Annotated in this window: 94 protein-coding genes, 4 tRNA genes and 1 rRNA gene; 43 read left to right on the top strand and 56 right to left on the bottom strand. The window is 67.1% G+C overall.

Going from position 1 to position 104,887, the window contains the following annotated elements:
• Nucleotides 1–70: 70 nt before the first annotated feature.
• Genes ACK4MH_RS09420 through ACK4MH_RS09410 form a run of 3 tightly spaced genes read right to left on the bottom strand, consistent with a single transcriptional unit; the run spans nucleotide 71 to nucleotide 1,987 of the window.
• On the bottom strand, nucleotides 71–847 hold the full coding sequence (locus ACK4MH_RS09420) for a sulfite exporter TauE/SafE family protein (protein WP_409717362.1): 777 nt from the start codon (nucleotides 845–847) through the stop codon (nucleotides 71–73).
• A 33-nt stretch (nucleotides 848–880) separates the two neighbouring features.
• Nucleotides 881–1,321: an RrF2 family transcriptional regulator gene (locus tag ACK4MH_RS09415; protein WP_409717360.1), complete on the bottom strand. Its 441-nt coding sequence runs from the start codon at nucleotides 1,319–1,321 to the stop codon at nucleotides 881–883.
• A 60-nt stretch (nucleotides 1,322–1,381) separates the two neighbouring features.
• Nucleotides 1,382–1,987 carry a response regulator gene (locus ACK4MH_RS09410; RefSeq protein WP_409717359.1) on the bottom strand — a complete coding sequence of 202 codons (606 nt, stop codon included), beginning with the start codon at nucleotides 1,985–1,987 and terminating at the stop codon, nucleotides 1,382–1,384.
• 226 nt (nucleotides 1,988–2,213) lie between these two features.
• Between ACK4MH_RS09410 and prfA the strand changes: the two genes are divergently transcribed.
• Entirely contained in the window at nucleotides 2,214–3,281 is a 1,068-nt protein-coding gene (gene prfA, locus ACK4MH_RS09405) for a peptide chain release factor 1 (RefSeq protein ID WP_409717357.1), read from the top strand.
• Here prfA and ACK4MH_RS09400 read toward each other — a convergent pair whose 3' ends face one another.
• The 8 genes from ACK4MH_RS09400 to ACK4MH_RS09365 form a co-directional block, all read right to left on the bottom strand.
• Nucleotides 3,282–3,620, bottom strand: coding sequence for a hypothetical protein (locus ACK4MH_RS09400; RefSeq protein WP_409717355.1), 339 nt, complete (start codon nucleotides 3,618–3,620; stop codon nucleotides 3,282–3,284).
• Nucleotides 3,621–3,786: 166 nt separating this feature from the next.
• The gene (locus tag ACK4MH_RS09395) at nucleotides 3,787–4,398 is read right to left on the bottom strand and encodes a glutathione S-transferase family protein (protein WP_409717353.1); all 612 of its coding nucleotides are present in this window, start codon (nucleotides 4,396–4,398) and stop codon (nucleotides 3,787–3,789) included.
• A 57-nt stretch (nucleotides 4,399–4,455) separates the two neighbouring features.
• The gene (gene odhB, locus ACK4MH_RS09390) at nucleotides 4,456–6,003 is read right to left on the bottom strand and encodes a 2-oxoglutarate dehydrogenase complex dihydrolipoyllysine-residue succinyltransferase (RefSeq protein WP_409717351.1); all 1,548 of its coding nucleotides are present in this window, start codon (nucleotides 6,001–6,003) and stop codon (nucleotides 4,456–4,458) included.
• A 42-nt stretch (nucleotides 6,004–6,045) separates the two neighbouring features.
• Nucleotides 6,046–9,060, bottom strand: coding sequence for a 2-oxoglutarate dehydrogenase E1 component (locus tag ACK4MH_RS09385; protein ID WP_409717349.1), 3,015 nt, complete (start codon nucleotides 9,058–9,060; stop codon nucleotides 6,046–6,048).
• Between the two features lie 387 nt (nucleotides 9,061–9,447).
• Nucleotides 9,448–10,350, bottom strand: a complete 903-nt coding sequence (gene sucD, locus ACK4MH_RS09380; RefSeq protein WP_409717347.1) for a succinate--CoA ligase subunit alpha — start codon at nucleotides 10,348–10,350, stop codon at nucleotides 9,448–9,450.
• Between the two features lie 61 nt (nucleotides 10,351–10,411).
• Complete coding sequence (gene sucC / locus ACK4MH_RS09375; RefSeq protein WP_409717345.1) at nucleotides 10,412–11,602, bottom strand: ADP-forming succinate--CoA ligase subunit beta; 1,191 nt, start codon at nucleotides 11,600–11,602, stop codon at nucleotides 10,412–10,414.
• 85 nt (nucleotides 11,603–11,687) lie between these two features.
• Nucleotides 11,688–13,223, bottom strand: coding sequence for a spinster family MFS transporter (locus ACK4MH_RS09370; RefSeq protein WP_409717343.1), 1,536 nt, complete (start codon nucleotides 13,221–13,223; stop codon nucleotides 11,688–11,690).
• Between the two features lie 126 nt (nucleotides 13,224–13,349).
• Nucleotides 13,350–15,590 carry a TonB-dependent receptor gene (locus ACK4MH_RS09365; protein ID WP_409717341.1) on the bottom strand — a complete coding sequence of 747 codons (2,241 nt, stop codon included), beginning with the start codon at nucleotides 15,588–15,590 and terminating at the stop codon, nucleotides 13,350–13,352.
• Nucleotides 15,591–15,782: 192 nt separating this feature from the next.
• Between ACK4MH_RS09365 and ACK4MH_RS09360 the strand changes: the two genes are divergently transcribed.
• A complete protein-coding gene (locus tag ACK4MH_RS09360; protein WP_409717339.1) occupies nucleotides 15,783–16,541 on the top strand; it encodes a TetR/AcrR family transcriptional regulator in 759 nt (252 codons plus the stop codon).
• On the opposite strand, the gene ACK4MH_RS09355 is transcribed toward ACK4MH_RS09360, so the two are convergent.
• Entirely contained in the window at nucleotides 16,538–17,062 is a 525-nt protein-coding gene (locus ACK4MH_RS09355; protein WP_409717337.1) for a DUF2306 domain-containing protein, read from the bottom strand. The two genes, ACK4MH_RS09360 and ACK4MH_RS09355, sit on opposite strands and share 4 nt — an antisense overlap.
• A 152-nt stretch (nucleotides 17,063–17,214) precedes the next feature.
• Between ACK4MH_RS09355 and ACK4MH_RS09350 the strand changes: the two genes are divergently transcribed.
• Nucleotides 17,215–17,994 (top strand): LytTR family DNA-binding domain-containing protein, encoded by a 780-nt coding sequence (locus ACK4MH_RS09350; protein ID WP_409717335.1) that lies wholly within the window; start codon nucleotides 17,215–17,217, stop codon nucleotides 17,992–17,994.
• 4 nt (nucleotides 17,995–17,998) lie between these two features.
• Here the strand turns inward: ACK4MH_RS09350 and ACK4MH_RS09345 are convergent, their stop codons facing one another.
• Nucleotides 17,999–18,442, bottom strand: a complete 444-nt coding sequence (locus tag ACK4MH_RS09345) for a COG3650 family protein (RefSeq protein WP_409717333.1) — start codon at nucleotides 18,440–18,442, stop codon at nucleotides 17,999–18,001.
• A gap of 78 nt (nucleotides 18,443–18,520) precedes the next feature.
• Here ACK4MH_RS09345 and ACK4MH_RS09340 point away from each other — a divergent pair, with 78 nt between their 5' ends.
• Nucleotides 18,521–19,654, top strand: coding sequence for a DNA cytosine methyltransferase (locus ACK4MH_RS09340; RefSeq protein ID WP_409717331.1), 1,134 nt, complete (start codon nucleotides 18,521–18,523; stop codon nucleotides 19,652–19,654).
• 405 nt (nucleotides 19,655–20,059) lie between these two features.
• Here ACK4MH_RS09340 and ACK4MH_RS09335 read toward each other — a convergent pair whose 3' ends face one another.
• The 3 genes from ACK4MH_RS09335 to ACK4MH_RS09325 form a co-directional block, all read right to left on the bottom strand.
• Nucleotides 20,060–20,419: a YdbL family protein gene (locus tag ACK4MH_RS09335; RefSeq protein ID WP_135194427.1), complete on the bottom strand. Its 360-nt coding sequence runs from the start codon at nucleotides 20,417–20,419 to the stop codon at nucleotides 20,060–20,062.
• 34 nt (nucleotides 20,420–20,453) lie between these two features.
• A complete protein-coding gene (locus ACK4MH_RS09330) occupies nucleotides 20,454–20,642 on the bottom strand; it encodes a YnbE family lipoprotein (protein ID WP_159847615.1) in 189 nt (62 codons plus the stop codon).
• Nucleotides 20,643–20,719: 77 nt separating this feature from the next.
• A complete protein-coding gene (locus ACK4MH_RS09325; protein WP_409717328.1) occupies nucleotides 20,720–23,941 on the bottom strand; it encodes a YdbH domain-containing protein in 3,222 nt (1,073 codons plus the stop codon).
• Nucleotides 23,942–24,260: 319 nt separating this feature from the next.
• On the opposite strand from ACK4MH_RS09325, the gene ACK4MH_RS09320 reads away from it, so the two are divergent.
• The gene (locus ACK4MH_RS09320; protein WP_409717326.1) at nucleotides 24,261–25,616 is read left to right on the top strand and encodes a peptidoglycan DD-metalloendopeptidase family protein; all 1,356 of its coding nucleotides are present in this window, start codon (nucleotides 24,261–24,263) and stop codon (nucleotides 25,614–25,616) included.
• A 16-nt stretch (nucleotides 25,617–25,632) separates the two neighbouring features.
• On the opposite strand, the gene ACK4MH_RS09315 is transcribed toward ACK4MH_RS09320, so the two are convergent.
• On the bottom strand, nucleotides 25,633–25,839 hold the full coding sequence (locus ACK4MH_RS09315; protein ID WP_409717324.1) for a hypothetical protein: 207 nt from the start codon (nucleotides 25,837–25,839) through the stop codon (nucleotides 25,633–25,635).
• A 128-nt stretch (nucleotides 25,840–25,967) separates the two neighbouring features.
• Between ACK4MH_RS09315 and ACK4MH_RS09310 the strand changes: the two genes are divergently transcribed.
• The gene (locus ACK4MH_RS09310) at nucleotides 25,968–26,978 is read left to right on the top strand and encodes a LacI family DNA-binding transcriptional regulator (protein WP_409717322.1); all 1,011 of its coding nucleotides are present in this window, start codon (nucleotides 25,968–25,970) and stop codon (nucleotides 26,976–26,978) included.
• Between the two features lie 12 nt (nucleotides 26,979–26,990).
• Nucleotides 26,991–27,734, top strand: a complete 744-nt coding sequence (locus ACK4MH_RS09305) for a sulfite exporter TauE/SafE family protein (RefSeq protein ID WP_409717320.1) — start codon at nucleotides 26,991–26,993, stop codon at nucleotides 27,732–27,734.
• 808 nt (nucleotides 27,735–28,542) lie between these two features.
• Here the strand turns inward: ACK4MH_RS09305 and ACK4MH_RS09300 are convergent.
• The 5 genes from ACK4MH_RS09300 to ACK4MH_RS09280 all read right to left on the bottom strand — a co-directional run bounded on the left by ACK4MH_RS09300 (nucleotide 28,543) and on the right by ACK4MH_RS09280 (nucleotide 33,004).
• Nucleotides 28,543–28,653 (bottom strand) — tRNA-Ser (locus ACK4MH_RS09300).
• A gap of 81 nt (nucleotides 28,654–28,734) precedes the next feature.
• Nucleotides 28,735–30,306 carry a sensor histidine kinase gene (locus ACK4MH_RS09295; RefSeq protein WP_409717318.1) on the bottom strand — a complete coding sequence of 524 codons (1,572 nt, stop codon included), beginning with the start codon at nucleotides 30,304–30,306 and terminating at the stop codon, nucleotides 28,735–28,737.
• A complete protein-coding gene (locus tag ACK4MH_RS09290; RefSeq protein ID WP_409717316.1) occupies nucleotides 30,303–31,025 on the bottom strand; it encodes a response regulator transcription factor in 723 nt (240 codons plus the stop codon). The genes ACK4MH_RS09295 and ACK4MH_RS09290 overlap by 4 nt, the downstream gene beginning before the upstream one ends.
• Before the next feature lie 2 nt (nucleotides 31,026–31,027).
• Nucleotides 31,028–32,407: a DUF4153 domain-containing protein gene (locus ACK4MH_RS09285; RefSeq protein ID WP_409717314.1), complete on the bottom strand. Its 1,380-nt coding sequence runs from the start codon at nucleotides 32,405–32,407 to the stop codon at nucleotides 31,028–31,030.
• A gap of 520 nt (nucleotides 32,408–32,927) precedes the next feature.
• Nucleotides 32,928–33,004 (bottom strand) — tRNA-Arg (locus tag ACK4MH_RS09280).
• 145 nt (nucleotides 33,005–33,149) lie between these two features.
• Here ACK4MH_RS09280 and ACK4MH_RS09275 point away from each other — a divergent pair.
• A complete protein-coding gene (locus ACK4MH_RS09275; RefSeq protein ID WP_409717312.1) occupies nucleotides 33,150–34,898 on the top strand; it encodes a gamma-glutamyltransferase family protein in 1,749 nt (582 codons plus the stop codon).
• 4 nt (nucleotides 34,899–34,902) lie between these two features.
• Here ACK4MH_RS09275 and ACK4MH_RS09270 read toward each other — a convergent pair whose 3' ends face one another.
• Both ACK4MH_RS09270 and ACK4MH_RS09265 read right to left on the bottom strand, forming a co-directional pair.
• On the bottom strand, nucleotides 34,903–35,766 hold the full coding sequence (locus ACK4MH_RS09270) for a lipid A-modifier LpxR family protein (RefSeq protein WP_409717310.1): 864 nt from the start codon (nucleotides 35,764–35,766) through the stop codon (nucleotides 34,903–34,905).
• Between the two features lie 171 nt (nucleotides 35,767–35,937).
• Complete coding sequence (locus tag ACK4MH_RS09265) at nucleotides 35,938–37,827, bottom strand: ribonucleoside-diphosphate reductase subunit alpha (RefSeq protein WP_135194422.1); 1,890 nt, start codon at nucleotides 37,825–37,827, stop codon at nucleotides 35,938–35,940.
• A 315-nt stretch (nucleotides 37,828–38,142) separates the two neighbouring features.
• On the opposite strand from ACK4MH_RS09265, the gene ACK4MH_RS09260 reads away from it, so the two are divergent.
• Genes ACK4MH_RS09260 through ACK4MH_RS09250 form a run of 3 tightly spaced genes read left to right on the top strand, consistent with a single transcriptional unit; the run spans nucleotide 38,143 to nucleotide 41,606 of the window.
• A complete protein-coding gene (locus ACK4MH_RS09260; RefSeq protein WP_409717307.1) occupies nucleotides 38,143–38,883 on the top strand; it encodes a phosphatase PAP2 family protein in 741 nt (246 codons plus the stop codon).
• A gap of 56 nt (nucleotides 38,884–38,939) precedes the next feature.
• The gene (locus tag ACK4MH_RS09255; protein ID WP_409717305.1) at nucleotides 38,940–40,259 is read left to right on the top strand and encodes an acetyl-CoA hydrolase/transferase family protein; all 1,320 of its coding nucleotides are present in this window, start codon (nucleotides 38,940–38,942) and stop codon (nucleotides 40,257–40,259) included.
• Between the two features lie 45 nt (nucleotides 40,260–40,304).
• Complete coding sequence (locus tag ACK4MH_RS09250; RefSeq protein ID WP_409717303.1) at nucleotides 40,305–41,606, top strand: PQQ-dependent sugar dehydrogenase; 1,302 nt, start codon at nucleotides 40,305–40,307, stop codon at nucleotides 41,604–41,606.
• Here ACK4MH_RS09250 and ACK4MH_RS09245 read toward each other — a convergent pair.
• Nucleotides 41,603–42,841 carry an argininosuccinate synthase gene (locus ACK4MH_RS09245; RefSeq protein ID WP_135194418.1) on the bottom strand — a complete coding sequence of 413 codons (1,239 nt, stop codon included), beginning with the start codon at nucleotides 42,839–42,841 and terminating at the stop codon, nucleotides 41,603–41,605. The two genes, ACK4MH_RS09250 and ACK4MH_RS09245, sit on opposite strands and share 4 nt — an antisense overlap.
• 206 nt (nucleotides 42,842–43,047) lie before the next feature.
• Between ACK4MH_RS09245 and ACK4MH_RS09240 the strand changes: the two genes are divergently transcribed.
• Complete coding sequence (locus ACK4MH_RS09240) at nucleotides 43,048–45,900, top strand: M16 family metallopeptidase (RefSeq protein WP_409717301.1); 2,853 nt, start codon at nucleotides 43,048–43,050, stop codon at nucleotides 45,898–45,900.
• 285 nt (nucleotides 45,901–46,185) lie between these two features.
• Here the strand turns inward: ACK4MH_RS09240 and yihA are convergent, their stop codons facing one another.
• Genes yihA through rpmH form a run of 4 tightly spaced genes read right to left on the bottom strand, consistent with a single transcriptional unit; the run spans nucleotide 46,186 to nucleotide 49,211 of the window.
• Nucleotides 46,186–46,839, bottom strand: a complete 654-nt coding sequence (gene yihA / locus ACK4MH_RS09235) for a ribosome biogenesis GTP-binding protein YihA/YsxC (protein WP_409717299.1) — start codon at nucleotides 46,837–46,839, stop codon at nucleotides 46,186–46,188.
• Entirely contained in the window at nucleotides 46,836–48,632 is a 1,797-nt protein-coding gene (gene yidC, locus ACK4MH_RS09230; protein WP_409717297.1) for a membrane protein insertase YidC, read from the bottom strand. Before yidC ends, yihA begins: the two co-directional genes overlap by 4 nt.
• Nucleotides 48,629–49,045, bottom strand: a complete 417-nt coding sequence (gene rnpA / locus ACK4MH_RS09225; protein ID WP_159847677.1) for a ribonuclease P protein component — start codon at nucleotides 49,043–49,045, stop codon at nucleotides 48,629–48,631. Before rnpA ends, yidC begins: the two co-directional genes overlap by 4 nt.
• A gap of 31 nt (nucleotides 49,046–49,076) precedes the next feature.
• The gene (gene rpmH / locus ACK4MH_RS09220; protein ID WP_003164000.1) at nucleotides 49,077–49,211 is read right to left on the bottom strand and encodes a 50S ribosomal protein L34; all 135 of its coding nucleotides are present in this window, start codon (nucleotides 49,209–49,211) and stop codon (nucleotides 49,077–49,079) included.
• A gap of 126 nt (nucleotides 49,212–49,337) precedes the next feature.
• On the opposite strand from rpmH, the gene ACK4MH_RS09215 reads away from it, so the two are divergent.
• Together ACK4MH_RS09215 and ACK4MH_RS09210 are read left to right on the top strand one after the other, a co-directional pair.
• Complete coding sequence (locus ACK4MH_RS09215; RefSeq protein WP_409717295.1) at nucleotides 49,338–50,087, top strand: TVP38/TMEM64 family protein; 750 nt, start codon at nucleotides 49,338–49,340, stop codon at nucleotides 50,085–50,087.
• Nucleotides 50,084–51,556, top strand: a complete 1,473-nt coding sequence (locus ACK4MH_RS09210; protein ID WP_409717293.1) for a sensor histidine kinase — start codon at nucleotides 50,084–50,086, stop codon at nucleotides 51,554–51,556. Before ACK4MH_RS09215 ends, ACK4MH_RS09210 begins: the two co-directional genes overlap by 4 nt.
• A gap of 6 nt (nucleotides 51,557–51,562) precedes the next feature.
• On the opposite strand, the gene ACK4MH_RS09205 is transcribed toward ACK4MH_RS09210, so the two are convergent.
• Entirely contained in the window at nucleotides 51,563–51,826 is a 264-nt protein-coding gene (locus ACK4MH_RS09205; protein ID WP_135194411.1) for a hypothetical protein, read from the bottom strand.
• Between the two features lie 152 nt (nucleotides 51,827–51,978).
• On the opposite strand from ACK4MH_RS09205, the gene ACK4MH_RS09200 reads away from it, so the two are divergent.
• Entirely contained in the window at nucleotides 51,979–52,476 is a 498-nt protein-coding gene (locus tag ACK4MH_RS09200; protein ID WP_409717291.1) for a hypothetical protein, read from the top strand.
• A 13-nt stretch (nucleotides 52,477–52,489) separates the two neighbouring features.
• Here the strand turns inward: ACK4MH_RS09200 and ACK4MH_RS09195 are convergent, their stop codons facing one another.
• From ACK4MH_RS09195 to ACK4MH_RS09185, 3 genes are all read right to left on the bottom strand, one after another.
• Nucleotides 52,490–53,125, bottom strand: a complete 636-nt coding sequence (locus ACK4MH_RS09195) for a glutathione S-transferase family protein (RefSeq protein ID WP_409717289.1) — start codon at nucleotides 53,123–53,125, stop codon at nucleotides 52,490–52,492.
• Between the two features lie 48 nt (nucleotides 53,126–53,173).
• Nucleotides 53,174–54,223 (bottom strand): ribonucleotide-diphosphate reductase subunit beta, encoded by a 1,050-nt coding sequence (locus ACK4MH_RS09190; protein WP_135194408.1) that lies wholly within the window; start codon nucleotides 54,221–54,223, stop codon nucleotides 53,174–53,176.
• Nucleotides 54,224–54,406: 183 nt separating this feature from the next.
• On the bottom strand, nucleotides 54,407–56,533 hold the full coding sequence (locus ACK4MH_RS09185; protein WP_409717287.1) for a response regulator: 2,127 nt from the start codon (nucleotides 56,531–56,533) through the stop codon (nucleotides 54,407–54,409).
• A 130-nt stretch (nucleotides 56,534–56,663) separates the two neighbouring features.
• On the opposite strand from ACK4MH_RS09185, the gene ACK4MH_RS09180 reads away from it, so the two are divergent.
• From ACK4MH_RS09180 to ACK4MH_RS09155, 6 genes are all read left to right on the top strand, one after another.
• Entirely contained in the window at nucleotides 56,664–57,452 is a 789-nt protein-coding gene (locus ACK4MH_RS09180; protein ID WP_135194406.1) for a nucleotidyltransferase family protein, read from the top strand.
• An 11-nt stretch (nucleotides 57,453–57,463) separates the two neighbouring features.
• Nucleotides 57,464–58,237, top strand: coding sequence for a metallophosphoesterase (locus ACK4MH_RS09175; protein WP_409717284.1), 774 nt, complete (start codon nucleotides 57,464–57,466; stop codon nucleotides 58,235–58,237).
• 81 nt (nucleotides 58,238–58,318) lie between these two features.
• The gene (locus tag ACK4MH_RS09170; protein WP_409717282.1) at nucleotides 58,319–58,777 is read left to right on the top strand and encodes a hypothetical protein; all 459 of its coding nucleotides are present in this window, start codon (nucleotides 58,319–58,321) and stop codon (nucleotides 58,775–58,777) included.
• A gap of 80 nt (nucleotides 58,778–58,857) precedes the next feature.
• On the top strand, nucleotides 58,858–59,439 hold the full coding sequence (locus tag ACK4MH_RS09165) for a hypothetical protein (RefSeq protein ID WP_409717280.1): 582 nt from the start codon (nucleotides 58,858–58,860) through the stop codon (nucleotides 59,437–59,439).
• Between the two features lie 79 nt (nucleotides 59,440–59,518).
• A complete protein-coding gene (locus ACK4MH_RS09160; RefSeq protein WP_409717278.1) occupies nucleotides 59,519–60,151 on the top strand; it encodes a LysE family translocator in 633 nt (210 codons plus the stop codon).
• A gap of 99 nt (nucleotides 60,152–60,250) precedes the next feature.
• Complete coding sequence (locus tag ACK4MH_RS09155; protein ID WP_409717276.1) at nucleotides 60,251–60,823, top strand: CC0125/CC1285 family lipoprotein; 573 nt, start codon at nucleotides 60,251–60,253, stop codon at nucleotides 60,821–60,823.
• A 42-nt stretch (nucleotides 60,824–60,865) separates the two neighbouring features.
• Here ACK4MH_RS09155 and ACK4MH_RS09150 read toward each other — a convergent pair whose 3' ends face one another.
• Nucleotides 60,866–61,633: a DUF6065 family protein gene (locus ACK4MH_RS09150; RefSeq protein WP_409717274.1), complete on the bottom strand. Its 768-nt coding sequence runs from the start codon at nucleotides 61,631–61,633 to the stop codon at nucleotides 60,866–60,868.
• Between the two features lie 37 nt (nucleotides 61,634–61,670).
• On the opposite strand from ACK4MH_RS09150, the gene ACK4MH_RS09145 reads away from it, so the two are divergent.
• Entirely contained in the window at nucleotides 61,671–62,183 is a 513-nt protein-coding gene (locus ACK4MH_RS09145) for a prolyl-tRNA synthetase associated domain-containing protein (protein ID WP_409717273.1), read from the top strand.
• A gap of 14 nt (nucleotides 62,184–62,197) precedes the next feature.
• On the opposite strand, the gene ACK4MH_RS09140 is transcribed toward ACK4MH_RS09145, so the two are convergent.
• Nucleotides 62,198–62,932 carry a DUF4440 domain-containing protein gene (locus ACK4MH_RS09140; RefSeq protein WP_409717271.1) on the bottom strand — a complete coding sequence of 245 codons (735 nt, stop codon included), beginning with the start codon at nucleotides 62,930–62,932 and terminating at the stop codon, nucleotides 62,198–62,200.
• Between the two features lie 313 nt (nucleotides 62,933–63,245).
• Here ACK4MH_RS09140 and ACK4MH_RS09135 point away from each other — a divergent pair, with 313 nt between their 5' ends.
• The 7 genes from ACK4MH_RS09135 (at nucleotide 63,246) to ACK4MH_RS09105 (ending at nucleotide 71,170) form a co-directional block, all read left to right on the top strand.
• Nucleotides 63,246–64,154: a tetratricopeptide repeat protein gene (locus ACK4MH_RS09135; RefSeq protein ID WP_409717269.1), complete on the top strand. Its 909-nt coding sequence runs from the start codon at nucleotides 63,246–63,248 to the stop codon at nucleotides 64,152–64,154.
• Between the two features lie 11 nt (nucleotides 64,155–64,165).
• On the top strand, nucleotides 64,166–64,822 hold the full coding sequence (locus tag ACK4MH_RS09130; RefSeq protein WP_135194399.1) for an LON peptidase substrate-binding domain-containing protein: 657 nt from the start codon (nucleotides 64,166–64,168) through the stop codon (nucleotides 64,820–64,822).
• Between the two features lie 25 nt (nucleotides 64,823–64,847).
• Complete coding sequence (locus ACK4MH_RS09125; protein WP_017505027.1) at nucleotides 64,848–65,042, top strand: Trm112 family protein; 195 nt, start codon at nucleotides 64,848–64,850, stop codon at nucleotides 65,040–65,042.
• Between the two features lie 80 nt (nucleotides 65,043–65,122).
• Nucleotides 65,123–66,079 carry a glutathione synthase gene (gene gshB / locus ACK4MH_RS09120; RefSeq protein ID WP_409717266.1) on the top strand — a complete coding sequence of 319 codons (957 nt, stop codon included), beginning with the start codon at nucleotides 65,123–65,125 and terminating at the stop codon, nucleotides 66,077–66,079.
• A gap of 61 nt (nucleotides 66,080–66,140) precedes the next feature.
• On the top strand, nucleotides 66,141–67,760 hold the full coding sequence (locus ACK4MH_RS09115) for a YifB family Mg chelatase-like AAA ATPase (RefSeq protein ID WP_409717264.1): 1,620 nt from the start codon (nucleotides 66,141–66,143) through the stop codon (nucleotides 67,758–67,760).
• A gap of 61 nt (nucleotides 67,761–67,821) precedes the next feature.
• A complete protein-coding gene (locus ACK4MH_RS09110; RefSeq protein ID WP_409717262.1) occupies nucleotides 67,822–69,360 on the top strand; it encodes a response regulator in 1,539 nt (512 codons plus the stop codon).
• A gap of 43 nt (nucleotides 69,361–69,403) precedes the next feature.
• The gene (locus tag ACK4MH_RS09105; RefSeq protein WP_409717260.1) at nucleotides 69,404–71,170 is read left to right on the top strand and encodes an AmpG family muropeptide MFS transporter; all 1,767 of its coding nucleotides are present in this window, start codon (nucleotides 69,404–69,406) and stop codon (nucleotides 71,168–71,170) included.
• 18 nt (nucleotides 71,171–71,188) lie between these two features.
• Here the strand turns inward: ACK4MH_RS09105 and ACK4MH_RS09100 are convergent, their stop codons facing one another.
• Both ACK4MH_RS09100 and ACK4MH_RS09095 read right to left on the bottom strand, forming a co-directional pair.
• Complete coding sequence (locus tag ACK4MH_RS09100) at nucleotides 71,189–71,581, bottom strand: YidB family protein (RefSeq protein ID WP_409717258.1); 393 nt, start codon at nucleotides 71,579–71,581, stop codon at nucleotides 71,189–71,191.
• A gap of 107 nt (nucleotides 71,582–71,688) precedes the next feature.
• Entirely contained in the window at nucleotides 71,689–71,826 is a 138-nt protein-coding gene (locus tag ACK4MH_RS09095; protein ID WP_055754663.1) for an entericidin A/B family lipoprotein, read from the bottom strand.
• A gap of 189 nt (nucleotides 71,827–72,015) precedes the next feature.
• On the opposite strand from ACK4MH_RS09095, the gene ACK4MH_RS09090 reads away from it, so the two are divergent.
• The 3 genes from ACK4MH_RS09090 (at nucleotide 72,016) to rplS (ending at nucleotide 75,192) form a co-directional block, all read left to right on the top strand.
• Nucleotides 72,016–73,854: a DUF885 domain-containing protein gene (locus ACK4MH_RS09090; RefSeq protein WP_409717256.1), complete on the top strand. Its 1,839-nt coding sequence runs from the start codon at nucleotides 72,016–72,018 to the stop codon at nucleotides 73,852–73,854.
• A 188-nt stretch (nucleotides 73,855–74,042) separates the two neighbouring features.
• The gene (gene trmD, locus ACK4MH_RS09085) at nucleotides 74,043–74,768 is read left to right on the top strand and encodes a tRNA (guanosine(37)-N1)-methyltransferase TrmD (protein ID WP_409717254.1); all 726 of its coding nucleotides are present in this window, start codon (nucleotides 74,043–74,045) and stop codon (nucleotides 74,766–74,768) included.
• A 1-nt stretch (nucleotide 74,769) separates the two neighbouring features.
• A complete protein-coding gene (gene rplS, locus ACK4MH_RS09080) occupies nucleotides 74,770–75,192 on the top strand; it encodes a 50S ribosomal protein L19 (protein WP_409717252.1) in 423 nt (140 codons plus the stop codon).
• Nucleotides 75,193–75,433: 241 nt separating this feature from the next.
• On the opposite strand, the gene ACK4MH_RS09075 is transcribed toward rplS, so the two are convergent.
• From ACK4MH_RS09075 to trmB, 13 genes are all read right to left on the bottom strand, one after another.
• Nucleotides 75,434–75,919: a PA2169 family four-helix-bundle protein gene (locus ACK4MH_RS09075; RefSeq protein ID WP_409717250.1), complete on the bottom strand. Its 486-nt coding sequence runs from the start codon at nucleotides 75,917–75,919 to the stop codon at nucleotides 75,434–75,436.
• 73 nt (nucleotides 75,920–75,992) lie between these two features.
• Nucleotides 75,993–76,790 (bottom strand): tryptophan 2,3-dioxygenase, encoded by a 798-nt coding sequence (locus ACK4MH_RS09070; RefSeq protein ID WP_409717248.1) that lies wholly within the window; start codon nucleotides 76,788–76,790, stop codon nucleotides 75,993–75,995.
• Nucleotides 76,791–76,842: 52 nt separating this feature from the next.
• A complete protein-coding gene (locus tag ACK4MH_RS09065) occupies nucleotides 76,843–77,373 on the bottom strand; it encodes a CHAP domain-containing protein (protein WP_135194387.1) in 531 nt (176 codons plus the stop codon).
• Nucleotides 77,374–77,409: 36 nt separating this feature from the next.
• Nucleotides 77,410–78,552, bottom strand: coding sequence for an acyltransferase family protein (locus ACK4MH_RS09060; RefSeq protein WP_409717246.1), 1,143 nt, complete (start codon nucleotides 78,550–78,552; stop codon nucleotides 77,410–77,412).
• A 58-nt stretch (nucleotides 78,553–78,610) separates the two neighbouring features.
• Nucleotides 78,611–79,702 (bottom strand): serine hydrolase domain-containing protein, encoded by a 1,092-nt coding sequence (locus ACK4MH_RS09055; RefSeq protein ID WP_409717244.1) that lies wholly within the window; start codon nucleotides 79,700–79,702, stop codon nucleotides 78,611–78,613.
• Nucleotides 79,703–79,777: 75 nt separating this feature from the next.
• Nucleotides 79,778–80,587, bottom strand: coding sequence for a helix-turn-helix domain-containing protein (locus ACK4MH_RS09050; RefSeq protein WP_409717242.1), 810 nt, complete (start codon nucleotides 80,585–80,587; stop codon nucleotides 79,778–79,780).
• 118 nt (nucleotides 80,588–80,705) lie between these two features.
• Nucleotides 80,706–83,738: a translation initiation factor IF-2 gene (gene infB / locus ACK4MH_RS09045; RefSeq protein WP_409717240.1), complete on the bottom strand. Its 3,033-nt coding sequence runs from the start codon at nucleotides 83,736–83,738 to the stop codon at nucleotides 80,706–80,708.
• A 107-nt stretch (nucleotides 83,739–83,845) separates the two neighbouring features.
• Complete coding sequence (locus ACK4MH_RS09040) at nucleotides 83,846–84,505, bottom strand: RNA-binding protein (RefSeq protein WP_409717238.1); 660 nt, start codon at nucleotides 84,503–84,505, stop codon at nucleotides 83,846–83,848.
• 18 nt (nucleotides 84,506–84,523) lie between these two features.
• Nucleotides 84,524–86,269 carry a transcription termination factor NusA gene (gene nusA / locus ACK4MH_RS09035; protein ID WP_409717236.1) on the bottom strand — a complete coding sequence of 582 codons (1,746 nt, stop codon included), beginning with the start codon at nucleotides 86,267–86,269 and terminating at the stop codon, nucleotides 84,524–84,526.
• The gene (rimP, locus tag ACK4MH_RS09030) at nucleotides 86,269–86,868 is read right to left on the bottom strand and encodes a ribosome maturation factor RimP (RefSeq protein WP_409717234.1); all 600 of its coding nucleotides are present in this window, start codon (nucleotides 86,866–86,868) and stop codon (nucleotides 86,269–86,271) included. Before rimP ends, nusA begins: the two co-directional genes overlap by 1 nt.
• 150 nt (nucleotides 86,869–87,018) lie before the next feature.
• Nucleotides 87,019–87,522 carry a DUF1993 family protein gene (locus ACK4MH_RS09025; protein ID WP_409717232.1) on the bottom strand — a complete coding sequence of 168 codons (504 nt, stop codon included), beginning with the start codon at nucleotides 87,520–87,522 and terminating at the stop codon, nucleotides 87,019–87,021.
• 69 nt (nucleotides 87,523–87,591) lie between these two features.
• Nucleotides 87,592–89,532 (bottom strand): methyl-accepting chemotaxis protein, encoded by a 1,941-nt coding sequence (locus tag ACK4MH_RS09020; RefSeq protein ID WP_409717230.1) that lies wholly within the window; start codon nucleotides 89,530–89,532, stop codon nucleotides 87,592–87,594.
• A gap of 98 nt (nucleotides 89,533–89,630) precedes the next feature.
• Nucleotides 89,631–90,332 (bottom strand): tRNA (guanosine(46)-N7)-methyltransferase TrmB, encoded by a 702-nt coding sequence (gene trmB / locus ACK4MH_RS09015; protein ID WP_409717228.1) that lies wholly within the window; start codon nucleotides 90,330–90,332, stop codon nucleotides 89,631–89,633.
• A gap of 370 nt (nucleotides 90,333–90,702) precedes the next feature.
• Here trmB and ACK4MH_RS09010 point away from each other — a divergent pair, with 370 nt between their 5' ends.
• The 6 genes from ACK4MH_RS09010 to ACK4MH_RS08985 all read left to right on the top strand — a co-directional run bounded on the left by ACK4MH_RS09010 (nucleotide 90,703) and on the right by ACK4MH_RS08985 (nucleotide 96,324).
• Nucleotides 90,703–92,175 carry an amidohydrolase gene (locus ACK4MH_RS09010; protein WP_409717226.1) on the top strand — a complete coding sequence of 491 codons (1,473 nt, stop codon included), beginning with the start codon at nucleotides 90,703–90,705 and terminating at the stop codon, nucleotides 92,173–92,175.
• On the top strand, nucleotides 92,175–93,515 hold the full coding sequence (locus tag ACK4MH_RS09005; protein ID WP_409717224.1) for an amidohydrolase family protein: 1,341 nt from the start codon (nucleotides 92,175–92,177) through the stop codon (nucleotides 93,513–93,515). Before ACK4MH_RS09010 ends, ACK4MH_RS09005 begins: the two co-directional genes overlap by 1 nt.
• Before the next feature lie 433 nt (nucleotides 93,516–93,948).
• Entirely contained in the window at nucleotides 93,949–94,707 is a 759-nt protein-coding gene (locus ACK4MH_RS09000) for an SDR family oxidoreductase (protein WP_409717222.1), read from the top strand.
• Between the two features lie 90 nt (nucleotides 94,708–94,797).
• Nucleotides 94,798–95,256, top strand: coding sequence for a YaiI/YqxD family protein (locus tag ACK4MH_RS08995; RefSeq protein WP_409717220.1), 459 nt, complete (start codon nucleotides 94,798–94,800; stop codon nucleotides 95,254–95,256).
• Complete coding sequence (gene arfB / locus ACK4MH_RS08990; RefSeq protein ID WP_409717218.1) at nucleotides 95,253–95,657, top strand: alternative ribosome rescue aminoacyl-tRNA hydrolase ArfB; 405 nt, start codon at nucleotides 95,253–95,255, stop codon at nucleotides 95,655–95,657. Before ACK4MH_RS08995 ends, arfB begins: the two co-directional genes overlap by 4 nt.
• An 82-nt stretch (nucleotides 95,658–95,739) precedes the next feature.
• The gene (locus tag ACK4MH_RS08985; protein ID WP_409717216.1) at nucleotides 95,740–96,324 is read left to right on the top strand and encodes a hypothetical protein; all 585 of its coding nucleotides are present in this window, start codon (nucleotides 95,740–95,742) and stop codon (nucleotides 96,322–96,324) included.
• A gap of 4 nt (nucleotides 96,325–96,328) precedes the next feature.
• On the opposite strand, the gene ACK4MH_RS08980 is transcribed toward ACK4MH_RS08985, so the two are convergent.
• Genes ACK4MH_RS08980 through ACK4MH_RS08965 form a run of 4 tightly spaced genes read right to left on the bottom strand, consistent with a single transcriptional unit; the run spans nucleotide 96,329 to nucleotide 99,930 of the window.
• Complete coding sequence (locus tag ACK4MH_RS08980; protein WP_409717214.1) at nucleotides 96,329–96,805, bottom strand: hypothetical protein; 477 nt, start codon at nucleotides 96,803–96,805, stop codon at nucleotides 96,329–96,331.
• Nucleotides 96,806–96,819: 14 nt separating this feature from the next.
• The gene (gene ubiB, locus ACK4MH_RS08975; RefSeq protein WP_409717212.1) at nucleotides 96,820–98,400 is read right to left on the bottom strand and encodes a 2-polyprenylphenol 6-hydroxylase; all 1,581 of its coding nucleotides are present in this window, start codon (nucleotides 98,398–98,400) and stop codon (nucleotides 96,820–96,822) included.
• On the bottom strand, nucleotides 98,388–99,176 hold the full coding sequence (ubiE, locus tag ACK4MH_RS08970; RefSeq protein ID WP_409717210.1) for a bifunctional demethylmenaquinone methyltransferase/2-methoxy-6-polyprenyl-1,4-benzoquinol methylase UbiE: 789 nt from the start codon (nucleotides 99,174–99,176) through the stop codon (nucleotides 98,388–98,390). Before ubiE ends, ubiB begins: the two co-directional genes overlap by 13 nt.
• 52 nt (nucleotides 99,177–99,228) lie before the next feature.
• On the bottom strand, nucleotides 99,229–99,930 hold the full coding sequence (locus ACK4MH_RS08965; RefSeq protein ID WP_409717208.1) for a Crp/Fnr family transcriptional regulator: 702 nt from the start codon (nucleotides 99,928–99,930) through the stop codon (nucleotides 99,229–99,231).
• Nucleotides 99,931–100,078: 148 nt separating this feature from the next.
• Here ACK4MH_RS08965 and ACK4MH_RS08960 point away from each other — a divergent pair, with 148 nt between their 5' ends.
• From ACK4MH_RS08960 to ACK4MH_RS08940, 5 genes are all read left to right on the top strand, one after another.
• A complete protein-coding gene (locus ACK4MH_RS08960) occupies nucleotides 100,079–100,384 on the top strand; it encodes a 4a-hydroxytetrahydrobiopterin dehydratase (RefSeq protein ID WP_409717206.1) in 306 nt (101 codons plus the stop codon).
• Nucleotides 100,381–101,178, top strand: a complete 798-nt coding sequence (locus ACK4MH_RS08955; RefSeq protein ID WP_409717204.1) for an SDR family oxidoreductase — start codon at nucleotides 100,381–100,383, stop codon at nucleotides 101,176–101,178. The genes ACK4MH_RS08960 and ACK4MH_RS08955 overlap by 4 nt, the downstream gene beginning before the upstream one ends.
• A gap of 186 nt (nucleotides 101,179–101,364) precedes the next feature.
• A tRNA-Arg gene (locus ACK4MH_RS08950) sits at nucleotides 101,365–101,441 on the top strand.
• A gap of 177 nt (nucleotides 101,442–101,618) precedes the next feature.
• Entirely contained in the window at nucleotides 101,619–103,652 is a 2,034-nt protein-coding gene (locus ACK4MH_RS08945) for a TonB-dependent receptor (protein ID WP_409717202.1), read from the top strand.
• 164 nt (nucleotides 103,653–103,816) lie between these two features.
• Nucleotides 103,817–104,158, top strand: a complete 342-nt coding sequence (locus tag ACK4MH_RS08940) for a hypothetical protein (RefSeq protein WP_409717200.1) — start codon at nucleotides 103,817–103,819, stop codon at nucleotides 104,156–104,158.
• A gap of 482 nt (nucleotides 104,159–104,640) precedes the next feature.
• On the opposite strand, the gene ACK4MH_RS08935 is transcribed toward ACK4MH_RS08940, so the two are convergent.
• Nucleotides 104,641–104,717, bottom strand: a tRNA-Met gene (locus ACK4MH_RS08935).
• 59 nt (nucleotides 104,718–104,776) lie between these two features.
• Nucleotides 104,777–104,887 (bottom strand): 5S ribosomal RNA (rrf, locus tag ACK4MH_RS08930); the annotation flags it as partial.

Genomic DNA, 104,887 nt, shown 5'->3' with positions numbered 1-104,887 from the left:
CCGCGCGCTCTGCGCCCCTGTAAAACAAAAATACGCGGCGGCGGGTGCGAACCCGCCGCCGCTTTTCGTTTCAGATTACCTTGAACAGCCGCAGCGCCTGATAGCCGGCGGACAGAAGCACCACGGCGCCGACCCCGTAGGTTAGCACGCGGCGCGGGGCGATGCGGGCGATCACGCCGGCGAAGGGGGCGGCGATCAGGCCGCCGAGGATCAGACCCAGAACCGCCATCGCATGGCTCGAAATGCCCTCGGCCTCCTGCCAGTGGCCGGTCAGCAAGGCGGCGAGGAAGGTCGCCGAAATGGCCGAGGTGACGAAGAACTCGGCCGTATTGGTGGTGCCGATGGACACGCGGGGGTCCTGGCCCGTGCCCACCATGGTGGTGGTGACCGTCGGTCCCCAGCCGCCCCCGCCGATGGCGTCGAAGAAGCCGCCGACGAGGCCCAGGGGTCCGGCGAATTTGCGCGGGAAGATCCGCTCACGCGTCTGACGCGTGGCGCGCCAGATGATCACGACGCCCATTATGGCCAGATAGGTGGTGATCCAGGGCTTGAGCAGGTCGCCGTCGATACTGGTCAGGACGAAGGCCCCCAGGCCGCCGCCCACCACGCCGCCCAAGGCCAAGGGCACGAACAGCTTCCAGTTCACGTTCTTGTTGACCGTGTGCGAGCCGGCGGAGGCCGCCGTGGTGAAGACCTCGGCCGCGTGGACGCTGGCCGACGCCGTCGCGGGCGGCACGCCGAACGACAGCAGCACGGTCGAGGAGATGACGCCGTAGGCCATGCCCAGCGCCCCATCCACGACCTGGGCCAGGAAACCGACAAGGAGAAACAGAAGGAAGTCTTGCATGGCGGCCCCTGAAACGCGGACGAACGGTGCGGTTTATTTCCCTAGTCGGTCAATAGGAGAAGAATTGGCGGCGGCTTGCAGAAGAGTTCTTGTCTCGAACACGGCCGCGATGGCGTCGCGCCCGTCCTGAAGCACGGGCTGAAGCGGACAGGTCTCGACATCCGGACAGGTTTCGCAGGGGCCATAGGCGGTGCGAGAGGCGCAGGGCGCGAGGGCCAGCGGCCCTTCCAGCGCGCGGATCACGTCGGCGAAGCTGATGGCGGCGGCGGGCGCCGCCAGAGCATAGCCGCCCGCCCTGCCCCGTTTCGACACCAAGAGATGCTGGCGTCGCAGGTCCAGCAGGATGGCCTCCAGGAACTTGCGCGGGGCCGCCGCCGCTTCGGCGATCTCGGCGATGGTCGCGGGTCCCCCGCCGGGCAGACCCGCCAGATGGACCATGGCGCGCAGGGCGTAGCGGGACCGGTTCGAAAGCATGGTCCGTGATCGCCCGCCCGGAGGCCGGACGCAAGACGCCGTTCGCCGGTGCGGACGATCTCAGGCCGAGCGGCCCAGCCGGGCCACGGCCTCAAGGATCTGGGCGCCATTGTAGGGTTTCAGCACCAGGGCCTCGGCCATGTCGGCGTTTCGCGCGGCGGCGGCGACGTCGCCGGAGATGAAGATCACCCGCACGTCCCAGCGCCCGGTCAGCACCTTGGCCAGTTCGACCCCGGTCATCTCGCCCGACAGTTTGATGTCCAGCAGGGCCGCGTCGATGCTGTGAAGCGCCGCCGCCGCCTCGGCCGCCGCCGCGCTGTGGAAGGGGCCGACGACGCTGTGGCCCGCCTCGGTCAGCAGTTCGGTCAGGGAGGCGGCGGCGTCGGGATCATCCTCGACCACGAGCAGGGTCAGGGCCTCGACATCGGTCGGGGGCGCGGCGTCGGCCGATGTGGCTGGGGCCTGGCGCGTGACGACGGCGCGCAGGTCGCGCCAGACCTCGGCCGATGGGCGGTCGGTGTCCAGATCGTAGATGGCGGCCATGGCGTTCAGCTCCCGGGCGTCTTCAGGTAAGAGGTCTCCGCCGGTCTCGGACAGGCGGGTGTCGTACAGGCGGCAAAGGCGTTCGACGCTGTCGGCGACAGGATCGGTTTCGGGTTGAGCCATATGGGGTCCAGATGCGGGCGGGCGGTCGAACATGGCGTCCTCCTCACGGTTGCTCGGCGCCAGCTAAACGGTTGAGTCCGGTTTCGTAACCGGCCTGACGCCATCGTGACCGTTGCATCACCGTCGATCACAAGCGCGCGCCCGGCGCTCGCAGCGGCTTGCAATCGACACGACCGCCCCCGGCGGGTAAGGACGGCCCTTCGCTTTTCCTCAGGATATTTCCGTTTTGCGACTGCCCCAGGCCCGTCTCGATCAGGTGCTCGACCGCTTCCATGAGGTGGAGGCGCGAATGAGCGCGGCGACCGACGGCGTCGAGATCGTGCGCCTGTCCAAGGAACATGCCGAGCTGAAGCCCGTCGCCGACGCGGTCCAGGGCCTGGCCCGCGCTCGCGCCGAGATGGCGGATCTGGAAGCCATGACGGCCGATCCCGAAATGGCGGCGATGGCGCAGGACGAACTTCAGATGCTGGGTGAAACCCTGCCGGGTCTGGAACGCGAGGTCGCCCTTCTGCTGGCCCCGCGCGACGCGGACGAGAACGCCTCGGCCGTTCTGGAAGTCCGCGCCGGCACCGGCGGCGACGAGGCGGCCCTGTTCGCGGGCGACCTGTTCCGCATGTATTCGCGCTATGCCTCGACGCGCGGCTGGCGGGTCGAGCTGGATTCGGCGACCGAGGGCGACGCTGGCGGCTACAAGGAGATCATCGCCACGGTCACCGGCGACGGCGTGTTCGGCCGGCTGAAGTTCGAGAGCGGCGTCCACCGGGTGCAGCGCGTGCCGACAACCGAGTCGCAGGGCCGCATCCACACCTCGGCGGCGACGGTCGCGGTCCTGCCCGAGGTCGAGGACGTCGAGATCGAGATCCATGACAAGGACATCCGTATCGACACCTTCCGCGCCTCCGGTTCGGGCGGCCAGCACGTCAACACGACCGATTCCGCCGTGCGCATCACCCACCTGCCCACCGGCATCATGGTGACGTCGTCGGAGAAGTCCCAGCACGTGAACCGCGACAAGGCGATGAAGAACCTGCGCGTGCGCCTGTATGACATGCAGCGTCAGGCCAAGGACTTGGCCCGGTCCGATACGCGCAAGTCCCAGGTCGGATCGGGCGACCGGTCGGAGCGGATCCGCACCTACAACTATCCGCAAGGCCGGGTCAGCGATCACCGCATCAACCTGACCCTGCACAGCCTGCCGCAGATCATGGAAGGCGACATCGACCCCCTGCTGAACGCCCTGATCGCCGAGGACCAGGCCGCGCGCCTGGCGGACCTGGAAGCCGAGTTCGGCTGATCAGCCCAGCACGCCGGCGACCGGCAACCACAGCACCAGGCCGGTGACAGCGGTGTAACCCGCGAAGGCGTGGACCGAACGCCGGCGGCCGGCGGCGGCGGGATCGTTCAAATCCGAACGGTTGGCCCACAACAGATAGGCGGCCTGGATCGCCCATCCCGCCAGAAAGGCGACGACGGCCCAGGCGCTGAGCGCCGCAAGCGCCGCACCGGACGCCAGGACCAGCACCCCGCCCAGGGCGATCGCGCCGTCAGCGACCTGTTCGGTCGTGGGAACGGAGATCAGGCCGGACAAGGCCCGTTGCAGACGCCAGTTGAGCCAGGCCTGATACAAAAGCATCAGTCCGCCCAAGACGTAGAACACCCCTATCGCGCGTGCCGCCCACTCCATGGCAGGAATAAGGCACCATTTTCGGCCGTTGTAATCGCGGAAAATGCGCCGCGATCTGGATCGTTAACGACCGGCGCAAAATAGACACAACCGTTGGTCTTTGAGCCCGCGCCCGTTAAGCCCTGGCGGCCAGCGCCCTGACGACGGCGGGACGGGCCTGCATCCGTTCGAAATGGGCCTGAACTCTGGGAAACTCGGCGATGTTGACGCCGTCGGTTTCCAGCCAGCCTGCGAAGGTGAACAGATAGGGGTCCGCGACCGTATAGGCGTCGCCCATGACCCAGTCGCCGGTCAGGTCCGCTTCGATAAGGGCGAAGCCGTCGCGCATGTTCTGCGTCACCTTGGCCGCCATCGACGCCTGGGCGGCGGCGTCATCGCTCCAGCGCGAGGCACGACGACCATGGGCATGGGCCACATGGACGGTGGTGGCCAGATAGAGGTTGAAAGCCTGCATCCGCGCAAAGGCGAAGGGATCGGTCGGCGCCAACAGGCCCGCATGCGCGAGCGCGGCGATATGGGCCAGGATGGCCGGGCTTTCGGTCAGCACGCCTTGATCGGTCGCCAGGGCCGGCACGCGGCCTTTGGGATTGATCGCCAGATAGTCCGGCTGCCGTTGTTCGGACTTCGAGAAGTCGAGCAGCCGGACCTCGAAGTCCAGGCCGGACTCCTCCAGCGCGATATGGCTGGCGCGGCTGCACGAGCCAGACGACGTATAAAGGGTCAGCATCGGCGAACCTCGGGTCAAAGAAAAAGGCGGCGAGATCGTCGCCGCCTTTCAGGGTCGTTACAGGTCCAGCAGGGCCCGCGCCGGGTCTTCGAGCAGTTCCTTGACCCGGACCAGGAAGGTCACGGCTTCCTTGCCGTCGACGATCCGGTGATCGTAGCTGAGGGCCAGATACATCATCGGGCGGATCTTGACCTCGCCGTTGATGGCCATCGGGCGCTGGACGATGTTGTGCATGCCCAGGATGCCCGACTGCGGCGCGTTCAGGATCGGCGTGGACATCAGCGACCCATAGGTGCCGCCGTTGGTGATGGTGAAGGTGCCGCCCTGCATCTGATCCATGGTCAGGGCGCCGTCACGGGCGGCCTTGCCCAGGGCGCCGATGCCCTTTTCGATGCCGGCGAGGCTGAGGGTGTCGGCGTCGCGCAGGACCGGAACCACCAGACCCTTGTCGGTGCCGACGGCGACGCCGATGTCATAGTGGTTCTTGTAGATGATGTCCGTGCCGTCGATCTCGGCGTTGACGGCCGGGATCTCGTGCAGGGCCGCGACGACGGCCTTGGTGAAGAAGGACATGAAGCCCAACTTCACGCCGTGGCGCTTTTCGAACACGTCCTTGTACTGGGCGCGCAGGGCCATGACGTTAGTCATGTCCACCTCGTTGAAGGTGGTCAGCTGGGCGGCGGTGTTCTGGGATTCCTTCAGGCGACGGGCGATGGTCTGACGCAGGCGCGTCATCTTCACCCGCTCTTCGCGCGGCTGGTCGGCGCGCGGGGCGGCAGGCGCAGCGGCGGCGGCCGGAGCAGCAGCCTGGCCGATGGCGGCGATGGCGTCGGCCTTGGTGATGTTGCCCTTGGGCCCGGTAGCGGTGATGGCCTTCGGGTCCAGATTGTTCTCGCCGACGACGCGGGCGACGGCGGGCGACAGGGTTTCGTTCTTGGCGCCCGAAACCTGAGCAGAGCCGGTGTTGGCCGGAGCGGCGGCGGCAGGAGCCGGAGCAGCAGCCGGTGCAGCGGCGGCCGCGCCGGAACCCGAGATCGAGCCGATCTTCTGGTTCGGGGTGACGGTCGCGCCTTCGTCGGCGGCGATGGTCAGGACGCCGTCAGCCGGGGCCGACACCTCGACCGCGACCTTGTCGGTCTCGATCTCGACCAGCAGTTCGTCCTTCTTGACCGCGTCGCCGTTCTTCTTGAGCCACTTGCCGACCGAACCTTCGGCGACGCTCTCGCCCATGACCGGCACCATGATGTCGATCGCCGTTTCAGCGGCAGGTGTGGCGGCCGGAGCCGTAGCGGCGGGGGCCGACTTGGTCTCGGCCTTGGCGGCGGGTGCGGCCTTTGCGGCCTGAGCGGGGGCAGGAGCGGCGGCGGACGCGCCCTCGGTCACCGAACCCAGGATCGTGCCGGGAACGACGTTGTCGCCCTCGGCCGCCTTGATTTCGCCCAGCACGCCGTCGGCGGGCGAGACGACTTCCAGCGAGACCTTGTCGGTCTCCAGCTCGACCAGCAGTTCGTCCTTCTTGACCGGATCACCGACCTTCTTGGTCCACTTCGCGATGGTGGCTTCGGTGACGGATTCACCGAGGGCGGGGGTCAGGATGTCGGCCATGTCAGGTCCAGCTCGTCTCTAGGTCGGTCTTTTATACGTGTATCAGGCGAAGGCTTCGGTCGTGAAGGTGTCGAGTTCCTTCAGGTGCCGGCTCATCAGGCCGGCCGCCGTCGAGGCGGAACCGGGACGACCGACGTAGCGGGCGCGCTTGGAGGCGACGTCCAGCTTGTCGAGCGTCAGCTCCAGCCACGGATCGACGAAGGTCCAGCCGCCCATGTTCTTGGGCTCTTCCTGGCACCAAACCACTTCCGCCTTGGGGAAGCGGGCCAGTTCCTTGCGCAGGGACTGGATCGGCCACGGATAGAACTGTTCCAGACGCAAGATGTAGACGTCGTCCACGGCCTGGCCGTCCTTGGCCTTCTTCTCGCGCGCGTCTAGCAGGTCGTAATAGACCTTGCCCGAGCACAGGATGACCCGGCGGATGTCCTTGTCCGCCTTGATCGTGATCCCGGCGACGTCGGGACGCGTCTGGGCGTCGTCATGCAGCAGACGGTGGAAGGCCGAACCCTCCGCCAGGTCCGCCATCGACGAGACCGCCTTCTTGTGACGCAGCAGGGACTTGGGCGTCATCAGGATCAGCGGCTTGCGGAACGGCCGGTGCATCTGGCGACGCAGGATATGGTAGTAGTTGGCCGGGGTCGTGCAGTTGGCGACCTGCATATTGTCTTCGGCGCACTGCTGCAGGAAGCGCTCCAGGCGAGCCGAGGAGTGTTCCGGTCCCTGGCCCTCATAACCATGCGGCAGCAGCATGGTCAGGCCGCTCATCCGCAGCCACTTGCGTTCGCCGGAGCTGATGAACTGGTCGATCACCACCTGGGCACCGTTCACGAAGTCGCCGAACTGGGCTTCCCACATGACCAGCGTATTGGGGTCGGCCAGCGAATAGCCGTACTCGAAGCCCAGCACCGCCTCTTCCGACAGGGCCGAGTCGATGACCTCGAAATTGGCCTGGCCTTCGCGCAGGTTGTTCAGCGGGATGTAGCGCTCTTCGGTCGTCTGATCGATGATACCCGAGTGGCGCTGCGAGAAGGTGCCGCGCACCGAATCCTGACCCGACAGGCGGATCGGGAAGCCTTCGTCCACCAGCGAGGCGAAGGCCAGGCTCTCGGCCGTGGCCCAGTCCAGACCCTGGCCCGAGGTGATGGCCTCGCGGCGACCGTCGATGACGCGCTTCAGCGTCTTGTGCATATCGACGCTGTTCGGGATGGTGGTCAGGCGGTGACCCAGGTCGGTCAGCTTGGCCAGCGGCACGGCGGTGTCGCCCCGCAGCTCGTCCTTGGGCGCCTGGAAGCCCTGCCATTGGCCGTCCAGCCAGTCGGCCTTTTCGGCGGACCAGGTCTTGCCGGCCTCGAACTGCTCGTCGAGGAATTTCTCGAACCGCTCGACCTCGGCGTCCACGTCGGCCTGGGTGATCACGCCTTCGGCGACCAGACGCTGCGAATACAGTTCGCGGGTCGAGGGCTGGGCGCGGATCTTCGAATACATCAGCGGCTGGGTGAAGGTGGGATCGTCGCCTTCGTTGTGGCCGAAGCGGCGGTAGCAGAACATGTCCACCACCACGTCCTTGTGGAACTTCTGGCGGTATTCGGTGGCGACCTTGGAGGCGAAGACGACCGCTTCGGGGTCGTCGCCGTTGACGTGGAAGATCGGCGCCTGGACCATCAGGGCCACATCCGACGGATAGGGCGACGAGCGCGAGTTGCGCGGGCTGGTGGTGAAGCCGATCTGGTTATTGATGACGAAGTGAAGCGTACCGCCGGTGCGGTAACCCTTCAGCCCCATCAGGGCGAAGCATTCGGCGACCACGCCCTGGCCGGCGAAGGCGGCGTCGCCGTGGATCAGCAGCGGCACGACCTTGGAACGATCCAGCGCCCACTGGCCCTCGGGCACGCCTTCGTTGGCCTCGCGGATGTCGAATGCCTGTTTAGCGCGCGCCTTGCCCAGTACGACCGGGTTGACGATTTCCAGGTGGGACGGGTTGGCGGTCAGCGACAGGTGGACGTGGTTGCCGTCGAACTCGCGGTTCGACGAGGCGCCCATGTGATATTTGACGTCGCCCGAGCCCTCGATGTCGCTGGGGACGGCCGAACCACCCTGGAACTCGTGGAAGATGACCTTGTAGGGCTTGCCCATCACGGCGGCGAGCACGTTCAGGCGACCGCGGTGGGCCATGCCCAGCACGACCTCGTCCACGCCCAGCGAACCACCGCGCTTGATAACCTGCTCCAGCGCCGGGACCATGGCCTCGCCGCCGTCCAGGCCGAACCGCTTGGTGCCGGGGAAGCGCTTGTGCAGGAACCGTTCGAAGCCCTCGGCCTCGACCAGCTTGGACAGGATGGCCAGCTTGCCTTCCTTGGAGAAGGCGTTCTGCTCGAACTTGTCGGGCCCCTCGAACCGCTGCTGCAGCCAGGATTTCTCTTCCGGCTCGGCGATATGCATGAACTGGATGCCGACCGTGCCGCAATAGGTGCGCTTCAGGATCTCCAGCACTTCGCGGATCGTGCCGGTTTGCAGACCCAGAACGCCGTCCAGGAAGATCGGACGGTCCAGATCGGCGCCGCTGAAGCCATAGAATTCCGGCGTCAGCTCGGGGTTCTCGACCGGTTGTTCGATGCCCAGCGGGTCCAGCTTGGCCTGCAGGTGACCGCGCACGCGATAGCTGCGGATCAGCATCAGGGCGCGGATGGAATCATGGGCGGCGGCGCGGATGACGTCGGCCGAGACGTCGGCGGGCGCAGCCTTGGCGGCCGGAGCGGCAGGCGCGGCGCCGGGCTTCTTGGGATCGAGTTTCGGGGCCGGCCAACGGCCGTCGAACACGCCGGTCTCCTCGGTGGGCTCGGTCGCCACGCCCCGTCCCCAACTTCCCGCTCCCGCCGAGGCGGTCACCAGCGCGGCGTTGTCGCGCAGTTGGTCGAAGAAGGCTTTCCATTCCGCCGAGACGGAGCCGGGGTCTTTCGCCCACTTCTCCTGCAGCTCCTCCACATAGGCCGCATTGGACCCGTAGAGGAATGAGGTCTCGGCAAAGACCTGGTTCAGCCGACCGGCATCGTCCGCCATCGTTTCGCAATCCCTGGGCCCCGACGGACACATCTCCGTGAGGGGCGCGCCCGTCATATAGGCGTCGTTTCCTTATGGGTCATGACCGAAACGGGGCAATTCGGTGAGAAATTGGTCGCAGGCCCAAAGAAAAACGCCCCCGGCCTGAGCCGAGGGCGTCCATTCCAGCCGTAACCGGCATTTTTGATGCGCGAAACGAGGCTGACACCTCTCCCTCCCCGTTTGGGGAGGGTCGTCGCGGAGCGACGGGGTGGGGGCGGCCAGGCAGGGACGCACCTGTCCAATCCAGAACAAATCCGTGGGGCGTCGCCTTGCCGTCCCCACCCGTCCTCGCCTTCGGCTCGGCCACCCTCCCCCGCAGGGGGAGGGAGAGGCGCATGTGCGCTCTTAACCCTTCAGCACTTCCACCAGGGTCTTGCCCAGGCGAGCCGGCGATTCCGACATGCGGATGCCGGCGGCTTCCATCGCCGCGATCTTGGATTCCGCATCGCCCTTGCCGCCCGAGACGACGGCGCCGGCGTGGCCCATGGTGCGGCCCTTGGGCGCGGTTCGTCCGGCGATGAAGCCGGCCATCGGCTTCTTGCGGCCCTTCTTGGCTTCGTCGATCAGGAACTGGGCGGCCTCTTCTTCGGCGCCGCCGCCGATTTCACCGATCATGATGATGGAGGTGGTTTCCGGATCGGCCAGGAACAGCTCCAGCACGTCGATGAACTCGGTGCCCTTGACCGGGTCGCCGCCGATGCCGACGGCCGTGGTCTGGCCCAGGCCTTCGTTCGTCGTCTGGAATACGGCTTCATAGGTCAGGGTGCCCGAACGCGACACGATGCCGACCGAGCCCTTCTTGAAGATGTTGCCCGGCATGATGCCGATCTTGCATTCGTCCGGCGTCAGGATGCCCGGGCAGTTCGGGCCCAGCAGGCGCGACTTGGAGCCTTCCAGGCGGCGCTTGACGTTGACCATGTCCATCACCGGGATGCCTTCGGTGATGCAGGTGATGAAGGGGATCTCGGCGTCGATGGCTTCGATGATGGCGGCGGCCGCGCCCGACGGCGGGACGTAGATCACCGAGGCGTCGGCGCCCGTGGCGTCGCGGGCTTCAGCGACCGAGGCGTAGATCGGCAGGCTTTCACCGTGCGAGCCGGTCCAGTTCGTGCCGCCCTTGGTCGGGTGCACGCCGGCGACCATCTGGGTGCCGTGATAGGCCAGGGCCTGTTCGGTGTGGAAGCCGCCGGTCTTGCCGGTCAGGCCCTGGACGATGATCTTGGTGTCTTTGTTGACGAGGATGGACATGGGTCTATCGATCTCTGGAATGTGTCAGTCAGCAGGGCGGTAGCGGGCTAAGGCGAACGCCTCAGCCGACCGCCGCGACGATCTTCTGGGCGGCGTCGTCGAGGTCGTCGGCGGCTGTGATGGCCAGGCCGGACTCGTTCAGGATTTTCTTGCCCAGTTCGGCGTTGGTGCCTTCCAGGCGCACGACCAGCGGCACCTTCAGACCGACTTCCTTCACCGCGGCGACGACGCCTTCGGCGATGACGTCGCACTTCATGATGCCGCCGAAGATGTTGACCAGGATGCCCTGGACGTTCGGGTCGGCGGTGATGATCTTGAAGGCCGCAGCGACCTTCTCCTTGCCGGCGCCGCCGCCGACGTCGCAGAAGTTGGCCGGCTCCTTGCCGTACAGCTTGATGATGTCCATCGTCGCCATGGCGAGGCCCGCGCCGTTGACCATGCAGCCGATGTTGCCGTCCAGCGAGACATAGGCCAGGTCCCACTTGGAGGCTTCGATTTCCTTGGCGTCTTCCTCGGTCTCGTCGCGCAGGGCCTTGATGTCGTCGTGACGGAACAGGGCGTTGCCGTCGAAGCTGACCTTGGCGTCCAGGACGCGCAGGTGTCCGTCCTTCATGACGATCAGGGGGTTCACCTCCAGCATGTCCATGTCCTTCTCGACGAAGGCCTTGTACAGCGCCGGGAACAGGGACTTGGCGTCAACGGCTGCGGCGCCGGTCAGGCCGTAGGCGGCGCTGATGGCGGCGACGTCGGCGTCGGTCACACCCGCGTTCGGGTCGATGACGATGTTCTGGATCTTCTCGGGCGTGTCATGGGCGACGGCCTCAATGTCCATGCCGCCCTCGGTCGAGACGACGAAGGCGATGCGGCCATACTGGCGGTCGACCAGCAGCGAGCAATACAGTTCGCGGTCAATGTCGGCGCCGTCCTCGATGTAGAGACGGTTGACCTGTTTGCCGGCGTCGCCCGTCTGGGCGGTGACCAAGGTGTTGCCCAGCATTTCCTTGGCGTGGGAGACGGCTTCCTCGACCGAGAAGGCCAGGCGAACGCCGCCCTTGGCCTCGGCCGGCAGTTCCTTGAACTTGCCCTTGCCGCGTCCGCCGGCGTGGATCTGCGACTTCACGACGTAGAGCGGGCCAGGCAGGGATTTGGCGGCCGCCTCGACCTGATCGACCGACGTCACCGCGACGCCTTCGGCGACGGGCGCGCCGAAACCTTTGAGGACCTGCTTGGCCTGATATTCGTGAATGTTCATGGGGGACCACCGCAACCGCTGCTTGGAGAGTTGCGGGGCTTATAGGCCCCACCCCTTCGCAGGTGCAACCGTCCACAGCCCCCCTTTAGTCGACCCAGTCCCGCTTCAGCGTGCGTGAGGCCCCGATCAGCAGGATCGCCGCCAGCACATAGAAGCCCATGCCGGTGTAGATGGCCCACCGCAGACTCTCCTCGCCGAATCGCGGCGCCAACAGGTCGCTCATCCAGCCGAAATAGTAGAAGCCGACCGCGATCCCGAGCAGATTGTTCAGCAGCAGGAACAGGGCCGAGGCCGTCGAACGCATCGCCGCCGGGACCAGATGCTGGACCGCCGCCGTGATCGGACCCAGCCAGGCCAGGTTCAGTCCGGTCGGCAACAGGAAGATCAGGAAGGCCAGCACCAGCTGCTGGGTGTTGCTGCCCCCGCCCGGCAAGACCAGGCCGATCAGCCAGGGCGAGTTCATCGCCAGGATGAAACAGGGCGCCGAGATCAGGAAGGCGATGGCCGGGGTCAGGGGATAGGCGCCCTTGCCCTTTTTCGACAGCTTGTCGGCGATCATGCCGCCCAGCCAGATGCCGAGAATGCCGCCGATCAGGGCGATGCCCGAATAATACCAGCTGGTCTCGCGCAGGGTCAGGTCGAAGCTGCGCATGAAGAACAGGGGCAGCCAGCCGGCGACGCCATAGCCGCAGACCGAAGAGGAGGCCGCGCCCAGCCCCAGCAGCCAGAAGCTGGGCTTCTTGATCACCACCGAGGCGGTACGGCGCGCCACCATCAGCGACACCCCGATCACCCCCGCCAGCAAACCACCGAAGGCCAGGACCAGCGGACTGCCCAGGGACACGCCCAGCAGCCAGTTCGCCGCCGCCAGGATCAGCAGGCCGGCGCCGAGTCCCAGCATGATCTGGGCGGCGATCTTGCCCGCCCGGTCCGTGCCGACCGCCGCCGCCGCCAGGGCCGCGATCTGGGCCGGGGTCTTGACCGCATCGGTCCCTCCCCGCCTGGGATCGCGTACCGTCAGACGCAACAGGGGCGCGACCAACACGCCCAGCAGACCGACCACGATGAAGGCCGTACGCCAGCCGTATGTCGCCGCAAGCAGCCCCCCGACCAGGGTGCCCGCCGCCATGCCCAGCGGAATGCCGAAGGCGAAGGCGGCCATGGCCCGTGCGCGCTGATGCGGCGGGAAATAGTCGGCGATCAGGGAATAGGCCGGGGCCACGCCGCCCGCCTCGCCGATGCCCACGCCCATCCGACACAGGAACAACTGTCCGAACGAGCCCGCCATGCCGCACAAGGCGGTGAAGCCCGACCAGACCGTCAGGGCGCCGGTCATGATCCAGACCCGGCTGTAGCGGTCCGCCAGCCAGGCCAGGGGAATGGCCAATGTCGAATAGACCGAGGCGAAGGCGATGCCGCCCAACAGGCCGAACTGGCTGTCAGACATGCCGAACTCTTCCTTCAGCGGCGCGGCCAGGATGCCGATGATCTGGCGATCCAGGAAGTTCAACATGTAGATCAGGATCAGGACCGCCAGCACATAGTAGCGGTAGCCGGGCCTTTCCGGCCGCACCCCACCCCCGACCGCCTTGTCCTCGACCGTCAGCGTATCCATTGTCATCGGCGTTTCCCTCGGCGTCTTTTTTATTCGTTGAGGCGAGCCTAGCCGCAACTGTGCTCACTGCAAACAAAAGGGGCGGCGGCCCGGAGACCGCCGCCCCTCGTCGTCAGGCGTTGTGGATAGGGATCAGAACTTCAGACCCAGGGCGGCCGTGACCGTGCGCGGCGGGCCGTAGAAGCCGATGATCGAGTCGCCGGTCAGGGCGCCGGGGAAGGTGTAGCCGCCGACCTTGTAGCGTTCGTCGCCCAAGTTCTTGCCGTGGACGCCGAAGGTCAGGCGGTCGTCGGACGAGGTCCAGACGATGCTGGCGTCATACATCCAGTAGGCGCCCTGATCGAGCAGCGGCGCCGCCGTCTCGAACTGCTGATAGGCGCCGCGATAGGCCACCGACGGAATGAAGGCGATCGACGAGCCGTTCTCCATGAACCAGTTGTAGGTGGCGCCGATCGAGCCGGTCCATTCGGGGGTGTTCTGGAAGTCGCGCTGCGACGACACATCGACGAAACAGCCGACCGCCGTGGGGCAGGTCGTGTTCAGCGGCCCGGTCGGAATATAGGCCAGGAACTGGTCGAACTGGGCGTCGATATAGCTGAGCGAGGCGTTGATCGTCAGGGCGCTGGTCGCGCGCAGACGGCCCTCGAATTCCCAGCCGCGGATCGACGACGACCCGACATTGTCCACCACCGAGGCGATGGTCGTGCCGGCCGGATACTGGGTCGTGATCTGCTGGTCTTCGTAGCTGGAATCGAAGATCGCCGTAGCGAACGTCAGGCGACGATCCAGCAGCGAACCCTTCAGCCCGATCTCATAGGTCTCGACGGTCTCGGGCGCATAGCCGTTGACGGTGGCGGGATACAGGACCGCATCGCCGCGCATGTCGAACCCGCCCGACTTGAAGCCCTCGCCCCACGAGGCATAGGCCGTCAGATCGGGGCCGAACTTGTAGTTGACCGAGACGCGCGGGGTGAACTTCTCGAACTCGCGGGTGCGAGTGTAGTTGGTGCGCGGCGCACCCAGCGGCACGGCGGCGTTGTTGCCGAAATAGGGGCTGCGGATGCCCAGATACTGTTGGCGGAAGACCGTGCCTTCCTTCTCGTCCTTGGTGAAGCGGCCGCCAACCGACACCGACAGGGCGTCGGTCACGTCGTAGCTGAAGTCGGCGAAGGCGGCGTAGCTCTTGGTGGCCACCGAGCCCGAGGTCAAGGTGGTCAGATTGGCCAGGCCAACGACGGTGTCGAAGGCGCCCGAGGCGTTGGCGTCCATGTAGAAGACGCCGGCGACGCCGTTCAGGCGGCCAGCGCTGACCAGGACCTGAAACTCCTGGCTGAACTGGTCGTCGTCATAGGCGGCGGGGATGTCGAGGATCGGTCCCGGCAGGTTGTCGAAGTCGATATTGCCGCGCGTGAAGCCGTCGCGATAGGCGGTGATCGACTTGAAGGTCAGCAGGTCGCTCATCTCCCATTCGCCGGTCAGCGACACGCCGCGCGTCTGGACGCGGTTCTTGTCGCCCGCGCCGGCGTTGGTGTCGTACGGATCGGCCGGCGACGGGGCGAACTCGCGGTGGCCGTGCCGGGCGTTGGAATCGTCGTTCACCAGATCGCCGGCCAGACGGAAGAACAGGCTGTCCGTCGGGGTCCATTCCGCACTGGCGCGGAAGGCGGTGACGTCCTTGTTGTAGTGTTCGTTTCCGGTGTTCAGGTTCTTGCCATAGCCGTCGCGCAGATAGCGGGCCAGGGCGGCCGAGACCTTGAATTCGTCGCTGAAGGGCAGCTGGGCGCTGGCGATCACGTCGCGCTGGTTATAGCTGCCGTAGGAGGCGCGGATGCGGCCTTCGGGCTCGTCGGCGTCGATGCGGCTCGTGACGTATTTGATCGCGCCGCCGATGGTGTTGCGGCCGTAAAGGGTGCCTTGCGGACCGCGCAGAACCTCGACGCGCTCCACGTCGAAGATGTCCAGAACGGCGGCCTGCGGACGGGCCACATAGACGTCGTCGATATACAGACCCACGCCGGGATCGAAGCCCCAAAGCGGGTCCTGCTGGCCCACGCCGCGGATGAAGGAGATCAGGGTCGAGTTCGAACCGCGCGCGGCGTTCAGCGTCAGGCTGGGCGTCGAGCGCGCCAGTTCGGTGATGTCCAGGGCGCCGCGCGCCTCAAGCTGTTCGCCGCTGACGGCGGTGACGGCGACGGGCACGTCCTGCAGGCTTTCCGCACGACGACGCGCGGTGACGACGATGTCGTCGACGGTGGCGGCGTCCTGATTATTGGCCGCCTGAGCGGCGGCCTCCGCGTCCTGGGCGACCGAAGCCCCCGCAAGCACGCCCCACGCCGCGCCGGCCAGCAGCGCGCACTTCACATGACGGTTCATGATCCTAGACCCCTTGTTGTCGTTTCCAGCCCGTTGACGCTTTTATTCAGCGTTCAATGATTTTCGTGAACCTACCCGGTTTCGCCCGGCTGTCAAACGCTGTGCTGACGCAGCGTCACATCAGGCGGCCAGCGTGGCGCCGTTGCACCGGCCCCGTTGCACCGGGGTTGGGTCGCGCCTAAGCCTTGCCGCATGAGCAAGCCGGACGCCGCCCTCCCGACACCCCGCCCCGTCGCCGCCGCGCGTCGCAAGGCGGCGGGCGCTGCGCCGGCCCGCCGCGGCCGTCCTCCCAAGGCCCAGGCCAATGCGGCGGGCGAGACCCGCGAGTTGATCCTGGACGCCGCCGAGGACCTGTTCTCCAAACACGGCTTCTATGGCGTGACCATCCGCGAAGTGGCGCGCGAGGCGGGCGTGGATACCGCCTTGGTCCACTATTATTTCGGGGCCAAGCGCGACCTGTTCGACGCCGTCTTCCTGCGTCGCGCGGCGGTGTGGAACGACGAACGGGTCGCGGCCATCGACCGTTATGCCGAGACGGCGGGCGAGGCCATGACGCTGGAGGGGCTGCTTGAGGCCTTCCTGCGGCCGCCGTTCGAATGGTCGCTGAAGGGCGGGCCGGGCTGGAAACACTATGCCGCCCTGGTGGCCCAGACCAACGCCAACCCCAGTTTCGGCGGCGAGACCATGGCCCGCTATTTCGACCCGGCCATCCACCGACTGATCGAACTGATCGCGAAGGTGCTGCCCGACGCCAGCGAGGTCGATCTGTACTGGGGCTATCACAATCTGTCGGGCGCCCTGACCCTGACGCTGGGCGAGACGGGACGTCTGGACCGGCTGTCGAACGGACAGGCGCGGTCGGGCGATCTGGAGACGGCGGGCGACTATATGGTCCGGTTCGCCGCCGCCGGCTTCCGCGCCGTGGTCGGGATGTCGCCGCGCCAGCCTTAACCGAAGAAAATCGCCCACATCAGCCGGCCGGGCAAGAAGGTGAAGGCGCCGGCGACGATCAGGCCGCCGACGAACATCCCCATCATGGCGCGCCGGTGGTCGGCGATGCGGTGACGCCGCGCGGCATGGACGGCCATCGGCAGGGCGACCACCGTCCAGCCGCTGAGCAGGTGGATCAGGGAGAAGCCTCCGGGGCCGCCCGGATTGAGCCGGTGGATGAAGAAGGAGCTGATCGCCGTCGTCGCCATGGCCAGCACCCAGGTCCAGCCCAGGGTCCGGTGCAGCCGGTTTCCCTTCACCCCGATCAGCAGGACGATGCCGATCGCCAGGGCCGTCAGGGCGGCCGCGACGTGAATCTGGATCGCCGGCGGCGAAGCCAGCAGCAGGCGCCAGTCGGGGACGTGCGGCGTGAACCCCATCCGCGCCAGTCGCCCGTCGTCGACCGCCAGATAGGCGACAACGGGGACGATCAGCAGCAGCAAGGCCAGGACGGACGGCAAGAGGCGAGACAGACGAGGCATGAGTTTCTCCGTTTCTCCGCTCCTGCCGCAGCGCCCCGAAGGCGGCATCCGAGCTTTCGCCAACGGCCACCCCGGCTGCGTCAACGCCCACCTGTCTTTCGCCCCCTCTTTTCAACGAGCGGAAAATCATGGTCTCAAGAGGCGATCTTCCGATGCCGAAAGCCGCCATGACGCCCCTTGCCGCCGACCGCCGCCGCGCCTTCCTACGCGGCCTGATCGTCGCCGTTCTGGGCGGCGTCTTCCTGGCGGTCACCGGGGCGTTCGGGACGGCCGGAGCGAGCTTGGGACCCCGGGCCGCCTATTGGGTCATCGTCATGGTGCTGGGCGGCCTGTGGGGTCATCTGTGCGGTGTGGTGGTCAGCCGGTATCTGGACGTGGACGAACGGCCGTGGCTGACCATCGGCGTCATGGTGGTCGTGATCACCGGGCCGCTGTGCGTCATCGTCTGGGCGGCGACGGGCCTGTTCTTCGCCCAGAGGCTTTATCCGCTGGGCGTCCTGCCCCAGCTGGTCGTGCCGGTGGTGGTGATCACCGCGGCGGTGACGACGCTGAACGTCTTCCTGGGTCGCGCGCGGCCGGTCCAGACCCATGCGGCGCCGACCGAGACGGCGGCACGACCCGTGCGGTTTCTCGACCGCATGCCGATGAAGCTGAGGGGCGCTGCGATCCGGGCGGTGCAGGCCGAGGACCATTATCTGCGCATCCACACCGACCGGGGATCGGACCTGATCCTGATGCGGTTGTCGGACGCGGTGGAGGAGCTGGAGGGATTGGAAGGCGCCCAGACGCACCGCAGCTGGTGGGTGGCGCGCGACGCGGTGCGCGGGGTCGAGCGCGGCGACGGGCGGGCGACCCTGACGCTGGAGGGCGGCCTATCGGCGCCGGTCAGCCGCCGCTACGCCCGGATGCTGCGCGACGCCGAATGGTGGTGAGCGATCAGGGCGCAGGCTGCGCCGTCAGCATCGACGCCGGGGCCGCGCAGCCGGTCAGTGTGTCGTCGCCGATCTCGACCTTGGCCGTCAGCGGATAGGTGCGGTCGCTCATGCCGTCCGAGCATTCGGTGGCGATCAGGACGACGTTCAGGGCCTGGTTCAGGTCGGTGGAGCTGGCGAAGGTGGCGACCGTGCCCTGAACCGTCGCGCCGCGATTGGGCGCGCGCTGGGCCGGCTGATCGACGCGGGTGTAGATCAGGGCGTCGGGCGTGATCTCCACACCCCAGAAGGGTTCGGTGCCGAGCGCCCGCACCGGCTTGCCCAGATCGACGCCGCCCAGGGTCGCGGCGGCCTGCGGCTCGGGCGCGGACTGAGGCTTGGCGTCGTTGCGGTCGTAGCAGGCCGTCAGCGAAAGAGCCGCGACGGCGGCGAGCAGAATGGGGCGCATGACGGTCTCCTCTGTCGTGGCGGAGGTGAGGTCGAGGACGGTCTCGGTCAAGGGGCGGGGCTGCGTTATGCTGATCCCATGTCGATTCGCCCCAGCGCATATGAGTTCTTCGCCGGGGGCGGTCTGGCGGGGCTGGGCCTGTCGGATGCGGGCATGGACACCGTCTTCGCCAACGACATGGACGCGGCCAAGGCGCGAGCCTTCGTCGCCAATCATCCGCAGACGCCATTTCGCCAAGGGGATGTCTGGGGCCTGACGCTGGACGACCTGCCGGGACGGCCCGACATGGCCTGGGCCTCATCGCCCTGTCAGGACGTCAGTCTGGCGGGCGCGCGGGGCGGGCTGGAGGCCGGGCGATCCGGCGCCTTCTGGGGGTTCTGGCGGCTGATGCAGGGTCTGGCGGCCGAGGGGCGCGGCCCGCGCGTGATCGTGCTGGAGAATGTGATCGGCCTGCTGACTTCAGGTCACGGACGGGACTTCGCGGCCGTCTGCGCGGCCATGGCCGAGGCGGGATACACGGTCGGGGCGCTGGAGATGGACGCCGCCCACTGGCTGCCCCAGTCGCGGCCGCGTCTGTTCGTGGTCGCCATTCGGGGCGATGCGCCGTGCGCGGCAGGTCTACAGACGGGGAGGCCGATCGCACCCTTCCATTCCCCGCGCCTGATCGCCGCTCACGCTCGGCTGCCCGATGCAGTAAAGGCGGCCTGGGCCTGGTGGTCTCTGCCCGCGCCATCGCAACGCAATCTGGACCTGGCCGCCGTGCTGGAGCCGGACGACGCCGTGACCTGGCTGGAGGATGCGGACGCCATCCTGGCCCTGGCCGGGCCGCTTCACCGCGCGCGGATCGCGGCGGCCGTGGCCTCGGGCCGGCGCTGCGTCGGGGCCGCCTATCGTCGGGTGCGGACCGAAGACGGCGAAAAGGTCCAGCGTCTGGAGGTCCGGTTCGACGGCCTGGCCGGCTGCCTGAGGACGCCGGCCGGCGGATCTTCGCGGCAATATGTGGTGGTGTGCGATCAGGGCCGGGCGCGGGTGCGGCGCCTGACCGGGCGCGAGGCGGCCCGGCTGATGGGGGTGGGCGAGGACTATCGCCTGCCGTCCAGCGAGAGCGCGGCGCTGAAGCTGATGGGCGACGCCGTCGCCGTGCCGGTGGTCAGGGCGTTGGCGGAGGGGCTGTTGCTGCCCGCGCTTTCGGATCGGCGCGCGGCGGCCTGATCGAGCGAGGCGTTAGGGCGGAATTGCACTGCAACGGAAAAACAGTGCAAGTCGTGCAACTTCACGTCAGTGCGTTGTTTTCGTTTAAGTAAAATTCGGCTTCGAATTGCACTGGTGCAACAAGGTGCAATTTGCTCGACGAAGTTGGACTCCGAAAAAACAGTCTAACGAGTCCAAGTCGTGGGGATGGCGATGCCAAAGACCGGGCATGCATCATAACCCGGTCTGACGTGGCGCTAAGGAAGATGACGATCCGGCCGTGTAGTGGCCTGAAAACGCGTCTTTTCTTCTTGCGCACTAGGATGGATGGCAGCCCCGCGAGGGTTGAGGCCGCAGCCCAGCCCTGCGGGTCGTGGCTGAACGCCGTGGGCCCTCGGGACGAGCCCGAGGGCGACGGTCTTTAGCTTAGCGCTGGACCCACTGGCCCTGGGCGTTGCGGTACCACTGGCCCGAGGAGATGCGGGGCAGGAGCTGGGATTCGAACATCCGGGCGCCGGCGACATCGGCCGAGGTGCCGGCGTCGGTTGCGCTGCGGGCGTAGGCGGCGCGGCGGCCGGCGTTGGTGGCGTCCACGGCGGCGCGCAGCCCGGCGTCCGAAGTCGGGGTGCGGAAGCCCAGGTAGCCGTCGGCCTGTTCGCCGACGACGCCGGCGGCCTTGGCCTGGTCGATCTGGGCCTTTTGGGCGCCGGTCTGGGCGATGGCGGCCCCGGCGACACCCATGGCGGCGACGGCGGCGCCGATGACGAAGAGTTTGCGGAAGGTCATTTCAGCCTGTCCCTTTCAGAAGAGAAGCGGGAGATCAGAAGAGATTGGGGTTCTGCTGGAGCAGGGTTTGCAGTTCCTGGTCCAGGCGGACGCGCACATCGGCGTCCAGCTTGGCGTAGATCTGGATCGGCGCGACCTCAAGACGGATGGTCGGGGCGCAGGCCGCGAGGGCGACGACGACCGCTCCGAAGCCGAGGCCGGCCAGTTGGCGCTTGTGAATCATGACGTGGGCTCCGGTTCGGCCGAGAATGACAAGTCTAATAGCACGTCGCCAAGTGAACGCGCGCTGAATGGTGAAGTTCAATCGACGGGGGCAGGCGCCGGCGTCGGTGCAGGCGTCGGCTCCGGCTCTTGCTGACCTTGCCGGGCGCGATTGACCGCCAGCAGGTCCGAGATCAGCTGGTTGGCGTTCAGGGTCGTGTCCAGCGTCAGGTCGATCTGGGTGTTCGACGGCAAGGGCAGTTTGCGGTTCAGGAATTCGCGGCTGATCAGTTCGGCGATCGTCAGGCGCAGTTCCTGGCGCTGGGGCGGGTCGTGACGACCGCGAATGTGGAACAGCACCGAGACCCGGCCGCCGTCCAGGCTGTTCACATCGGCGCTGAGCACGTCGAAGGACAGGTCCTCCATCGCCTGATAGGCCAGATCCTCGACCATGCCGGAGGGCAGTTCCTCGCCGCCGCCGCCCGCATTCACGTCGGTCAGGACCTCGCGCTTGATCGACAGACGGCCCGGCTGGACCGCGCCCAGGGTTCCGGCGGTGATCCGCAGGCCCGTCTTGGGATCCATGATGAAGGGCAGACGGCCCGAGACCACGGCGTCCAGCGTGACCTTGTCGTCGAAGCCGGTGTCGGCGACGATATCGCCCAGTTGCACCCGGTCCAGCACGATGACGCCGCTGTAGGGCTGGGTGGCGTCCAGCGGGACGGTGAAGGGCTCGACCGAGACGGTTCCGCCGCCGGCGGCGACCTGGGCGCCGTCGATCAGGACGCCGGATTCGTTGACCGAGAAGGTCACGTCCAGGGCCGTGACCGCCGTGCCGATCGCCAGACTGTCGGCCGTCAGCTTCTGGTTCGGGGCCGTGATCAGCGGCGTCAGGCTGCTGAAGACCACGTCGCCGCGCAGGCCCTTGACCGCGCCCGCCGGGCTGACGAAATCCAGGCCCGGCGTGACCAGACGCCCGCTGGAGGTCGGCTCGGCGTCCTTGGTCCAGTCGAACCGGCCGTCGAAGCTGACCGAGCCCGTCACCGGCGACTGGAGGAAGGCGGCGGCCAGGGGGCTGAGCATCGCCGGCTGAAGGCCGTTCTCGGCGAAGGTCACATTGGGGGCGGCGATGACGATGCCGCCCGAACCCGTGCGGCCGTCGTGCGCCAGGGTCAGGCGGCCCAGCGTATGCGCCGCCGCCTCGCCCGTGCCCTTCAGGTCGAAGGCGCCGGTCCAGCGTTCATTGGCCAGGGTCGCGGAGCCGGTCGCGGCCAGGGGTTCGAACCGCGCAGGCGTCAGGGCGTCGATGGCGCGGGCGGTCGTGACATTCGCCGTCAGGCCGACGCCGGCCTTAGTCCCGTCAACCGTGACCCGCCCTGAGGCGTCGGCGAACCGCATGCCCAGGAAGGGCGCCTGGGCCGAGACCTGATCGAAGGCGCCGACGACACGCCAGACGCCGTCCTTCGATGTCAGCAACGGACCGCCGGCGGGGCACAGTTTGCCGGCGACCTGATGGACGTCGTTCTCATCCAGCTCCAGCCGCTCGACCGTCAGGTCCACGCAGTCCGGAGTCGCATAGGTCAGTCGGCCATCGGCCATGGCCAGGACGCCGCGCGTCCGGGCGTCGATGCCGCGCGCTAGGTCGAAATCCAGACGGGCGCGGCCGTCCAGGGTCGCCTCGAAACCGGTCTGGGTCAGCCGCCAGTTCGGCACGGCGACGGTCATCTCCGGCAGGCCCTTGCCGCGCGTCGCGGTGACGGTCAGCGCGCCGCCGCCCAGCCGGCCGGCCTCGGCCTGATAGGCGCCTTCGCCGGCCTGGGCCACCGTCAGGACGCCGCCGTTGGCCGGGATCATGGTCACGGGGCGAGGCAGGACAACCGTCGTGCCAGCCGTGCCGGTCGCGAACCGGATGGCGGGGGCGTTTAGGGCGAAGCTTCCCAGCGCCCGCTTCATTTCGGCCAGCTCGGCGATGTCGTCGGGGCCGACCGGGCCGAACAGGGGCCAGGCGCCGTCGGCGGCGCGCAGCGAGCCATCGGCGCCGATCTGGATGACGCCGTCGCTGACGACATCCAGGTTCAGGTCGGTGCGTCCGCGTTTCAGCGCCAGGTCTCCGAAGCCGAACCGGTCGAAGGTCGCGCTGACCGGGCCGGTCGCCTCGAAGGCCGCGTCTTTGCCGCCGAACGTCAGGCTGCGCGAGGTCAGCGACAGGCGGCTGATATTCGTCTGGCCCATCCGACCCGAGGCGGCCGTCAGGGACAGGGGCGCCTGCACGCTCCAGCGCAGGGCGTCGTCGCGCGAGACGGTCAGTTTGGCCCGGGTCGCCGTCGCCGCGACATCAGCGATGCGTAGGTTCGCGCCCTGGACCGCCGCCGCCTTCAATGCCGTCGTCGCGGCGCCCTCCAGACGGAAGGTCTCGATCCAGCCGGAGACGACGCCGTCGAACTGGGCCGTGACATCGGCGTTGCGCGCGCCGACGGTTTCGGTCCCCAGGCGCGCGCCGGTCAGGCGGGCGTCCAGAACCACCCGGCCGTCGCCGCGTCGGGTCTTCAGATCAGGATAGGGCAGGTCGCCGGTCAGGGTCAGGTTCGCCCCCTGCCCTCTCGCTGCGGTGGTCGTAAAGGCGTCGGCCGCCGCCAGCAGCCGCACCGCCACCCGGTCGCCCGTGGTGGTCAGGTCCAGCGTCGCGGACAGGCCCCGCGCCTCGACCTCGCCGCTCTTCAGCGCCGCCGTGGGCAGGCGCGCCGCCAGCCGCATCAGCTTGCCGTCGTCGATCCGCGCATCGGCCAGGATGTCGATGACGCCATATTCAGTGTCCAGCCGTCCGCGACCGCCCTCGACGATGACCAGGGGACTGCGCGAATCCGGGCGCGGCGGGCCGCCGGTGAACTCCTTGACCAGCGGGTCCAGCGAACCCAGCGACAGCTTTCCGCCCTTCCAGCTGGCCCGCACCACCGGCCGCACCAGGCGGATGCGGCTGGGCGTGACGCCCAGGCCGGTCTTGGACCACGGCAGGGCCACCGCGTAATCGACCTCGGCCCGCTCGACCACGACGTCGGGATTTTTTGGGTCGCCGATGCGGATGCGGCCGACGAAGCCGTCGATCTCGACCCGCTCGACCTCGACATCGGCCTGGATGCCGCGCTGGTCCAGCCAGCCGACCAGCACGTCGCGCGCCACCGCCCGGCGATTGAGATAGAGCAGCGCCGCCGCGATACCGACCAGCAGCACCGCGATCATCACGACGACCGCGACGCCGCGCAGGACGCGGCGACGCGGTGGCGTCCGGGAAGACGGAGAAGGTTTCGCGGGGGTATCGGTCAAGCGGATCGATCGCGTGATTGAAACAGGTCGCCGATCACCTTCGTCATCCTGATCCCGAGCACAAGATCAAAGCGTTACCGGCGGCGTTCGACGGCGCGTTCCTTGACGGTGAAGCTGGGCGATAAAGCGGCGCAGGCGCATGCGTCCGTCCACAGCGGATTACTGCTCCCGATTCGGACGTTAACCGTTTGTAACGGTCTGTCTTCCCAAAGTGAGACAGGCAAGCTATAGGACCGCCTTCGCGCCATGGGCGATCGGCGCGAACTTCGAGAACGAGTAACGCTTTGGCGCCGCAGGCGTCGCAATACGACGGGGACCGATGGCTCAGTTCGACCCACGCCGCCAGCCGACACGGCTCGCGCCGCACATGCTGACTACGGTAGCCGCAATCTCGGTGGCGATGCTCGCCGGTAGAGCCTATCAACCCGCTCAAGCCGAAGAGGTTCCCGCGCTGACCTCGGCCCAGATGGCCGCCATGGAAGCCCAGGCCTTCGCCTCCGCAAACGCCCCCGCCGGCATGACCGCCCCCGAGGCCGTTCTCGTCCAGATTCGCCGTGGTGAAACCTTCGAGCAGGCCGTCGCCCGCACCGGCGTCGCGCCGGAAGAAGCCAGCGCCGTCGCCGCCACCGTCGCCAACGCCTTCGACCTGGCCGATCTGCGCGCCGGTCTGAAGTTCGAAACCGCCATCGCCAAGCCGCGTGACGGCCGGGGCGACGCCCGCCTGATCGGCCTGACGATGCGCACCGGCCCGGCGTCGCAGCTGACCGTGTCGCGCAGCTTCGACGGCGCCCTGCGCCTGCGATCGCTGGAAGAAAAAGTCACCCACGAGACCGTGGTGCTGAAGGGCGATGTCGAGCGTTCGCTGTCCGCCAGCGCCCGCGAACTGGGCGCCACCGCCTCCATCGTGCGTTCCGCCAGCCGCCTGTTCGCCACCAAGTTCGACATGCAGCGCGACATCCGGTCGTCTGACGAGTTCACCATGGTCTTCGACCGTGAAGTGACCGAGGCCGGCCGCACCGTCGATGTGGGCGACCTGATGTACGCCGAACTGCGCGGCGTCACCTTCTACCGCTTCAAGCCGGCCGGCGCGAAGGAGGCCCAGTTCTTCGACGCCAACGGCAAGAACCTGCGTTCGGCCATGATGCGCACCCCGCTGCAGAGCTTCCGCCGGGTGTCGTCCAGCTTCGGTTTCCGCACCCACCCCATCTCGGGCTACAAGAAGATGCACCAGGGCATCGACTTTGCCGCCGGAACCGGCACGCCGGTCGTGGCCCCCGCCGACGGCGTGGTGGTCGAGGCCCGCCGCTGGGGCGGCTATGGCAACTGGCTGCGCATCCGTCACAACAACGGCCTCGAAAGCGGCTACGGCCACCTGTCGCGCTACGGCTCGGGCATCCGCGCCGGCCAGCGGGTCAGCCAAGGCCAGATCGTCGCCTATGTCGGTTCGACCGGCGCCTCGACCGGTCCGCACCTGCACTATGAGCTGTGGCGCGGCGGCCGACGGATCAATCCGGCCGGCGTACGCACCCAGGAAGGCACCGAACTGGCCGGCGCAGACCTCGCCGCCTTCCGCGCCGAAAAGACCCGCATCGATCGCATCATCGCCTCGGGCGGTCAGAAGCGCCCGGCGATGCAACAGGCCTCGGCTGAGGGCCTGCGCCCCGCGAACGGCTGAGGTCTCACGGCTGTGTTCAGCCGACCAGGCGCGGCGTCGATCGCCCTTCGCTCGGGCATGATAGGCCGTGAACCGCCACATCGGCCTCGCCCAGCCTGAGCCCCAGCACGTCCAGCACCGGGTTCAGCACGCCATCCAGAACTGGTCCCAGCGGTTCAAGCAGCCGACCCAGAGCCTTGGTGACGGGGGCGGGGCTGAGGCCGCGCAGGTCCATGACGCTCATGATTTCCTCTCTGGGTTTCTTATGGGGATCGTGAATAGGGAACGATGCCGGGAACGTTCCCGCTTTACATCCGAGTTTGGCCGGGTCAAGCGTTCTGGCAGGAGGCGTTATGAAATCAGAGCATCGACATGCGTGAGCGGCGCGGCGAACCCGTCCGCGTGACCATTCTGGACATCGCCCGGGCAACCGGGGTGTCCAAGAGCAGCGTGTCGCGTTTTCTTGACGACCGATCGCCTTCCAACAGCGAGGCCGCCCGTCTGGTCCGTCGCGTGGCGACGGAGCTTGGTTATGTCCGCGATGTCTCGGCCGCCAATCTGCGTCGAGGCTCGACCGGCACGATCGGCGTGATCGTGCCGCGCCTGACCGATACGGTGATGGCGATGTTGTACGAATCCCTTGCACGCGCAGCAGGCCGCGCCGATCGCTTCACTATCGTCGCTACGAGCAACGACGAGCCGGCCGCAAATCAGCGCGCTGTCGACATGCTGCTCGCGCGTGGCGTTGACGGGCTGGTGCTGGCGACGACGCGGATCGGCGACGGCCTGGCCGACAAGCTGGCGGCCCAGGGCGTCCGCTTCGTACTCGCCCTGCGCACGGACGGCGTGCATCCGTCATCGGTGGGCGACGACGCTCTGGGGGGCTATCTCGCCGCACGCCACCTTATCGACCTGGGACACCAGCGCATCGGCGTCATCGCCGGGCCTGCCGACACATCCAGCGCAGTCAGCCGGGTCGAGGGATATCGCCGGGCGATGGAGGAAGCCGGCCTCGTCGTTCAGCCGGAATGGATCGTGCCATCCACCTTCGGCTTGGACGCCGGCCATCTGGCGGCGCGCGAGCTGATGACCCTGGCGTCTCCGCCCACGGCCATCTTCGCGATCAACGACAACACCGCCATGGGCGCCCTGTCGGCGCTCGCCCAGCTCGGCGTGTCGGTGCCCGGCGACATCTCGGTGGTGGGCTACAACGACATCCCGATCGTCAGTCACCTGCCCACGCCCTTGACGACGGTGCGCACCCCCTTCGATCAGATCGCCACCGCTGCGGTGAACCTGCTCCTCGACAGCCACGATCCGGTCGAGCCGATCGTACGGACAGCGCCGACCCTGATCCCAAGGCAATCGACGCGGCGCCTCTAGAGTCCAGATCAGATGGAGCCGACCACACTCGCCCTTATCTCGGCCGCCTTCTTCGCCGCCGGCTGCGTCAAGGGCGTATCCGGCATGGGCCTGCCGACCGTGGTGATGGGGCTTCTGGGCGCGTTGTTGTCGCCATTGACCGCCGCCAGCCTGGCTACGGTCCCCACCTTTCTGACCAATGTCTGGCAGCTATTCAGCGGCGCAAGCTTGGGGCCTCTGGCAAAACGTTTCGGGCTCATGCTGGTCCTGACGTTCACAGCCACCCTTGCCGGCACAAGTCTGATCGTGAGGCTGGACGCCGACCAGATCACGGGCGCCCTGGGGGTCGTGCTCGCGCTTTACGCGGCCTATGGCCTGTTGGCGCGGCCGTTCAGCCTTTCGCCGCTATGGGAGCGCCGCCTCGCGCCGGTATCGGGTCTTTTCACGGGTGCGATCACGGGCGCGACCGGCGCTGCGGTGGTCCCGCTGGTCCCTTTCCTTCAGTCGCTCGACCTGTCCAAGGACGACCTTGTCCAATCCCTGGGCCTGTCGTTCACCGTCTCAAGCCTCGCCCTTGCGATCGGCCTGGCCTGGCATGGCGCACTCCAGCTCGATGTCGGTCTGATCTCCATTGCAGCGACGCTCCCCGCGGTCGCCGGCATGATCGCTGGTCAGTCTCTGCGCCGCCGCATTTCCCAAGCCCTGTTCCGCCGCCTGTTCTTCATCGCCATCGCCCTCCTTGGCTTAGAAATGGCGACGAGAGCCGTTCGCGGCTGAACTGAATGAGCGGCCTATTCGACATTCTAAGCAGGCAGCGAGGTCCACAAGATCCTGACGCACCCAACTTACATGGCGAACATCACTTCAACTCGCGAGACTATCTCACCAAGAAGCCCAAACCAGAGTCGGGAGACGCAATCATGGCGGTTCCCCAATCATCTCTCGCGATGAATTTGAGGCTGCCAAAGCTAGGCTGAGATCGCGAAATCCAAGGGGACGCCCGCACGGGTATCGAGCAGCCCAAATCTCCTCACCGGCATTTGTTTCTGCGGCAATTGCGGGGGGCGCGAAGGCTCGCATGGTGGAGGTCGGATGTAAGGGCATGTCGGCGCCCATGGATAGGTTGGACGACGCAATCATAGCTCATATCGAAGAGCGGCTGCTTGAACTGCAGCGGCCTGAAAAGCTGATGGAGCAGCTTCTGGATCGGAGGCTGGAGTAGGCGGACCAGCGGCGTGGGCACGTAGCCGAACTCAAGAAGCGTGCGTCCGAGGCTGAAGCGAAGTTGACTCGGCTCTATGAGGCATCGAGTTCGGTGCGCTTGCGCCATCGGAGACCTCCCTCAAGGAGCGCGTAGAGGAACTGATCCGCACTCGTGACCAAGCAAGAATAGACGCCGAGCGGGTCACGTCGTCGGTCAAACGATTGACGCCCACGACCTGCGGTCCTTCACGCAACCGGTCGAGGTGGTCAGCAAGACCGAAGCACGGCTCATCGGCTCGCGAACAGAGCTTTTACGTGCCTGACGACTAGCGATGGTGGGGATTTCGCCGCTGTTGGCGGAGTTCTCGGTTTTAAACCAAAGTGGCGCACCCGGAGCGATTCGAACGCCCGACCCCCAGATTCGTAGTCCGGCGAAAATTTCTCTATTATCAGTGAATTACACCATACGTTCTGTAACAATCTAGACTGGTGCGCCCCTAGGATACGCAGCGTTACATGAGTGACCGCGAACGCCCTGACGGCGGTCCAAGTGTCTGCCGCACCGTCTGACAAGCTACTGGGCGAGCGGCATGACCAACTCGAATACAGCGCCTTCGGTCGTAGGCTGCAGGTCGAGAGTGGCGTCGTTGGCCGCCAGCAGAGCGCGAGCGATGGAAAGGCCGAGGCCGGCGCCGCCCTCCCCCCGTCGCGTGGTGAAGAAGGGCTCGAACACTCGACCGGCGTCGGCCGGCGCAATGCCTGGCCCGTTGTCCGCCAGGGTCACGACAAGTCGGTCAGACAACGTCGCCGTACTGATGGTGACGGCTGTCGCGCCCGCCTGTCGGCTGTTTTCCAGCAGCGTCGAGACCACCATCTCAATGGTCGAGGCCGGAACGGCGACCCTCGGCGTTTCGTCCTCGATCGTCGTCGAGATCGCCAGTTGGCTTGACCTTGCATCGACCGCCTTGGCGATCGGAGGGCGCACATCGACCGAAAGCCCGGCTTGGGGACGCGCCATATCGGCGCGCGCCAGGTCGAGCAGGCGCGTCACAAGGGCTGAGAGGCGGCGGGCGTCGGCTGCGATGTTGTCGAGGAACCGCCGACGTTGGTCGGGAGCCATCTCATGGTCCTGGAGCAGTTCGACGGCGCCCTGAATGCCGGACAGGGGCGTCTTGAACTCGTGACTGACGGCGGCCGCAAAGTCGCGCAAATAGCGGGACCGGCGGTCTACGGCCTGAGCCATCTGCCCGAAGTCCTCGTAGAGGGTCTGGATTTCGACGGCGGCGGTGGCCGGCGCTGGAGGAAGCATGCCGCCGCCGCTGGCGACATCGCGGGTCGCCCGACTGAGCGCTTCGATCGGGCGGGCGATGCCGCGCGAGACCAGAACTGCCAGAAGGGCGATCAGGCCCAGGGTCCCAACGACGCCCAGCCCGATCTTGATCCGGTCCTGGTACAGCCCCTTGAACAGCGCACGGGGTGAGCGGGACGCCACGACGACCCCCTCGACCTGGCCATTCACCATAACCGGCCGCGCATGGTGGATACGGACGCCCGCTGCGCGACTGAGCCATTCCAGGGAGTAGCGCGGATGATAGGCGTCGTTACGGCGCAGTACCGTCCGAGGCTCGCCCGCAAGCGCCGACCGCACTTCGGCCAGATCGGCGAGGCCGCCACCTTGGCCATAGCCGTGGACGATCGTTCCGTTGCGATCCAGTAGGAGGATCGAGGCCAGGGTGGTGCGGCTGGTCCGTTCGATGACGGGACCAAGCCGTGCTGCGACCGCAACCGCCCCGGCCTCAGACGCGGCAGCGGCGCGCGGGGAGGGTCGAGCGGGCAGGACAGGCGTGGAGCCCAGGTCGATCGTCGCGGGTTCTGGCCTGTAGTAACCCGGATCGTCGCGTCGGGCGGGATCAAGCGGGATCACGACGGCCCCGGGCCAATCCGAGGCGGCGACGGCCGACAGGACGACGGCCTGGGCGACCAGTTCCGCCTCCGTCTGGCGCACCAGGGTGTTCTCATAGACCCGCAGGAATATGGCGCTAAGCCCAGGCAGGATGCCGGCGAAGATCAGCACCGACAGCAGGATCGTTCGAAGCCTGAGCGCCGGCCAATGACGGCGGACGAAGGCGCGCAACCGTGCGATCACGCCTCCGGCGCTCCGGGCGCACCGAGGCAGGGGCCAAGCTGATAGCCGATACCCGGTCTGGTCTCGATCACGTCGGCCCCACCCACCAAGGCGAACTTGGCCCGAAGGTTGCGGACATGGCTGTCGATCGTACGGTCGGTCATGGCGAAGCCGGGGCCGTGGACCCGGTCGATGATGGCGTCCCGCGTGAAGACCCGGCGCGGCGCATCGGCCAGGGTGCGCACGATGCTGAACTCCGTCACGGTCAGCGGCACCTCGACATTGCGCCATGTCGCCCGCCATCCGTCCGCGTCCAGACCCAGACCACCAAAGGCGAACTGGCCCGGCGTCGGCGGGGGCGGGTTCCGCGCGATACGGCGCAGGATGGCGGCGACCCGCGCCACCACCTCGCGCGGGCTGAAGGGCTTGGTTACATAGTCGTCCGCCCCCAGTTCCATGCCCAGAATGCGGTCGATCTCGTCGTCGCGCGACGACAGGAACAGGACCGGCAAATCCCCCTGAGCCCGAATTCTGCGACAGGTCTCGATCCCGTCCATGCGCGGCATGTTGATGTCCAGCACGACGAGGCTGGGCCTGCACAGGGCGATGTCGGCCAGTGCAGCCTCCCCGTCGGCGGCCTCCCGCGTCGCCAGACCCGCCTTCTGAAGCGCAAAGGTCAGCAGGTCGCGAATGTGCGGGTCGTCATCGACCACCAGGACGGTGCTTTGCATGATGGCCATGTTCAGCCTTCCGTCAGAGAGGTCAACGGCACAGATACAGGCGAGGCGACGGGCGCAGGGGCAATGGTCGGCGCTGCCCGGACGAGCCGTCCGTCCCAACCGCGCGCGCCCGGCGCGGGCGACGACAGTGCGCGGTTCCGCTGCAAGGCGTCGACATGAACAAGGCGACGCTGGTCGCGCCAGGTCCAGCCGCGCCATTCGGCCTGACGACGCCGAACGTTCAGCAGGATGTCCTGGCGAACGGCGGCGACCCGGTCGCGCAGGGCGACGTCGTCCGTGGTCGTTTCCAGCTCCATCAGAGAGACGAGCGCAGGCGCGCCCAAAGTATGGAGATAGCCGAGATCCAGTTCGACCCCGCGACCTCCGGCCTCCCTGGCATGCCGAACGTTCCAGCCGGCCACGACGGCGCCGAGGTCGATGACGCTGACGACCGCGAGCACGATCAGCGCAGCCATGGCGTTGGCGTTGATCAGCCAGTGCGCCGACTTGCCAGCCAACATGCGCCAACAGATCAGCATCAGGCCGACCGCGACCAGAGCCATCCAGATCATCGCGGCGATGCGGAAGCGGGTCAGGGCGTAGGCCTCGATATAGTCGGCGGTGCGCAGCAGGCTGGAGGCGACCAGGATCATGTTTTGGGCGATCCAGACGACCACCAGACGACGAACCAGCGGCTTGGTAGCGGTGTCGGAACCCGGCTGGAGCGCGACCAGGACGAACAGCCCGGCAAGCAGGGCGGTGACGATCAAGGGATAGGCGCCGCGATGTGCGTATTCGGCCAAACCCATGTCGCCGGGAAGAGGCGCGCCGCTCCAAAGGAACGCTAGGTCCAGACTATTCTGGAGCGCGAAGACCGCATTGAAGACAATCAGGGACAAGGTGATCGTGCGGGTCAGGAACGCTGAAGGCTTTCCGATCTTCCGTTCAGGCAGGGCGACCAAGGGCTTGCGCCAGCGCGGCCGCAACAGGCCCATAACACCGATGAAGACGGCGCACCAAAACAGCACGCGAAGGATGTTCTGGCCCGACAACGGCGGCAGCGACAGGCTGGCGAGCGCGTTCGAAATGAGCGGATTCGCCGCCGAGAACAGGGCGAGGAAGACCGCACCGCCGACCACGGGCATAACGAGGAGGCCGAGCAGGGCCAGGGCGGACATTCCACCGCAACCGCGCCTCAGCCGTGAAACCTTGAGCAGGTCGACGACGGGGCCAAACAGCGTGAAAAGCCAGTGAAGCGTCAGTCTTTGGGCCCAGCCCCACGCGGTCTCGTTCGGCCCTACCCGGCTCGACAACGCCCCGAGGCTCATAGAGACGACGAACAGAGCCCAGGCCAGCAGCCCAGGCCGGTCCGCCAGGACCAGGGCGAAGGCAGCGCCGACCACGACGAAGCCCAGACCGCGACGATTTCGTAGCAGGTCTTTCCGACCGAAGAGCGCACCCCCCAAGATCGCGAATGCAAACAGGCCAAGGCTCGTGCCGGGTGCATGCGTGAAGACCAGCAGGTCGGCGAGGCCGACAAGGACGGCGCCAACGGCGATCCTGAGCCAGAATGATGATCGAGGCAGAGCATGTATGTGAAGCATCGGGGCCTCCCTTTCGGGAATGACTTCTCCGCCATGGGCGTCGAGATCGATTGCGCGCCCGAAGGATTGTCAACGCAGGCGTCGTGCAGGTTCGATGCAGACCAAGGCGCGGCGCCGGGCCGACTTGAATCGTTGTGGTTAATGGACACGCCGGTCGCGGTCCTCGAGCATCGAGCCTCTTCGTGAGCCCCAGACTGAACCGATCGGGGCTACGCTTAGAAATCAGAAACTTAGATTGGACTGCTGGGCAATGTTACAGCAGGCCCAGCGGCTGTACTCACAGCGCAATCTGCTCAAGTGACTGATACGTCTAAGGAAATGGCGCACCCGGAGCGATTCGAACGCCCGACCCCCAGATTCGTAGTCTGGTGCTCTATCCAGCTGAGCTACGGGTGCGGCTGCCTTGCGGCGAGGGCGGGTCTTTAGCTCGCGGATCGGGCGGACGCAAGCGGGGGAATGCAGTTTTGCGCAGATAGAGCGGTTGGCGCGGCGCGCGGGACGGATTAGGCCTTTGGGACGTTCTCGCCTCCCCGGATATTCCATGCGCTCGTTTCGTCGTCAGATCGCCGCCCTGCTCGTGCCCGTCGTCCTGGCGGGGTGTCAGACGGCGGCAGGGATGGATGCGGCGGCGACACCCCAAGGCATAGCGGGCGCTCCGGCTTCGCCCCAGGCGTCATCCCCGGCTAGGGGGCCATTCGTGACTGCGGCCAATCCGCTGGCGGTCGAGGCGGGGATGACCGTGTTGCGGCGCGGCGGGTCGGCGGTCGATGCGGCGGTGGCGATCCAGGCGGTGCTGGGGCTGGTGGAGCCGCAGTCGTCGGGCCTGGGCGGCGGCGCCTTTTTGATGAGCTATGACGCCGAGACCGGGACGGTGACGGCCTATGACGGGCGCGAGACGGCGCCGGCCTCGGCCACGCCCGAGCTGTTCTATGAGGACGGCAAGCCCCTGCCCTTCATCGACGCGGTCCTGTCGGGGCGGTCCACGGGCGCGCCGGGGGCGGTGGCCATGCTGGCCATGGCGCAGAAGGATCACGGCAAGCTGGCGTGGAGCGACCTGTTCGGGGACGCCGAACGGCTGGCGCGCGATGGGTTCACCGTCAGCCCCCGTCTGGCGGGCATGATCAATGGGCGCAGCCCCCAGGCGCGGACCCGCTGGGCGACCGCCTATTTCACCAAGCCGGACGGGACGCGATATCAGGCGGGCGATACGCTGAAGAACCCGGCCTATGCCGACACGGTCGCACGTCTGGCGCAGCAGGGGCCGGGCGTCATCTATGGCGGGGAGATCGGGGGCGAGATCGCCGCGACCGTGGGTCAGGGTCCGCGCCCCGGAGCCCTGAGCGAGGCGGACATCGCCGCCTATCGTCCGCTGCGTCGTGACGCCCTGTGCAGGCCCTATCAGGCCTATGTCATCTGCGTGCCGCCGCCGCCGTCCAGCGGCGTGGCCCTGCTGCAATTCCTGGCCATGGCCGAGGCGACGCCGGATCTGGACAAGGGCGCGGCGAGCCCGCAGGCCTGGGTCGCGTTCGGGCGGTTGCAGCGGCTGATGTATGCCGACCGCGACCGCTATGTCGGCGACAACGACTTTGTCGGCGTGCCCATCGCGGGCCTGCTGGATCCCGACTATGTCGCCGCGCGCGCCGCCCTTGCGCCCCAGGTCAACGGGCCGGTCGAGGCGGGCGCCCCGACGGGGTCGCCGCCGCGCGGAACCGACCAAACGGCCGAGCCGGGCGGCACCTCGCACATGGTCGTGGTGGATGCCTGGGGCAACGCCGTCAGCATGACCACGACGGTGGAGAGCATCTTCGGCAATGGGCGGATGGTCGGCGGGTTCTTCCTGAACAACCAGCTGACGGACTTCTCGTTCACGCCGCGCGAGGACGACCATCCGGCCGCCAATGCGGTGGCGGCGGGCAAGCGGCCGCGGTCGTCGATGACGCCGGTGCTGATCCTGGATCGACAGGGCCGGCTGGTGGGGGCCATCGGTTCGCCGGGCGGGTCCAGCATCCTGGCCTATGTGGCCAAGGCGTTGGTCGGGACGATGGATTGGGGCCTGTCGATGCAGGACGCCATCGCCCTGCCCAATCTGGTGGTGCGGGGCGACATGATCGGCGCCGACACCGACATGATCGCGCCGGATATCCGCGACGCCCTCGGCGCGGCAGGCATGGCGTTGAGGCCAAACGCCACCGAGACCTCGGGACTGCATGGGGCGATCTGGCGGGACGGTCGGTGGGATGCGGGGGCCGATCCGCGTCGCGAAGGTGTGGCGGTATCGGAGGTTCGCTGACGGATCAGCGGCTGGGACGTAGGGTCAGCTGAAAGGCGACCAGACCCTCGTCCAGGTCGGTGTCCAAGCCGTTCATGCCGCGCAGACCCTTGCCCGCGTCGATCTCGCGATAGACCACCCCGACCGAGGTCTGCAGGTCGCCCCGACGATAGGCCACGCCGATCGAGGCGTCCCCTAGGAAGCTGCCCTTGTCCTGGGTATAGCCGGAGCGGGCGTAGTGGCCGTCTCGGGTGCGAGCGAAGTTATAGCCCACGGCACGGCCGGAACCGGCGGCGTAGAGATACCAGCGCGGCCGTTCGCCGAACCGTTCGCGGCCGTCGGGCGCCAGGCGGTCCAGCCCCTCGCCGATCTTGAGCGTGACCCCCGCCTCGGCCGAACGGCCCTCGCTGCCGACGCCCAAGCCGGCGTGGGGCGTCAGGCTGACTTCCAGGCCCGAGGCGGTGTGTCCGCGCGCGCCGCGGAAACCGCGCACATAGCGCAGGTCATAGGCGTCAGGGTCCAGCTCGGCCCGGTCGACGGGGGTGACCGGAAGGGGCGAGCCGTCGGCGCGACGAAGCCGCCCTGCGGTTTCCAGCGTCACCCGGTCGGTGAAATCAGTGCGATCGATCCAGACGTCGCGGCGGGTGCTGGCGGACAGGCCCGACCCATCGTCGGGGCGGAAGGCCGTCGGGATTTCGATCTGGGCGCCGAAACGAGCCTCGGGCGCGACACGGAAGCTGGTCTGGTCGGTCAGGCGGGCAGTGACAGCGCCGGCAGCGTCTGGCGCAGCGTCGAACGCGTTGGGGGCCCAGGTCTGTGCGGAAACGGCGTTCGCACCGGCCATCGCCAGCACGCCCCCCACACCAAAAATCCAGGCCTTCAAACGCATCCGGTCTCCCCACCGATCCGCTGACCTCACACTGCAACCGCGCGGCGCAGGAGTCCAACAGGTTTTCGACATGGTTTCGTCGCTTTTCAACGACGATGACCGGCGGGGGTTCCCGAATGCAAAAAGGGCCCCGCTGTCGCGGGGCCCTTCAGGATCGTCAGCGTGGCGGCCTTACTGGCAGGCCAGGCACTCGTCGTAGTCGGTCTTGGGCATGGAGAAGAGATCGGGCTGGTTCGGGTCGATCACGGCTTCGGCCTTGTCCTGGGCGCCGGCGAAGGCGGCCCGCTGCACCGACTTGGAGCGCAGATAATAGAGCGACTTCACGCCGCGTTCCCAGGCGGACCAGTGCAGCATGTGCAGGTCCCATTTGTTGACGTCTCCGGGGATGAACAGGTTCAGTGACTGGGCCTGGCAGATCTCCGGCGCGCGGTCGGCGGCCAGTTCGACCACCCAGCGCTGGTCCAGCTCGAAGGCGGTCTTGAAGATGCCCTTCTCGTCCTCATCCAGTTCGTCGAGGTGCTGGACCGACCCTTCCTGTTCAAGGATCGAGCTCCAGACGGCTTCGGTGTTGATGCCCTTCTGGTCAAGCAGGCGCTCCAGATAGGGGTTCTTGACCGCGAACGAGCCCGACAGGGTCTTGTGCGTATAGATGTTGGCCGGGATCGGCTCGATACCGGCCGAGGTGCCGCCGCAGATGATGCTGATCGAGGCGGTCGGGGCGATGGCCAGCTTGTGGCTGAACCGCTCCATGACGCCGCGCTCCTCGGCGTCCAGGCACGGACCCTTCTCTTCGGCCAGCAGGCGGCTGGCCTTGTCGGCCTCGCGACGCAGATGCTTGAACAGGCGCATGTTCCACGACTTGGCCATGGCGCTTTCGAAGGCGACGCCCTGGCCCTGCAGGAAGGAGTGGAAGCCCATCAGGCCCAGGCCGACCGAACGCTCGCGCTTGGCCGAATAGACGGCGGCGGCCATGGCGGGCGGGGCGCGACGGATGAAGTCCTCCAGGACGTTGTCGAGGAAGCGCATGATGTCCTCGACGAACATCGGCTCCTCGCGCCATTCCAGGAAGGTCTCGGCGTTGACCGACGAAAGGCAGCAGACGGCGGTGCGGTCCACGCCCAGGTGATCGCGGCCGGTGTGCAGCATGATCTCGGCGCACAGGTTGGACTGTTTGACCTTCAGGCCCAGCTCGCGCTGGTGCGGCGCCATCTGGCGGTTCACCGTGTCGGAGAAGATCATATAGGGCTCGCCGGTCTGCATCCGGATGTCGAGCAGCTTGGTCCACAGCGAACGGGCGTCAACAGTCTTCATGACCTCGCCGTTCTTGGGCGACTTCAGGTCGAAGGTCGCGCCGACCTTCACCGCCTCCATGAACTCGTCGGTGATGTTGATGCCGTGGTGCAGGTTCAGGGACTTGCGGTTGAAGTCGCCCGACGGTTTGCGGATTTCGAGGAATTCCTCGATCTCGGGGTGGTGGATGTCCAGATAGACGGCGGCCGAGCCGCGACGCAGGGACCCTTGCGAAATCGCCAGCGTCAGGCTGTCCATCACGCGGATGAAGGGGATGATGCCCGAGGTCTTGCCCGCGCCCTTGACCTTTTCGCCGATGGAGCGGACGCCGCCCCAGTAGGTGCCGATGCCGCCGCCGTTCGAGGCCAACGAAACATTCTCGTTCCAGACGTTCTGGATGCCCTCAAGGCTGTCCCCCACAGCGTTCAGGAAGCAGGAGATGGGCAGGCCGCGATCCGCGCCGCCGTTCGACAGGACCGGGGTCGCCGGCATGAACCACAGGCGGCTCATATAGTCATAAAGACGCTGGGCGTGTTCGGGATCGTCCGAGAAGGCGGTCGACACGCGGGCGAACATGTCCTGGTAGCTCTCGCCGGCCAGCAGGTAGCGGTCTTCCAGGGTCTTCTTGCCGAAATCGGTCAGCAGGTCGTCGCGCGACCGGTCCACCTGGACCGACTTCACCACCGTCAGGTGGGGGCGTTCAGGCGTCTGCGTTCCCGCAACACCTTGGAATTCCGTCGTCTTCAATGCCTCGCCGCCAGCCATAGTCATCCGCGTCCTGAACAGAAAAAGCCTGAGCCACCTGCGCCGTAACCACATCATCTTGTGGCCTCTGCGCTCCCCGAGCCCACATATAGGGCGCATATGCCTAATGACCCGTCAACGGGCTTGACGGACACTTAGTGGGCGAATCGCTTGGACAAGTCGCGCAGGCCTGGGGAAAAGCCAGTGCGCAAGCCAGCACGGCCCCTTTACGTTCATGCGACAACACGATCACGAACGCGTGATCGGAACATAGGGCGAGCTTGGCCGTTTGGCCCGTCCATGACCCTGTCTGATCTTCGTCCCTTTTTGATACGCGTCCTGATGGTCGCGCGCACGGAGATCGCGGCGCTTGCCGCCCTCTTCGTCGTCGCGGCCGGCGTGTTGACCTTCGTCGAACTGGCGGACGACATGACCGAGGCCGACGGCATCGCTTTCGACAATCACATTCTGGCGTTGATGCGGCCCTATGCCGACGATCCCGGCCGACCATGGGGACCGTGGTGGCTGAAGGAGGCGGCGGCCGACATCACCTCGCTGGGCGGCATATCAGTGCTGGGCCTGTTCGCGCTGATCGTGATCGTCTTCCTGTTGAGCCAGAGGAAATGGCTGTCGTCGCTGCTGCTGGTCGTGGGCCTGGCTGGCGGTGTCGCCCTCAGCGAAGGGCTGAAGGCAGTGTTCGAACGCGCCAGACCGCCTGCCGCCCTACAGGCGGTGGAGACGATCAACGCCAGTTTCCCGTCCGGTCACGCCCTGCTGTCCACCGTCTTCTATCTGACCGTCGCCGTCATGCTGACGCGCGCCTTCCCGCGCGAGCGGTTCAAGGTCTTCGTGCTGGGCGTCGGAATATTGATGGCCCTGCTGGTCGGCCTGACCCGCATCTATCTGGGCGCCCACTGGGCCACCGACGTCTTCGCCGGCTGGGCCGTCGGTGCGGCCTGGGCCATGGCCCTGTGGCTGGCCGCCTATGGGGTGGCGCGTTGGCAGAAGCGGCATCGTGCGCCGTTGCAGGACGAGCCGTCGCCGATCGAGGTCGAGACGACGATCGCCGCGACCAAAGTCTAGGCCCGCGGCGCCGTCCGCGACAGGCTAGTCTGGCTGAACGCCGCGAGAGATGAGCCATGGACCACGCCGCCCTATACGCCGAACGCCTGATGACCCCCGATCAGGCCGCCGCCCTGATCCGTTCGGGCGCCAAGGTCGCCATGGGCCTGGGCGTGTCCCAACCGCCGGCCCTGCTGAAGGCTCTGGCCGAACGGGCGGAGCGGGGCGAGGTCGAGGACGTCAATCTCTACTATCTGCTCTCAACCGCCATCGCGGGCGACACGGTGCTGCGCTACGAACTGATGAACCGGATCCGGCCATGGAGCCTGTTCCACAGCGCCATCGAGCGGCGGCTGGAACAGCGGGCGCACGAGGAGGGTGGGCCCAATCCGGTCCAGTTCATCCCGACCGGCTTTCAGCAGTCGCCTCGCCTGCTGTGTCACGAGGTCGGGGTGGACATGCTGGTCTGCACCGTGTCGCCGATGGATGAGGACGGCTTCTTCTCCTTCGGGACCAACACGGACTACGCCAAGCCGGTGTCGGAGACGGCCCGGACGATTGTCGTGGAGGTCAATCCGCACATGCCGCGGGTATTCGGCGACTGCACCGTCCATGTGTCGAAGGTCGCGGGAATCGTCGAACACGCCGCCCCCCTGCTGGTCGTGCCCAGGGCCGAGCCCCAACCGGCGGACCTGGCCATCGGCCGGATCATCGCCGGTCTGGTCGAGGATGGAGCGACGCTGCAGATGGGGATCGGCGCCCTGCCCAACGCCGTCTGCGACGCCCTGAAGGACCACCGCGACCTGGGCGTCCATACCGAGATGCTGACGCCGGGACTGGTCGAGCTGATGCAGGCCGGGGTCGCCAACCATGCCCGCAAGACCCTGCATCCCGGCGTGGGTGTGTTCGCCTTCTCGATGGGCGACCTCAACACCTATCAGTTCCTGGACGGCAATCGGGGCATGGAGGCCCATCCGGTCTCCTATGTGAACGACCCGGCCGTGATCGCGCGCAATGCGAGGATGATCTCGGTCAACGCCACGCTTCAGGTCGATCTGACCGGCGCCTGCTGTTCGGAGTTTCTGAACGGGCGACAGTTCACGGCCGCCGGGGGCCAGCTGGACTTCGTGCGCGGGGCCTATGGATCGCAGGGCGGCAAGTCGATCATCGCCTGTCACTCCACGGCGGCCAAGGGGACGGTGTCGCGCATCGTGGCGCGGCTGGACGGGCCGGTCACCACGCCGCGCAACGACACCCATATCGTCGCCACCGAACACGGCTGGACCAATCTGAAGGGCAAGTCGTCCAGCGAGCGCGCCCGTGCCCTGATCGCCCTGGCCGCGCCCGAGTTTCGCGACGGGCTGACCGCCGCAGCTCGTGAGCAGGGCCTGATCTGACGCCAACGGCTTGATCTTCGGCCGCCTGTCGGGACTTCTACCGCCATGAAGACCGCCCGCCTGCTGGCCCTGCTCGCCCTTCTCGTCGCCGCGCCCGTCAGCGCCAGCGCGGCCCAGGGCGCCTATGCGACACAAGGGGACTGCGGCGGCCGACCCATGACCGGCGTGCGGATGGCGCCCGGCTATTGCCTGGGGCTGGTGTGGCAGGGGTCGGGCGCGGACGGGCCTCGGATGCCGCGCGGCCTGTTGGCGCTGCCCGGCGGCGACTGGTTGGTGACGGACCTGGGCAACTGGTATCCGGGCAACGGCGCGATCTGGCGGCTGTCGTTCGGCCCGGCCGGCGCCCCGCGCTGGCGACGGCTGGCCCAGGGGCTCAACATGCCGCACACGGCGGCGCGGGGGCCGGACGGGCGCCTCTATGTGTCCGAGATGAACCGGATCCTGACCCTGGACCCCGAAGCGGCCGATCCGGCGGCGACGGTGCAGACGGTGATCGGCGACCTGCCGGACAACCGGCTGCACGCCAACCGTCACCCCCTGTCCAGCTTCGTGTTCGACGCAAACGGCGACCTGCTGGTCAATGTCGGCGCCCCCAGCGACCGCTGCGTAGACGCCAGAGGCCGGGCGCGCGCCGATGTGTCCGGCGCCTGCATCGACAGCGCCGCGACGGCCCAGGTGCGCCGCCACGCCTATCTGGGCAACGGCCGCTGGGCCGAAGACAGCACCGTCTTCGCCTCGGGCCTGCGCAACTCCATCGCCCTGGTGCGGCACCCGTCGGGGACGATTCTGCAAGGCGAGAACTCGGTCGACCTGACCACGCCCGACCATCCCTATGACGAAATCAATGTGCTGCGTCAGGGCGGACATTACGGCTGGCCCTATTGCGTGGACCTGGCGACGCCCCTGCCCGGCTGGAGCGCGGCCCAGGCGCGGTGCGGCCAGCGCGAGCGGCCCGCCGCCCTGCTGCCGCCGCACGCCGCGCCGCTGGACCTGATCTATTACGAGGGGGCGATGTTCCCCGAACTGCGCGGCCGGCTGCTGATGAGCTGGCACGGCTATCGTCGCGCGGGCGGTCGGATCGTGGCGGCCGAGACGGACGCCCAGGGCCGCCCCCTGACCGACGTCGGCGGACGCTACGCCATCTATCCGCGGGGATCCCTGCCCTATCCGGCCGGCGCGCCCAGCATACGCGGCAAGGTGCTGACGTCGGGCTGGGACACGGTCGCAGGCCGTCAGCCGCGTGGCGCGCCGGTCGTCCTGGCGGTCGCCGCCGATGGCTCGATCTGGGTCACGGATGACAGGAACCGGGCGATCCTGAGGATCGCCCGGTCGGAGACCCCACCCTAGGCCTTGCGCGCGTCGCGCTTGGCCAGAACGCGCAGGCGAAGGGCGTTCAGCTTGATGAAGCCCTCGGCGTCGTGGTGGTCATAGGCCTGGACGCCTTCCTCGAAGGTCACCAGGTCCTGGTCGTACAGGCTGTTGGGGCTCTCGCGGCCGATGATGCTGACATTGCCCTTGTAGAGCTTGACCTTGACCGTGCCGGAGACCTTCTTCTGGCTGAGGTCGATGGCGGCCTGCAGCATCTCGCGCTCGGGCGAGAACCAGAAGCCGTTGTAGATCAGCTCGGCGTATTTCGGCATCAGCTGGTCCTTCAGGTGCATGGCGCCGCCGTCCAGGGTGATGCTTTCGATGCCGCGGTGGGCCGCGATAAGGATGGTGCCGCCGGGGGTTTCATAGACGCCGCGCGACTTCATGCCGACGAAACGGTTCTCGACCAGGTCCAGACGGCCGATGCCGTTGTCGTGGCCGTACTGGTTGAGGGCGGTCAGGATCGTCGCCGGGCTCATGGCCTCGCCGTTGATCGAGACGGCGTCGCCTTGCTCGAAGCCGATCTCGATGACGGTGGCCTTATCCGGCGCGTCCTCGGGGCTGATCGTGCGCTGGTGGACGAACTCGGGGGCCTCGACCGCCGGGTCTTCCAGCACCTTGCCCTCGGACGAGGAGTGCAGAAGGTTGGCGTCGACGCTGAAGGGCGCCTCGCCGCGCTTGTCCTTGGAGATCGGAATCTGGTTCTTCTCGGCGAAGTCCAGCAGGGCCTCGCGGCTGCGGAACTCCCATTCGCGCCAGGGGGCGATGACGCGGATGTCGGGCTCAAGCGCGTAATAGCCCAGCTCGAACCGGACCTGGTCGTTGCCCTTGCCGGTCGCGCCGTGACAGACGGCGTCGGCGCCGACCTGACGGGCGATCTCGATCTGGCGCTTGGAGATCAGCGGACGGGCGATGGAGGTGCCCAGCAGATAGTCGCCCTCGTATTGCGCATTGGCGCGGAACATCGGGAAGACGAAGTCGCGCACGAACTCTTCGCGCAGGTCGTCGATGAAGATGTTCTCGGGTTTGATGCCCAGCTTCAGCGCCTTCTCGCGTGCAGGGCCAAGTTCCTCGCCCTGGCCCAGATCGGCGGTGAAGGTCACGACCTCGGCGTTATATTCGGTCTGAAGCCACTTCAGGATGATCGAGGTGTCCAGGCCGCCAGAATAGGCGAGGACGACTTTCTTCACGGGCTTGTCGGCGGGGGCGGACATGGCGGCTCTTTCGGTAAACTCAGCAGCAGGGATCGGGGAGTTGACGCGCGCATAAGACCGGGGGTCCGGCGATGCAACCTTTTCCGGGGCCTCCTGACGAAGAGAGGGCGGCGAACATGAACCTTTGGTCATGTTTCATTCCGTCGCGTTGCCACACGGCAGACCAGCGTTATGGTCCGAACCAACTGCAATCCTGAGGATCTCGCATGCGCCGCACCGGCTCTCTCGTCGCCGCCGCCGCCCTTCTGGCGGTTTCAACCCCTGTCTGGGCCTCTGTCGCGCCCGCCCCGGCCGCCCAGGCGGCTGCGCCCGCCGTCCAGGCGGCGCCGGTCGCCGATCTGGTCGCCGAAGTCGATATTCCCTACACCAAGTTCACCCTGGACAACGGCCTGACCGTCCTGGTCCACGAGGACCACAAGGCCCCGGTCGTCGCCGTGTCGGTCTGGTACAATGTCGGCTCCAAGGACGAGCCGGCCGGCAAGACCGGCTTTGCACACCTGTTCGAGCACCTGATGTTCGGCGGGTCCGAGAATGCGCCGGGCAGCTATTTCACCCCGATGCGCAACATGGGCGCGACGGACATGAACGGGACGACCTGGTTCGACCGCACCAACTATTTCGAGACGGTCCCGACCCCCGCGCTGGAACAGGCCCTGTTCATGGAAAGCGACCGCATGGGCTACATGCTGGGCGCCATCAGCCAGGAGACGCTCGATCTGCAGCGCGGCGTGGTCCAGAACGAGAAGCGCCAGGGCGACAACCAGCCCTATGGCCTGAACCAGTACAAGCAGCTGGAAGCCCTGTTCCCCGAAGGCCACCCCTATCGCCATTCGACCATCGGCTCGATGGCCGACCTGGACGCGGCCTCGATGCAGACGGTGCGCGACTGGTTCACCTCGAACTACGGTCCCAACAACGCGGTGCTGGTGCTGGCCGGCGACATCACGCCCGCCAAGGCGCGCGAACTGACCGAGAAATATTTCGGCCCCATCGCCAAGGGTCCGGTCAACACCCCCGCCCAGGCGCCGATCCCGACCCTGCCGGCGCCGGTCAACGAAACGACGCACGACCGCGTCTCCAACGCCCAGGTCGAGATCAGCTGGGTCGTGCCCGGCATGCTGGACGCGGATTCGGTGCCGCTCAGCGTGGGCGCCTCGGTGCTCGGCGGTCTGGCCAGCTCGCGCCTGGACAATGAGCTGGTGCGCGGCGACCAGAGCGCCGTTTCGGTCAGCGCCTCGAACGGCGCCTATCACCGCGTCGGCATCTTCGAAATCTCCGCGACCGTGAAGCCCGGTGAAGACCCGGCCGCCGTCGAGGCCCGCACGCGCGAAATCCTGAACGGCCTGATCGCCAACGGCCCGACGCAGGACGAGATCAACCGCGTCGTGACCCAATACGCCTCGCGTCGCATCCAGGGCCTGGAACAGGTCGGCGGCTTCGGCGGCAAGGCCACGGCGCTTGCGGAAGGCCAGCTCTATGCCGGCGATCCCGAGTTCTACAAGAAGCAGCTGGCCGCCTATGCGGCGGTGACGCCAGCCCAGGTCCAGGCGGCGATGCAGAAGTGGCTGACCCGCCCGGCCTATACGCTGACGACGCTGGTGGGCGAGCGTGAAGCCTATGCCGAGGCCGCCGAGGCCCCGTCGGGCGCCAACCATACGCCGGCGCCGGAAATCCAGCGCGTCGCCCGCATGGCCAAACCCGAGATCGGCCAGGTCGCCAACGTCGACTTCCCGGCCGTCGAACGCGCCCGCCTGTCGAACGGCATGGAGGTGATCTACGCCCAGCGCGACGCCGTGCCCGCGACCAAGATCGCCATCGACTTCGACGCCGGCCTCGCCGCCGACGACCGGGCGAAACTGGGCCTTCAGACCCTGATGCTGGACCTGATGGACGAGGGCACCCGCACCCTGAACGCCACGCAACTGGCCGAGGCCCAGGAAGCGCTGGGCGCCAGCATCACCACCGGCGCGACCATGGATCGCTCGGTCGTGCAGCTGTCCGCGGTCACGCCGAACCTGAAGCCGTCGGTTGACCTGCTGGCGGACGTGGTGCGCAACCCCGCCTTCGCCTCGGCGGAGCTGGAGCGCCTGCGCGCCACCCGCCTGTCGCGCATCGCCGCCGAACGCACCCAGCCGGCCGCCCTGGCCAGCCGCGCCCTGCCGGAACTGATGTACGGCGCGGACAGCCCCTATGGCCGTCCGTTCAGCGGCAATGGCGACGAGACCAGCGTCAAGGCCATCACCGAGGCCGACATCCGCACCGACTACGCTCGCTGGATCCGTCCGGACAACGGCAAAATCTTCGTCGTGTCGGACCGTCCCCTGTCCGAGATCACGCCGGTCCTGGACGCCGCCTTCGGCCAGTGGGTCCCACCCGCATCCGCCAAGGCGGTCAAGGACTTCTCGGCCCCGATCCCGGCCGCGACGCCCAAGATCGTGCTGATCGACCGTCCGCAGTCGCCCCAGTCCTACATCATGGGCGGTGAAGTGCTGGCGGCATCAGGCACGGACGATCTGCTGATGCTGAACGCCGCCAACAATGTGCTGGGCAACGACTTCCTGTCGCGGATCAACTCCGACCTGCGCGAGACCAAGAGCTGGTCCTACGGCGTCAACGCCTCGGTCGCCGGCTTTGCGGGACGTGTGCCCTATCTGGTCACCGCCCCGGTCCAGGCCGACAAGACCGGCCCCGCCATCGAAGCCCTGAACCTTCAGTTCAACGACTTCTTGAAGGGCGGCAAGGGCGTCACGCCGGCCGAGCTGGAGCGGACCATCAACGGCAACACTCGCCGTCTGGCCGGCAGCTACGAGACCTCGGCGGCCGTCCTGGGCGCACTGCGCTCCAACGACCTGCTGGGTCGTCCGGACGACTATCCGGAAACCATCGCCGCCCGCACCAACGCCCTGACGGCGGCGCAACTGGACGAGGCCGCCAAGGCCGCCATCGACCCGTCCAGATTCGTCTGGGTCGTCGTCGGCGACGCTTCGGTGGTCAAGCCGCAACTGGACGCCCTGGGCATCCCCGTCGAGGTCCGCTCGGCGGCCGGCGCCGCCCAGTAGGGCGACGACAGTCCAGAACGACGAAGGCCCGGAGAGCGATCTCCGGGCCTTTTTCTTTGGCTGTTTCGGCGTTGAATATTGGTTGTCGATCAGCGTTTCCCGCGGCAGCGGGCTTGAGATGCGGTCGGGTTCATCACGGCGATCACAACGGCTTCACCACGCACACAACGAGACCGCGCGCGTTGGAGTTCGTCGTGAGATCGCTGTGTCCGTTGTGATGAAACGACCCTCTATCGGCCCCGTGCCGCCGTGAGCGGCTCGCCAGAGAGTGGCGGGAGCGAATTGTCAGTCGGTCGTCGCGCCGGTCGTGCGCATGATCTCGGCGCGCAGTTCGGGCAGGCCCAGGCCCTTTTCCGACGAGGTCAGCAGCACCACGGGGAAGGCGGCGGGACGTTTGGAGATGGCCTTCAGCGTGGCTTCCTGCACGACCTCGCCCTCGCCCTTCTTCAGCTTGTCGGCCTTGGTCAGGACGATCTGATAGCTGACGGCGGCCATGTCCAGGGCGTCCAGCGCCTCCTTGTCCACGCTCTTTAAACCGTGACGGCTGTCGATCAGCAGATAGACCCGCTTCAGCGTCACCCGACCGCGCAGATAGTCGCGACCCAGGTCCTGAAACTTCTTGACCGTGGTCTTGGACGCCTTGGCCCAGCCGTAGCCGGGCAGATCGACCAGACGCATCCGCCCGTCCAGGTCGAAGAAGTTGACCTCGCGCGTCCGGCCCGGCTCGTTGGAGGCGCGGGCCAGCTTGTGCATGCCGACCAGGCCGTTGATCAGGCTGGACTTGCCGACGTTGGAGCGGCCGGCGAAGGCGATCTCGGGCAGGTTCGGCTCGGGCAGTTGCTCGATCTTGGCCGCGCCCATGATGAAGGTCGCGGGCCGCGCGAACAGAACCCGCGCGGCCTCGATTTCCTCGGGCGTGAACTCGGTTTCGTCGATCACGCCGGTGACTTCTTGAACCGGGCGAAGAACGTATCGATCGGGTTCTCGGCCTTGTAGCGGTGCATGATGATGTACTGCTGCAGAATGGTCAGGACGTTGGACCAGGCCCAGTAGATCAGCAGGCCGGCAGCGAACGGGGCCATGATGAAGGTGAACAGCAGCGGCATGAACTGGAAGATTTGACGCTGGATCGGATCGGTCGCCGGCGGGTTCATCGCCGTCTGCAGCCACATGGTCAGGCCGTAGGCGATGGCCAGCAGGCCCAGATGAAGCGGGCCGGCCAGCAGGCCGCCGATCAGTGGCGCCATCGACGGATCCCACGGGATCAGGCCGAACAGGTTCCAGATCGACGACGGATCGCGCGCCGACAGGTCGTTGATGAAGCCCAGGAAGGGCTGGTGGCGCATTTCGATGGTGACGGTCAGCACCTTGTACAGGGCGTAGAAGACGGGGATCTGCAACACCAAAGGAAGGCAACCCGCGACCGGATTGATCTTTTCCTTCTGATACAGGGCCATCGTCTCCTGCTGCTGCTTCTGCGGGTCGTCTTTGAACTTCTTCTTGATCTCCTCCATCTTGGGCTGGAGGTTCCGCATCTTGGACATGCTGGCGTAGGCGTTGTTAGCCAGCGGGAACATCACCAGCTTGACGATGACGGTCAGGGCCAGAATGGCGACGCCGAAGCTGCCGACCACGCCATAGACGTTCTCCAGAATCCAGAAGATCGGGCGCGTCAGGAACCAGAACATGCCCCAGTCGATCGCATACACGAAGCGCGGCAGGCCCAGGCTTTGCTCATAGGACTTCAGCACCTCGGCGCGCTTGACCCCGGCGAACAGACGCTGGGTCTCGGTCGCGGTCGCGCCGGGCTGGATGGTGCGGGTCGTGCCCAGCACATTGGCTTCCAGCTGCTGCGCGCCGTTCAGTTCGCGCACGCGGAACTCGGTTTCGACCGCCTCGTCCTGCTGGGGCAGCAGGGCCGCCAGCCAGTATTTGTCGGTGATGCCCAGCCAGCCGCCGGTCGAGGCGTTCTCGATACGGGGCTCCTTCAGCCAGTCCTTGTACTTCTTCTGCTCGGTCCGATACTCGCCCGGCTTGCCGAAGGTGCCGATCGCGCCCTCGTGGACGATGTGCGACGACCCGGCTGCGGGCGGGACGCCCTGGCGCTGGACGCTGCCGTAAGGCGCGATGGTGATCGCCTGCGTCCCCAGGTTCTGGACCGTGTCCTGAACCGAGAAGACATATCGATCATCGACCGACATCACGCGGGTGAAGCGCAGACCCTGGCCGTTGTCCCAGGTCAGGGTGATCGGCGTGGTCGGCGTCAAGGACGACCCGTTCGTCAGACGCCAGACGGTGTTGGGTCCGGGCACGCCGCCGGCGACGTTGGGACCGGTCCAGCCGAACTGGGCGAAATAGGCGTTCTGCATCCCCTGCGGGCGGAACAGCTCGACCGGCTGCGGCTTGTCCTGGACCTCGCGATAGTCGGTCAGGAACAGGTCGTCGATCCGGCCGCCCTGAAGCGACAGCGAGCCCTTCAGGGTGCCGGACTGGATCGGCACCCGCGCGGCGGTGCTAAGTGCCTGGCTGCGGTCGGTGACGAAGGTCGGGCCCTGAGGGCTGAGCGCAGTGCGCGCAGCGTTGTCGGCGGTCTGCGACTGCTCGGCCTGGGCCTGCTGCTGCACCGCACGACGCTCGGCCTGCGGACGCAGCACGGCGAAATAATAGATCCCCATGATCAGGGCCGAGCACACGATGAAGATGATCGTGTTGCGCGTGTTCTCGTTTTTCATGGATTCTGGCGGTCCTGGCCGGATGGGGCGCGGGCGGGCGAGGGCTTGGCTGCCCCCCGATCATGTCGCGGTGTCGCCAGCCTTGTAAGCGTCGATTTCACGTCGTCAAGCAGACGGTCCCACGCACGCTCGGTCGTGCCCATGCGGGCGATGAAGACATAGTCGCTGCCGGGCACGCCGTGCTGGGCCAGCATGGCCCGCGCAGCCTCGCGCAGACGGCGTTTGGCGCGATTGCGAACCACCGCGCCGCCGACCTTTTTCGTGGCGGTGAAGCCCAGGCCGATGTGCGGCGAACCGTCGCCGCGCTCCAGACGCTGAATCACCACGGCGCCGCGCGCCTCGGAAACGCCTTTGGCGGCCGCCAGAAACTGGGGCCGCCGCAACAGACGTTTGATCTGTAAAAGGTCGCTCATGCGTCCAAATGGTCCGGACGCTGAAAGCCGCTTACGCCGTCAGGCGCTTGCGGCCCTTGGCGCGACGGCGCGCAACAATCTTCTGGCCGTTCTTGGTGGCCATCCGGCTGCGGAAGCCGTGACGGCGCTTGCGCACGAGTCGCGACGGCTGATAGGTCCGCTTCACGGTCGGCTCCTGACGTTAAAAGGTTGGGCGACGGGGCAAGAGGCGTCCGTCGCAGGAAGGGCGGGCGTATAAGTCGCATGTCCGCGTGAGTCAACGCTCGGACGGCATTTCGGGAACGATGAACGGATGGCGAAACGAACGGCGAAGGAATGGAGCTTGCGGCTGCTGCCGCTCGCGGCCATCGCCGGCCTGGTGGTCGCCTTCTTCGCCCTGGGCTGGAACCGCTATCTGTCGATGGACCTGATCCGCGAGCACGGGCTGAACCTTCAGGCCTATGCGCGCGCGCACTGGTGGACGGCGCTGGCCGCCTTCATCGCCGTCTATGCCCTGGCTACCGCCTCGACCATCCCTGGGCCGGTCTTCCTGACCCTGCTGGGGGGAATGATGTTCGGGCCCTATGTCGGCGCCCTGGCCCAGGCGACGGGAGCCACCATCGGCTCGGTCGTCATCTATTATGTGTACCGCACCGCGATTGGCGCCTGGCTTCGCGCCAAGTTCGAGGCCGACGCCGGTTTCATGGATCGGCTGGCCAAAGGCATCGACCGCAACGCCTTCACCACCCTGTTCACCCTGCGCGTGATCCCCAGCGTGCCCTTTGTTCTGGTCAACGCCACGGCGGGGATGATGGCGGTGCCGTTGCGGCCCTATGTGATCGCCACCTTCATCGGCCTGTTGCCGTCCACCTTCATCTACACCTGGATCGGCTCGCAACTGGGCGACCTGCTGCGCGCCGGCGTGCGGCCAGACCTGCCCATGCTGCTGCAACAGTTCTTCTGGCCGCTGATGGGGGTGGTCTTCCTGTCCCTGCTGCTGCCCATCGGCATCAAGCTGTTCCAGATGGTCCGCGCACGACGTAACGCAGGGGCGCCGGCATGAGCGCCCTGTTCGACCGGATCGCCACACGGCTGAACCTGACGCCGGAACAGGCGACCCTGTGGCGCGAACGTCTCACGCCCCGCGCGCCGGACGGGCTGTCGGCGCGGCTCTTGCTGCTGACGGTCGCCTTCACCCTGGCGGTCGAGGCCCTGATCATGGGACCGAACCTGGCGGCCTTCCACGAGCGTTGGCTGCGCGACCGGCTCCAGGCCGCCGAACTGGCCTCGGTCGGGGTCGAGGCCCTGCCTTATAGCGCCGTAGAGGACGACACCGCCGCCGAACTGATGCGGATCGGCGGGGTCCAGGCCGTGGCCCTGACCGAACAGGGGGTGCGCCGCCTGCTGCTTCAGGCCCCCAACCTGCCCCGTGCGCCCGAACTGATCGACCTGCGGCGTCAGGACAGCTGGGGGCGGTTGACCGACCCCTGGCGCACCCTGTTCGGCCATCCGGATCGCTCGCTGCGGGTCCAGGCCAAGCCGCGCTATCGCTCGGGCGACTTCATCGAGATCGTCACCCCGGCCCAGCCGCTAAAACTCGAACTGAAGGCCTTTTTGCTGAACAGCCTTCTGGTGTCGCTGTTAGTCTCCCTGACGGCGGGCGCCCTGCTCTATGGCGGTCTGGCGCTTCTGGTGCTGCGCCCTCTGCGCCGCGTCACCCGATCCATGGAACGGTTCGCCGCCGATCCAGAGAGCGAGGCAGAGGCGCCGTCCGACCGGCACGACGAGATCGGCCGGGTCGAACGCGAGCTCAGCCGCATGCAGGAAGAGGTGCGCCATTCGCTGCGTTCGCGCGCCCGCCTGGTGGCGCTGGGCGAGGCGGTGGCCAAGATCAATCACGACCTGCGCAACATGCTGACCTCGGCCCAGATGGCGTCCGAGCGGCTGGCGACCTCGGCCGACCCCCAGGTGGCCAAGGCCCTGCCCCGGCTTGAGCGCGCGCTGAGCCGCGCCGCCAACCTGTCGCGCAATGTGCTGGAGTACGGCCGCAGCGAAGAGCCCGCCGCCCAGAAGACCCGCGTCGTCCTGACCAAGGCCCTGACCCTGGCGGCCGAGGATGCGGGGCTGGAGCCGGAGGGCGTGGCCCTGGTCAAGCAACTGCCGCCGCGCTTCGCCGTCGGGGCCGACCCGGACCAACTGTATCGCATCCTGGTCAATCTGATGCGCAACGCCCGCCAGGCCATCGAGGCCGATCCAGCCCGCCCGCCGCAGCGGCGCGGCAAGGGCGCGATCACGGTCAGCGCCTTCGGCGAGGGCGGCTTCTGCGTCGTCCGCATCGCCGACGACGGCCCCGGCATCCCGCCGCGCCTGGCCGAACGCCTGTTCGAACCCTTCGTCAGCTCCAAGAGCTCGGACGGCTCAGGCCTGGGCCTGACCATCTCGCGCGAACTGGCCGCCCTAAACGGCGGCGATCTGCGGCTGATCGAGACGGACGGCGCAGGCGCGGTGTTCGAACTGCGCCTGCCCGACTGACAGGCCTTATTCCAGTCCGTCGTCGGACACGACGAAGGGGCGGTTCTCGGCCTTGGCCTGGGCCGCCAGCTCGTCCTGGACCAGATGCCAGCGTCGCAACCGCTCGTAGTCGATGGCGTGTTCCGGCGAGGCGTCCAGCCAGTGGCGGAAGTCCTCGATCTGAAGTCGGGCGTTGGGCGCGGCGGTATCGGGCAGGGCCGGCACGTTCGGCAACTGGCGCGCGACATCGGCGGGAATGGGGAAGTCACCGGACGAGGTGCTGAGGATCATGCGTCTTCTCGGATGCGGAAACGGTCGGGGAGGTTGAGACCATGCCGTGAAGCTCGGCCACGCGCCACCTTTTCATGACTGCGGCGTTTTGCAATGGAGCGGCTTATGGCCAAGCTCGGTCCGACAACGGCCCGCATTCAGGAGACACGTCCATGATCGTTCGCACTTCCCTCTCCGTCCTGATGCTGGCGGCGGCGCTGGCTAGCCCGGTTCAGGCGCAGACGACCCCGCCCACGGCGCCCGATCCCTATCGCGATCAGCGCGCCCTGCCCGATCCGGCTGACCCCGCCGCCCGTGACGCCCTGCTGAAGGCGCGGGGCGAGGCCTACCACCGCGCGAGCGACGATCAGCAGACCGAAGAGGAACTGCGCACCACCCGCGCCCTCAACGACGAGATCGCGGCCCAGAACGCCCTGGCCGAAAAGGCCGACGAGGCGGCCCGTCTGGACTATGACGCCGCCCTGGCCCGGCATCAGATCGAGGTCAGCCAAGGCGAGGAACGGGCCCGCGCCGCCGCCGAGAGCGCCCGCGCGAGCCAGGCGAAATACGACAGCGATTACGCCGCCTGGCAGGAGCAGGTGCGACTTTGCCGCTCAGGCTTCCGCGAGGCCTGCACCGCACGGCCGGCCTGGGTCAGGCCGGCGCAATGACCGAGGCCGGCCGCTACCCCTCCTCAGCCTTCGCCTCGGCGATCAAGGCGTCATCGATCGCTCGCGCACTGACGGCCGCCGGACGCGCCGCAATCCGCTCGGCATAGGCCTGGAAGGCGGGGCGGGCAGGCAGGCTCTTGAACATCAGCCCCCAGGCGATCTGGCTGCCGACATAGACGTCGGCGGCGGTGAACCGATCGCCCAGCAGCCACGGGCTCTTGTCCAGCGCATGCTCCAGACCATCAACGACCTGATCGAACGAACCATAGCCGACCATGGCGGCTTTCTCGGCGGGCGGCAGTTGGCCGAGCGACTTGGCCGTCACCGCCGCCTCGACGGGGCCGGCGGCGAAGAACATCCAGCGATAGTACAGCCCCCGCAATGGGTCGTCGGTCGCAGGGGCCAGACCGGCGTCAGGGAAGGCGTCGGCCAGATAGGCGCAGATGGCGGCGCACTCGGTCACAACGACGCCGCGGTGCGTGATCGCCGGCACCTTGCCCATCGGGTTGATCGCCAAATAGTCGGGCGATTTCATTCCCGCATAATCGACCACGACGGTGCGATACGGCTGGCCTGCCTCCTCCAGCATCCAGCGGACGATCCGTCCGCGAGACATGGGGTTGGTGTAGAAGACGATCTCGTCGGTCATGGCGCTCTCCCTTATCGAGGAGAGCTTACGCCCATGCGGGAGGACGTGTCAGCCCGCGACCAGGCTCATGTCGCGACGCGCCATCATGCGGTCGAACTCGGTCCAGACGCCTTCGACCCCGTGCCAGTCCCCTTGCGTCGCCGCCTTGGAATATTCGGTGGCGCGCGCCTCGAAGAAGTTGGCGTGTTCGACGCCCGACAACAGCGATTGCAGCCAGGGCAGCGGGTTTTCCTTCACGCCGAACACTTCCGGCAGCTTCAGCTGACGCAGGCGCCAGTCGGCGATGAAGCGGATATATTGCTTGATGTCCTCAGGCGTCATGCCCTGGACCGAGCCCATCTCGAAGGCCAGGTCGATGAACTTGTCCTCCATGTTCACCACCGTCTTGCAGCAGTCGACGATATCGTCGGCCACAGTCTTGGTGACGGCGCCCGTCTCCTTGTTGAAGGCGTGGTACAGCTTGATGATGCCCTCGCAGTGCAGGCTTTCATCGCGCACCGACCAGGACACGATCTGGCCCATGCCCTTCATCTTGTTCTGACGCGGGAAGTTCATCAGCATGGCGAACGACGCGAACAGCTGAACGCCTTCCGAGAAACCGCCGAACATGGCCAGGGTCCGGCAGATGTCGGCGTCGGAATCGACGCCGAACTTGCCCATATAGTCGTGCTTGTCCCGCATGGCCTCATATTCCATGAAGGACCCGAACTCGCTCTCGGGCATGCCGATGGTTTCGAGCAGCAGGGCGTAGGCCGCGATATGGATGGTCTCCATATTGCCGAAGGCGGCCAGCATCATCTTCACCTCGGTCGGTTTGAAGACCCGGCCGTAGCGCTCCATGTAGTTGTCCTGAACCTCGATGTCCGCCTGGGTGAAGAAGCGGAAGATCTGGGTCAGCAGGTTGCGTTCGCCGTCGTTCAGCGTGGACGCCCAGTCCTTGATGTCCTCGCCCAGCGGCACCTCTTCCGGCATCCAGTGGACCTGCTGCTGCTTCTTCCACATGTCGAACGCCCACGGATAGCGGAACGGCTTGTAGGCGGCGGAAGGGGTCAGCAGACCGGCGCGTTCGGGAAGGATGATCGGGGTGATGGCGTTCATCGAACTGGACCTGAAACGATTCCGGAGAGGCGTTCACCATGCGACTCTCGAACCCCGGCGCCAAGTCGAATTTGGTCTATGTTGCGTCACATTTTCTGACAGACGCTATATCTGGTAGATTTGCCTCAGGATTCTGGGGAGGGAGCTGGGGACGAATTCATATCCTCCAGCCACGCTTGCGCCTCACGCGGCCTGGGCGGCGTCCACCCGCTCGGCGACCGCATCGAACACGGCCTCGATGGCGGCGTAGAGTTTGGCTTGGGTGACGGGCTTGGCCAGATGGCCGTCCATGCCGGCGGCGATGCAGCGCGCAGCGTCCTCGGGCATGGCCTCGGCGGTGACGGCCAGGACCGGCACGTCGCGCAAGGGGGTGTCCAGGGCGCGAATGGCGCGGGTGGCGGCCATGCCGTCCATCACCGGCATCCGCACATCCATCAGCACCAGATCGAAGGGCTGGACCGCCAGCGCCGCCAAGGCCTGTTCGCCGTCCGCCGCCTCTGCGGTTTCGCAATCGGCGGCCTGGAGCATGATCCGCAGCAGGTCGCGATTGGCCGGATGGTCGTCTACGATCAGGATGCGCGTCCGCCGGCTGTGCAGCGGCGCGGATTCCGGCCCCTCGACGGCTTCGACCACCGCAGCGGGGACCGTCAGAGTGAAAGTCGAACCGCCCCATTGGGTGCTTTCGACCACGACGGCGCCGCCCAGACAGACGATGTGGTTCTTGGCCAGGGCCAAGCCCACGCCGGCGCCTTCGTGCGCCCGGCTGGTGGTGGCATCCCCCTGTTCGAACAGGCCGAAGACGCCTGCGCGGGTCTGTTCGTCCATGCCGCAACCGGTGTCGGACACGACGATGGACAGGCCGTCCTCGATCCGATCCACGACGACGGTCACGCTGCCGCGCCCGGTGAATTTGACGGCGTTGTTCACCAGGTGATGCACGGATTGGCGCAGGCGCCGGGCGTCGATCATCACCTGGCCCTCGGCCTCGGGCGCGATAGTGAGGGCGAAATCCAGCCCCTTGATCACGGCCCATTCGCGCGAAGGGGCGACCGCTTCCTCGATCATCTGGCGCACGTCGTTGGCCTTTGGCGTCACCTCGGCGCCGCCGCGCGACACCTCCAGCAGATCCTCGACCAGACGCAGCATCGTCTCGCCGCAATGCCGGACGGCGTCGACCTGACGCAGGCCCTCTTCGTCCATGCAGGGACGACGCGACAACAGATCCGCATAGCCGGTGATGCCGGTCAGGGGCGTGCGCATCTCATGGCTCATCATAGCCAGGAACCGGCCCTTGACGGCATAGGCCGCCTCGGCGCGCTGACGGGCCGAAAGCGCCGCCTGCGTGCGCGCCTTCAGCCGCTCCACCAGACGACGGCGCTCGGTGGACAGGGTGGTGATGGGCAGGGCCGTGGCGACCACGCACAGCAGGAACAGATGAAAGACGTTCATCTGGCGCATGACCGTGGGCAGAGCGTCCAGAACCGGGTCGTGCGTCAGACGGGTCAGGACGATCGGTCCATGACCGCTGAGCGTCGCCACGCCACCGATCGCGGCGACCATCACCACCGCGCCCGCCGTCGTCGGGGGACACAGGCGGAAAGCGAGCAGGATAAGGGGCGGGAAGATCGCAAACATGATCGGCGCCGAGGACTGGGAGAAGACCCACACGCTGACGCCCCCGACCAACGCCAGCAGGGCGGCGGCCTCGGTCAAGGTGGCCTGGGCGTCGTCCCGGAAACGATGGTTGCGGGCCAGCAGCAACAGGGACGGCGTGACGATCATCATCGCCAGCATCTCCATGTCGAACAGGTGGTGCATGCGGAAGCCCAGCGTGCCCGGCACCTTCCAGCTCAGCAGGATAGCGACTCCGCCCGCCAGCAGGGTGCTGAGCAGGACCGCAGGGGCGGCGGCGCAGACGGCGAAGCGGAACAGGCGCCAGGGCCGGCGCATATCCAGCGCGGCGCCGCAGAAGCGACGCGCCAAAAGGACGGCGACGACCACCTGGGTCATGTTCAGGGCGACATTGGTGAACATCATCAAGACGGGGCCGCCCCGCACGATGTTGCCGATCAGATTGATGACGGCGCAGGCGGCCATCACGGCGACAGCCGGGCGGCGATGAAGTTGAAGGACGGCGGCCAGAAGCACGGCGTTGGCGGGCCACAGGACGGTGGCGCCGAAGGTGTTCATGCTCCACTGACCCACCGCCAGGCACAGGACGAACAGCGCGACATAGGCGTAAGGGGGCGGTCCTGCCGCCCTGCCGGCTTCATGGCGGAAGAACCGCCAGCGCCCGCCTTCTGCGTTCACCCACTTCAATCCCATGACGGAACAGTGACATGCAGGAGTTAAGGATCCCGTAGCGGTCGGACTAGGTAGTAATGCGGAACCGCCGTTCAGCGTCGCCGTTTCCCTGCCCTCGCAGGAAGGGCCCGAACCGATGTCAGATGTGATCGCCGAACCGACGTTCGAACCGCCTGCGGACGCCCTGGCCTTCTATGAGGAAAGCCTGCGCCTGCTGAAGGAAAGCGGCATCCCTTTCTTGCTGTCCGGCACCTATGCGGTCACGGCCTATACGGGCATCCGCCGTCCGACCAAGGACCTGGATGTCTTCTGCAAGCCCGGCGACTATCCCCGCATCCTAGCCTTCTTCCAGAAGCACGGCTACCGCACCGACGTCGAGGACGAGCGCTGGATCGCCAAGGTCTGGAAGGACGAGAAACACTTCTTCGACGTCATCTTCGCCATGTCCAACGGCACCATCGCCGTGTCCGACAGCTGGTTCAGCGAGGACCGGATCACCGTCTATGGCCATCAGGTCCAGATCACCCCGCCGACGGCCCTGATCCTGTCCAAGGTCTTCATCCAGGACCGCTATCGCTACGACGGCGCCGACGTGAACCACGTCATCCTGAAACAGTCCGACGCCATCGACTGGAAGAGCCTGCTGGACCAGATGGACCTCTATTGGGAGGTGCTGGCGGCGCATCTGCTGAACTTCCGTTTCGCCTATCCGACCGAGCGCGACCGGATTCCGCGCTGGCTGATGGAGGAGTTGGTCGAGCGGCTGACGGCCCAGATCGACCTGCCGGCGCCGCGCGTGAAGGTCTGTCGCGGCCGTCTGTTCAGCCCGCGCGACTATGTCGCCGACGTCGCCGAATGGGGCTTTGGCGACGTGGTCGGCAAGGGGCTGGAGGAACGCCACGACCCCGTCAACCTGGGCCACTAAAGGAGGCCAGAATGACCGACGCCATCCCGGACCCGCAGACCACCCAGCCCGGCCTGGAGCCCGGCCCCGCCAGGAAGATGCGCGTCGCCGCCGTCGGCGACCTGCATGTGGGCGAGGCCACCGAGCACAACTATCGTGACCTGTTCGAACGGGTATCGGACGATGCGGACGTGCTGTGCCTGTGCGGCGACCTGACCAACTACGGCAAGACGCCCGAGGTCGAGCGGCTGCTGGAAGACCTGAAGCTGTGCAAGATTCCGATGGTCGGCGTCCTGGGCAATCATGAGCATGAATGCGGCCAGCCCGAGCATGTGACCAGGATGCTGACCGACGCCGGGGTCAGGATGCTGACCGGCGAGGCCTATGAGATCGACGGCGTCGGCTTCGCGGGCGGCAAGGGGTTCGTCGGGGGCTTCGGCCGCTACATGCTCAGCTCGTTCGGCGAGGCCTCGGTCAAGCGGTTCGTCCAGGAGGCGGTCGAGGACGCCAATCTGATCGAGAACTCGATCCGCATGCTGCGCACCGAGCGCTCGGTGGTGCTCTTGCACTATGCGCCCGTGGTCGAGACGGTGATGGGCGAACCGCCCGAGATCCACGCCTTCCTGGGCTCGTCGCGTTTAGCCGAGACCATCGATCGCTACGACAATGTCAGCCTGGTCGTGCATGGGCACGCCCATCGCGGCGGGCCGGAGGGGCGCACCAACAAGGGGGTGCCGGTCTATAATGTCGCCCTGCCCGTGCTGAAGACATTGGGCGACACGCCCTATCGGGTCTTTGAAATCTGATCCGGGTGTAGGAGTGTGCCGCCCGAGGCGGATACTTGAGCCTTATCTCTGGTCGCGAAGCGGCCTGTTTCGGAGTTTCCCATGCGTCTTCTGTCTTCCGTCGCGGCCGTCGCCGCCCTGGCCCTGACCACCCCGGCCTTCGCCGCCGGTCAGGCCGCCGCGCCCCAGGCCGCACCCGCCCCTGCCGCAGCCCCCGCGCCGGCTGAAGAAGCGGACAGCCCGGAAGAGGCCGCCTTCGAAGCCAAGAGCGACGCTTTCAGTGAAAAAATGGAGACTATGGCCACCGAAATGCGGGCCGCAGCCGCCCAGACGGACAAGTCTAAGGCCAAGACCGATCTCGACGCCCTCCAGACCCGTTATCAGCCTGAAGTCGACACCTTTGCCGATGAGTTTCAGACCTTTGCCGTCAGCCAAGGTGCGCCAGCTGAACAGATGGCCGTCGTCGCCCAACAGATCAAAGGCATCCCGATGCAGGCGCGCACCCAGATAGAACAGGCCGCCGCCGCGCCGGCCGTCGCCACACCCGCCCAACCTCAGTAAGCCGCGCCTTACCGCGATTTCACTTGAGACGGGGCGGCGCAGGGTCGAGTTTGCACGGGTCATTCAACGGGAGCCCTCCCATGATCCGTCTGCTCAGCCTGACCGCCGCCCTGGCGCTCCTGCCCCTGTCCTCCGCCCTGGCCCAGGACGGGACGCCCGCCCCCGAATCCGCCGAAGTCCGGTTGGAAACCGCCGCCTCCGCCTTTGAGGCGCGCATGGAAGCGTTCGGCGAACGCGCCGAGGCCATCTCCGAGGACAAAAGTCTGAGCGAGAGCGTGCGCGGCCAGCGCGTCGCCGCCCTGTGGGCCGAATATGCGCCCGACGTGGCCGCCTTCACCGCCGAGGCGACCAAACACGCATCCGAGATCGCCGCCCAGGCGCTGAAGGACATCGACGTCGACGCCCTGGTCGCCGACGCCCTGAACAGTCCCGAGGTCAAACAGGCGATCGAGGAGGGCGTACATAAGGGCGTCGTCACCGCCAACGGCATCGCTGAGAACAGCGCCTGGACCAATCCGACCCCCGAGCAGATGGAAACCTACAGCCTGGTCGCCCAATACGCCCTGGACCAGGCCGCCGACGCCGTCGTCGAGGACGACATGGCGGCCGAGGTTCCCGAAGCGCCGGAGCCGCCCGCACCCCCCGTGCGTCCGACGGCGTAATCCATCGTCTCCTCTCCCTCTTGTGAGGAGGAGACACAGACGCTTGACCGCGCCGACCTAAGCAGCGACATCGCGCCGCATGTCCGCCCTGCCCGTCGATCCGCACCTCTATTCCACCTTCCTCGGCGTGATGGCGGTGATGGCGATCACGCCGGGCCCGGCCAATCTGTTCGCGGTGGCGACCGGCGTCGAGAAGGGTCGCGCCTCGGCCCTGGTCGGGGTGGTCGGCATGAATGCGGCGACCCTGGTGTGGTTCGGCGCGGCGGCCCTAGGTCTGGGCGCCCTGGTCAAGGCCTTTCCCGCCGCCTTCAAGGTGATCGCCATCCTGGGCGCCGTCTATGTGGCCTGGCTGGGGATCAAGGCCCTGCGCGGCGCCTTCGCAACCGCCGCCCAGCCTGACCACGTCGTCGTCAAGAAGGGGCGCAGCGCCCTGATCGACGGGTTCGCCGTCCAGATCGCCAACCCCAAGGCCATCCTGTTCTTCACCGCCGTCCTGCCGCCGTTCGTAGACGTGAACCGGCCGGTCGCGCCGCAGCTGGCCCTGTTCGCCGTCGCGGTGATCGGCATGGATATGATGTCGATGAGCGCCTACGCCCTGTCTGGCGCGGCCCTGTCGCGTCGCATGCAGCAGCCCCGGTTCAAGCGCGGCTTCGGCATCTTCGTCGGCGCCCTTTTGCTGACCGCTTCGGTCCTGATCGCCCTGCGCATCTAGACGCGACCGCGCTTCGTCCTAGATTGAGGGGGAACGCCGCCATTCATGCTCCGTTCAGCCGTCAGCGCGCCCGAATGGGCGATCAAGGAGTTTGATGTCATGAAAGCCCTTCCAATGAAGACCCTGGCGATGACGGTCGCCGCCGGCCTCGCGCTGGCGGCCTGCGCCACCGCCACCCCGTATCAGCCCGCAGGCTTCAACGGCCAGCGCGGCGGCTATGCCGAGCAGCGTCTGGAAAACGACCGGTTCCGCGTCAGCTTCTCGGGCAACTCGCTGACCTCTCGCGAGCAGGTCGAGCAATCGCTGTTGCTGCGCTCGGCCGAACTGACGGTCGAGAGCGGTTATGACTGGTTCTCGACCGTCAACCGCGCCACCGACCGCGACACCCGCTTCGTCGGCACGCCTGACCCGTTCTACTCGGGCTACAACCGCTTCTACAGCCCCTACTGGGGTCCGTCGTGGCGCTACTATCGCGGCGGCTTCTGGAGCCCGTGGGATCGTTATGGTCCTTGGGGCGCCAACGACTTCGACGTGCGTCAGGTCGATCGCTTCGAGGCCAACGCCGAGATCGTGCTGGGCCGCGGACCCAAGCCGGCCGGCGACCCCAACGCCTTCGACGCCCGCGAGGTGATCCAGAACCTGGGCCCGCAGGTTACGCGACCGGCGGCGTAAGACAAAAGCCCCTCTCCACGGCGTGGAAAGGGGCTTTTTCTTTTAACCCACGCGCGGCGACTTCAGCCGGCGCTTGTTGGAGTGGGTGGCCGGCGCCGTGCCCAGGGCCTCGGGCACCTCGCCCTTGAAATAGTAGCGCTGCCACGCCTCCTTGGCCGCGTCGGGATCGCCGCCGGCAAGCCGCTGGTTGAAGTCGGTGCGGGCGCGGTTCCAGGCCTCGAACTGCCCCTTCATCACCGGATTGGAGTCCAGGGTGCGGATGATCGGCTGGAACTGCTCGACCTTCTTGTGCTCGATCAGATTGATGAAGCAGAAGGGCTCGCCCTTTTCGAAGGTGATCCGGCCCGGCCGGGTGAAGATCCAGTTCATCGTGAAGGGGAAGGGCAGCCAATCGGTCTCGATCAGGCCGACCAGCGGCTGGATCCCGTCCTTCACATGGTTGGGCGACCCCGAGCACATCATCCCCCAGCCCGGCGGCGTGCGGAACAGATATTGCGGATGCATGGTCAGGACGCCGCGCGAGAAGTGCGAGGTGACGAAATGGTCCAGGTCGTGCTGGGGCCGGTCCGGCGTGATGACGATGTCTTCCTGGCGCGGCCCGCCGTTCCACTCGGCCGAGAAGCCGAACGGGCACAGGATCTCCCACCCCGTGGTGTTGGCCATGTTCAGCGGCAGGCACCGATAGGGATGGCGGCTGATGAAGGCGTCCATCCAGTTGCGCGACTGGCGGCCGGGGATCAGATCCGGCGGCCGGGCCGTCATCGGATAGCATTCCAGTTCCAGCGGGCGTGTCTTGACGGTATCGACCATGATCATTTCCTAACGCCCGAAACCCGACGGCTCAACCATGACTGACGAACCCCCTTTCGACCGCGAGACATTGACCGTCTGGCTGACCGCGAACGGCGTGGATCACGTCACCCACGACCACCCCGCCGTCTTCCGCGTCGAGGAGGGGCTGGACCTCAAGGCCGACCTGCCCGGCGCCCACACCAAGAACCTGTTCCTGAAGGATCACAAAGGCCGCCTCTGGCTGATCTCGGCCCGCCAGGACACGATCATCGACCTGAAGCGCGCCGCCGCCGCCATGGGCTCGGGCCGCCTGTCGTTCGGAAACGAGACCCTGATGTACGACACCCTGGGCGTCCGCCCCGGCTCGGTCACGGCCCTGGGCCTGATCAACGACACGGACCACCGCGTGACCTTCGTCCTGGATCGCCGCCTGTGGGAGGCGGACATCGTCAACTTCCACCCCCTGAGCAATACGGCGACGACGGCGCTGGATCAGACGGCGTTCCGGCGGGTGCTGGAATTGCTGGGGCGAGAGCCGGTGGTGGTGGATTTCGAAGCCCTGAACTGAGGCTTCCGACATTCCTAGCGTTGCCTTAGCGCCGTCGTCACCGCCTGGCCGCTGTCGAAAATCGTCACCTCGTCGCCCTTGAAGGCGAACTGAAGATCCCGGTCCGTCGCGGCGAAGCGCGCCTCGCTGACCGGAAAGAGGACCAGCGACAGATCGCCGGACAGCATCCGCAAACCCCGTCCCTCGACCGACAAGGTCATGTCGCCGAAGTCCTGCGACCGATACCGACCGGCGTATTGAGGCAGGCGCGCAGCATCGAACGCCGCATCGACGGGCGGCGGCGCATAGGGCGGCGGGCCGTGGTCGTAGCTGACCACCCGGGCCATCCGCCATCGCCCATCTTCGCGACGCCAGACATCGGCGAACCGGGCGCGGGCGCTGACATGCTCGGCCTTGCCGTCCTGATGGACGTAAAACTGATGGTCGCCGACGAGGAAGATGTTGCGGTCCGCCAGAGGGAAGGCCTTGACCGTGCCCTGGACGACTTCGCGGCGCAGATGTTGGCCCGCCGTCCCGCACGGCCCGGCCATCAGCGAAGCGACGATGGCGTCGCGCCCGCGCGTCAGGCCGGTGATGTCATGATAGAATTCCGCGTCCTCAGTGAAGGCGTCCGCCATCCGATCCCGGTCGCAGTTATTATAGGCGGCCCAGAAGGCCTCGTCTGCCCGCTCTACCTCGACGGCGGGGGTCGGGGGAGACTCAGGCCCGCCCGCCAGGAATGCCGCAAGGATCGCTGCGATGATGATCATGGCTTCTCACTCGAAACGATCCTGAACTCAGGCTCAGAGCATAAGAGGCGTCGGGCGGGCCGAACGGATGCAAGGCCGCCACATTCTCTTGGCGCCGCCGACTGCTTGAACACCGCGACCGAGGCCCCATCTCGCTGCTCAGGACCGATCAGCAGGGGAGCGGGCGGTGATTTCAGACGATTCAGACGAATTGGACTCTGTTTTTCGCGGCCCGAGTCTGAAATCTCGGCGCGACCTTATCGCCGCTTGATGCCGACGCATCCCGACGCCATCTGAACCGTTGAACCTGACCGACCCTGCACGGACTTCGCCCATGACACTGCTCGATCCGACCCTGACCCCCGGCCACTCTGGCGACGACCTGATCAAGGAAGGCACCGACGCCTCCTTCATGACCGACGTCATCGAGGCGTCGAAGCATCAGCCGGTCATCGTCGACTTCTGGGCGACTTGGTGCGGACCGTGCCGGACCCTGGGCCCGGCGCTGGAGAAGAATGTGCGCGCCGCCAAGGGGGCGGTGAAGATGGTCAAGATCGATGTGGACGCCAATCCGGCCTATGCGGGCCAGCTGCGGGTGCAGTCGATCCCCACCGTCTACGCCTTCGTCGACGGCCAGCCGGTGGACGGTTTTCAGGGCGCGATCCCCGACAGCCAGATCAAGGCCTTTATCGACAAGCTGACCGGCGGCCAGGGTGGATCGACCGAGACGGCGCAACTGCTGGAGCTGGGCGAGGAATCGCTGGGCCTGAACGACTTCGGCGGCGCGGCCCAAGCCTTCGCCCATGTCCTGTCGATCGAACCCGAGAACGAAAAGGCCATCGCCGGCATGGCGCGGGTCTATCTGGCGGGCGGCGATCACGAACAGGCGCTGCAGACCATCGCCATGGCGCCGCAGGACTCCAAGGAACCGTCGGTTCAAAGCGTGCGGGCGCAGCTGGCCCTGGCCGCGAAGGCCCCGAGCGGCGCTGCAACCGAACTGGAGGCCAAGGTCGCGGCCGATCCGAACGATCACCAGGCCCGGTTTGACCTGGCCGAGGCCCAGAGCGCGGCCGGTGATTTCCAGGGCGCGGTCGACAATCTGCTGCACATCATCAAGGCCGACCGCGAGTGGAACGAACAGGCGGCGCGCAAGCAGCTGCTGGTCATCTTCGAAGCGGCGGGCGTCAGTTCCGACGTGGCCAAGGACGGGCGGCGCCGGCTGTCGTCGATCCTGTTTTCGTAGGTTTGGAACCCATGCCGCAAGGTTATGTCCGCGCACTCGATCTGCCGCAGGTGATCCCGGTGTTCCCGCTGGGCGGGACCATCCTGCTGCCGCGCGGGCAACTGCCGCTGAACATCTTCGAGCCGCGTTATCTGAACATGGTGGACGACGCCATGGCGGGGGACCGGATCATCGGCCTGGTCCAGCCCAATGGCGGAACCCCTGCCCTGCCCAGCCTGTCCCCGATCGGCTGCGCCGGGCGGATCACCAGCTTCGCCGAGACCTCGGACGGGCGGTATCTGATTACCCTGACCGGAGTGTCGCGGTTCCGCATCGCCGCCGAGATGCCGTCCAAGGCGCCCTATCGCCAGATCCGCGCCGCCTTCGAGGCTTATGAATCCGATCTGGTCTCTCCGCCCGAAGAGCCGGATTTCGACCGCGAGGCCTTCCTGGACGCCCTGCGCGCCTATATGGCCCACCGCCTTTTGGATATCGACTGGGAGACGGCCGAGAGCGCGCCGATGGAGGCCCTGGTCAACAGCCTGTCGATGGCCCTGCCGTTCGAGCCGGCCGAGAAACAGGCGCTGCTGGAGGCCATGGGCCTGATGCCCCGCGCCGAAGCCCTGACCGCCCTGCTGCGCATTGACGCCGCCGACGCCGGTGACGACGCTGCGCCGTCCATGCAATAAGCGGCCACGCTTTCAGGAAACCGCCATGAGTGACGCCTTCAATACGCCTGTGTCCGTCGATCCCCGCCTGCTTGAGGTGCTGGTCTGTCCGGTCACGCGCGGCAAGCTGACCTACGACCGCGACGCCAACGAACTGATCTCGGCCGGCGCAAAACTGGCCTATCCGATCCGCGAAGGCGTGCCGATCATGCTGGCCGAGGAAGCGCGTCAGATCGACTGATCGGCCTCAAGCAGCGCGAAGCGCGATAGGCCAACGAACAAGTCCTCAAGTAGCGCGAAGCGCGATAGGCCCAAGACAGCATGACTCTCAAAATCGCCATCCAGATGGACCCGATCGAGGCCGTCGATATCGCCGGGGACACCACCTTCCTGATGGCCGAGACGGCCCAGTCGCGCGGGCACAAACAGTGGGTCTATGACTTCCGCACCCTGGCGCTGGAGGAGGGCCGCCTCTACTGCCGCGCCCGGCCGATCACCGTGCGCCGCGAGGTAGGAAATCACGTCGATTTCGGCGACTGGGTCCGACTGGACTTGGCCGAGGACGTGGACGTCATCCTGATGCGCCAGGATCCGCCCTTCGACATGGCCTATGTCACCGCCACCTATCTGCTGGAGACGGTTCATCCGAAGACCCTGGTGGTCAACGACCCGGCACAGGTGCGTTCGGCGCCTGAGAAGCTGATGGTCACGGCCTTCCCCGGCCTGCAACCGCCCACCCTGATCTCGGCCGATCCCGTCGCCCTGGCCGCCTTCCACAAGAAGCACGGCGAGGTGGTGCTGAAGCCCCTGCACGGCAACGGCGGCTCGGGCGTGATCAAGCTGCGCGCCGACGATCCCAACCTGGACGCCCTGATCGAGATTCACGCCGCCGGCAGCCGCGACCCGCTGGTGATCCAGAAGTTCATCCCCGCCGTTTCCAAGGGCGACAAGCGGATCATCCTGATCGACGGGGAGCCGGTCGGCGCCATCAACCGCGTGCCGGCCGAGGGCGCGGTGCGCTCCAACCTGCACGTCGGCGGCACCGCCATGCCGGTCGAACTGACGCCCCGCGACCTTGAAATCTGCAAGGCCATCGGCCCGACGCTGAAGGAACGCGGCCTGATCTTCGTCGGCATCGACGTGATCGGCGACTATCTGACCGAGATCAACGTCACCTCCCCCACCGGCGCCCAGCAGTTGAAGACCTTCACCGGCATCGACGCCACGGCCCTGATGTGGGACGCCATCGAAGCCCGCCGCGCCGCACAGGTTGCGTGACCGCCACTTGAATTAGATTTCAGTTCATGGTTCGTTCTCTCGCGGGAAGCGGGAGGACGTCATGGTCGCACGGGTTGTCACGGTCGCCTTCGACGGGGTGGAGGCCCGGCGCGTGGACGTCGAGGTCCAGCTGGTCGGCCAGAACCGGGAGACGGTCTTCACCATCGTCGGCCTGCCGGACAAGGCGGTGGCCGAGAGTCGCGAACGGGTGCGCGGGGCCTTTTCCGGCATCGGCCTGGCCCTGCCGGCGGCGCGGATCATCGCCAATCTGGCGCCCGCCGACCTGCCCAAGGAGGGCAGTCACTTCGACCTGCCCATCGCCCTCGCCTTGATGGCGGCCATGGGGGTGATCGCGCCGGACGCCCTGGACGGCTGGGCCGCCATCGGCGAACTGGGGCTGGACGGACAGATCGCGCGGGTGGGCGGCGCCTTGCCGGCCGCCGTCGCCGCCGACGCCATGGGCCTCGGTTTGATCTGCCCCGAGGCGACGGGACCGGAGGCGGCCTGGGCCGGCGGGGCCCGCATCCTGGCGCCGCGCTCATTGATCGGCCTGGTCAATCACTTCAAGGGGATCCAGGTGTTGCGTGCGCCAGAGCCCGGCCCGCTGGCCAGCGGCAAGGCCGTGCCCGACCTGCGCGAGGTCAAGGGCCAGGAGAGCGCCAAGCGCGCGCTGGAGATCGCGGCGGCCGGCGGTCACAACCTGCTGTTCATCGGCCCGCCTGGCTCAGGCAAGTCGATGATGGCGCAACGCCTGCCGGGCCTGTTGCCACCTCTGACCTCGCAGGAACTGCTGGAAACCTCGATGGTCTGGTCGGTCGCCGGCCTGATCGAGCGCGGCGCCCTGACACGGGATCGACCGTTCAGAAGCCCGCACCACTCGGCGTCGATGGCGGCCCTGACGGGCGGCGGTCATCGCGCCAAGCCCGGTGAAGCCTCTCTCGCGCACAACGGCGTGCTCTTCCTGGACGAACTGCCGGAGTACAGCGCCCAGGCCCTGGATTCGCTGCGGGCGCCGCTGGAGACCGACGAGATCGTCGTCGCCCGCGCCAATGCCCACATCCGTTATCCGGCGCGGTTCCAGTTGGTGGCGGCGATGAACCCCTGTCGCTGCGGCATGGGCGGGGCCGGACGCGGCGCCTGCGGCAAGGCCCCGCGTTGCCAGCGGGATTATCAGAACCGCGTGTCAGGCCCGATGTTCGACCGGATCGACCTGACGGTGGAGACGCCGCCGGTGACCGCCGCCGACATGGCCCTGCCGCCGCCCGCCGAGGGCACGGCCGAGGCCAGGGCGCGCGTCGCGACCGCCCGCGCCATGCAGGAGGATCGGGTGCGCGAGGCGGGACTGGACCCGGCCCAGGGCCTGAACGCTCGCGCGTCCGGCGATACGCTGGACCGGTTCGCCACGCCGGACGAAGCGGGGCGCATGCTGCTGATGCGGGCGGGCGAGGCCGGCGGCCTGACGGCGCGCGGCTGGACCCGCACCCTGCGCCTGGCGCGCACCATCGCCGATCTGGACGGCTGCACCGGCGTGCTGCGCCGCCACATCGCCGAGGCCCTGATCTATCGCCGCAACACCGTCGGGGCCGAGGCCGATTTCGACCGGCGCGTGGCGTCCCGAAGCGACGCAGCATTCGGAATGCGCGAGGACGACGGCGCGCAGACCCCGTTCCTTCATTCATGAACGATGAGGAGATATCCTTAACCCGTTGCGCCTAAGGTCTGTGGCGATGGGGGAGGCCGCCATGGCGCGACGCACGCAGACGAAGCGGATCGAGGATCAGGCTGTGCAGCCCGTCGATCCCGCCCAGCAGTTCCTGCGGCTGATGAGCCACGAGATGCGCACGCCGCTGAACGGCGTCATCGGCATGATCAACCTCTTGCAACGGACCCGGCTAGACGGCGCCCAGCGCGCCTATGCCGAGAATGCGCGCCAGTCGGCCGAACATCTGCTGGGTCTGGTCAACGACCTGCTGGACTATGCGCGGCTGGAGGCCGGGGCGCTGGAGTTCGACCTGGCCCCCGTCGATCTGGAAGGGCTGGTGCGCGGCGTCGCCGAACTGCTCAGCCCGCGCGCCCACGACAAGGGCCTGGAGATCGTCTGGTCGGTCGCCGCCGACGCGCCCGATGTCCTGGCCGACGAAGGCCGGCTACGCCAGGTTCTGTTCAACCTCGCCGGCAATGCCGTGAAGTTCACCGAGACCGGCGGCGTTCGCATCACGGTCGAACGCGCCGGCGGCAACGCGGCCCGCCCGCGTCTGGCCTTCTTGGTCGATGACACCGGGCCGGGCGTTGCACCCGAGGCCCGCGCGCGCATTTTCGAGGAGTTCGGCCATGCCGATTCCTCCGACGCCGTGCGGCATGACGGCGCCGGCCTGGGGCTGGCGGTCGTGCGCAAACTGGCCGCCGCCATGGAGGGCTCGGTACGGGTCGAGGACCGGCCCGACGGCGCCACATCCGGCAGGGGCGCCCGTTTCCGATTCGAGGCCGACTTCGCCGCCGTCGCCGTGGCGCGGGACAAGCCGCTGCGGAACCATACGGTCGGGGTGCGCTCGCCCGACCCCTTCGTCCAGTCCGCCGCCAGCGCCCAGATCGAAGCCTCGGGCGGCACGATCGTCGACCAGGCGCCGGTGACCCTGATCGATCACGCCGGCGCCTCGGCGGGAGGCCTGGCCGCCCTGCCCGCCGCCGGTCGCGGCATCGTCCTGCTGAAACCGTCGGAGCGCGATCTGATCGCGCGGTATCGGTCCGCCGGCTTCCATGGCTATCTGATCAAGCCCCTGCGCCGCGCCTCCCTGGCCGAACGCGTGTTGGCGGCAGTCGGCGCCGAGACGGGCGACAGAAACGCCGCTCCCGTCGCGGCCCATGTCGAGGACGACCGCGTCTCGCCCGTTCAGTTCGCCGGCATTCGCGTGCTGCTGGCCGAGGACAATCCGGTCGGCGCGCTTCTGGCCCGCACCCTGCTGCGCCGCGAAGGCTGCACCGTCGAGACCGCCGCCACCGGCGATGAGGCCGTCGCGGCCCTGAAGCGCGCGCGCTACGACGTGGTCTTCATGGACATGCGGATGCCGGGCATGGACGGCCCCGCCGCCGCCCGCGCCATCCGCGCCGGGGGCGACATGACGCCGATCCTGGCCCTGACCGCCAACGCCTTCGCCGAGGACCGCCGCGCCTGTCTGGAGGCCGGCATGGACGACCATATCGTCAAGCCGCTGGACGCCGACGCCCTGCGCACCGCCCTGGCCCGCTGGACGAAGCGCGACATCCGCGCCAAGGTCGGCTGAGTTACAGGCGCCCGCGTTTCCGGCCGCCGCGCCGGAGCCGTGCATGACCGACCAAGCCACCCCCGCCGCCACCGGCAAACCCGCCGGGCGCTTTGGCGGCCTCGCCGTCTATGGCGAGCGGCGCGTGTTCATCATGCTGTTGCTGGGGTTTTCGGCGGGCCTGCCGAACCTGCTGATCTTCGACACCCTGTCGGCCTGGCTGCGCGAGAGCGGCCAGACGCTTGAGGTGATCGGCTTCTTCGCCCTGGCCACGCTCAGCTATTCGCTGAAGTTCGTCTGGGCGCCGCTGGTGGACCGTACTGCGATCCCGCTGCTGACACCGCTGCTGGGCCATCGCCGGTCCTGGATGCTGGTGACGCAGGCCGTGGTCATCTTCGGCCTGTGGTCGATCTCGGGCCTCAATCCATCCAATGCGCTCGTGGCCATCGCCCTGTTCGCCACCCTGGTCGGCTTCTTCGGGGCTACCCAGGACATCGTCATCGACGCGTGGCGGATCGAGGCGGCGGACGACAGCCGCCATGGCGCCATGGCCGCCGCCTATCAGATGGGATACCGCGTCGCCATGATCGTCGCCGGGGCCGTGCCGCTGGTGCTCGCCGATCTCTATAACTGGAACGTCTCCTATGCGGTGATGGCGGCCCTGATGGGTTTCGGCATCGCCGGCGTCCTGTTCGCTCCGCGCGAGAAGGCCCATTCGATCCGCGCCATTCCGGTGGGCGACACGCCGTCGCGACCCAAGCTTGAAATCCTGGAATGGATCGCGCGCCTGATCGTGATCGCCGCCGCCGCCATGGTGGTGGGTTCGGGCCTGACGGCGCAGGCGGGGCCGCTGAACGGCTTGCTGGGCCTGTTCGGCCTGGGCGCAGAAGGCCAGACGGCCATCGCCGAAGCCTGGGCCGCCAAGCCGGGCGGTGTCTATCTGCAGGTCGCGGCGGTGTTCGGCGGCCTGGCCCTGCTGGTGCTGGCCTGCTGGCCTCTGCCAGGAACCAGGACCCGGCCGGGCGCCTATCTGGCGGGATCGTTCGGCGAGCCGGTGGCTGATTTCTACAAGCGGTTTTCGGGTGTGGCGACGCTGATCCTGGCGCTGATCTGCGTCTACCGCCTGGCCGACTTCGTGCTGAACATCATGAACCCCTTCTATCTGGACCTGGGGTTCTCGAAGATCGAGCTGGCCGAGGTGCGCAAGGTGTTCGGGGTCGTCATGACCACCCTGGGCGTCTTCATCGGGGGCTGGTCGGTGGCCAAGCTGGGGTTGATCCGAACCATGGTGATCGGCGCCTTCATGAGTCCGGTGTCGAACCTGGTCTTCGCCTGGCTGGCGACCCAGGGGCCCAGCATTCCGGCCCTGACCATCGCCATCGGGGTGGACAACATCGCCACCGGCTACGCGGGGACGGCCCTGATCGCCTATATGTCCAGCCTGACGTCGATCGGCTTTACGGCGACCCAGTACGCCCTGTTCAGTTCGCTGTACGCCCTGCCCGGCAAGCTGATCGCGTCCCAGTCGGGCCGCATCGTCGAGGCCTCGGCCCGCGCTGCGGAAGGGGCAGGTCCATTCTCCGCGCTGCGTCCCCTGTTCGCCCGCCTGCCCGAAGGGTCTCTGGCGGCCGGGGCGGCGACCAGCGGCGTGACCCCGGCGGCGCTGGGCGCGGGTTATGTCGTCTTCTTCCTGTATTCGACGATCATCGGCGTATTCGCCGTCGTCCTGGCCTTCGTCGTCGCCGGCAAACAGACCGCGTTGCAGGAACGCCAGAAGGCGGCAGCCGAAGAGGACGCCGCTATTGCGGCGACGGAGGGCCAACCCTCTTGAGCGAGCCCTCCTGACACCTCAGCGCTTCAGGAAGCCGCCGATCATGTCGCCCAGACCGCCCGGCAGCTTGCCCAGCAGGTCGTCGGCGCCGTCGATCTGACCGCCGGGGGTCAGGCGGTCGATGGCCTCGGGCAGCAGGCCCGCCAGGGTCTCGCCGGCCTGTTCGGGAGAGACACCCATCTTGGCGGCGATGTCGGCGATGGGGCCGTGGCCCAGGACGGCCGTGATCTGCTCGGGCGAGATATTGGCGTTCGGACCCGTGCCGACCCAGGAGCCGATCACGTCGCCCAGGCCTGCCTGGCCGAACTTCTCCGCCAATCCGCCGACGCCGCCCTGGCCCTTGAGCAGGTCGCTCAACCCGCCTGCGGCGTCGTCGCCGAGGCCCTTCACCACATTGTCGAGAAAGCCCATCGTCCGTCTCCTGTCTGACGCCGCACCGTAACACCGTCGTGCGACGGATACGAGAAAGGCCCGCCGGTGATCCGACGGGCCTTTCCAGATCAAGCTTTCGCCGAAGCTTAGTTCTTGGCGTCGTTCGCGCCGGTGGTGACGGCCGAACCGGCGGCCGAGACATCACGGCCGGCGCCGGCGATGGTGTTGCAGGCCGACACGGCCAGGGCGGCGGCGACGATGGTCAGAGTGATGATCTTGCGCATGGTGTGAACCCCTTGTTGGTATGGTCAAGCTCCGTGCAAACGCCGACCTTGAACTTGGGTTGCATCAAGCGACGCCGTATTGAAATTTCGTCCGGACGTGTCGGATCGCCGCAACGCCTGCGACATTGGCGGCTTGCGCCCGGCGAACGCGCGCCCGAAGGTGCGCCCCTGTTTCACGAGGGATTGTCCATGCGTCGTCTTCTGATCTCGTCCGCCGCCATGATGGCGGTGCTGTCCGCCGCGCCCGCAATGGCCCAGACGCCGGCAATGGCGGCGCCGGCAGCCGAGGCCCAGAGCGAGGACGCGCGGCTGAACGCCTTCTTCGAAGAGGCCTTCCAGGCGCGGATCGCGCTCAGCCCGCAGCAGATGACCTCGCTGGGGATCAAGACCGATTACGACAAGCTGGACGACGTGTCGGACGCCGCCGCCGACCGCGCCCTGGCGCTGCAGGAAGCCCAGCTGACGCAGATGAAGGCCGGGTTCGACCCCGAGAAACTGGGGCCTCAGGCCCGGTTGTCGTGGCGTATGTTCGAATACGGGGTGCAGCAGGCGCGGCTGTCGAACCAGTGGCGCGACTGGGGCTTCCAGTTCGCCGCCAACGGCAATCCGACCACCAGCCTGCCCGTCTTCCTGATCAACAACCACCGCTTCGCCAGCGTTTCCGACGCCGAGGCCTATGTCGGCCGTCTGCGCGCCGCCCAGGTCCAGATGAGCCAGGTCGCCGACGAACTGCGTCAGCGTGCGGCGGCCGGCGTGGTCTCGCCCCGCTTCGTCTTCGAACCCTCCATCGCCAACACCCGCAATGTCGTCTCCGGCGCGCCGTTCGACGATGGGGCGGACAATCCGGTCTGGGCGGACTTCAACAAGAAGGTCACGGCTCTTGAGACCGATCAGGCCACCAAGGACCGGCTGCTGTCCGAAGGCCGCGCCGCCCTGACGGGACCGTACAAGGCCGGGTTCGAGACCGTGCTGACGGCCCTGGCCGAGGTTCAGCCCAAGGCCGACAGCGATGCGGGCGTGTGGCGCCTGCCGCAGGGCGAGGCCTATTACAACGCCCGGCTCCAGCTCTCGACCACCACCGACCTGACCGCCGACCAGATCCACCAGATCGGCTTGGCCGAAGTCGCCCGCATCCAAGCGGAGATGGAGGTCATCAAGACCCAGGTCGGGTTCACCGGCACGCTGCAGGAGTTCTTCGTCTTCCTGAAGACCGATCCGCGCTTCCAGTATCCGAACACGCCGGAGGGCAAGGAACAGTATCTGACGGACGCGCGCGGCTTCATCGCCCAGGTGATGGATGCGGCCCCGCAGTGGTTCTCGACCCTGCCCAAGGCGGCGCTGGAGGTGCGGGCGGTGGAGCCGTTCCGCGAGGCGACGGCCTCGATCGCCTTCTATAACTCCCCGGCGCCGGACGGGTCGCGGCCGGGCATCTACTACGTCAACCTGTCGGACATGACCCAGGTGCTCAAGCCCCAGATCGAGGGCATCAGCTATCACGAAGGTGCGCCGGGCCACCATTTCCAAATCGCCTACGCGCAGGAGATCGAGGGCCTGCCGCGCTTTCGCCGGTTCGGCGGTTACGGCGCCTACGCCGAGGGCTGGGGGCTTTACGCCGAACAGCTGGGCAAGGAGATGGGCTTCTATCAGGATCCCTATTCGGACTTCGGCCGGCTCTCGACCGAGCTGTGGCGGGCGGTGCGGCTCGTGACCGACACCGGCCTGCACGCCAAGCGCTGGAGCCGCGAACAGGCGATGGACTATTTCCGCCAGAACTCCCTGCTGTCCGAGCGCGACATCGAAAAGGAAGTCGAGCGCTACATCACCAATCCCGGCCAGGCGACCAGCTACAAGATCGGCGAGCTGAAGATCGAGGAGCTGCGCGACCGGGCCAAGGCGGCGCTGGGTGACCGGTTCGACATCAAGGACTTCCACGCCGTGGTCTTGGGCTCCGGCTCGGTGCCGCTGGACGTGCTGGAGGACCAGGTCGACGGCTGGATCGCGGCGGGCGGCGGGGCGCCGACGACCTGACCTCTTCCTTCTCCCATTGGGAGAAGGTGGCTCGAAGAGCCGGATGAGGGTCGGCCGGTGGGTTAGGTCGTACCGTTCCGACCCTCACCCTTTCGCACCAGAACGACGGCTGTCGCCGCCGTGCGCTCAAGCCCTCTCCCAACGGGAGAGGGAGGCATCGCTCGTGATTTCGTGTATGAGCCGCCGCCATGCCCTTCACCGCGACCGTCCTGACCATGTTTCCCGAGGCCTTTCCCGGCCCGCTCGGCGTGTCGCTGATCGGCACGGCGTGGCGCGAGAAAGGCTTGTGGAGCCTGGATACGGTTGACATTCGCGCCTTTTCCACAGATACGCGCGGCTTCCTGGACGACACCCCTGCGGGTGGCGGCCCGGGAGCTGTGCTTAAGGCGGACGTGGTGGCTCGGGCGGTGGATAGCCTGTCGGGACCGAAACGGCCGCTTTTGTACATGAGCGCCAGGGGTCGACCCCTGACCCAGGCGCGCGTCAAGGAATGGGCCAAGGCGGACGGGATCGTCGTGCTGTGCGGTCGTTTCGAGGGGGTGGATCAGCGGGTGCTGGACGCACGCGGGTTCGAGGAGGTCTCGGTCGGAGACGCGGTGCTCGCCGGCGGCGAGGCGGCGGCGATGGTCGCGATCGAGGCGTGCGTTAGACTGATCCCTGGAGTGCTCGGCGCGGCGGACAGCCTGTCGTCCGAAAGCTTCGAGGATGGGCTTCTGGAACACCCACAGTACACGCGACCGCGGACGTTCGAGGGGCTTGAGATACCCGAGGTGCTGGTGTCGGGCGACCACAAGAAGGTCGCCAAATGGCGCGAGGCGCAGCGGGAAGAGACCACGCGGGAGCGACGACCAGACCTCTGGGAAGCGCATCTCGCCAAATCACAGGCAAAGAGCGCAAAGCTCGAGGAGAAATGACATGAACATCGTTCAACAGCTGGACGCCGAAGAAAAAGCCCGCGTTCTGGGCGAACGCACCATCCCGGTCTTCCAACCCGGCGACACCCTGCGCGTCAACGTGAAGATCAAGGAAGGCGAGCGTGAGCGCGTCCAGGCCTTCGAAGGCGTCTGCATCGCCCGTGACGGCGGCGGCATCAGCGAGACCTTCACCGTCCGCAAGATCTCGTTCGGCGAAGGCGTCGAACGCAAATTCCCCATTCTGTCGCCGAACATCGAGTCGATCGAAGTGAAGCGCCGCGGCGTCGTGCGTCGCGCCAAGCTCTATTACCTGCGCGATCGTCGCGGCAAGTCGGCCCGGATCGCCGAGCGCCAGACGGTCCGTCCCGCCAAGGGTGCCGTGGTTCCGGAAACCGGTTCGGCCGCCAAGGGCGACGAAGCCTAGTTTCAGACACGACACTGAAATGACGAAGGCCCCGGCGCAAACGCCGGGGCCTTTTTCGTATCACCTCCCCCGCCCGCGAAAGCGGGTGGGGAGGACAGACCGCGTCAGCGGTCAGGAGGGGGCGACCCGGTGGAGAACGTCGAGCGTCGCCTTCATCGGCTGATACCCGGTCGCCCCCTCCTGGCGACCTGCGGCCGCCTGTCCTCCCCATGCGCCTCCGCGCATGGGGAGGTGAGCGTTTCTACTGCGGATAGAGCGGGTTGTCCGCGTCGCGCTGGCCTTCCAGGCTGTGCTTCAGCGCCTCCATCTGCTCATGCTCGGTCTTCACCGCCGCATAGGCCCGCCGGATCGTTTCGCGCGTGGTGGCGGAAATGCCGGTGTCTTCCAGCGCCTTTTCGTATTTGCCGGCGATGAAGCCTTCGCCGCTGTTGATCGAGCCGACGACAGAATCGTCGTTGCGAAGCAGGGCGTGTTTCACGTCGAGAAAGGCCCGGTGGGCCTTGGCCAGGATCGAGCCGTCGGATTCGGGATCGCCCCCCAGGCCGCGTACGGCGGCGGACAGGTCTTCGACGACCTGCTGGCGTTCGGCGCTGCGGCGCTCGAACAGGCTGCGATAGTGGGGGTCCTGCGTTTGTTCGGCGGCTTCGCGATAGCCGTCGGCGCTGTCCAGCGTGGTTTCGATCAGGCCGTTCAGAACCTTGATGTCGTGGGCGTTGGGGTTGCTCATCTCGTCCATTCCTTCCGCTGTTGCGGTCGAACGGCGAAATGGTCCGGCGCGGCGAAGGTTGCCGCCTGCGACATCAAAGTTTGGTGCGAAGGGACCAAAGCTCGGGGAAGCAGCGCTTGGTCAGGGTCGAGGCCAGATAGGCCGCCCCCTCGGTGCCGCCCGTGCCGCGCCGCCGGCCGATGATACGCTCGACCGTGACGACATGCTTGTGGCGCCAGGTCAGCAGGGCGTCGTCCAGATCGACCAGCTTCTCTGCCAGTTGATACAGCACCCACCAGCGCTCGGTGTCGCGATAGACCTCCAGCCAGGCCGCCTCGACGGCTTCGGACGGCTCATAGGGTTGGGTCACGTCGCGGTTCAGCACCTCGGCGGGCACCGGCAGACCGGCCTTGGCCATCTGGGTCAGGGCGTCGTCATACAGGCTGGGGGCGGCGATGGCGGCCTGGAGCGCGGCCAGAGCCTCGGGGCGATCCTCGTGGAACTTCAGGAAGCTGGCGTCCTTCAGGCCCAGCATGGCCTCGAAACGACGGAACTGATCACTCTGGAAGCCCGAGGACGATCCCAGGGAGCCGCGGAACCGCAGATAGTCGGCCGGGGTCATGGTCGACAGGATGTCCCAGCTGTGGGTCATCACCGCCTGGATGCGCGAGACCCGCGCCAGGCTCTTGTAGGCGGGCACCAGATCGCCGGCGCGCACCAGCCGCTGGGCCAGGGCCGTCTCATGCAGGATCTGTTTGAGCCACAGTTCCTTGGTCTGGTGGATGACGACGAACAGCATCTCGTCGTGCTGGTCCGACAGCGGATGCTGGGTCGAAAGCAGATCGTCCAAAGCCAGATAGCCGGCGTAGGTGATGTCGCTGGATTGGGTCATGCCCGCCTATCGCCCGCGATGGCGGGCAGCGCAAGGCGGCTTGGTGCTGGCCCTAATGCTGGCCCTGGGCCGAGACGTTCGAGGCGATCTGACGGCCGGCGTCGAAGGCGTCACGCGCGCCTTTGTAGATGAAGCCGTAGGTCGGATAGACAGTCGTGCCGAGATCGTTGATCGGATTGTACCAGACCTTGACCTGGGACCAGTCGTTGGAGGGCGAGACGTCGACGACGGTGACGTTCTCCTCGACCTTGCCGCGGCTGCCGCCCCAGTTGGCGTGGGTGACGCGGACCACGCGGTCGGTCAGGATGTCGGAGACGACGGCGACGTGGCCCCGGCTCATGCGGCCCTCGGGGCGGAAGACCAGGACAGAGCCGGTTTCAGGCGCGCGGCCGGTGCGGAAGCCGGCGGAGGCCTGACGCCACCAGGTCCAGGCGTCGCCGAAGATGTTGATGCCCGAGAACATGCGCGCGAAGGTCACGCACTGCCAATACGGCTCGTCAGCCTTCGCACTGGAGGGAACCGCGCCCAATGCAAAAAAACCGAGGGTCGCCGCAACCGCGGCGGCTTTGAGCCGTTTCGTCATGCTTAGGGGTATCCCGACCCGTCTTTGGGATGCCCTTTAGGCCACGGGTTCACGCTCGGTAGCAAGTTGTTTCGGCGTAGCGTCGGACTTCAGACTGCTTGCTGAAGTCTTATCGCCCCGCTTGCCCATGCCGCGCAAAGCCTTGCGAGCCGGGTGTTCGACGAGGTGATAAGAGACGGCGGCCACGACCGGCAGCAGTGCCAAAATCGCCAACCACACGAAAAGTTGAAGCTGCTTGTCGGGTGCATCGACAAGCTTGGCGGCGAGACCGACGGCCAGAAGCTTCCACGGCACGCAGACCATATAGACCGAATAGCTGATCTCGCCGAGGTAGACGGCGGGCTTGGACGCCAGCCATCCGGCGCGCTCATTGGGCAGCGACGCCAGCGACAGGATCAGGGCGCCGGCCAGCAATACCGTGACCCCGTCCCACAGTCCAAGCGCAGCGCTGAGCACCATCAGGCCGAACGAGACGGCGGCGCACAGCCACGGCGCCTTCAACGGCGCGCGGCGATAGACGAGGTAGAGGGCGCACCCCAGGGCAAAGCACGGCACGATCCGCAGCGCGCCCCAACGGATCGTCGCCTCGGTGAGGGCGAAGCCGGCCCACTGCTCGAACACGAAATAGAGGATGGCCAGGAAGGCCGCCGCGCCGACGACGGCCGCGATGGGACGATGCCGCGCGCGCCAGAAGACGAAGGCGAACAGGGGGAAGCAGAGATAGGCGAACCACTCCGCCGAGATCGACCAGGACGGGTGGTTCCAGCCCGCCACTGGCGCCAGACCCCAGGCGTGGACCATGAACAGGTTGGCGGGCAGCGACGCCCAGCTCAGCACGTTTCCGTCCACGCTCATACCGGCGAACAGGGCGGCGGCGGCCAGCAGCCCGACCCCGATCAGGGTCGCGATATGCAGCGGATAGACCCGCGCCACCCGCGCCCACAGGAAGCTTTTATACGAGAACGATTTCTCGCCCGCCGCCTGAAGATAGACGTGGCTGAGGATGAAGCCGGACAGGACGAAGAACAGTTCGACCCCCAGATACCCCTTGGCCACCAGGCCGACCTGACCGGCCCCGGCCAGGTTTTCCCAGAAGCTGTAGACGGCCACCCACATCGCCGCCACGAAGCGCAGGGCGGTGATGGGGCGAAGATCGGCGGGAGTCTGAACGGGGGTCATGGTCTCACCTTGGCACGTCAGCCTTTTCGAACCGTGAAGGCCCGCAAGGGTTGTGCCTTCAGCGCATCGCCGCCAGCGCATGATCCGCGATCAGGGTGTCGGCAAGCCCGTGCGGATTGCGAACGTCGAAGTTCTCGGTCGTCACAACTACGACCGCATCTAGGTCCGGGATGATCGCGACCTTGTTGCCGCCGGTGCCCGACATGGTCCATGCGGGATGCGGCGCGCCGGCGACCGAATAGGTCGGCAGCCAGATCAGATAGCCGTAGTCGCCCTTTTGCGGATCGACGCTGGCGTGCGGCGCGGTCATGGCGCGGGTCCAGGCCTCGGGCAGAACCTGGCGTCCGTCCCAGCGGCCCTGGTTCAGCAGCAACTGACCCAAGGTCAGCAGATCACGGCTGCGCAGGCCCAGACCGCCCCCGCCCTGGGCCAGGCCCGTCGGCGACATCTGCCATTGCTCTCCCTCGATCCCCAGCGGGCCGAACAGGGCCTCGCGCGCGAAGTCCTGAAGCGCCTCGCCCGTCGCCTTCTGCACCACGGCGCCCAGGGTGGTCACGCCGGCGGTGCAATAGCTGAAGGCCCGGCCATAGGGCTGATCCGCAGGCTTGGGGATCCAGGCCGGAAAGCCGCGGATCGGCAGGTCCATGGCGAACTTCACCCAGTCCTCGATCAGATACATCCGCTCCTCGTTGCCGCGCGAAAACGAATTGTCGTCGTCGCACTCCAGCAGGGAGCTCATGGTCAGCAGGTCCTCGACCGTGATCACCGCCTTGCGCGGGTCGGGACTGTCGAAGGGGCCGTGGTCCGCAACGAAGGGCATAACCGGGGCATCGACGCTGGCGATGTCGCCGCGCGAGACGGCGGCGCCGACCAGCATAGCGGTGACGGTCTTGGTCACGGAGCGGGTGTTGCGCCGGCTCTCGCGGCCCGCCTCATCGAAATAGACCTCGTGCACCAGCCGGCCGTGGCGGGCGATCAGGACGCTGGTGATCTTGTGGAAGGTTCCGGCGCGGACGGCGGCGTCCATGGCGGCCAGACCCTCGGCCGAAACGTCCTGGGTTTCGGGTGCGGCGACCGGCCAGTTCGGCTCGGCCATGACGGGTGCGGAGACAAGGGCGAGCCCGAGGGTCGCGAGAAACAGATGACGCATGATGGTCCTGAATGGGGGAAGCAACGAACGGACATCCCACGCGGCGGAACCCCCGTCTTGAACAGACGCAACCGATCAGGCGAACAGGGCGCGATAGCGGGCCGGCGTCAGGCCATAGAGTGCGCCGAACTCGCGCGTCATATGGCTCTGGTCGGCATAGCCCGCGCCCAGTGCCAGGTCGGCCAAGTCCCGCCCGTGCGCGATCTGACCCGCCGCCCGGTCCGCACGCGCGCGACGAATGGCGGCGGCGGGCGAACAGCCGAAATGGCGGCGATAACGGCGGGCCAGCGAGACGGGATGAACCCCGACCAGGCGGGCGACCGTCGCCACCTCCAGCCCCGGCTGGTCCGCCAAGTCGTGCAGGACGTCATGGGCGCGCAACAGCCACTCCGGCGCCGGATCCTCGTCCAGCTCTGCCGGCGACAGGACCGCCGCCGCCAGATCCAGGGTCAGCCCCTCCATCTTGACCGCGTCCCCCGCCGCGAACCGTCCGGCGACCCCGACCAGACGACGCGCAGCCCCTTCGGCCAGGGCGCCGCGCAACCTTATCGGGTCGCCGCGACCGGCGCTCTTGGGCGGATCGAAACTGATCGACAGGAAGCGACCGCCGGCGACGTCGAAACAGTCCCGGTGCTCGACGCCCGGCGGGTTCCACACCAGGGCGCCGGGGCCGAAGGCGGCGTCCCTTGGCGTCAGGGGATCATGGGCCAGGCTGCGGTATCCGCCGTCCAGGGCCAGGACGAAATGGGCGTCGTCATGGGCGTGAAGCTCGACGCCCTCAGGCGGCCGGCTGGCGACCCACAGGCCGACGCGAAAGCCCCCGGCCTCGACCGTTCGAGAGGCCGCGCCGAAGAAGTCGCCGGACGACAGATGTGGTCTGGCCATGAAACGATCCCCGCGTAGCGTCTGCGGCCACGCTTGGCATCATGCGCAGGACTCGCGCAAAGAAAAAGGCCCGGAACCTGGGTTCCGGGCCTTTGTCTCTCGGTACTCGCGACGTGGACTAGTCCAGCGTGCGCTTGATCTCTTCGACCGTGAAGCACTCGATGTAGTCGCCTTCCTTGATGTCCTGGAAGCCCTGGAACTGCATGCCGCACTCCTGGCCCGCCGTGACTTCGTTGACCTCGTCCTTGAAGCGTTTGAGCGTGTTGAGCACGCCCAGCTCCAGAACCACCACGTCGTCGCGGACGATACGGACGCGGGCGCCCTTGCGGACCACGCCTTCCGACACCCGGCAACCGGCGATCTTGCCGATCTTGGAAATGTCGAACACCTGCAGCACGGCGGCGTTGCCCAGGAAGGTTTCCCGTTGCAGCGGCGCCAGCATGCCGGACAGCACGCCTTTGATGTCGTCCAGCAGGTCGTAGATGATCGAATAGTAGCGGATCTCGACGCCCTCGCGGTCGGCCAGATCACGCGCCTGTTTCGACGCACGGACGTTGAAGCCCAGGATCGGCGCCCCGGCCGACTTGGCCAGGTTGACGTCGCTTTCGGTGATGCCGCCGGCGCCGGAATAGACGGTGCGGGCGCGCACCTCGTCGGTGCTCATCTTGTCCAGCGAGCTGACGATGGCTTCGGCCGATCCCTGCACGTCCGCCTTGATGATGACCGGCAGTTCAGAGACCTTCTTCGACTGCAGACGCGACATCATGTCGACCAGCGACACCGAACCGCCCGAGACCTGGGCCTTCTCGCGCTTCACCCGCTGACGGTATTCGGTCAGCTCGCGGGCGCGGGCTTCGGATTCCACCACGGCGAAGACGTCGCCCGGAGACGGCGCCTCGTCCAGGCCGAGGATTTCGACGGGGACGGAGGGACCGGCGTCGGTCAGTTGCTCGTTGCGCTCGTTCAGCAGGGCGCGAACCTTGCCCCACGAGCTGCCGGCCACGACGATGTCGCCGCGCTTCAGCGTGCCGCGCTTGACCAGGACGGTGCCGACCGGGCCACGTCCCTTGTCCAGCTTGGCCTCGATGACCACGCCCTCGGCCGAACGATCGGCGCTGGCGCGCAGGTCCATGACCTCGGCCTGGACCAGGATGGCCCCAAGCAAGCCGTCGAGGTTCATCCGCTCCTTGGCCGAGACCTCGATGATCTGGGTCTCGCCGCCCAGGCTTTCGGCGATGACTTCGTGCTGCAGCAGTTCGTTGACGACCTTCTGCGAAGTCGCGCCGGGCTTGTCCATCTTGTTGACGGCCACGATCAGGGGCGCATTCGCGGCCTTGGCGTGCTGGATGGCTTCGATCGTCTGCGGCATGACGCCGTCGTCGGCCGCAACGACCAGAACCACGATGTCGGTCACATTGGCGCCGCGCGCCCTCATGGCCGAGAAAGCGGCGTGGCCCGGGGTGTCCAGGAAGGTGACCTTCTGGCCGTCTTCCAGACGCACCTGATAGGCGCCGATGTGCTGGGTGATGCCGCCGGCTTCGCCGCCGGCGACGTCGGTCGTGCGCAGGGCGTCCAGCAGCGAGGTCTTGCCGTGGTCGACGTGACCCATGATGGCCACGACGGGCGCCCGGACATCGTCTGCTTCGGCGTCGTCCGCGTCACCCAGGAAGCCGAACTCGATGTCGGATTCCGAGACGCGCTTGACGGCCATGCCGAACTCTTCGGCCACCAGTTCGGCGGTGTCGGAATCGATCACGTCGTTGATCTTCATCATCAGGCCCTGCTTCATCAGGAACTTGATGATGTCGACGCCGCGCACGGCCATCCGGTTGGACAGCTCCTGAACGGTGATGACGTCGGGAATGACCACTTCGCGCGGACGGTTCGGCGCGTCGGTCGAGCCGCCCTTACGCTTTTCCTTCTCGCGTTCGCGGGCGCGGCGGACCGAGGCCAGCGAGCGCATCCGCTCGGCGGCGTCGCCGTCGCCGACCACGGACTGGATGGTCATGCGGCCTTCGCGGCGCTTCGGCTCGCCGCGCGTGCGGCTGACCGCCTTGCCGGCGTCGGAGAAGCGCTTCTCGCGATCGTCGTCGCGACCGACCGGACGACCGAAGCCGGCGCCGGGCGCACGGGCCGGACGCAGAACATTGGCCTCGGCCGGTGGCGCGTTCGGGGTCGGACGACCGCCAGGGCCGGTGCGCGCGCCGCCGGGACGGGCGGCGCCGGGGGCCGGACGCGGGTTCAGGGCCGAATAGCGAACGGGCTCGGCCGGCTTGGCGCCTTGCGGACGGCCTGCGCCGCCGGGGGCCGGACGTGCGCCTTGCGGGCGGTCGGCCTGCGGACGATCCGAATAGGCGCGGTCTCCGCCGCCCATGGCCTGTTCGCGGGCCGAACGGCCGCCGAAGGCGGGACGCTCGGGCGCCGCGCGTTGGGGATTGCCGGGCTTGGGCACGCGCTGGCCGAAGTTGACGACCGGGCGAGCCGGAGCCGCCGGACGGGCCGGGGCGGCCGGAGCCGGCGTGGCGGCGGCGGTCGGTGCAGGCGCCGGAGCCGGCGTCGGGGCGACCGGTGCGGCGGCGACGGGCGCAGCCGGCTTGGGCGCGGGCTTGGCCGGCTGAGGCGCGGCGGCGCTCAGCTTGGCGGCCTCGGCGCGGGCGGCTTCGGCAGCGGCCTGGGCGGCGGCGGCTTCGTCGCGTGCGGCCTGGGCGGCGCGTTCGGTGGCGGCGGCTTGGTCGCGAGCGGCGGCGTCGGCCGCAGCCTTGGCGGCGGCGGCGGCGTCAGCCTTGGCGGCGTTGGCCTGGGTCGCCATGGCGATGGCGCGACGGCGCGCTTCCTGTTCCTCGGGCGACAGGGCGCCGCCGGCGGGTTGCGGCGAACGCTGACCCTGCGGACGCGGCGCCTGAGAGGCCTGTTGCGGACGTGCGACATCGAAACCCTGCGGACGTTGCGGTCCGCCGGCGCCCGCACGGCGCTTGGTCTCGACCACCACCGTCTTGGATCGGCCATGGCTGAAGCTCTGCTTCACGGTCCCGGTCGGGACCGATCCCACAACGCGCGGCTTCAGGCTCAGCGGAGCGCGCGGCCCCGTCTGGGACGGCGTGCCGCCCGTTGCGCCCTGGCCTTCGTTGGTCTTGTCGTTTTCGTCGCTCATCCGGTCGCTTTACTCGGGGCGGAAAGGCCCGCCGTTCTTATCTAATGCACATGAACGACCGTGAGCCCGTCTCCGCCCTTGGAGACAGGCCCTCGGCCGCCAAAATCCTAACTCGCCCCTGAAGGGTTTGCTCCCGCCGATCCGCCCTCGACACTGAAAACCTCCCAGTGAGGGGGACGAAGCGGCCGAAATCCAGCCAGTCGTTCGACCTCTACGGTCCACCGATCGGCGCGTCCGCCCGCAAGCAGGACGGCGTGTATCGCATTTTCCAGCCCAAGGGCCAAACTCAAATCGTCCACAGTGAACGCGCCGCAGACTTTCGCGGTCTGATGGCGGGCCAGGGCGAGGATTTTTCCACGCCCGTCGGCCGAGCCGTCGGCGGCTTCCACCACCCAGGCGGCCTTGCCCGAACGGATGTTCGCGGCGGATTTCTCGAAGCCAGAGATAAGCACGCCTTCGCGCCGGGCAAGACCCAGCTGATCGAGACAGCGCCTGACAAGCAGCCGTTCGACAACGTCGGCGAGGTCAGCCGGAGCGGTCAGCTTGGTCTTGGCGGCGCGGGTGAAGCCGTTTTTCTTGACCGCCGTCTCGATCGAGGTGCGGCTGGCTTCGACCCAAAGGCCGCGTCCGGGCAGTTTCCTGCCCAGGTCGGGAACCACCTGGCCATCGGGCCCGGCGACGAAACGGATCAGGCGAGATTCGTCCATGACCTCGTGAGTGACGAGGTCCCGGCGTTCCCTATCGATCGTTGCGTCGCGCAAGCTCATATGCGGCCAGGTCTCCCATCACGCGTTCGACGGTTCGGAGCCGTCCTCGGCTAGGACCTCCGCGTCGTCTGTAGCGTCGTCGGTCTCAGCAGGCGCATCGCCGAACACCTGGTCCGGGTCGTATTCGCCCTCGGCGAACTCGCCTTCCTCGAACTCTTCAGGCTCGGGCTGCGGCAGTTCCGAAGCATCGATCCATCCGGCGGCGACGCGCGCCTGCAGGATCAGCAGTTCGGCGTCTTCCTGGGCCAGGTTGAAGCTTTCCAGCACGCCGGGGACCTTGACCCGCTCGCCGTTCTTCACTTCGTAGCCGCCGCGGATTTCGTCGGTGGCCAGGTCGGCCAGGTCCTCGACCGTCTTCACGCCGCCTTCGCCCAGGGCGACGGCGATCGGCAGGGTCACGCCCGGCACCTGAAGCACGCCGTCCTCGACGCCCAGTTCGACGCGCTTGGCGTCCAGCTCGGCGGCCTTCTTGTCCAGGAACTCACGGGCGCGGGCCTGCAGTTCCTCAGCGGTCTCCTCGTCGAAGCCTTCGATCTCGGAGACTTCGTAAGGGTCGGCATAGGCCAGGTCTTCCACCGTGGCGAAGCCTTCGGTGACCAGCAGCTGGGCGATGACTTCGTCCACGTCCAGGGCTTCCTGGAACAGGCCGGTGCGCTCGCTGAACTCGCGCTGGCGACGCTCGGAATCCTGAGCCTCGGTGATGATATCGATCTGCCAGCCGGTCAGCTGCGAGGCCAGACGGACGTTCTGGCCGCGACGGCCGATGGCCAGCGACAGCTGCTCGTCCGGCACGACGACTTCCACGCGACCAGCTTCTTCGTCGAGCACGACCTTGGAGACTTCGGCGGGGGCCAGGGCGTTGACGATGAAGGTCGGCTCGTCCGGATTCCACTGGATGATGTCGATCTTCTCGCCCTGCAGTTCGGCGACGACCGCCTGAACGCGCGAGCCGCGCATGCCGACGCAGGCGCCGACGGGATCGATGGAGCTGTCGTTGGACAGGACGGCCATCTTGGCGCGCGAGCCCGAGTCACGCGCAGCGGCGCGGATCTCGATCACGCCGTCATAGACTTCCGGCACTTCCTGAGCGAACAGCTTGGCCATGAAGCCGGGGTGGGCGCGCGACAGCATGACCTGCGGGCCCTTGGCCTCGGGCCGGACATCGTAGATGTAGGTGCGGATCCGGTCGCCGATGTTGAACACTTCGCGCGGGATGGACTGGTCGCGGCGCATGACGCCCTCGCCCCGGCCCAGATCGACGATGGTGTTGCCGTATTCGACGCGCTTGACCGTGCCGTTGACGATCTCGCCGACGCGATCCTTAAACTCTTCGTACTGGTTGGCGCGCTCGGCCTCGCGGACCTTGCCGGTCACGACCTGGCGGGCCATCTGGGTCTGGACGCGGCCGAACTCGAACGGCGGCAGGGTCTCGACATATTCCTTGCCGACGACGGCTTCGGGATCACGCTTGGAGGCGTCCGTCAGGCGCACCATGGCGCTGTCGTTGAACTCTTCCAGCTCGTCTTCCGGCATCCAGTCGTCCTCGACGATGGTGACGTGACGGGTCAGGGACAGTTCGCCGGTCTTGTGGTCGATCTTGGCGCGGATGTCGTGATGCGCGCCGTAACGCGACTTGGCGCCCTTCTGGATCGCTTCTTCGATCGCCTCGATGACGACCTCGCGCTCGATGTTCTTTTCTTGCGCGACCGCATTGGCGATCTGCAGCAGTTCGAGGCGGTTGGCGGAAATACCGGTGACGGCCATCAGGCGTTGTCCTCAGAAGGGGTCGTGGTGTCGGTTGTCAGTTCAGCGGCGTCCCCTTCGGGCAGGCCGTCGTCTTCAGGTTCGCCGCGCGCGGCGCGAATGGCGGCGCCCCGCTTCATCAGGGCGTCGGTCAGGACCAGCTTGGCGTCGCTGAGCCAGTCGAAGGGGATCAGTGCGGTCTCTTCCTCGCCGTCCAGGTCGATCAGGACGTTGCCGTCCTCGTAGCCGGCCAGCACGCCCTTGAAGCGTTTGCGGCCCTCGATCATCCGGTCCGTCTCCAGCCGCGCCTCCTCGCCCTCGAACAGGTCGAAGTCAATGGGACGGGTCAGGGGCCGGTCGATGCCGGGCGACGAAACCTCCAGCATATATTCGCCGGCGATGGGGTCGGCGGCGTCGAACACCTCCGAGACAGCGCGGCTCAGCTTTGCGCACTGTTCGACCGAGATGTCGTGGTCGGACGGCCGCTCGGCCATGACCTGCAGGCGCTGGCGCTTGGAGCCGGTCATCAGTCGGACGCGCACGACTTCCAGACCGAGCGACTCCGCGATGGGGTCGATCAGCTCCAGCAGTTGGCGATCCTGGGCGGTTCTTGCGCGCAAGCGACGAATATCCAAAACAAAAGCGGCGGTCCGTCCGGGCCGCCGCTTGGAACGACGCCGTTGGACGCCGGTCTAACGATGTGAGGAGCCATATAGGCTGTTCACGATCGCTTGTCAGCCCTCTTCGTCAGCTTCGGGCGAAGTCGGAGGTCAAATCAGCGCCAGCCGCCCCAGATAATCCATCTTGCCCAGCGGCACGCCTTCCTTGCGCAGGATGGCGTAGGCGGTCGTGAGGTGGAAGTGGAAGTTGGGCAGGACGAAGCTGGTCAGATAGCCGGCGCCGTCGAAGTGCAGCTCGCGGTTCGGCGTCTTGACCACGATCGGCCGGGTCTCGGCGCCGACGAAGGCGGCGGGATCCACGCTTTCGATGAAGGCGATCGTGCGGGCAATGCGGTCCTTCAGCTCGGCGAAGGTCGTCTCGGTGTCGGCCATCGACGGATTGTCCACGCCGCCCAGCCGCGCGACGGCGCCCTTGGCCGAGTCCGAGGCCAGCTGGACCTGTGACGTCAGCGGCCGCATGTCCTCATGGAGACGAGCCTGGACCAGGGCGGCTTCGTCGAACCCCTCCGCCGACGCCTTGTCCAGCCAGCCCGACAGATTGGTCAGGCCGTGCACGAAGATCGGCGAGGCGGCGTCGTAGATCGAAAAGGTCATCTTATGGCTCCGGTTGGCGCCATAGCTGGGCGACGCCCCGCCGAAACGCCAGCCCTGCCGCCCCTTAAGTCAAAACTCTTCCCAACCATCCTCGGCCGCCATGGCGGCGACCTTGGGCGCGGCGCCGCCTCGGCCGACCGTCTTCAGCGCGGCGACGAGATGGGGCGAGCGCGCCGGCGGGGCGGCGGTTGAAGGCGCCCTGCGTGGAGCGGGAGCTGGCGCAGCGGTCGAGCCGACGCGAAACTGCGCGACGGAGGCCTGCAGGCTTTGGGCCTCTTGGGCCAGCGAGTGGCTGGCGGCGGTCGATTGTTCGACCATGGCGGCGTTCTGCTGCGTGACCTGGTCCATCTGGTTCACGGCCGTGTTGACCTGGGCCAGGCCGACGGCCTGTTCCTGGGCCGAGGCGGCGATTTCGCTGACCAGCCCATCGATCTCGGCGACCCGGTCCACGATCCGTTGCAGGGCTTCGCCGGTTTGACCGACCAGTTTCACGCCCGAACCGACCTGGGTGGTCGAGGTGGAGATCAGGGTCTTGATCTCTTTGGCCGCTTCGGCCGAACGCTGGGCCAGGGCCCGGACTTCGGAGGCGACGACGGCGAAACCGCGACCGGCCTCGCCCGCACGGGCCGCCTCGACCCCGGCGTTCAGGGCCAGAAGATTGGTCTGGAAGGCGATCTCGTCGATCACGCCGATGATCTGGCTGATTTGCGACGACGAGCCTTCGATCGCCTGCATGGCCGACACCGCGTCGCGGACGATGACGCCCGAGGTCTCGGCGTCGCCCTTGGCGGCTTGAACGACATCGGAAGCCTGACGCGCGCCGGAGGCGGTCTTGTTCACTGTCGCCGTGATCTCGTCGAGCGCGGCGGCGGTCTCTTCCAGACCGGCGGCCTGCTGTTCGGTCCGGCGCGACAGATCGTCGGCGGCCTGGCTGATCTCGCCGGCGCCCGAGCGGATGCCCGCGATGTTGGCGACCACGACCGAAACGGCCTGCTGCAACTGGGCGATGGCGGCGTTGAAGTCGGTCTTCAGCTGCGCCGCCTTGGGCGCGAACTCAGCCTCGATCCGGTAGGTCAGGTCGCCATCGGCCATGGCCGACAGACCCTGACCCAGTGCTGAAATGGTGATGCGGTCCTCTTCGGCCTCGCGCGCCTTTTCGGCTTCGCGGGCGGCGCGTTCCTGTTCGCTCATCGAGCGCTGCGACAGAGCCTCGGCCTCAAGCCTGTCCTTTTCGATGGCGGCTTCGCGGAAGATGGCCAGGGCGGCGGCCATCTGGCCGATCTCGTCGCCGCGCGCCACGCCGGGAATTTCCGTGGTCTTGTCACCGTCGGCCAGGCCGCGCATGCGCCGACCCAGAGCCACCACCGGCCTGGACACCGAGCGTCCGATGAACCAGCCGGTCGCCCCGATCGCCAGCGCGACCGCCAGCGCCATGGCGCCCAGCGTCATGGCCGCCTTGCCGACGGCGGCGGCGATCTGATCGGTATAGACGCCCGAGCCGATCACCCAACCCCAGGGGGCGAAGCCCTTCACATAGGAGATCTTGGGGGCCGCCTCTTCCTGGTTCGGCTTGGCCCATTGATAGTCGACGAAGCCTTCGCCCTTCTGCTGAACGACGCTGACGAATTCCTTGAACATCAGCACGCCGTCGGCGTCCTTGTTCTCGCTCAGATCCGTGCCGTTCAGCGCCGGCTTCATCGGGTGCATCACCATGGTGGGATGCATGTCGTTGATCCAGAAATAGTCGTCGTTGCCGTATCGCATGGCGCCGACGGCCGCCTTGGCGGCGTCCTGGGCCTGGACACGGGAAAGGCGACCCGCCTGCTCCTCAGCCTGATAGTGGGCCACGACGCTGTAGGCGATCTCGACCGAGGCCTTGGTGCTGTCGGCGATGTCCGCGCGCATGGCGGCGTCCAGCCGCATCAGCGACAGACCTGTGATGACCAGAAGCCCCGCCATGGTCACCAGGGCGAGCAGATTAATCCGCCCGCCGATCGTCAACGCCTTCATATGCCCCGTCCCCAAATCTCATCGTTTGGGACATTACTAACGAGGTTCGTTAAATATCCGCGAAAGCGCCGGGTGCGTAAAACTACGCAGCCCCAACGTCATTTCGTCCTTCGAAACTCCAGGAAGACCGGAACGGTGTCGCCCAGCTTCTTTTCCTCATAGCGGGTGACGACGTGGTCGGCCGGCGGGACGAACCAGTCCTGATCCGGCGCGCCGATCCGCTCAAGCCCCGGCGTACGGTTCAGCCGCTCCAGCGCCCATTCGGCATAGTCCAGCCAGTCGGTGACGAAGCGCAGCGTGCCACCCGGCTTCAGGATGCGGGCGAAGGCCTGGGCCGTCTCGTCCTGCAACAAGCGGCGCTTGTTGTGCCGGGCCTTATGCCAGGGGTCGGGGAAGAGGATCAGCACCCGGTCCACCGAGGCGTCCGGCAGGGCGTCGACCAGGTCGCGGGCGTCGTCGGCGTGGATGCGGACATTCTTCAGCCCGCCCTCCTCGATATGACGCAGGGCCGAGGCGACGCCGTTCAAAAAGGGCTCGCAGCCGATGACCAGGGCGTCCGGCCGCGTCGCCGCCTGGGCCGCCATGTGCTCCCCCCCGCCGAACCCGATCTCTAGCCACACCTCGGCCGCCTCGGGCATCATCGCCCTGGGGTCCAGCGGCCCGGCCTTGGGATCGGGCACGGCGATTTCGGGCAGCAGCGTCTCCATCAGCGCCGCCTGACGGGGCTTGATCGGACGGGCCTTTATGCGGCCGAACGACCGCAGCGGGCGGTCGAGATGCGGGTTTTCGTCGTCGCTCATGCGCGTGCCGTTACCGGTCAGGGACAGGCGCGTCCAGACCATCCGCTCTCACCTCCCCGGTCGCGAAGGCGAATGGGGAGGACAGGTCGCGCCAGCGACCAGGAGGGGGCGACTCCGCCCTATCCCGCGTTGTCGCTAAAGCGCGCCAGCCCCAGGCGCTCGCCGTACGAAACTCCCCGTCCGCCACCGTCTCGCCCCCTCCTGACCGCTTCGCGGTCTGTCCTCCCCATTCGCCTTCGCGAACGGGGAGGTGATGATCGTACCCCACCCTCATCGAACATCGAAATCTTTTGACGCCTCCGTCAGATGCCCCTCCTATGACGATCGCAAGACACGTCGGGCTGGCGTGTCGTCGGGAAAAGGGGATCTGATGATCGGACATCATCTGCGAGGCGTCAGCCTCGCGGCCATAGGCTTTGCTGTGCTCGGCCTATCAGCCTGCGCCACTACGGATACGGACTCGGAGGCGTCCGCGCCGTCCAAGGACAAGACCCTGGCCGTCGGCCTGGATCCGGCGACCACGCTGAATCCCTATCCGTCCACCTATCAACCGTTGCCGCGCGAGAATTTCGTCGTGGTCGGCGCCACGGTCCTGACCGGCACGGACCGCAAGATCGAAAACGGCGTGGTCGTGGTCACGGACGGCAAGATCGCCGCCGTCGGCGACGCCTCCACCCCCGTCCCCGCCGGCTATCGCGTCGTCGAGGCGCGCGGCCGCTACGTCACCCCCGGCGTCATCGACGTCCACAGCCACCTGGGCGTCTATCCGTCCCCCGGCGTCAGCGGCATGAGCGACGGCAACGAGGCCACCAGCCCGAACACCGCCCAGGTCTGGGCCGAACATTCGCTGTGGCCTCAGGATCCGGGCTTCAACACCGCCCGCGCCGGCGGCGTCACCACGCTTCACATCCTGCCCGGCTCGGCCAATCTGTTCGGCGGCAGGGGCGTGACCATTCGCAACACGCCCTCGATCACCATGCAGGGCATGAAATTCCCGGACGCCCCTTATACGGTCAAGATGGCCTGCGGCGAGAACCCCTCGCGCGTCTATGGCGGCCGCAACCAGAGCCCGGCGACCGGCATGGGCAATATGGCCGGCTACCGCGCCGCCTTCATCGCCGCGCGCGATTACAAGGCCAAGTGGGACAAGTGGCGCGAGGACGGCGAGGGCGCGGCCCCGACCCGTAATCTGCAGAACGAGACCCTGGTCGGGGTGCTGGACGGCTCGATCCTGATCCAGAACCACTGCTACCGCGCCGACGAAATGGCCATGATGATCGATATGGCCAAGGAGTTCGGCTACCGCATCACCACCTTCCACCACGCCACCGAAGCCTACAAGCTGGCGCCCCAACTGGCCCAGAACGGCATCTGCGCGGCCATGTGGACCGGCTGGTGGGGCTTCAAGATGGAGGCCCTGGACGCCATCGAGGAGAACGCCGCCCTGGTGGATGCGCAACAGGGCTCGTGCGCCGTCATCCACTCCGACGACGCCGAACTGACTCAACGGTTGAATCAGGAGGCCGCCGCCGCCCTGTCGGCCGGCCGTCGCGCCGGTCTGAACATCTCGGAAGAACACGCCATCGGCTGGATCACCTCCAACGCCGCCAAGGCCATCGGCATCGCCGACCAGACCGGCTCGCTGGAGGCCGGCAAGCGCGCCGATGTGGTGATCTGGAGCGCCGATCCCTTCTCCATCTACGCCCGCGCCGACCAGGTCTTCATCGACGGCGCCCTGACCTTCGACCGGACCAACCCCGCCTATCAGCCAACCAGCGACTTCGAGCTGGGCCAACCGGGCTATGGCCTGACCGCCGCCAACGTCGCCGAAGGAGCCCGCTGATGCGTCTGTCTCACATCCTCGCGGGCGCCGTCGCGGCCTTGTCTCTTGCCGCCCCGGCCCTGGCCCAGGACACCGTCGCGATAACAGGCGGGCGCGTCCTGACCGGAACCTCAGTCATCGAGGGCGGCACGGTCGTGATCCGTGACGGCAAGATCGTCTCGGTCGGCTCAGGCAGCGCCCCGGCCGGCGCCCGCGTCATCGACGCGACCGGCAAGGTCGTCGCCCCCGGCTTCGTCGCCGTCGATTCCGGTCTGGCCGGGACCGAGGTCGGCGCCGTCAGCGGCACCAACGAACTGCGCAACAGCGCCAACACCCTCAGCGCCGCCTTCGACATCTCCTACGGCCTGGACCCCTGGTCCTTCACCCTGCCGGTGGCGCGTCTGGGCGGAATCACCCGCGCCGTGGTCGTGCCCCAGCACCCCGGCTCGTCCGGCGGCCATGTGCACGAGGACGAAACGGCCGGCGCCGGCGACGGCGGCTACCAGACGCCGGGCCTGTTCGCCGGTCAGGCGGCGGTCATCCGTCTGGCCCAGGGAAGCGACATCCTGGTCAAGCCGCGCGTGGCCATGGTCGCCCCCTTCGGCGAGGCCGGAGCCGACATCGCCGGCGGCGCGCGGGGCGCCCAGTTCGTCCTGTTCAAGGAGACCCTGGCCGAGGTCCGCCTCTACGCCCGCAACAAGTCGGCCTATGAGCGGGCGGGCCTGCGCGACCTCAGCCTGTCGCGCGCGGACCTGGAGGCGCTGATCCCGGTCGCCAACGGAACCTTGCCCCTGATCGTCAGCGTCCACCGGGCGTCGGACATCCAGCAGGTGCTGCGTTTGGCGCGCGAGGAAGGGATCAAGCTGATCCTGGACGGCGCCGAGGAAGGCTGGCTGGTCGCCGGCGAGATCGCCGCGGCAGGCGTGCCCGTCCTGCTGAACCCCATCTCCAACCTGCCCGCCGATTTCGAGATGCGGGCGGCGCGGATGGAGAATGCGGCGGCCCTGAATGCGGCCGGGGTGGTCATCGCCATCAAGGGCAACGAGGGCTCGACCCACCGCGCCCGCGAGGCCCGCTACAACGCCGGCAACGCCGTCTCGCACGGCCTGCCTTACGGCGCCGCCATCGCCGCCCTGACGGTCAATCCGGCCCAAATCTTCGGCATGGCCGGACAGTTCGGCCAGATCGCGCCGGGCGCCGCCGCCGACGTCGTGGTCTGGTCCGGCGACCCGCTGGAGCCGCTCAGCCAGCCCTCGGCCGTCTTCATCGACGGCGTCGAACAACCCCTGACCAGCCGCGCCCTGCTGCTCCGCGACCGCTACCGCCAGCAGACGCCGATGCCGCCGGCCTATCGCAACTGACAGGGGCTTAGAGCCAGAAGTGAAAGGGCGGGACCGCAAGGCCCCGCCCTTTTTTAATTCCCCGCCCTCTGGGGGAGGTACCGCGCGTCTTCCACGCCGGGACGGAGGGGTGCGTCCGCAAGACCGGCACCTCTGCGGCGTCCCCCCCCTGTACTGCTCAGCGGTCCCCTCCCCGCAAGGCGGGGATGGGACGGGAAGGCGCGCCAAGATTTGCTTTCCGATCAGATGCGGATTTCGCAGATCACCCATAGGACTCATTCGGAGTGTCCGCTGAGCAAGGACCAGTGCGGACTCTGGGGCGACATCGCCCTGCGCCCTTCGGCGGCGATCAACATTGCATGGCCGAAACGCGCCAGACCGAATGATGACCTGTTGCTAGCAGCAGAGCTGGTCGAACTCGCAGGCCAGGTTAGCGCATCGCTGGAGAATGCTTATGGAATTGAAAGACAAGACGATCATCGTGACTGGCGCAAGCAGCGGCATTGGCGAAGCGGCCGCAGAGCTATTCACGGCCGAGGGCGCCAAGCTTGTTCTCGGCGCGCGCCGCGACTCAAATCTCAAGGGGATCGCGGACCGTATTAACGGTGCAGGCGGGCAAGCGGTGTGGCTCGCCGGCGACGTCCAGGATGAGGGCTACGCTCAGGCGCTAGTGGATCAGGCGCTAAGCGAGTTTGGCGCGCTCAATGGGGCGTTTAACAACGCTGGCTCAGTCGGAGCCATGGTCCCCGTAGCCGACATGAACCTATTCGATTGGAATGATGTGCTCGCCACCAATCTGACCAGCGCGTTCCTAGCCGCCAAGGCACAAATTCCGGTCTTGGCGAGGCACGGCGGAGGCTCAATCGTTTTTACCTCATCGTTCGTCGGCTTCAGTAATGGCGGCCTGCCGGGCATGGCCGCATATGCGGCTTCCAAAGCCGGGTTGATCGGATTGACCAAGTCCTTAGGGGCGGACCACGCGGCGGCGAATGTTCGAGTTAATGCACTGCTTCCCGGCGGGACCGTGACTCAGATGGGGGGTGAGGGAAACCCCGATGTCCTGGCTTATGTAGCGGGGTTGCACCCTATGAAGCGAATGGCCAAACCCGTAGAGATCGCACAAGCTGCGCTGTTCCTGCTGGGCGACCGTTCGTCTTTCATGACAGGGAGCCCCATGTTGGTGGACGGCGGAGTATCGGTGCGGTTAGGTTAGCCGGGCCATCCTCCACTAACACCCCCAACGTCCGCTTGGCGTCACACCCCACGCTCGACGACCCGCCCCTGTCCGCGCTAGGTCAGGCCCATGCCGACCGCCCTCTACATCGACGCCGACGCCTGCCCGGTGAAGGAGGAGGTCTATCGCGTCGCGCGGCGCTATGGGCTGAAGACCTATGTGGTCTCCAACGGCTGGATGCAGGTCCCGCGCGAGGCCCTGATCGAACAGGTGGTGGTGGACGCCGGTCCTGACATCGCCGACGACTGGATCGCCGAACGGGCGGGCGTCGGCGATGTGGTGATCACCGCCGACATCCCTTTAGCCGACCGTTGCCTGAAGTCGGGCGCCCAGGCGCTGAAGTCCAACGGACAGCCCTTCACGCCGGACTCGATCGGTTCGGCCCTGGCCGGGCGGATGGTGGGCGAGCATCTGCGGTCGATGGGGGTGGCCACCTCGGGCCCGCCGCCGTTTTCGGCCGCCGATCGGTCGCGCTTCCTCCAGACCCTGGACCAGGCCGTGGTCAAGGCGCGTCGGATCGCGACATGACGACGATCCCCGAGGACGAGCTGGAGTTTCACTTCTACCGCGCCGGCGGACCGGGCGGCCAGAACGTCAACAAGGTCTCGACCGCCGTTCAGATGCGGTTCGACGTGAAGAACTCCCCTAGCCTGACCGAGCCGGTCAAGGCGCGGCTGATGAAGCTGGCCGGCAGCCGGCTGACGCTGGAGGGGGTGATCCTGATCACCGCCGTCCGCCACCGCACCCAGGAGCGCAACCGCGCCGACGCCATGGAACGGCTCCAGGCCATGGTGGACGAGGCCTCGATCCGACCGGTCTATCGCGTGCCGACCCGCCCGACCAAGGCGTCGAAGGAGCGACGGCTGAAGGCCAAGACCACGCGGTCCACGATCAAGTCGGGCCGAGGAAAACCGCGTCAGGACGACTGAGACGCAGGAACATCTTCCGTCCGATACCGTTCAGCTTCCACAGCAACGGTTGAGTGAGGCGCGCATGCGGCGATTTCGGGCGATGACGATCGGGTTGATGCTGGCGACGGGCGGCCTCGGCGCCTGCGGCCAATACGAAGTCCGAAAGAAGGAAAGCGCCGATCCCGGACCTCAGGCGCCGGCCCAGTCCGAACAGGACAAGGCCATCATCGCCGCCACGCCTCAGGTGTCGCTGTCCGAAAAGGACAGGCAGGAAATTCGACGTGTCGCGCGCGGTTATCTGGATGAAGCCGCCGAAGAACTCGCCAAGGGCTTTTCGCCCGTCTCAGGCGTCGAAGACGCCGTCGTGGCCATGCAGCCCACCGAGGTTCACGCCTGGAAGCTGGATCTCAAGCGAAACGAAAACTATCGCATCATCGCAGAATGCGACGCGGAATGTTCGGATCTCGACATGGAACTGGTCGATCCGGCCGGCAAGATCGTCGAACGCGACACCCTGCCGGACTCGGCGCCCGTCATAAATATCCGCCCTGCCGCAAACGGCGCCTACACCGCGCGCCTGGTCATGAAGACCTGCACGGTGGCGCCCTGCTATGCGGCGGCGCGTCTGTATCACCAGACCGGCCCCATCCCGGACGACGATGCGCCGCCCGCGACGGAGACCTGAGACGTCAGCTCTCGGCTGGGCGGAACAGCAGGGCGGCGATCTTGTCTTCGGCGTCAAAGCCGATCATCCATTCGGTGACCTGGTTGTCGAAGGTGACCTTGAACATCTGGGCCTCGCCTTCCTGCCTGACGTACTGGACGGTCTTGATCGCCCCGAAGCCCTTGATCAGCGGGATGACCTGGGCCTCCTGCTGGCGGATCTGGGTTCCCAGGCCCGTCGTGAAGTCCGCATAGTCGAACCCGGTCCCCTGAGCCGCCGCGATCACGGCGCGCAAGGCCTCCTCCGACCGGGCGATGTCGGGCGCCTGGGCCGCAGCCGTAGGCGCGGGTGCAGCAGGACCGGGACGCGCCTGAGTGGTCGCCGACTGCGCAGGCCGATCGAAGGCGTTGGGCACGGCGCCGGCGGCGGCCTGGGCGAAGGCGGGAACGGGCGCCAGCAGCAAGGCTGCCGCTAGGGCGGTCTTCATAAGGGTCGGCTTCATGCGTAAAGCTCCGGTCAGGACAGATAGGGCCAGAGCGAGAGGCCCAGGGCCGTCAGGGCCGCGAGAACCGCGACCGTGACTGAAGCCGTCACCCAAGCCGGAGTTCCCGACTTTTCGATGACCACCGCCGCCGGACGCGGCGGCTCCTGCACCAGACGCGAGATGGCCCGCGCCGCCGCGATCATCTCGTTCAGGGCGTCGCGCGCCTGGGCCTGGGGCCCCAGCTCGCGTCGGATCCAGCGTTCGACCACCGGCTGGGCGGCCTTCCACAGGTCGTGATCGGGCTGCAGCCGGCGCGCCACCCCTTCGACCGAGACCATGGTCTTCTGCAGCAGGATCAGCTCGGGCCTCAGCCGCATGTCGAACAGGGCGGTGATCTCGAACAGCTGGCCCAGCAGCCGGCCCATCGACACCTGGCTGGCGGCGCGTCCGATCACCGGCTCGCCCACCGCACGCAAGGCCTGGGCGAAGGTCTCGACCGAATGGTGGGCGGGCACATAGCCGGCCTCGAAATGGACCCGGGCGATCCGGTCGTAATCCCGCGAGATGAAGCCCCACAGGATCTCGGCCAGATAGCGCCGCTCGGCCGGACCCAGCCGCCCGACGATGCCGAAGTCGATGGCCGTCAGATGGGCCCGGGCGTTGGCGAACAGATTGCCCTCGTGCAGGTCGGCGTGGAACACGCCGTGATCCAGGGCCTGAACCAGGAAGGCGCGCACCACATTGTCGGCCAGCAGGTCAGTGTCCAGGCCGGGCAGGTCCGGCAGGCTCGGATCGGTCATGGGCACGCCCTTGGCCCATTCCAGCGTCAGCACCCGCTTGCCCACCCCGTCCCAGATGACGGCGGGGGCGGACATATAGCCGTCCTTGGCCATGACGTCGGCCATCTCGCTGGCGGCGGCGGCTTCCAGCCGCATGTCCAGCTCCAGATCCATCGAATTGGCGATGGTTTCGACGAAGGCCTGGGGCTCCAGCCGGCGCGACAGGGGAACCAGCCGATACACCAGAGCGGCGCCCAGCCGCATGGCGTCCAGCCCGTCGGCGACCCGGCGCTCGACCCCCGGCCGCAGCACCTTGACCGCTACGGCCCGACCGTCGGCCAGGGTCGCCCGGTGCGCCTGGGCCAGGGAGGCGGCGGCGACCGGCGGGCTCAGATCGATGAACAGGCTCTCGACCGATCGGCCCAGCGACTTCTCGATCTCGCGCCGCGCCTCCTCCAGCGGAAAGGGCGGCAAGGCGTCCTTCAACCGGCCCAGGTCGCGCGCGAACTGCAGGCCGAAGATGTCGGCGCGGGTGGCCAGGACCTGGCCCAGTTTGATCGCCACAGGCCCCAGATGTTCGAACGCCTGGCCCATCCGCTGGCCCGGCCGGCCCTGACGGCCGTCGCGGCCGGACAGCATTTGCACCGCGCGGGCGAAGGGGCGGGCCCAGACGGGCAGCAGGGGGTTGGCCTCGCGCGGGATCAGCGCATCATGACGCGCCAGAACCCACAGCCAGCCCAGCAGGCGCAAGAAGGCCGCAACCGGGTTCTGCACCGCCACAGTGGCGGGCGGCGGCGGGGCCGTGCGATAAATCCGGCTGGTCAGATCGCCCACCCGTGGTGGATGGCGGCGATCCCGCCCGACAGGTTGGTCACGGAGACGCGTCGGAAACCAGCGTCCTCGATCAGGCCCTTGAACGTCGTCTGGTCGGGGAAGCGGCGGATGCTCTCGACCAGATACTGATAGCTCTCGCGATCCTTGGCGACCCAGCCCCCGATGCGCGGAATGGCGTGGAAGGACCAGGCGTCATAGACCTTGCGGATCGGGCTGGTCGTCGGGCGCGAGAACTCCAGGCACAGGAACCGCCCGCCCGGCTTCAGCACGCGACGCGCCTCGGCCAGGGCCTTGTCGATATGGGCCACGTTGCGGATGCCGAAGCTGATCGAATAGGCGTCGACCGAGGCGTCCGGCAGGGGCAGGTTCATCGCATCCCCGACCGACCAGCTCATCTCGGGCTCACCGCCCTTGTGCACCCCGGCCAGGATCATTTCGGCGTTATAGTCCAGCACGATCACATTGGCGTCTTCGCCGCCGCGCCGTTCCTGGGCCGCGCGGGCCATCTTGGAATAGCGTCGCGCCATGTCGCCGGTGCCGCCGGCCACGTCCAGTATGGTCTCGCCCGGACGGGGGTTCAGCTTGGCGGCGGCCATGTCCTTCCAGATGCGGTGGACGCCGACGCTCATCAGGTCGTTCATCACGTCGTAGCTGGAGGCGACGGAATCGAAGACCCCCCGCACCATCTTGACCTTCTCGCGCGCGTCCACGTCGCGGAAGCCGAAGGAGGAACGGTCGCCCTGCGAATGCGGGCCGTGCGAGGAGGCGTCTGTCATGGGTCACCGTTTAGCGCGTCGCCGCGCCGCCGTCACCCGATCACACGCCGGATCAGGCGGCTTCCGGCTGCGGCAATTTCAGATCCTTGGTCACTTCACGCATCAGGCCGTAACAGCCGCACGACGCCTTCTCCAGGCCGTCCCGGTCCAGCACCTTGACCCAGCCGCGCCCTCGCTGGATCAGATCCTTGCCCTCCAGCACCGTCCCGACCTCGGACACGGTAGCGCGTCGCACCCCCAGCATGCCGGCGATATCAGCCTGGGTCAGGTCGATCCGGTCGTCCTCGGCCCGGTCATGCAGCATCAGCAGCCAGCGCGCCAGCCGCTCGTCCAGCCGGTGCTGGGCGTTGCAGGCGGCGGCCTGTTGGACCTGAGCCATCAGCCCCTCAGTGAAGCGAGACAGGGCCAGGCGCAGGCTTTCGCTTTCGTCCAGAGCCTCGCCGAACACCTCGGCCGAACAGTAGGCGGCGACGCCGTCACGTTGCGAGATCGCCCGGCTGGCGGCGCGGGCGTTGAAGGGGCCGCAGGTCACGCCGATCAAACCTTCTCGTCCGATGGCGGCGGTCTCGACCATCTTGTCGTCGGGCAGGATGGTCATCAGCGACACCACCCCCTTGATCGGAAACCAGACGTGGTTGACCGCTTCGCCGGCGTCATAAAGCATCTGGCCGCGCGCGATCTCGCCCTGCTTCAGATGAGGTTCGATCCGCTTGCGGTCGGCCGCGTCCAGCGCGGCGATCCAGAGATTGTCCATCTTAACCCCGCTGACGATCGGAAGATGCCCAAAGGTGACGTCTCCACGAGAACTAAAACGCGAAAGCTTGACCATGAGTTCCGAGAGCAGCCTCGCCGCTTGCCGCGACCCGTCGGGCGCCTTACGCCGGATGAAAAGAGGAAACGCGATGACCGACACTCGTCTTGACGTAGCGGAAACGCTTAAGGATTTTCCGGCCTGGCGCGCTCATGACGGCGACCGTTCGGCCATCATGCGGACGCTGAAGTTCGCCGACTTCAACGCCGCCTTCGGCTTCATGACCCGCGTCGCCCTGATGGCTGACAAGATGGATCACCACCCCGAATGGTCCAACGTCTATGACCGGGTAGAGGTGCTGCTGACCACCCATGACGCCGACGGTGTGACCGACAAGGACGTGACCCTGGCGCGCTTTATCGACAAGGCCGCCGCCGACATGGGCGTGAAGTCATGAGCGGCGCCGAACGTCCAGGTCGAGTCGCGGGAAAGACCGTCCTGATCACCGGCGCCGCCGGCGGATTGGGCGAAGCCATGGCCTTGATGCTGGCCCGCGAAGGCGCCCGCGTCGCCGTCACCGACATCGATGGCGACCGCGCCGCCGCCCTGACAAGCCGCATCAATGAAGAGCATCCGGGCGCCGCCTTCGCCTATGCCCACGATGTCGCCAGCGAGGCCGATTGGGAGCGGGTCGTGACCGCCGCCGTCGCCGACCTGGGCGGCCTTTCGGTGTTGGTCAACAACGCCGGCGTCGGCGGGCCACTGGCCTTCGTCGAACAGGACACGGTCGACAACTGGCAACGTCAGTACGAGATCAACCTTCGCTCGATCATGCTGGGCGCCAAACATGCGATGCCGCACCTGCGCGCCGCCGCACCGGCCTCGATCATCAACATCTCCTCGATCGCCGGCATGGTCGCCGCCCCAGGCATGGGCGCCTACAACGCCACCAAGGCCGCCGTCTGGATGTACACCAAGACCCTGGCGCTCGAAGCCGCCAAGGCCGACTGGAACGTGCGCTGCAACTCGGTCCACCCGGTCTTCATCAAGACCCCGATCCTAGACCCCTTCATCGCCATGGCCGGCGGCGACGAGGACAAGGCCCACGAACGCCTGGCGCGCGGCATCCCGCTGAAGCGGATCGGGGAGCCGGACGACGTCGCCTATTGCGTCCTGTACCTCGCTTCGGACGAGTCGAAGTTCGTCACAGGTTCCGAGTTCAAGATCGACGGCGGCATGACGGCGCAATAGGGCGCTCGCGCCCTATTGCCTTCCTTCCTGGCCTAACGCGCTTCGCGCTGTTGAGGCCGCTGGTCTACCTTGAGGTGCCGTGCTTGACGCCGCATGAAGCCGATCATCCCGACCTTGGCGCTTATTCGGGATTGAGACAGCCCGCACCTTGCTGTAAGCGGCCTGTTCCGGCGTCACGCCGCATGCGCACCCGTAGCTCAGCTGGATAGAGTACTGCCCTCCGAAGGCAGGGGTCACAGGTTCGAATCCTGTCGGGTGCGCCATCTTTTTTCATGACCGCATCGCAAGTCAGTCGCTCACCAAGACGACGATTGGCGCGCAAGAACTGTTTCGCCTGCGTCACAGGCGAGCGGCGATCAAAGAACGTTCGCCTGCGGCCTATTGACCTTTCGTGACGTTATCTCATAACACACGACCTTCACTCCCCGAAGGTCACTGTCATGCGTCCCTCTTCTGTTTCGCGTTCGCTCCTTCTTGCAGCCGTCGGTTCCACCGTCCTGGCGGGCGTCGCCGCAGCCCAGTCGACGGATAACGCCCCCGCCAAGCTCGACGACATCATCGTCACCGGCGCGCCCTACGGCATCAGCCAGCGCGCCTCGGTCATCGCGACGGATGTGTTGGACGAACAGACACTGGCCACCGCGCCGGCCTCATCGCTGGGCGATATGCTCAGCGGTCGTCCCGGCGTGCGCTCGACCGACTTCGCGCCGGGCGCCAGCCGCCCCGTCATCCGCGGCCTCAGCGGCCCGCGCGTTCAGGTACTGACCAACGGCATCGGCCTGATCGACGCCAGTTCGGTGTCGCCCGACCACGCGGTCGCGACCGACCCGGCCGAGGCCAACCGCATCGAGATCATCCGGGGCCCCGCCACCCTGGTTTATGGCGGATCGGCCATCGGCGGCGTGGTCAACGTTCTGGACAACCGCATCCCGACCGAAATCCCCGAGGGCGGCCTCTCCGGCGTGGTCTCGACCCAGGCCTCCAGCGTCGATGACGGCCGCAGCGTTTTCGGCCGCGTCACGGTCGGCAGCGGCCATTTCGCCTTCAACGTCGACGGCGTGAAGCGCAAGAGCGACGACTACGACATTCCGGCCCCGGCCATTTCCGCCCGGCGCGCCGCCGCCGAAGGCATCGCGCGCGGCGACGGCGGCAGCCAGCCCAACAGCTATAGCGATCTGGAAGCCTGGGGCGTCGGCGGATCCTACATCGGCGACAAGGGCTTCGCCGGCGTGTCGTACAAGAACACCGACAGTGAATACGGCACGGTCGCCGAAGAATCCGTCTTCATCAAACTGAACCAGGAACGCTGGGACGCACGCGGCGAATACCGGTTTGACGCCGGCCCCTTCGCCGCCCTTCGCGGCTCCTACGGTCACGCCGACTACACCCACACCGAGTTCGAGGACGTGGGCGAACCCGGCACCATCTTCAACTCGGACGGCTGGGAAGGCCGTGCCGACCTGGTTCAGCGCGAGCGCAACGGCTGGAACGGCGCCGTCGGCGTTCAAACCCTGTCGCGCAACTTTGAGGCTATCGGCGAGGAAGCCTTCGTCCCGACCGTCAAGATCGACGAACTGGGGATCTACACGGTGCAGCGCCTGGACCGCGGCAACCACGGCTTCGAGGGCGGCCTGCGCTATGACCGGCGCGAACTGAGCGCTACGCCCATCGGCGGGACCAGCGAGGTGAACCGCGAGTTCGACAACTGGTCCGCCTCGGCCGCCGCCTTCATCCGCCCGGCCACCGGCCTGTTCCTGGGTCTCAGCCTGGCCCACAACGAACGCGCCCCCAGCGAGGTCGAACTGTTCGCCGACGGCGTCCACATCGCCACGGCGGCCTATGAGACCGGTGACCTGAATCTGAACTCCGAAAAGGTCACGACGCTGGAGGGCACCGCCCACTATGATCGCGGACGCTTCACCGGCGATCTGCACGTCTATCACTCGTGGTACGACGGCTTCATCGACGAGCGACCGACAGGCGAAGAATTCCTCTTCGAGGAGGAGAACGAGACCTTCCCCGTCTATCGCTTCGTCCAGACCGACGCGAAATTCTACGGCTTTGAGCTGGAGGGCGCCTATGCCCTGTGGCAGGACGGCGATCGCAAACTGTCGCTGGAAGGCGCCGCCGACTATGTCCGCGCCCAGACCGACTTCGGACCGGCGGCACGGATCCCGCCCTATTCCGTCACCGGCCGCCTGGCCTGGACCTCGACCAAGTTCGATGTCAGCGGCGAGGTTCGTCACGTCGGCGAACAAGACCGCGTCGCCAACGCCTTCGAACTGCCGACTGACGACTACACCCTGATCAACGCCTCTGTGGCTGTGCGGCCTTTCAGCCAGCAGAACGTCACCCTGTTCGCCGAGGCGCGGAACCTGACCGACGAAGAGGCCCGCGAACACGTTTCCTTCCTCAAGGACATCGCCCCGCTTCCCGGCCGTAATCTGCGCGTCGGCGTCGCCTACCGCTTCTGATCGCAACCTAGGCTCCGGTGGGCGGCTCTCCCCGCCCACCGGGCTTCTGAACACTCAAACGACTTTGACAATCCGGCTGCGTCTGACCCTTCGCCAAAGCCAGAACCGACCAACAGCACGACCGCAACGGCGACGACCGCCGTCAGGTGAATGTGGACGGGCAGATGTCCGAAGACATGTTCGATCCCCGTCCCGAACGCGACCCTAGACAGACCAAGATCCCCGCCCAGGTCAGTGCGCCAACCAAGTTGAATAGCGCGAAGCGTATCGCCGATACGTTCGACGTCCCGATCATCAAAGGCGTCAATGAGCGTAATTCGAACAGAAACCTAAAACTGAGCACCGACCCGACCGGGTATCGTTCAAATCCGCAGATCACGCGGGCTTGGGCTGGGCCAATGATCGCGCGCTGCACCAATAAAAAGGAGGGGGAAGCAAAACAGGGCGACGAGGGTTTCGAACGCCCTGGCGGCGCCCCTGTGCCGGGCGAAACCTGTCCCGCTTAAGGCCAGCCACGATGCTACAAAGTATCTCTTTGACCCACCGTGCAGATGCCGCGTCGAAGGCGACGACCTCTTATTATCAATGCACCACAGACTTTCCGACGGCTGGCGCGTTGTGAGCTCCATGACCGAAAAGAACCGCGGAAAACGCCTATCGGCTACGAAGACGGGCCGGACAAGCCGACCAAGGGCGCATTTCGCCTGATCGCGCTCGCGATCGGCGTCGCTGCAATCGTGTGCATTGCGCTCATAGTCTTGGTGGTCAAGCAGAGCGGCGGCATCTAGATCCGTAGCCTGCGACTAGGTTTCGGCAACAATTTTTCGGGCCTGGACGCGCAAGCCGGCTACTCACCCGTTGATGCGAGCCGCGCCCCGTCAATAGAGCCCATTCCGTGGTGGTCACGCGGCTGGAAGAGGGACCTTTGCGTCGGAGCCCTACACGCACAAAGCCCCACAGCGGTTAGCTGTGGGGCTTTTTTGGTGTTTGGGTGCGGGAGTAGGATTTGAACCTACGACCTTCAGGTTATGAGCCTGACGAGCTACCGGGCTGCTCCATCCCGCGGCAAACGGTAGTTTCGAAAAAGAAGAACGGTTCGAGAAGATATCATGTGTGCTTGGTAGACCCGGCGACGACCTACTCTCCCGCGCCTTGAGACGAAGTACCATTGGCTCTGGAGGGCTTAACGACCGAGTTCGGAATGGGATCGGGTGGGGAACCTCCGACATAGTCAC

Source organism: Brevundimonas sp. (assembly GCF_046295075.1).
In the GTDB taxonomy this organism is placed as follows: Bacteria; Pseudomonadota; Alphaproteobacteria; order Caulobacterales; family Caulobacteraceae; genus Brevundimonas.
The sequence above is the reverse complement of the archived record's forward strand: the minus strand, read 5'-3'. Positions and strand labels throughout refer to the sequence as shown.

Coding starts and splice junctions, on each gene's coding strand:
- ACK4MH_RS09090 (WP_409717256.1), top strand. CDS start 72,016: ATGCGTCGTCTTCTGATCTCGTCCGCCGCCATGATGGCGGTGCTGTCC.
- ACK4MH_RS09310 (WP_409717322.1), top strand. CDS start 25,968: ATGCGTGAGCGGCGCGGCGAACCCGTCCGCGTGACCATTCTGGACATC.
- ACK4MH_RS09200 (WP_409717291.1), top strand. CDS start 51,979: ATGATCGTTCGCACTTCCCTCTCCGTCCTGATGCTGGCGGCGGCGCTG.
- ACK4MH_RS09100 (WP_409717258.1), bottom strand. CDS start 71,581: ATGGGCTTTCTCGACAATGTGGTGAAGGGCCTCGGCGACGACGCCGCA.
- sucD (WP_409717347.1), bottom strand. CDS start 10,350: ATGTCCATCCTCGTCAACAAAGACACCAAGATCATCGTCCAGGGCCTG.
- ACK4MH_RS09335 (WP_135194427.1), bottom strand. CDS start 20,419: ATGACCTTCCGCAAACTCTTCGTCATCGGCGCCGCCGTCGCCGCCATG.
- ACK4MH_RS09065 (WP_135194387.1), bottom strand. CDS start 77,373: ATGACGAAACGGCTCAAAGCCGCCGCGGTTGCGGCGACCCTCGGTTTT.
- ACK4MH_RS08985 (WP_409717216.1), top strand. CDS start 95,740: ATGACGATCGGGTTGATGCTGGCGACGGGCGGCCTCGGCGCCTGCGGC.
- ACK4MH_RS09350 (WP_409717335.1), top strand. CDS start 17,215: ATGCCGAAAGCCGCCATGACGCCCCTTGCCGCCGACCGCCGCCGCGCC.
- trmD (WP_409717254.1), top strand. CDS start 74,043: ATGCCCTTCACCGCGACCGTCCTGACCATGTTTCCCGAGGCCTTTCCC.
- ACK4MH_RS08940 (WP_409717200.1), top strand. CDS start 103,817: ATGTCCGAAGACATGTTCGATCCCCGTCCCGAACGCGACCCTAGACAG.
- ACK4MH_RS09355 (WP_409717337.1), bottom strand. CDS start 17,062: ATGCCTCGTCTGTCTCGCCTCTTGCCGTCCGTCCTGGCCTTGCTGCTG.
- ACK4MH_RS09205 (WP_135194411.1), bottom strand. CDS start 51,826: ATGATCCTCAGCACCTCGTCCGGTGACTTCCCCATTCCCGCCGATGTC.
- rnpA (WP_159847677.1), bottom strand. CDS start 49,045: ATGAGCGACCTTTTACAGATCAAACGTCTGTTGCGGCGGCCCCAGTTT.
- ACK4MH_RS09215 (WP_409717295.1), top strand. CDS start 49,338: ATGGCGAAACGAACGGCGAAGGAATGGAGCTTGCGGCTGCTGCCGCTC.
- ACK4MH_RS09040 (WP_409717238.1), bottom strand. CDS start 84,505: ATGAGCTTGCGCGACGCAACGATCGATAGGGAACGCCGGGACCTCGTC.
- gshB (WP_409717266.1), top strand. CDS start 65,123: ATGACTCTCAAAATCGCCATCCAGATGGACCCGATCGAGGCCGTCGAT.
- ACK4MH_RS09115 (WP_409717264.1), top strand. CDS start 66,141: ATGGTCGCACGGGTTGTCACGGTCGCCTTCGACGGGGTGGAGGCCCGG.
- ACK4MH_RS09135 (WP_409717269.1), top strand. CDS start 63,246: ATGACACTGCTCGATCCGACCCTGACCCCCGGCCACTCTGGCGACGAC.
- yidC (WP_409717297.1), bottom strand. CDS start 48,632: ATGAAAAACGAGAACACGCGCAACACGATCATCTTCATCGTGTGCTCG.
- ACK4MH_RS09000 (WP_409717222.1), top strand. CDS start 93,949: ATGGAATTGAAAGACAAGACGATCATCGTGACTGGCGCAAGCAGCGGC.
- ACK4MH_RS09370 (WP_409717343.1), bottom strand. CDS start 13,223: ATGACAATGGATACGCTGACGGTCGAGGACAAGGCGGTCGGGGGTGGG.
- ACK4MH_RS09265 (WP_135194422.1), bottom strand. CDS start 37,827: ATGACTATGGCTGGCGGCGAGGCATTGAAGACGACGGAATTCCAAGGT.
- ACK4MH_RS09075 (WP_409717250.1), bottom strand. CDS start 75,919: ATGAGCAACCCCAACGCCCACGACATCAAGGTTCTGAACGGCCTGATC.
- ACK4MH_RS08955 (WP_409717204.1), top strand. CDS start 100,381: ATGAGCGGCGCCGAACGTCCAGGTCGAGTCGCGGGAAAGACCGTCCTG.
- ACK4MH_RS09020 (WP_409717230.1), bottom strand. CDS start 89,532: ATGAAGGCGTTGACGATCGGCGGGCGGATTAATCTGCTCGCCCTGGTG.
- ubiE (WP_409717210.1), bottom strand. CDS start 99,176: ATGACAGACGCCTCCTCGCACGGCCCGCATTCGCAGGGCGACCGTTCC.
- ACK4MH_RS09290 (WP_409717316.1), bottom strand. CDS start 31,025: ATGGCCATCATGCAAAGCACCGTCCTGGTGGTCGATGACGACCCGCAC.
- ACK4MH_RS09360 (WP_409717339.1), top strand. CDS start 15,783: ATGAGCAAGCCGGACGCCGCCCTCCCGACACCCCGCCCCGTCGCCGCC.
- ACK4MH_RS09165 (WP_409717280.1), top strand. CDS start 58,858: ATGATCCGTCTGCTCAGCCTGACCGCCGCCCTGGCGCTCCTGCCCCTG.
- ACK4MH_RS09160 (WP_409717278.1), top strand. CDS start 59,519: ATGTCCGCCCTGCCCGTCGATCCGCACCTCTATTCCACCTTCCTCGGC.
- ACK4MH_RS09105 (WP_409717260.1), top strand. CDS start 69,404: ATGACCGACCAAGCCACCCCCGCCGCCACCGGCAAACCCGCCGGGCGC.
- ACK4MH_RS09415 (WP_409717360.1), bottom strand. CDS start 1,321: ATGCTTTCGAACCGGTCCCGCTACGCCCTGCGCGCCATGGTCCATCTG.
- ACK4MH_RS09245 (WP_135194418.1), bottom strand. CDS start 42,841: ATGTCCGCCCCCGCCGACAAGCCCGTGAAGAAAGTCGTCCTCGCCTAT.
- arfB (WP_409717218.1), top strand. CDS start 95,253: ATGACGACGATCCCCGAGGACGAGCTGGAGTTTCACTTCTACCGCGCC.
- ACK4MH_RS08965 (WP_409717208.1), bottom strand. CDS start 99,930: ATGGACAATCTCTGGATCGCCGCGCTGGACGCGGCCGACCGCAAGCGG.
- ACK4MH_RS09385 (WP_409717349.1), bottom strand. CDS start 9,060: ATGGCGGACGATGCCGGTCGGCTGAACCAGGTCTTTGCCGAGACCTCA.
- ACK4MH_RS09145 (WP_409717273.1), top strand. CDS start 61,671: ATGACTGACGAACCCCCTTTCGACCGCGAGACATTGACCGTCTGGCTG.
- ACK4MH_RS09050 (WP_409717242.1), bottom strand. CDS start 80,587: ATGGCCAGACCACATCTGTCGTCCGGCGACTTCTTCGGCGCGGCCTCT.
- ACK4MH_RS09250 (WP_409717303.1), top strand. CDS start 40,305: ATGAAGACCGCCCGCCTGCTGGCCCTGCTCGCCCTTCTCGTCGCCGCG.
- ACK4MH_RS09150 (WP_409717274.1), bottom strand. CDS start 61,633: ATGGTCGATACCGTCAAGACACGCCCGCTGGAACTGGAATGCTATCCG.
- ACK4MH_RS09320 (WP_409717326.1), top strand. CDS start 24,261: ATGGCTCAGTTCGACCCACGCCGCCAGCCGACACGGCTCGCGCCGCAC.
- sucC (WP_409717345.1), bottom strand. CDS start 11,602: ATGAACATTCACGAATATCAGGCCAAGCAGGTCCTCAAAGGTTTCGGC.
- ACK4MH_RS09175 (WP_409717284.1), top strand. CDS start 57,464: ATGACCGACGCCATCCCGGACCCGCAGACCACCCAGCCCGGCCTGGAG.
- ACK4MH_RS09110 (WP_409717262.1), top strand. CDS start 67,822: ATGGCGCGACGCACGCAGACGAAGCGGATCGAGGATCAGGCTGTGCAG.
- ACK4MH_RS09330 (WP_159847615.1), bottom strand. CDS start 20,642: ATGATTCACAAGCGCCAACTGGCCGGCCTCGGCTTCGGAGCGGTCGTC.
- ACK4MH_RS09155 (WP_409717276.1), top strand. CDS start 60,251: ATGAAAGCCCTTCCAATGAAGACCCTGGCGATGACGGTCGCCGCCGGC.
- ACK4MH_RS09195 (WP_409717289.1), bottom strand. CDS start 53,125: ATGACCGACGAGATCGTCTTCTACACCAACCCCATGTCTCGCGGACGG.
- ACK4MH_RS09025 (WP_409717232.1), bottom strand. CDS start 87,522: ATGACCTTTTCGATCTACGACGCCGCCTCGCCGATCTTCGTGCACGGC.
- ACK4MH_RS09260 (WP_409717307.1), top strand. CDS start 38,143: ATGGTCGCGCGCACGGAGATCGCGGCGCTTGCCGCCCTCTTCGTCGTC.
- ACK4MH_RS09070 (WP_409717248.1), bottom strand. CDS start 76,790: ATGACCCAATCCAGCGACATCACCTACGCCGGCTATCTGGCTTTGGAC.
- ACK4MH_RS09060 (WP_409717246.1), bottom strand. CDS start 78,552: ATGACCCCCGTTCAGACTCCCGCCGATCTTCGCCCCATCACCGCCCTG.
- ACK4MH_RS09420 (WP_409717362.1), bottom strand. CDS start 847: ATGCAAGACTTCCTTCTGTTTCTCCTTGTCGGTTTCCTGGCCCAGGTC.
- ACK4MH_RS09170 (WP_409717282.1), top strand. CDS start 58,319: ATGCGTCTTCTGTCTTCCGTCGCGGCCGTCGCCGCCCTGGCCCTGACC.
- ACK4MH_RS09180 (WP_135194406.1), top strand. CDS start 56,664: ATGTCAGATGTGATCGCCGAACCGACGTTCGAACCGCCTGCGGACGCC.
- ACK4MH_RS09275 (WP_409717312.1), top strand. CDS start 33,150: ATGCGCTCGTTTCGTCGTCAGATCGCCGCCCTGCTCGTGCCCGTCGTC.
- ACK4MH_RS09315 (WP_409717324.1), bottom strand. CDS start 25,839: ATGAGCGTCATGGACCTGCGCGGCCTCAGCCCCGCCCCCGTCACCAAG.
- ACK4MH_RS09395 (WP_409717353.1), bottom strand. CDS start 4,398: ATGCTGACCCTTTATACGTCGTCTGGCTCGTGCAGCCGCGCCAGCCAT.
- ACK4MH_RS09255 (WP_409717305.1), top strand. CDS start 38,940: ATGGACCACGCCGCCCTATACGCCGAACGCCTGATGACCCCCGATCAG.
- ACK4MH_RS09130 (WP_135194399.1), top strand. CDS start 64,166: ATGCCGCAAGGTTATGTCCGCGCACTCGATCTGCCGCAGGTGATCCCG.
- ACK4MH_RS09010 (WP_409717226.1), top strand. CDS start 90,703: ATGATCGGACATCATCTGCGAGGCGTCAGCCTCGCGGCCATAGGCTTT.
- nusA (WP_409717236.1), bottom strand. CDS start 86,269: ATGGCCGTCACCGGTATTTCCGCCAACCGCCTCGAACTGCTGCAGATC.
- infB (WP_409717240.1), bottom strand. CDS start 83,738: ATGAGCGACGAAAACGACAAGACCAACGAAGGCCAGGGCGCAACGGGC.
- ACK4MH_RS09365 (WP_409717341.1), bottom strand. CDS start 15,590: ATGAACCGTCATGTGAAGTGCGCGCTGCTGGCCGGCGCGGCGTGGGGC.
- ACK4MH_RS08960 (WP_409717206.1), top strand. CDS start 100,079: ATGACCGACACTCGTCTTGACGTAGCGGAAACGCTTAAGGATTTTCCG.
- ACK4MH_RS08995 (WP_409717220.1), top strand. CDS start 94,798: ATGCCGACCGCCCTCTACATCGACGCCGACGCCTGCCCGGTGAAGGAG.
- ACK4MH_RS08945 (WP_409717202.1), top strand. CDS start 101,619: ATGCGTCCCTCTTCTGTTTCGCGTTCGCTCCTTCTTGCAGCCGTCGGT.
- ACK4MH_RS09055 (WP_409717244.1), bottom strand. CDS start 79,702: ATGCGTCATCTGTTTCTCGCGACCCTCGGGCTCGCCCTTGTCTCCGCA.
- ACK4MH_RS08980 (WP_409717214.1), bottom strand. CDS start 96,805: ATGAAGCCGACCCTTATGAAGACCGCCCTAGCGGCAGCCTTGCTGCTG.
- ACK4MH_RS09400 (WP_409717355.1), bottom strand. CDS start 3,620: ATGCTTTTGTATCAGGCCTGGCTCAACTGGCGTCTGCAACGGGCCTTG.
- ACK4MH_RS09340 (WP_409717331.1), top strand. CDS start 18,521: ATGTCGATTCGCCCCAGCGCATATGAGTTCTTCGCCGGGGGCGGTCTG.
- rplS (WP_409717252.1), top strand. CDS start 74,770: ATGAACATCGTTCAACAGCTGGACGCCGAAGAAAAAGCCCGCGTTCTG.
- ACK4MH_RS09005 (WP_409717224.1), top strand. CDS start 92,175: ATGCGTCTGTCTCACATCCTCGCGGGCGCCGTCGCGGCCTTGTCTCTT.
- ACK4MH_RS09345 (WP_409717333.1), bottom strand. CDS start 18,442: ATGCGCCCCATTCTGCTCGCCGCCGTCGCGGCTCTTTCGCTGACGGCC.
- ACK4MH_RS09240 (WP_409717301.1), top strand. CDS start 43,048: ATGCGCCGCACCGGCTCTCTCGTCGCCGCCGCCGCCCTTCTGGCGGTT.
- ACK4MH_RS09305 (WP_409717320.1), top strand. CDS start 26,991: ATGGAGCCGACCACACTCGCCCTTATCTCGGCCGCCTTCTTCGCCGCC.
- ACK4MH_RS09190 (WP_135194408.1), bottom strand. CDS start 54,223: ATGAACGCCATCACCCCGATCATCCTTCCCGAACGCGCCGGTCTGCTG.
- ACK4MH_RS09270 (WP_409717310.1), bottom strand. CDS start 35,766: ATGCGTTTGAAGGCCTGGATTTTTGGTGTGGGGGGCGTGCTGGCGATG.
- ACK4MH_RS09095 (WP_055754663.1), bottom strand. CDS start 71,826: ATGCGCAAGATCATCACTCTGACCATCGTCGCCGCCGCCCTGGCCGTG.
- ACK4MH_RS09410 (WP_409717359.1), bottom strand. CDS start 1,987: ATGGCTCAACCCGAAACCGATCCTGTCGCCGACAGCGTCGAACGCCTT.
- ACK4MH_RS09140 (WP_409717271.1), bottom strand. CDS start 62,932: ATGATCATCATCGCAGCGATCCTTGCGGCATTCCTGGCGGGCGGGCCT.
- odhB (WP_409717351.1), bottom strand. CDS start 6,003: ATGGCCGACATCCTGACCCCCGCCCTCGGTGAATCCGTCACCGAAGCC.
- ACK4MH_RS09210 (WP_409717293.1), top strand. CDS start 50,084: ATGAGCGCCCTGTTCGACCGGATCGCCACACGGCTGAACCTGACGCCG.
- trmB (WP_409717228.1), bottom strand. CDS start 90,332: ATGAGCGACGACGAAAACCCGCATCTCGACCGCCCGCTGCGGTCGTTC.
- ACK4MH_RS09125 (WP_017505027.1), top strand. CDS start 64,848: ATGAGTGACGCCTTCAATACGCCTGTGTCCGTCGATCCCCGCCTGCTT.